Genomic DNA, 115,343 nt, shown 5'->3' with positions numbered 1-115,343 from the left:
AGCGCCGCACCATGCGCTGCTCCAACGACACCGCTCAGCCGTCCAACCTGAGGATGAACTCCTCCACGTCCTCGCCCCGCCCCTCGGCGAACCCCACGTCCTCGCCCACCGCCACGAACCCGCACTTCGCCAACACCCGCAGCGACCCCAGGTTGTCCACCGCCGCCCGCGCGAACAGCGGACGCACCCGCTCCTGCCGCAGCAACGACTCCAACGCCGCCGTCGCCAACCCCTTGCCCCAGTGCTCCCGGTCGATCCAGAACGTCACCTCGGGCTCACCGAACCGGGTGAACCGGCCCACGTGCCCCACCACCTCGCCGTCGAACACCACCGTCCGCGCCACCACCGAGTCGTCGGCCAGGATCCGCGCCCACCGCACCAGGAACGCCGCCCGGTCCGACGGGTCCGCCGAGGTGAACGCGGCCATCCGCACCGCCTCCGGGTCGCGCTGGTGCTCGAAGAACACCAACACGTCCGCGGCGGTCACCTCGCGCAGTTCGACGCCCACGCGGCAAGTACACCCCATGCGCCCGGACCGCCAGAAGTTCCCCGCCCCGGATCCACCCCGGCGCGGTCCGCGCCGGTCGGAGCACCGCTCAGAACGCGGGCCAGGGGATCGCGGGCCAGTCGTCGGACGGCTCCGGGTACACCCCCGCCGCCAGCAGCTTCTCCACCCGCTCGGTCAACGACCGCACCTCCGCGCGCGTCACGTGCTCGTGCAGCCCGTCGGCCAACCCGCCGTCCAACCCCGACCGCAACCGCCGCAGCGCCTCCACGGCCTCCCCCGGCAACTCCTCGCCCAACCAACCCCACAGCACCGTGCGCAGCTTGTCGTCGGCGTGCAGGCAGATCCCGTGGTCCACCCCGTACACCGCGCCGTCCACCGAGTGCAGCACGTGACCGCCCTTGCGGTCGGCGTTGTTCACCACCACGTCGAACGCCGCCATCAGCCGCACCCGCGGGTGGTCGGCGTGCGCCAGCACCGCCGGCTCCCCGTACCGGTCGTGCGCCCGCAACACCGGACGCCACCCCGGCCGCACCTCGTCCACCGGCACGATGTCCACCAGGTCGTCGTCCTCGCGGGTCTCCACCCACAGCTGCACCATGCCCGTCCCGAACGGACCGGCCCGCAGCACCGTCGGCGGCACCAGGTGCAGCCCCGCCGCCTCCGACACCAGGTACGTCGCCACCTCGCGACCCGCCAGCGTGCCGTCGGGGAAGTCCCACAACGGCCGCTCGCCGCGCACCGGCTTGTACACGCACTTCGCGGTCACGCCGTCCAGGCTGATCCCGCAGAACAACGTCGCGTTCGACGCGTCCACCAACCGGCCCTCGACCTCCATGCGGCCACGCCGCAGCAGGTCGAGCACCCCGTCGTCAGCCGGACCCACCGCCGCGCTCAGCCCTCGTCCGAACGACGGTAGCCGTTCTGCCGCGGGCAGACGTGCCCCTCCGGGTCCAACGGCTCCGCGCACAGCGGACACGGCTTGCGGCCCGCCCGCACCACCCGCTCCGCGCGCTCGGCGAACGCCCGCGCCTCCACCGGGCTCAGGAACACCCGCACCGCGTCGGGCCCCTCCTCGGTGTCGTCGAGGACCACCGCCTCGTCGACCTCCTCCTCGGTGATCGCGAGCAGCTCGACGACCACCGCGCGGGACTCCGCGTCCCAGCCCAGCCCCATCGTGCCGACCTTGAACTCCTCCTCGACCGGCACCTCCAGGGGTTCGGTGTCCCGGAGGTCCTCCGGGGCCGCGTCGGGAACCTCCGCGCCAAACCGCCGGTGCACCTCCTCCAGCAGCGAGCCGATGCGCTCGGCGAGTACGGCGACCTGTTGCTTCTCCAGCGCCACGCTGACCAGCCGGGCCTCCTCGGAGGCCTGCAGGTAGAACGTGCGCTCGCCAGGCTGCCCGACTGTGCCGGCGACGAACCGGTCGGGCTGGCGGAATACGTGGATGACGCGTGCCATGACAACGACGACCCTAGGCCACGCGAGCAAGATCGGCAGCCCTGCCCCCGGCTTTTCCCCGACCGGCGAACACGGCCCACCGCCGGTCGGCCCCGACGGGCCCGCGACGGGCACCGATAAGGTCGGCGCGTGGTGACGATCGCACCGTACGGAACGTGGACATCGCCCATCGGCGCGGCCGACGCCGCCGCGGCCGGCGGGGGCCTGCACTGGGTCGACCTGCACGACGGTCGCCCCTGGTGGGCCGAGGGCCGCCCCGCCGAGGGCGGCCGGGTCGCGCTGGTGCGCGACGGGCAGGACCTGCTGCCGCCGCCGTGGAACGTGCGCAACCGCGTCCACGAGTACGGCGGCCGGCCCTGGGTCGTGCTGGACACCCCCGAGGGGACGCGCGTGGCGTTCACCAACTGGGACGACCAGCGCGTCTACGTGTTCGACCCCGACGACCCGCGGCCCGTCCCGCTCAGCCCCGAGCCCGCCCGCCACCACGGCCACCGCTACGCCGACCTCACCGCCGGACCCGACCACGCCGAGGTGTGGTGCGTGCGCGAGACCGTGACCGGCGACGCCCGCACCGACGTGCGCCGCGACCTGGTCGCGCTGCCGCTGGACGGCTCTCCGCCCCGCGTGCTCGCCGCCAGCCACCACTTCATGACCGGACCCCGGCTCTCGCCCGACGGCCGCCACTACGCCTGGATCGGCTGGGACCACCCCCGCATGCCGTGGGACGGCACCGAGCTGTGCGTGGCCGAGGTCGGCTCCGCGCAGTACCGGGTGCTCGCCGGCGGCGGGACCGAGGCCGTGTGCCAGGTCGAGTGGGAGGCGCCCGCCGCCGACCCGACACCCTCCCTGCTCGCCCTGACCGACCCCGACGGCTGGTGGAACCTGTTCCGCATCGGCCTGGACGGCACCCGCCACAACCTCGCCCCGTGCGCCGAGGAGCTGGGCGGGCCGATGTGGCGGCTGGGCAACCGGTGGTTCGCCACCATCGGCCCCGGCCGCCACGCCGTGCTGCGCTCCGGCGCGCTGGCCGTGCTCGACGAGCGCAGCGGCACCGTCACCGACGTCGAGGTGGACCTGCCCTTCTGGCACGCCCACCTCGCCGTGCACGACGGCGTCGTGGTCAGCGGCGCCGCCGGACCGCTGACCGAGTCCGCCGTGGTGTCGCTGGACCTGTCCACCGGCGTGCTCACCGAACACACCCCCGGCGGGTCGGCGTTGCCGACGCCGTACCTGCCGGTGCCCGAGCACCGCGTGTTCACCGGCCCGGGCGGCGACGTGCCCGCCTACGTCTACCCGCCGCGCAACCCCGACTTCGCCGGACCCGACGACGAGAAACCGCCCTACGTCGTGCACGTCCACGGCGGGCCCACCGGCCGCTCCGCACCCGTGCTCGACGCGGAGCTGGCCTACCTGACCAGCCGCGGCATCGGCGTGGTCGCCGTCGACTACGGCGGCTCCACCGGGTACGGCCGGGCGTTCCGCGAACGGCTGCGCGAGCAGTGGGGCGTCGTCGACGTCGAGGACTGCGCCGCCGTCGCGCAGGCCCTCGCCGACGAGGGCACCGCCGACGGCGCCCGGCTCGCCATCCGCGGCGGCAGCGCGGGCGGCTGGACCTCCGCGGCGTCGCTGACCTCGGTGAAGACCTACCGATGCGGCATGGTCGCGTTCCCCATCCTCGACCTGGCCGGCTGGACCGGCGAGGGCGGCGAGACCCACGACTTCGAGTCCCGCTACGTCGAGGGCCTGGTCGGGCCGTGGCCCGCGACGGCCGACCGGTACGCCGAGCGGTCGCCGTCGCACCGGGTCGACCGGCTGGCCGGGCCCGTGCTGCTGCTGCAGGGCCTGGAGGACGAGATCTGCCCGCCCGACCAGGCCGACCGGTTCGCGAGCGCGCTGGACGGCACCGGCATCCCGCACGCCTACCTGACGTTCGAAGGCGAACAGCACGGGTTCCGCAAGGCCGAGACGATCGTCGCCGCGCTGGAGGCCGAGCTGTCGTTCTACGGGCAGGTCCTCGGCTTCACCCCCGACGGGATCCCGGTCCTGGAGCTGCGCCGGTGACACCCGACGCCCCCGCCCGGCCGCCGCTGCTGCGGCCGGGCGACCGGGTCGCCGTGGTCAGCCCCGCCGGACCGGTCCCGGCCGAACTCCTCGACGCCGGCACGACGTGGCTGCGCCAGTGGGGCCTGGACGTGCTGCTCGCGCCCCACGTCCTGGACACCCACCCCACCCTGGACTACCTCGCCGGCCACGACGCCGACCGCGCCCGCTCGTTCCAACAGGCCTGGCTCGACCCGTCGGTGGCCGGGGTGCTGTGCGCCCGCGGCGGGTACGGCAGCCTGCGGATGGTGGACCTGGTCGACTGGACCGCCGTCGCCGCGCACCGCAAGGTCTTCGTCGGCTCCAGCGACACCACCGTCCTGCACGAGCGGTTCGGGCGGCACGGCGCACCCACCTGGTTCGGCCCCATGGTCGGCACCAGGGCGTTCGTCGAGGACACTGCCGCCCGCGAACGACTCCGCGCCGCCCTGTTCACCGGCGTGTCCTCCTACGACGGCGTCGGCCTCGTGCCGGGGACCGCCCGCGGTGTCGCCGCCGGCGGCACCCTCAGCCTGTTCGAGGCGCCACCGCCCGACGGCGCGATCGTGCTGCTGGAGGACGTCAACGAAGAGCCCTACCGCCTCGACCGGATCCTCACCGGGCTGCTGCGGTCCGGGTGGTTCGACCGGGTCGCCGGGCTCGTCCTCGGCTCCTGGACCGGGTGCGGCGACCCGTCGGCGGTGCTCGCCGACCGGCTGGGCGGGCTCGGCGTGCCGATCGTCGCCGACGCCGGCTTCGGGCACTGCGACGGCCAGCGCACCGTACCGCTGGGTGTGCAAGTCGAGGTCGACGGCTCCACCGGTGTGGTAATCGTAGGGGCGTGAAGATCAAGGTCGCCGACGGCGAGTTCGACGCACCCGTGTGGGAACCGGCCTCCGGGCAGGGCCCCGGCATCGTGCTGGTCCACGAAATCTTCGGCCTGGACTCCTACCTGAAGTCCGTCGCCGCCGACCTCGCCGCCCTCGGCTACGTCGTCGCCGTCCCCGAACTGTTCTGGCGCGTCGCGCCCGGCTGGTCCGGCGCCCACGACGAGGCCGGCCTCGCCTCCGCCATGGAGGTCTCCGGCCGCTTCGACTTCGCGGGCGGCGTGGCCGACGTCATCGCCACCCTCGACCAGCTGCGGGCCCGCACCGGGCGCGCCGGCGTCTTCGGCTTCTGCCTCGGCGGGTCCATCGCCTACGAGACCGCGGTGGCCGCCGACCCCGACGTCACCGTGTCGTTCTACGGCTCCGGCGTGCCCGACCGGATCGGCGCGATCGACGCCATCACCTGCCCCACCCAGTTCCACTTCGGCGGCCAGGACCCGTTCATCCCGCGCGACGCCGTGCAACGCGTGGTGGACGCGGTCGGCGGGGTGCCGAACGCGGAGATCCACGTCCAGGAGGACGCGGGCCACGCCTTCCACAACCACGCCGCCCCGAGGTTCCACAACCCGACCGCCGCAGCCACCGCCTGGGACCTCACCACCGGCTTCCTCGCCCGCACCTTCCCCGCCTGACCACCCGACCCGGCACCGCCTGAACGCCCGACCCGGCACCGCGTGCGGCCTGCCGACGGTCGGCCTGCCAGCGGTCGGACCCGGTGCCGGGTCGGGTGGTGCCGGGTGGGTGGTGCCGGCCCACGGTGCGACGGTCACAGGCCGAACGCGAGCAGCACGTCGCCGCCGTCGGGATTGGGGTACTCCGGCGCGTACCCCGCCTGCACGTACACCATCCCGTCGGCCACGACCGCCCCGCCGCCGCCACCGGAGATCGTGCCGCCACGACCCGGCAGCCCGTTGACCCCGGTGAAGTCCCGCACGGTGTCGTAGGTCCACAGCACCCGGCCGTCGCGGGCCGAGTACGCCCGCATCTTGCCGTCGTTGCCGCCCTCCCACACCAGACCCGGACTGGTGGTCACCGCCGGACCGTGGCCCAACGAGCAGACCTCCGGGTGCGCGGCGGCACCGCCGGTCGTGCAGCCGTCCGCCGGGTTCGGCGTCTCCCACAGCACCCGGCCCGTCGCCGGGTCCACCGCGAACACCGTGCCCGGGTCGGCGAAGTACGTCGCCACGTACAACCGGTGCCCGTCGAAGCTCGTGCCCCACTGGATGCCCGAGATGCCGCCGCTGGGCAGCGGGACACCCAGCTGCCGCCGCCACACCACCTCGCCGGTCGCCGCGTCGAACACGTGGTAGACGCCCAACTTCTGGCCGACCCCGACCAGCTTGCGGCCGCCCGCGGTGAACAGGTTCGGTGTCGCGCCGATGTCGTAGTCCAGCGCCGAGCCGTCCTTCAGGCCGGGGCAGTAGCCCTCCGGGTCGGGGCTGTTGCACAACCCGCGCCACGTGTCGGCCTTCGTGACCTGGTTGCGCCACTTCACCGCGCCCGTGCGGTGGTCCAGGGCGAGCATCGTGTCGAAGTCGCCCGCGCTGCCGGTGTAGTTCTGCCCGGTGCCGACGTAGACCGTCCCGCTGTGCGGGTCCACCACCGGTGAGCTCCACACCCCGGCACCGGACGGCTCGTACCGGGTCGCGCCGCTCGGCCACGTGCCGACCGGTTGCGGCTCGGGCACGGTGTGGTGCCGCCACACCAGCTCGCCGGTGCGCGCGTCGAGCGCGTCGATGTGGCCGCGGAACGTGCAGCACGGGTAGTTCGGGTCGTCGGTGGTGCCGTCCGGGCTGTTGGCCGCGTTCTCACCGCTGGACGTGCCGACGTAGACCTTCCCGTCGTGCACGATCGGTGAACTGGTCACCGTCGCCGACGGGTGCGCGTCGACCTGCTCCGCCCACACCACGCGGCCCGTGGCCTGGTCCAGCGAGTACACGAACCCCCGCAGGTCGCCGAAGTACACCCGCCCGCCCGAGACCGACGGGCTGTCCCACGGGATCGCCGGGCGGGGGCCCGGAGCGATCCCCGACAGGTCCGTCGTCCACACCGGCGCGCCCGTCCTCGCGTCGCGCGCGTAGAACTTCCCGTCCGGCCCGCCGAAGAACGCGACCCCGCCGACCACCGCGGGCTGACTGCGCACCGGTGCGGCCGACTTGGGGAAGGCGAACGCCCACTTCACGGTCAACCTCGACACCGTGCGCGGCGTGATCCGCCACTCCGCGGCGGCGTACCGCGAACCGGCCGCGTCCTTCGACCACGTGGCCCAGTCACCCGACCGGCCCGGCGAGGCCGACGTGGACGCGGCGGCCGACAACACCACCGCCGACGCCACGGCGACCAACGCCACCGCCCGTTCAGAGATCGCCATCCCCGACTCCCCTCCGGCACTGGTGGACGACCTCCCCACCGTGGCAGCAGGAACCCGACGCCACGATCCGCGAAAGGGGCGGATCCCCTCGTCGGAAGGTCGACCCCGACCGAGCCGATCGGTTGATCCCCCGACCACCGCGCGGGACTACCCTCCGCGCGCCTGCCACCGACGGCTTCTCGCACCGCAGTGAGCCGACAACGCAGGGAGCCACAACGCAAGGCGTCACAACGCAGCCCGGTCGGGGGCGGGTCGTCACGGGCGCGGTCAGGCAGTGGTCAGGCGGTGGTCACGGCTGGGCGGTCGGCAGCACGCTCGTCGCCGGTCTGCCGTCCACGCGCGGCCGCCCGCTCGAAGTGCCGTCCGCGGCGCGGCCCGGTCAGGTGCCGTCCACGGGCGGTCGGGTGAGGGCGGGGGCGGGTCGTCACGGGTGGCGTGCGGTCAGGGGTTGTCGCGGAGCGTCGGGTTGTTGCGCGAGGTCCGGGTGTCGCGGCGCACCTCCTCCGCTTGGTCGCCGACGGCCTGGATCTCGTCGGCCAGCTCCGGGTGGCTGTCCCGCACCTTGCCCAGCGACGCCAGCAACGGCTCCAGCAGGGCCACCGCGTCGTCCTCCGCCAGCGCCGAGTGCACCACCATGTCCATCCGGCCGACCTGACCGGCCAGGCTGCGCAGCGACGCGGCGTTGTCGCGCGCCCACTGCGACACCGCCCGGTCGGCCGCCCTCTTGTCCCGCTCGGCCCGCACCCGGCCCTCGGCCGTCGCGCCCAGCTCCGACGGGCGCAGCCTCAGGTACCGCCGCTCGGCGGCCTGTCTGCTGGCCACGCCCAGCGCGGGCGCCAGCTCGGCCCAACTCGTGCCCAGCTCGCGCGCCGCGGCGATCAGCTGCGGTTCCCATCCGGTCAGCTCCTCGCGCAGTCGCCGCAGGAGGACCAGCGCGGACAGCACCTGCCCGGCACTGAGGTCTTCCCCGGTCGCCGCCTCTCGGACGGTCTCGTAGTCCCCGATCGCCATGAGGTCAACCTACCGATGACGTCGGGTGTTGTCAACGACTTGACGACGTGGTAGAACTGAATCGGCAGCGCAGACAGCGCATTGACCCCACAGACCAGGAGGTGTTCCCGATGTTGATGCGCACGGACCCGTTCCGGGAGCTCGACCGGCTCGCGCAGCAGTTCCTCACCGGGCCGGGCACGTGGTCGCGGCCCACGCCCATGCCGATGGACGCCTACCGTGCCGGTGACGAGTTCGTGGTCGAGTTCGACCTGCCCGGTGTCGCGCCGGACGCGATCGACCTCGACGTCGAGCGCAACATCCTGACCGTCAAGGCGGAGCGTCGCCCGAACCGCACCGACGACGTCGAGATGCAGCTGTCCGAGCGACCGCTGGGCGTGTTCTCCCGCCAGCTGTTCCTCGGTGACTCGCTCGACGTCGACCGGATCAAGGCCGACTACGACTCCGGCGTGCTGACGCTGCGCATCCCCGTCGCGGAGAAGGCGAAGCCGCGCAAGATCACCATCGGCCAGACCGACGGCGCACCCAAGGAGATCAACGCCTGACGACCCGACGCCGTCGGATGCCGGATGTGCACCGGGTCTACGGCAGGTAGGCCCGGTGCACATCGCACCACCAAGAACAGCGGCCACGTTCGGGACGCACATGCCCGACCGACGGACCCACCGCCAGTGCACACGCCCGACGGATACACGGCCGGTGCGCACACGCCGAGGTACACGCCAGGCGGGGAGACGGCCCGAGCACGCATGTCGTGTGCGGACTGGTCACACGGACCGGCGGGCGCGGGCATGTCGGGTGCGTACGAATCCGGCGGAATTCGGTGGCCGGTGCCCGCGGGCGTGCGCGAAGATCGCCGGTCATGCGACCGGCGCCCGGCGAAGTGTTGCACTTCTCCGAAGACCCCACGATCACCCGGTTCGAACCGCACGTCGCGGCGACGGCACGACAGCCCGAGGCCTACGTGTGGGCCGTGGACCACCGGCGCTCGCCCGACTACTGGTTCCCGCGCCAGTGCCCGCGCGCGATGGCGTGGGCGGAGCCGACCACCCGCGCCGAGGACCGGGCGTGGCTGGGCGCCGAACGGGTGCACGTGATCGAGTTCGGCTGGCTGGACCGGCTGCGGACCGCCCGCCTGTACGCCTACCGGTTCGACGCACGAGCGTTCCGGCCGTTCGGCGACCCGCCCAACGCCCACGTGGCCACCGAACCCGTCGCACCGCTCGGCCCGCCCGAGCCGGTCGGCGACCTGCTCGCGTTGCACGAGGAAGCGGGCATCGAACTGCGGCTGACGACCGACCTGTGGCCGTTCTGGCACCGGGTGACCGCGAGCACGCTCGGGTTCAGCGGCATCCGCCTGCGCAACGCACGGCCCGAACCGACCTGACCCAGACCCGCGCACCGGTCCGTCGGACGCGACCCGTCACCACACCGGACCCGAGCCCACTACACCGGACCACGCCCAACCAGACCCGACCGCACCTGACCTGACCTGACCTGATCACGCGCAACCGGACGTGGTTCAGCGGAAGTCGGCGGCGTGGTCGCGCGCCCACCGGTCGAACGTCAGGCCCGGACGGCCCAGCACCCGCTCCACGTCGGGCGACACCCAGGCGTTGCCGTCGGGGTACCGGCCCATCTCCAGGAACCACTCGACCACCTCGGGCGGGTACACCTCCCGCCACAGGTCACGGGCCTGGTCCGGGGTCAGTTCCACGAACCCGACCTCACGGTCGATCGCCTCGCCGATCATCCGCACCGCGTCCCGCCGCCGCACCGGCTCCGGGCCGGTCGGCTGGTAGGTCCGCCCGGCGTGCCCGTCCTGCGACAACGCCGTCACGATGATCGCCGCGATGTCGTCCTCGTGCACCATGGCGCTGTTCCAGTCGCCGAACGGCGCCCGCACCACGCCCTGAGCGCGGATCGAGGAGGCCCACTCCCTGGTGTTGGCCATGAACTCGCCGGGGAACAGGTGCGTCCACTCCATCCCGGACGACTCGATCGCCCGGTGGAACACCCGGTGCCAGGACTCCAGCGGGTCGTCGTCGGAGCGGCTCGGGTCGTCGTGCCCCAGGTGCGTCAGCCGCCGCACACCGGCCCGCACCAGCTCGTCCACGATCGCGGGACCGTCACCCTCCATCGACACCAGGTGCACCCGCCGCACCCCGCGCAACGCCGCGCGCAGCGACGACGGGTCGGTGAAGTCACCCGCCACCACCTCCACCGACGCCGGCAACCGGGCCCTCGCCGGATCACGCGTCAGCGCACGCACCGACTCGCCCGCGTCGAGCAGTCGGCGCACCACGCACCGTCCTACGGTGCCGGTCGCACCGGTGACCAGAACAGGCATCCCGACCTCCGCGCACGTCGAACAAGCCCTGGTGAGGGCCGTAAAAAGGGTGTTTCTCCGACAAGCGGGACAATGCCCCGGAAATTACCCGGTTGTCAAATGCGAACACCGCGTTCACGTTTTCCCGAAATGGGCGCCGACCGCCACGGGTTGCCTACATACCGACCGGTCGGTACCCTCGCGGCGTGGACGAACGGCGCATCGACGCGGTGGTGCTGGACTGGGGTGGCGTGCTCACGGTCTCCGTGCCCACCTTCATCGACGACTGGCTGGCTTCGGAGAACATCGACCAGGACCGCTACCGCCGGGCGATCCGGAACTGGATGGCCCGGGACGCGGCGCCCGACAACCCGGTCGCCCGCCTGGAGACCGGCGAACTGACGGTCGCGGAGTTCGAGGCACTGCTGGCGGCGGAGCTGCTCACCCTCGACGGGCACGAGGTCGCGGCCGAGGGCCTGCTGCGCCGCATGTTCGGCAGCGCCGACCCCGACCCGGAGATGGTGGAGCTGGTCCGCGAACTGCGCGCCGACGGCCTGCGGACCGTGCTGCTGTCCAACAGCTGGGGCGAGGGCTACCCCGAAGAGCTGCTGCTGGAGCTGTTCGACACGATCGTGATCAGCGGCCGGGTCGGGCTGCGCAAGCCGGACCCGCGCATCTTCCACCACACCCTGGACCTGATCGGCCTGCCCGCCCACCGGTGCGTGTTCTTCGACGACGCGCCGGTCAACGTCGAGGCGGCGCAGGCGGTCGGCCTGCACGCCCACCGGCACACCGACGCCGACTCGACGCGCGCCGTGATCACCCGGCTCAGGGGGGTCGCCGCATGACCGGACTGCCCGGCCTGGACCTCGACCGGCTCGCCGCCCACCTGAGTACCGGCCCGTTGACCGGCGAACTCATCCCCGGCGGCCGGTCCAACCTGACCTACCGGATCACCGACGGCGACCAGCGCTGGGTGCTGCGCCGCCCGCCGCTGGGGCACGTGCTCGCCACCGCCCACGACATGTCCCGCGAACACCGGGTGATCAAGGCGCTGGCCGACACCGCCGTGCCGGTGCCGCGCGTCGAGCTGCTGTGCGAGGACGCCGACGTCATCGGCGCGCCGTTCTACCTGATGGAAGAGGTGCCGGGCGTGGCGCTGCGGCACCGCGACCAGTGCCCGTGGCTGACCCCCGACTCCGCCCGCGTCCTGTCCGAACGGCTGGTCGAGGTGCTCGCCGACCTGCACGCCGTCGACCCGGCCGAGGTCGGCCTGGCCGACTTCGGCCGCCCCGACGGGTTCCTCACGCGCCAGGTCGCCCGCTGGGGCAAGCAGCTGGACGCCTCCCGCAGCCGCGAGCTGCCCGGCATCGACAAGCTGCGCGACCGGCTCGCCGGCAGCGTCCCCGACTCCGCGCGCGCCACGATCGTGCACGGCGACTACCGGCTGGACAACGTCCTGGTCACCCGGGACCCGCTGGACATCAGCGCGGTGCTCGACTGGGAGATGGCGACGCTGGGCGACCCGCTCGCCGACGTCGGCCTGCTGTGCGTGTACTGGAACGGCATCGGCGCGCGGGAGGGCGACGGGCGGGAGGACGACCCGATCACCGGTACCGTGCCCACGCTGCCCGGGTTCGCCGGCACCGAGGAGCTGGTGCGCCGCTACGCCGAGCGCAGCGGCGCCGACACCGGCAACCTGGCCTGGTACACGGCGTTCGCGTACTTCAAGCTCGCCGTGATCCTCGAAGGCATCCACTTCCGCTTCACCCGCGGCAAGACCGTGGGCGCGGGGTTCGACCAGATCGGCCAACTCATCCTGCCGCTGGTCCGGCAGGGACTCGCCGCGAGCTCAGGGGAGCACTGATGGACTTCGCCTACGACGCCACGACCGAGGAACTGCGCGGCAGGCTGCTGCGGTTCATGGACGAGTTCGTCTACCCCGCCGAACCGGTCGCCGAGCGGCAGCTGGCCGAGGCCGAGGACCCGTGGGCCCGGCCGGCGGTGCTGGAGGAGCTGAAGGCCGAGGCCCGCAGGCAGGGCCTGTGGAACCTGTTCCTGCCCGACGCCGAGCACGGCGGTGGCCTGACGAACCTGCAGTACGCGCCGCTGGCCGAGATCACCGGCCGCAGTCCGCACCTGGCGCCCGAGGCGCTCAACTGCGCCGCGCCGGACACCGGGAACATGGAGGTGCTGACGATGTTCGGCACCGAGCAGCAGAAGAAGCAGTGGCTGCGGCCCCTGCTGGACGGCGAGATCCGGTCCGCGTTCTGCATGACCGAGCCCGACGTCGCGTCCTCCGACGCCACCAACATCGCCACCAGCATCGTGCGCGACGGCGACGAGTACGTCGTCAACGGCCGCAAGTGGTGGTCCTCGGGCGCGATGAACCCGAACTGCGCGATCTTCATCGTGATGGGCAAGACCGACCCCGACGCCGAACGGCACCGCCAGCAGGCCATGATCCTGGTGCCGCGCGACACGCCGGGCGTGCACGTCAAGCGCGGCATGCACGTGTTCGGCTACACCGACGCCTCCCACGGCGGCCACGCCGAGATCGTGTTCGAGGACGTCCGCGTGCCCGCCGACAACCTCATCGCCGGCGAGGGCGAGGGCTTCGCGATCGCCCAGGCCCGCCTGGGCCCCGGCCGCATCCACCACTGCATGCGGCTGATCGGCATCGCCGAACGCGCGCTGGAGCTCCTGTGCCGCCGCGCCGTCTCGCGGGTCGCGTTCGGCCAACCCATCGCGCGGCAGGGCGTGGTGCAGGAGTGGATCGCCGAGGCGCGGGTGCGCATCGAGCAGGCCAGGCTCCTGGTGCTCAAGACGGCGTGGCTGATGGACACCGTCGGCAACAAGGGCGCGCACACCGAGATCCAGGCGATCAAGATCGGCACGCCGATCATGGCGGAGTGGGTGCTGGACAAGGCGATCCAGGCGCACGGCGCGGGCGGCGTAAGCCAGGACTTCCCGCTGGCCGAGCTGTGGGCCGCGGCGCGGACGCTGCGCCTGGCCGACGGGCCCGACGAGGTGCACCGCATGTCGTTGGCGAAGCGGGAGCTCAAGCGGTACCTGTGACCGGGTCGGGGCGGGGACGACGTGGGTCGTCGGGTGCCGCGGTGGTCCAGGTCGGCCGGGTGCTGCGGTGGTCGTGCGGCACGGCCGCGAGCAGGGTGCGGGTGTAGTCGTGCCGTGGTGACAGCAGCACCTGCTCCACCGTGCCCTGCTCCACCAGCTCGCCCCGGTACATCACGGCGACCCGGTCGGCGATGGTCCACGCCAGGCCCAGGTCGTGGGTGATCACCAGCGCGGCCAGGCCCAGTTCACGGCGCAGCCGCAGCAGCAGCGCCAGGATCTCGCCGCGCACGGAGGCGTCCAGCGACGCCACCGGCTCGTCGGCGATCAGCAGCCGCGGCCCCAGCGCCAACGCGCCCGCGATCACCACGCGTTGGCGCTGGCCGCCGGACAGCTCGTGCGGCAACGACGGGAAGAACAGCTCCGGTGGGCGCAGCTCGGCCTGCGACAACGCGGCGGCCACCCGCTCGGCCTCGTCACCGGGCACCCGGTGGATCCGCAGACCCTCCGCGACCGACTCGTACACCGAGTGCCGCGGGTTCAGCGCGCTCGTCGGGTCCTGCAGCACCAGCTGCACCTGCCGCCGGTAGGCACGCAGGCGCGACGCCGAGCGCGGGATCTCGGCACCCTCGAACAGCACCCGGCCGGAGGTCGGCTTCTGCAGGCCGAGCAGCGTGCGGGCGAGGGTGGTCTTGCCCGACCCGGACTGGCCGACCAGGGCGACGATCTCGCCCGCCCGCACCTCCAGGTCCACCCCGGCCACGGCGGTGGTCGCGCCGAAGTCCACCCGCACACCCTCGGCGCGCAGCAGCACCGGCCCGTCGGCGGGCACCTCGGACGGGGCGACGTGCCGTGACGCCGGATCGCCCACGGTCGGGAACGCGGCGGCCAGCGCCTGGGTGTGCGGGTGGGTCGGCGAGGTGATCACCTCCCGCGCCGGGCCCTCCTCCACGACCTGACCGTGCCGCATCACGGCCAGCCGGTCGCACGTCGAGGCCAGCACCGACAGGTCGTGGCTGATCATCACCAACCCGATGCCGCGCTCGGACACCAGCCGGGTCAGCACGTCCAGCACCTGCGCCTGCACCACCACGTCCAGCGCCGTGGTGGGCTCGTCGGCGATGACCAGCCGCGGCTCGCACGCCAGCGCCATCGCGATCATCACCCGCTGCTTCTGCCCGCCGGACAGCTCGTGCGGGTAGGCGCGGGCCGCCCGCGCGGGCAGGTCCACCTGCTCCAGCAGCGCCGACACCGACCCGGTGACGCCGTGCAGCCGCATCGGCTCGGCGATCTGCTCGCCCACCCGGTGCACCGGGTTCAACGCGTGCATCGCGCCCTGGAACACCACCGACGCCGCCGCCCACCGCACCGCGCGCAGCCGGCCCCACGACATGCCCCGCACGTCCTCCCCGTCGAGCAGCACCCGCCCCTCGACGCGGGCGTTGCGGGGCAGCAGCCGCAGCACCGACATGGCCACGGTCGACTTGCCGCAGCCCGACTCGCCCGCCAGCCCCAGCGTCTGCCCCGCCTGGAGCGCGAGCGACACCGACCGCACGGCCGTCACCTCGCCGCGCGCGCCCCGGTAGTGCACGCTCAGGTCCCGCAACTCCAGCAGGCTGCTCACCGCTCCCCCTTCAGCCTCGGGTTGAGCACCGTCTCCAGGGCCCGCCCGCACAGCGTGAACGCCAGCACCACGCACACCACGCCCAGACCGGGCGGCACCAGGAACCACCACGCCCGCTGCGACACCGCGCCGTGCATGTTCGCCGCGTGCAGCAACGATCCCCACGACACCCGCGTCGGGTCGCCCAACCCGAGGAACGACAGGGTCGACTCCGCCACGATCGCGCTGGCCACCGTCAACGTCGTGTTCACGAACACCAGCGGCAGCACCGCGGGCAGCACGTGCCGGCCGATCACGTGACCGTGCCCGCCGCCCAATGCCCGCGCCCGCTCGATGAACGGCCGCGCCTCCACCGCCAGCGTCTGCGCCCGCACCAGCCGCGCCGTCGCGGGCCACGCCGTCACCCCGATGGCCAGCACGATCGTGCCCAGCCCGCGCGGCAGCACGGTCGACAACGCGATCGCCAGCACCAACGACGGCAGCACCAGGAAGAAGTCGGTGAACCGCATCAGCACCGCCGACACCCACCCACCGAAGTGCGCCGCCGCGATCCCGACCACGGTACCGATCAGCACCGACAACACCGTGGCCGCGAGACCCACCACGAGCGAGATCCGCGTGCCCCACCACGTCAGCAGCAGCACCGACCGCCCGTTGTGGTCGGTGCCCAGCCAGTGCTCCGAGGACGGCGGCTCCCACGGCCGCGCGGTCACCCGCGTCACGTCCAGCCCCGACGCGTCGGTCACCAGCGGCGCGAGCACCGCCAGCACCGTGATCACGGCCAGCCCGACCAACCCGGCCAGGCCGCCGCGTTGGGAGGCGAACTCCCGCCACGTCGCACCCGCCGCGGCGCGCCGCCGCTGCCACGCGATCGCCGTCATGCCGCACGCACCCGCGGGTCCAGCACCCGGTACAGCAGGTCCGCGAACACGTTCATGGTGATCACCGCTCCCGCCAGCACCACGAACGTGCCCTGCAGCAGCGGCAGGTCCGGCCCGGTCAGCGCCTCGTAGGTCAACAGGCCCAACCCGGGCCAGGAGAACACCGTCTCCACCGTGATCGCCCCCGACACCACCAGCCCCAGGTGCAGGAACACCAGCGTCACGGTCGGCAGCAGCGCGTTGGGCACGGCGTGGCGGCGGCGCACCAGGTCCTCGCGCAACCCCTTCGCGCGCGCCGTGGTCAGGTAGTCGGCGTGCATCTCCTCCAGCAGCGAGGACCGCATCACCAGCAGGTACTGCGCGTAGACCACCGCGATCATGGTCAGGCACGGCAGCACCATGTGGTGGGCGACGTCCAGCGCCTGCGACAGGAAGTCCGGCGGCGTGTCCGGGTAGCGCATGCCGCCGCTGGGGAACAGGTCGCCGGTGGCCAGCGACAGCAGCATCCCCAACCAGAACGTCGGCATCGCCCACTGCGCCAGCGCCAGCCCCGTGGAGATCCGGTCCGACCGCGACCCGCGCCGCCACGCGCCCCGGATGCCCAGCCACAGCCCGATCACCACGGCCAGCACGGTCGACGTGCCGGTCAGCAGCACGGTCGGCCACAGCCGTTCGCCGATCAGCTCCAGCACCGGCCGGCTGTAGACGTAGGAGGTGCCGAAGTCGCCGCGCGCGGCCGCCGCCAGGTAGTCCAGGAACTGCTCGGTCAACGGCTTGTCCACGCCCAGCCGCACGCGCAGCTCCGCGATCTGGTCGCCGGTGACCGGACGGCCCCGCGTCATCGCGACCACCGGGTCGCCGGGGATCACCCGGAACAGCAGGAAGCCCAGCGTCACCACGAACAGCAGGCTGACCAGCGCGCCGCCGACCTTGCCCGCCAGGTGCCGGATCACTCGCGGTCCTCCGCGCGCAGCCCGCGCCGCCGACCCACCAGCCACGCGCCGCCGACCAGCACGAGCAACGCGCCGCCGACCACGCCCACCACCAGACCGGTGTCGGACCCGGTGTCCCCGCCGGTCGCCGAGACCGGCGTGGCGCCGTAGTACCCCCACACCCCGTTCTGCGCCATGATCACGCCGCCGGGGTCGGGCTGCACGGGGAACGAGGCGAACTTGTCGCTGCGGTAGGCCTCCAGCGCGTTGTCGTAGCCCAGGATCACCGCCGGGACCTGGTCGTAGAACCGCTGCTGCATCTCCAGCACCAGCTCACGCCGCTTGGCCGGGTCGAACTCGGTGCGCTGCCGGGCGTAGAGGGCGTCGTACTCCGGGTCGCAGAAGAACGTGTCGGTGGTGCCGCCCTTGCCGTCGGCGTTGGGCCGCTGGCCGCACGTGTGCAGCGACAGGATGAAGTCCGGGTCGGGGTTGGTGCCCCAGCCGGAGAACACCAGGTCGAACGTCCCGGCCGTGCTGGACTCGTTGAGCTGGTTGTCCGACACGACCTGCACGTCGACCACGATGCCCAGGTCGGCCAGCGACCGCTTGACGAACTCGCCGGTCTGCTCGTCGTAGGCACGGCCGGCGTGCCCGAGCAGCCGCAGCTCCATCCGCCTGCCCTGCGGCGAGACCCGGATGCCGTCCGCGCCGCGCGCGTACCCCGCCCGGTCCAGCTCGGCGTTCGCCGCCGCCGGGTCGTGGGGGTGGACCGACTCGGGCGTGAGGTGGTAGTCGGCGAACACCGGCGGGATCGGGCCGGTGCCGCGCTGCGCGTAGCCGCCGTTGACCCGCTCGATGATCGCGTCCAGGTCCAGCGACTTGGCGATCGCCCGGCGCACCACGACGTCCTTCAACGCCGGGTGGCCGTCGCCGATCGGCTCACCGGTGCGCGTCGCCGCACCCGAGTTGATCACCAGTTCGTTGAAGCGGCGCCCCTGCGCCTGGTTGCGCGTGATGCCGCTCTTGTCCTTGAGCGAGTCGAACTGCGCCGGACCCATCCGGTTGACCAGGTCGACCTCGCCCTTGCCCAACGCCTGCACCGCGGCGTCGGCGGACTTGTAGTAGGTGAAGGTCAGCTCGTCGTACTTCGGCGCGCCCCGCCAGTAGCCCTCGTTGGCCTTGAAACGGATGAACTCGTTGGCCTTGTACTCGGTCAGCACGAACGGCCCGCTGCCCACCACGGGGGTCTGGTCGTTGCGGTACTCGCCGATGTCGGTGACCCCGGACCACACGTGCGCGGGCACGATCGGCACGTCCAGCGCCAGCATGGTCGCCTGCGGCTGCTTGGTCTTGATCACCAGCGTGCGGTCGTCGGTGGCGGTGACGGACTCGAAGTCGGCGGTGAAGCTGCCGTTGGCCGTGGCGGCGGTCTCGTCGCGCATCATCAGGTCGTAGGTGAACGCCGCGTCCTTGGCGGTGATCGGCTTCCCGTCGGACCACTTCTTGCCCTCGGGGATGTGGAAGGTCCACGTCAGCCGGTCCTCCGAGGACTCCCACCGGTCGGCCAGGCCCTCCACCGGGCGCTGGTCCTTGACGTCGTAGGCGGTCAGGTAGTCGTACATCAGCCTGCCGACCTCGGTGCCGGCCTGGAAGATCGACAGGAACGGGTTGAGCGAATCCACCTGCTGGATGATGGCCACCCTCAGGGTCACCGCCTGTTGCGCCCGCGCCGGCGTGGGCGCGAGCAACACCACCAAAGTCATCGCCGCCGTGACCGCACCGAATCGCCGGATACCCACAGTGACCGCCTCCCGCCCGTGCGTGGAAGTCAAGAAGTAACCACTATGGTGACGCTTGCGTCAAGAACCGACATGGCCTCGGTACGGTGAACCCATGCGGATCCTGATCTCGGCGGACATGGAAGGGGCGACGGGGGTCACCTGGACCGCCGACGTCGTCCCGCAGACCGAGCAGTGGCAGCGGTTCCGCCGGCTGTTCACCGGTGACGTCAACGCCTGCGTCGCCGGCGCCCACGCGGGCGGCGCGACCGACGTGATCGTCAACGAAGCCCACTCCTCCCAGCGCAACCTGCTGCTGGAGGACCTCGACCCGCGCGCCCGGCTGCTCACCGGACGGCACAAGCCGCTGTCGATGATGCAGGGCATCGACTCCGGCGTGGACGGCGTGGTGTTCCTCGGCTACCACGCGGGCGCGGGCCAAGAGGGCGTGCTCGCGCACACCTACCTGGAGAACTCCATCACCGGTGTGTGGCTGGACGGCGTGCCCGCGAGCGAGGGCAGGCTCAACGCCGCCCTGGCCGCCGAGCACGGCGTCCCGGTGCTGCTGGTGACCGGCGACGACAAGGCCTGCGACGACGCCCGCGACTACGCGCCCGACGCCGGGCTCGTCGCCGTCAAGGAGTGCGTGAGCCGCTACGCCGCGCTCTGCTCGCCCCCTGGGGTGACCTCCGAACTGATCACCTCCGCCGCCGAAATCGCCATGCGCCGCGCCGGTCACCGGCCGGGTACGGTCGCGCCGCACCGCGTCGAGGTGGAGTTCGACGCCACCCACCTGGCGGCCGCCGCGGCGGTCGTGCCTACGGTGGAGCAGACCGGAGCACGCCGGGTCGGGTTCGACGCGGCCTCCATGACACTGGCGATGCAGGCGTTCAAGGTCGTCACCGCGATCGCGGCGGGGGCGGTGGAGGGTATCTATGGCTGAGGACGTCGTCGATCTGTGCGCAGCGCTGCTGCGGTTCGACACCACCAACCACGGCGGCGGTCGGTCCGCCGGTGAACGGGAGGCCGCCGAGTTCGTCGCCGGCCACCTGGACGCGGTCGGCGTGCCCGCCACCGTGCTCGAACCGGCGCCACGCCGCGGCAACGTGCTGGCCCGCGTGCCCGGCACCGAACCCGACCTGCCCGCGCTGCTCGTGCAGGCGCACCTGGACGTGGTGCCCGCCGACGCCGCCGAGTGGAGCGTGCCGCCGTTCGCCGGGATCGAACGCGACGGCTACCTGTGGGGCCGCGGCGCGGTCGACATGAAGGACATGATCGCCATGGTGCTGGCCGTGCTGGGCGGCTGGTCCCGCGAGGGCCGCCGGCCCCGCCGCGACATCGTGCTCGCGTTCGTCGCCGACGAGGAGGACCGCGGCGAGTTCGGCGCGCACTGGCTGGTCGACCACCACGCCGACTTCTTCGCCGGCTGCGCCACCGCCATCAGCGAGTCCGGCGGCTACTGCTACCCCGTCGGCGAGCACCGCGTCTACCCCATCGGCACCGCCGAACGCGGCACCTCCCACCTGCGGCTCACCGCCACCGGCCGGGCCGGGCACGGGTCGCGGCGCAACGACGACAACGCCGTGGTGAAACTGCTGGCCGCGCTCGCCCGCGTCGCCGCCATCGAGCACCCCGTGCGGCTCACGCCCACCGTGCGGGCGTTCATCGAACGCGTCGGAGCGGCGCTCGACGTCCCGGTCGACCTGACCGACGTCGACGCCACCATCGCCCGGTTCGGCTCCGCCGCGAAGCTGGTCGAGAACACGATCCGCAACAGCGTCACGCCCACCGTGCTGCGGGCTGGCTACAAGGTGAACGTGATCCCCGGCAGCGCCACCGCCGAACTGGACGTGCGCACCCTGCCCGGCACCGTGGACGAGCTGCTCGCCTCCATCGACGTCGCGCTCGGCACCGACGTGCGGCGCGAGTTCATCGCCGACGAACCGCCCGTGCAGGCGCCGATCGACTCGCCGTGGTTCGACGCGATGGCCGCCGCCCTGCGCGCCGAGGACCCCGACGCCGTGGTCGTGCCCTACTGCATGGGCGGCGGGACCGACGCCAAGGCGTTCAGCCGGCTGGGCATCGACTGCTACGGCTTCGCGCCGCTGTCCCTGCCGCCCGGCTACGACTACCGCGCCATGCCGCACGGCGTGGACGAACGCGTGCCCGTGGAGGGCCTGCGGTTCGGCACCCGCGTCCTGGACCGCTTCCTGTCGTCCTGACGACCACCACGAATCACCCGAAAGGGGACACAGGTCGCGGTACTCCTCCCTCCGTCGGACCCTCCTCACAGTGAGGGGCGAAGGGAGGCCGACACCATGTGGCCACACATCGCACGCAGCACGTTCGCGGTGGCGGTCGCACTCGGCGTCGCCGCGTGCGGGAGCGGGGTGTTCGGCAGCCCGACCGGCCGCACCACGACCGACTCGGCGACCACCACCACCCGGACCACCGGCAGCGGTGGTGAAACGGGCGGCACGACCGGCGGGGAGACGACCGGCACGACCGGCGGCGAGACCGGCGGCGAGACCGCGACCGGTACCCGTTATGGCTGGTTTCTGCCCGAAGGCCCCTCGTCCATCGCAACCAACGAGGACATCGTGTACCAGCGTCTGGCCAGGGACCGGAACTGCCAGGCGGCCCAGGAATTCCTCGACCGTGGCGCGTGGAAAGGGATGTTGAGTCCCCGCAACGTGCTGCTCTACCAGGCCGCCATCGACCTCTGCATGGGCGACGAGTCCCAGGCCCGCGCGATGTACGGGCGCATTGCCCGCCACCGCTGGAACCTGGAGTTCGGGTCCACGGAGCCGGTCGACTGCCCGACCTACCAGGCCGTGCGCAGCGTCCTCGACCAACGCGACCCCGGGAGCTTCGCCTGCACCAAGGGCTCGCCACCCGAGTGGCCCGACCGGCAGGCCAAAGACGACCCGCGCACCGACTCGAACGAAGCCACCACCACGACCACCACGGTCACGACCACCACGCCCACCAGCACGACGACGCGCACCCGCACGGCGACCACGACGACGTCATGACCGGCTCGGCCGACCGGGACGCTCCCGACGCCAAGGCCGGCGCCGACCAGCCGGACGCGGTGCGTCGCGTCGGCGAGGCGCTGGCCAACGTCACGGTGATCACCGGACTGCTGGTGTACTTCGGCTGGCGGCGCAGCGACGTGCAGGCCCGCGAGCTGGGCATCGACAGCGCCGTGCTCGGCATGTCCACCACCGACTACGTGCTGCGCAGCGTCGGGCCGGTGTTCCTGCTGCTGGCCGTCGTCGTGGTGATCGCCCTGGTCTGCCGCTGGCTGGAACCCCGCGTGCGCGCGGCGGGCGCGAGACCCGGCAAGGCCGGACGGGCGCTGTCGGCCGTGCTGGCGGCGGCCTGGCTGCTCCTGCCCGCCCTGACCGTCGTGCTCGGCCTGCTGTTCCCGGTCACCAGCTTCTACGCGTTCCCGCTCGCGGTCGGCGGCGGGATCCTGCTGTCGCTGTACGGCAGCCTGCTGCGCCGCCCCGACACCCACCCCGCTTGGACCAGGGTGCTCGCCTTCGCCGTGGTGTCGCTGTCGCTGTTCTGGTCGGCGGGCAACTACGCCGAGGTCAGGGGCGTCGACCTGGCCCGCGACTACGCCGCGGACGTGCTCGGCAAGACCGCCGTCGTCGTCTACGCCGCCGAGCGCCTGCACATCACCGCGCCCGGCGCCTGCGAGGAACCCCTGCCCGCCGACGGCTCCCGCTACCGGTTCCGCTACCTGGGCCTGCGCCTGTTCGACAAGGTCGGCGCCCAGTACTTCCTGGTCTCCGACGGCTGGACCCGGGACCGCGGCACGGTGGTGGTCCTCGCCGACAACGACGACATCCGCGTCGAGCTGCGCCACGGACCGCAGCACCGACCACCGGCCTGCGTGTGACTACCGGTCGAGGTCGGTGATCTCGCGCAACCGGGCCAGCGCGTCGAGCAGCGCCGCCATCCGCGGCCTGCCCAGGTGCGCGGCCCACTCCCGCTCGACCTGCGCGATCGCGGCCGAGCAGACAGGGATCGTCTCCCGCCCCCGCTCGGCCACCCGGATCAACCGGGCCCGCGCGTCGGTCGGATCCGGGCCGCGCTCCACGTACCCCGCGCGTTCGAGCTGGTCGACCAGGAAACCGGCGGTCTGCTTGGTGATCCGCGCGGCCTCCGCGAGCTCGGCCAACCGCGACCCGTCCGGGTCGATGCGGTGCAACACCCTGGCCTGCGCGGGCGTCACGTCGTCGAACCCCGCCCCCGCCAGGGCGGCGAACACCCGGTCCTCCAACTCGCGGTGCGGCAGGTACAGCAGCAGGCCGAGGTCGGCGGGCACGTCACTCCTCGACATCGGTCGGCGAAGTCGATCACACTATCGTGTCGTGCCCGGCCGGTCGCGCCGCTAGCCGAAGCGGATGTGCTTCACCGAAGTCCACGTCCGCCGCAGGCCGCCGCGCAGCCGGCCGTCGGTGTTCGGCCTCAACGCGAGCCCGGCCGACGCGGCGATGCGATCGGCGACCTGCGGCACCGTGAGGTGGTCGGTCCACACGTGCTCGGCGAACTCCGGCTCGCGCAGCCGTTCCAGGCAGCGGTCCAGCATCCTCATCGCGGAGCTCTCCCGCCGCGGGGCGCCCCTGCCCGCACGATCCGGGTCGAGCACGGCGCGCGCCGCGTGGACGAGATCGCGTTCCCGCAGCCGCCGCACCACGGTCTCCCGTTCGGCCATCAACGCGAAGTGCCGCACGTCGTGGCCGCGGCCGCGCACCCCGCCGACGATCTCCCGGAAGTACGCGGGCTCCACCACCGTCATCGGCACGACGATCACCCCGTCGTGCCCGGTCAACGCCCGGTCCAGCACCTCGACCACGCCCTGCCGCCACGCCGCCACGTCCTGGAAGTCGCCGCGCAGCGCGGGTGGCGTCATCCGGTGCAGCGCGAACCCGACGTGCTCGGGATCGCTGAGGAAGCTGCCCGGCAGCCTGCGCCGGATCTCGTGCGCGGTCTGCGTCTTGCCACCCCCGAAAGGGCCGTTGATCCACAGCAGCACCCGGTCGACCCTACGCGCGCCGCGCCAACCGGACGAGCTTGAGCGCCAGGTGCAGCTCCAGCCGGGCACCGCCGTCGGCCAGGTCGCGGCCGGTCAGCTCGGCGATCCGGCCCAGCCGGTAGTACAGGCTGGTGCGGTGCAGGTGCAGGCGCTGTGCCGCGACCCGGACCTCGCAGCCCGCGTCCAGGTACACCTCCAACGTGCGCAGCAGCACCTCCGACAGCCCCGCCAGCACCTCCTCCGGCGCCGCGCCGAGCAACAACCGGTACGCGCCCAGCTCCGACCACCGCACCACGTCGGGCAACGCCGGGTCCAGCCGCGCCAGCTCCGCCGCCGCCAACGCCTGCCGGTACGCCGCGCCGGCCCGGTCCGGCGGGTGCGGATCGCTGATCCCGACGTGCCCCGACAGGTCCGGCAGGACGTCACCGGCGGGCACCGTGCGCACCACCCGCGGCTGCAACGCCACCACCACCCGCACCGGCGTCCGCTCACCGGCGGGCACCCGCGCCGCCAACGCCACCAGCCTGCCACCCAGGTCGAGCTCCGGCACGTCACCGAGCACCCACAGGTAGCCGACGAGCACACCGTTGTGCCGCAACGGGAACCCCACCCGCTGCTCGAACCCCAACGCCGGGTTCGCCGGCACCCGCACCGGTCCCGTCGCCCCCGCGATGCCGTGCTGCTCCTGCCACGCCGCCACGTCCGCCGGCACCCGCCTGGTCAGGATCGCCCGCACCCGGGCCTGGTCCACGTCGTCGGTCTGGGCGCTGTGCCCCACCACCCGGCCCGCCACGTCGTCCACCGACACCCCGCGTCCCAGCACCAGGGACAGCTCGTCCAGCAGCTCCTGCATTCCGACAACTGTAGGAACAACTCCAGTCCCCGGACGGTCGCCCCACCCCGCGCCGACGCCCTAGCGTGCCGATCGTGACGAACAGCAGGATCGCCCCCTGGGCCTCGCCGCAGGCGCAACGCAGGCTCGCCGAGGTCGAGGCCGCCGTCGGCACCGACCTGTCCGCCGCCGGTGTCGCGGGCACCGTGCGCAAAGCCCTCGAAGCCCACGCCGCCCAGGTCGACGACGACGGGATCGTCCTCTACGCGGGCACCAACGTGCTCAGCCCCGCCGCCGCGTCGGCCGTCGCCGCCGGCGTGTCCAGCCGGCCGAGCATGGGCTGGCCCGGCGAGAAGTACCAGGTCGGCCTCGACCACCTGGACACCCTCGAAGTCCTCGCGCCGCTGCTCGTCGCCTCGCTCATGGAAGGCCGGTTCGCCGAGGTCCGGTTGCAGAGCGCCACGCTGGCCAACCTCGCCGTCTACACCGCGTTCGCCCGCGCCGGCGACAAGATCGCGGTGCTGCCCGAGTTCGCCGGCGGCCACGCCAGCCACCACGCCCAAGGCGTGCCCGCCATCCGCGGCCTCACCGTGGTCGACCTGCCGTACCTGCCCGACGAGCTCGACATCGACTACGGGAAGCTGCCCGGGTTCCTGCGGGTGCACCGGCCGCGGATCGTGGTGATCGGCGCGAGCCTGATGCTGTTCCCGCACGACGTCGCCGCGGTGCGCGCCGCCGCCGACGAGGTCGGCGCGATCCTGCTCTACGACGCCTCGCACATGGCCGGGCTCGTCGCCGGCAAGCAGTTCCAGCGGCCCCTGCACGAGGGCGCGCACCTGATGACGTTCTCCACCTACAAGTCGTTCGGCGGCCCGTCCGGCGGCTGCGTCGTCACCCGCGACGCCGACCTGGCCGAACGCGTCTCGACCGTCGCCTACCCCGGGATGCTCGCCAACTACGACGCCGGACGCCTCGGCGCGCTGGCCGTCACCGCCGCCGAACTCGCCGAGACCGGCCCCGACTACGCGCGGGCGTGCGTCGCCAACGCGCAGGCGCTGGGCAGGGCACTGGCCGACAACGGGTTCGACGTCGCCCGCCACGACGGCGTGTTCACCCGCTCCCACCACCTGGCCGTCGACGCCCTCTCCCTCGGCGGCGGCGACGCGGCGGCCGTGCTGCTCGGCGACGCGGGCATCTACCTCAGCGGTATCAGCCTGCCGTGGCAGCGCATCGACGAAGGGCTGCGCGGCCTGCGCATCGGCACCCAGGAGATCACCCGCCGCGGCTTCACGCCCACCCACCAACCCGCCGTGGCCGCCCTGATGCGCCGCGCCCTGATCGACCGCGAACCACCCGAGCGTGTCCGTGCGGACGCCGTCGCGCTGCGCCGGGAGGTCAACGGCACCGCGTGACGCACCCGCTCGGTCCGCGTCCCCGAACTGGCGACCCCACCCGAACGTGAACACCCGTCACCCAGGACAGGAACTGTCCGCAATGCCGGCTAACGTGGACCCGTGACCGAGAAGCTGACCACCCGGGCGTTGAACCGGGCGACCCTGCACCGCCAGTTCCTGCTGGAACGGGCCGACCGGACCACGTGCGACGTGGTGGAACACCTGGTCGGGATGCAGGCGCAGGAGCCGTTCTCGCCCTACTACGGCCTGTGGTCGCGGATCCGGTCGTTCCGGGCCGACGAGCTGGGATCGCTGCTGCTGGACCGGCGGGTGGTCCGGGCGTCGCTGCACCGCGCCACGATCCACCTGGTCACCGCCGCCGACCACGGCCGGTTCGAACCGCTGCTGCGGCCGTTCCTGCACCGCCGGTTCGCGTCCTCGCCGTTCGGGTTCGTGATGGACGGGCTCGACGTCGCCGAGTTCAGCGAGGCCGTCACCGCGCTGCTGGAGGAGCAGCCGCGCACCCGGCGCGAGATCAGCGACCTGCTCGGCGCACGGTGGCCGGACCGCGACGCCACGGCGCTGGGTTACGCCGGGAGCTTCCTGGTGCCGGCCGTGCAGGTGCCGCCGCGCGCGGTGTGGGGCCGTTCGGGTGCGGCGAAGTGGACCACGGCGGAGCACTGGCTCGGTGCGGGCGGACCCGCCGCGCCCGCCGAGGAGTTCGTGCGCCGCTACCTGGCCGCGTTCGGCCCGGCCTCGGTCAAGGACGTGCAGACCTGGGCGGGCATGAGCCGCCTCAAGCCCGTGGTCGAGGCGATGGACCTGCGGGTCTTCACCGACGAACGCGGGCGGACGCTGTACGACGTGCCGGACGCGCCGCGGCCCGACCCCGACACGCCCGCGCCGGCGCGGTTCCTGCCCGAGTTCGACAACGTGCTCCTCGGCCACGACGACCGCACCCGTGTCATCTCCGACGAGGACTACCGGCGCGGGATCGTCATCGGCGGCAAGCCGACGCTGCTGGTGGACGGCTTCGTGCACGGCACCTGGAAGCTCGCCGGCGACGGGCTGGACATCGAGGTGTTCCGGCCGCTGACCCGTGCCCAGCAGGCCGACGTGGAGGCCGAAGGCGCCCGGTTGCTGGAGTTCGCGGGCGTGGGCGGCGACGTGCGGCTCTAGATTTGGACGATCGTCCAGTACGATCGTCCAATGACGGTCAGGCAACGGCTGCTGCACGCGGCCACGGAACTCATCGCCGAGAAGGGCTGGGGTGCGGTGAGCACCCGCGTGCTCGCCGAACGCGCCGGCGTCGGATCCGGCGTCGTGCACTACCACTTCGACTCCACCCAGGCGGTGCTCGTGCAGGCCGCCGTCGGCGCGCTGCGGTCCGCCGTGGACGGTCTCGCGTCCGTGCTGGAGCGCGCCGCCACGCCCTCGGAGGCGTTGGGGCTGCTGCTGGAGGCGTTGGACGGGCACGGCGGGCAGGAGCTGTTCACCGAGACGTTCCTCGCCGCGACCCGCAACGACGAGCTGCGACAGGCCGTGGCCGAGGTGCTGGTGGAGTTCCGCCACACCCTCGCCGGCTGGCTGGAGTCGCGGGACGTGCCGACACCGGCGGCGACCGCCGCGGTGCTGGCGGCGGCCGTGGACGGCGTGCTGCTGCACCGCGCCCTCTCACCCGACCTGACCGCGGACGTCGTCGTGCCGGTGCTGGGGCGGGTGCTGCGATGAAGGTCGTGATCAGCGGCGCGGGGATCGCCGGCCTGGCGCTGGCGCACCGGTTGGGCACGCTCGGGCACGAGGTCGTCGTGGTCGAACGGGCCGCCGCACCGCGCACCTCCGGCTACATGATCGACTTCTTCGGGCCGGGCTACGACGCCGCCGAGCGGATGGGCGTGCTGCCACGCCTGCTCGACCTGGGCTACCGGGTGGACGAGGCCGCCTACGTCGACCCACGCGGGCGGCGGGTGGCCGGACTGCGGTTCGACCGCCTCGCCCGCGCCGTGGACGGGCGGTTGCTGAGCATCATGCGCCCGGACGTCGAGCGCGCGTTGCGCGAGGACCTCCCCGCCGGCGTGACGCTGCGGTTCGGCGCCGGGGTGGTCGGTGTCGACGACCAGGAATCGGCCGTGACCGCACGGTTGGCCGACGGGTCGACCGTGTGCGGTGACCTGCTCGTCGGCGCGGACGGCGTGCACTCGACGGTGCGACGGCTGGTGTTCGGCGACGGGCACCTGCGCTACCTCGGGTTCCACACGGCGGCGTTCACCTTCGAGGACCCGGAGGTGCACGCGCTGGTGGCCGGGCGGTTCCACCTCACCGACACCGTCGGCCGCCAGGTCGGGTTCTACGCGTTGCGCGACGGAAGGGTGGCGGCCTTCACCGTGCACCGGGCTGCGTCACCCGAGATGCCAGCCGATCCGCGTGCGGCGGTGCTGGAGGCGTACGGATCGTTGGGGTGGGTCGTGCCGCGGGCCCTGGCGCGGTGCCCGGAGGACATCTACTACGACCAGGTCGCGCAGGTGGAGCTGCCGCGGTGGTCGTCCGGCCGCGTGGTGCTGGTGGGCGACGCGTGCGGCGCGGTGTCGTTGCTGGCCGGGCAGGGCGCCTCGCTCGGCATCGGTGGCGCGTACGTGCTGGCCGGACACGTGGACGACCTCGCCGCGTACGAACGCGCGTGGCGGCCGGTCGTGGAGGAGAAGCAGCGGGTGGCGCGGTCGGGTGCACGCTGGTTCCTGCCCGCGTCGCCGTCGCGGCTGCGGGCTCGACGGGTGGCGATGAGACTGTCGAACCTGCCCGGGGTCAACCGGGTGGTGGCGACGACCCTGGTCGGCAAGCCGGTCATGCTCGGCTGAGCCGAAGAAGCGGACACCATCGCGGTGCCGTCCCAGAGAAGGCCTTCGGCGTGCTGACCGCGCTGTCACTGGTGGGCATCGTCGTCTACGGGATCGTGGTGAGCGGTTCCTGGTGGCTGTCCCTGATCATCGTTGTGGGCAGTGGGCTCGCGGTGCTCATCGTCCTGGGCATGATGGCCTCCGTCGCCGACGACGCCAGGAAGACCGCCGCACTGGAAGCCGTCGGGACGCGCGTCCAGGCCGGCGTCGTCGCGGCGGAGCAGGTCGAGACGGCGGACGACGTGGTCTACGAGATCGTCCTGCGCATCCCGTTGCCGGACGATGCCGCCTTCGACGTCGAGCACCGGTGCAGCCACTACCCCTGTGCCGCCGCCACCCGGCAGTCCGCGACCACGCGGCCCGTGATCGTGGACCCGACCACCCGGGTCTGGGCCGTCATCCACTGACAGCTCAGGGGCGTTCCGCCCGCAGCGCGTCCAGTTCGGCTTGCAGCCGGTCGAGCTGGTTTTCCGCGCGTTCCGCTCGGACGAGGGTCTGGACGCGGGCTTGCTCCAAGGCGTCGAGGCGTTCGCGGGCGGCGCGTTCGGCTTGGGCCAGCCGGTCCCGGTGGGCTTCGCGTTCTTCGGTCAGCTCGGCTCGAGCGCGGTCCAGTTCGGCGCGGGCGTCGTGGGCGGACTGCTCGGCGCGTTCGGCCTTGATCCGTGCCTCGTTCGCGGCGGCGGCCTCGGCGCGTGCGGCGGTCCGGGCCTGTTCGACACCCGCCTTGGCCTCGGCGACGGCTTGCTCGACGCGGGTCTGCGCGTCCGCTCGGGCTTGGTCGACCTGGATCCGGGCTTCGGCGTGGGCGCGGTCGACTTGGGCCTGCGCGTCGTGTCGGGCCTGGTCGACCTGGGCCTGAGCGTCCGCGCGGACCTGCTCGACCTCCCGCACCGCCTGCCGTCGGGCCTGTTCGGCGTGCGCGACCGCGTCGGCCTTGGCCTGCTCGACCTGGGCTTGGGCGTCACGCCGGATCTCGTCCACGGCGGCCGCGGCCTCCACGCGGATGGCGGAGATCTCCTGCTCGGCTCGTGCGACCGCCGCGTCGGCTTCGGCGCGTGCGGCGTCGCGCTGTCGGTAGGCGGCCTCGGCGTCCTGTTCGGCCTGTTCGGCGGCACGCACCGCGTCCTCGGTGGTCTGCTCGGCGGCCTGCCTGGCCTGCTCGGCGTCGCGCCGCCGCCGTTCCGCCTTGGCGACCGCGGCCTCCGCCTCGGCGACCCGCCGCGCGGCCTCGGCCTCGACCGCCTGCACCTGGCTCTCGGCCACGCTCGGGTCGGCGATCGCGGACAGCTCCGCCACGGCCCCGGTGAGCGTGGTCGACATCTGCTCGGTCAACACCCGGAACCGCTCCAGCAGTTCCTCGGCCCTGATCTTGCCCGCGGTGATCCCCTGCGGGCCTTTCGTCACGGTGACGACCTCCTGCTCCGCCTCCGCCGCTTGCGCCAACCGCTGGCGCTCCCGCCACGCCCGCCACCGGGTGTGTTCCGGCAGGTCGCAGTACTCGGCGGGCCTGCCGGGCCCACTGCCCCGGAACACCGGCCGTGTGCAACCGGGGTAGTTGCAGGTCAGTGCGGAGGTCTCCGTCGTCGTCACAACAATATCGTAGCACTAATTCGTTGTATCAAACGTTAATAGCCGCAACGCAACGATATCAACGGTCCGGAAGCTGGCTTCCGATAAGTGAACCTTATCGGAAGCCACGATCGCGGCAGGTGTTCGCGGTCCTTCACCCGGTTGCGAGGAGCGGGTTGCGCCCAGGGGCGTAACGAAGGCTCCGCCGCCGCGACCCTGCCTGTAAGACAGCACGGCGCAGCGGGAGGGTCGCGGATGAGCACGCGGTTCCGGATCAAGGTGGCCCGGTTCATGTGGCCGACGGCCCCGCCCGGCGCGGTGGGCAGTCTGCCGTGGCCCCAACCGGTGTACCGGGCGATCTTCGGCAAACTGGTGCGCGACTACTGGGCGCGGGCCACCTTCGGCATCGTCGACCTCGACTTCGACCTGACGTGGCCCGCCTTCGTCCGGCTGGGCGACCTCGACCCGGCGCTGGCCCGGGACCGGGGACAGGCGCTCTCCGCGATCCGCCGGTACGCGGAGAGCGAGTTGGACCTCCACACCGACGGCTACGACGGCTTCGTCGCGATGGTGAACCCGCCGCCGTGCGACGCGGGCGCGCTCGGCAAGGACGCCCTGCTGGACCAGGGTGGCTCGCTGGAGTTCTTCCAGCACGAGATCGGCCACGTGCTGGGGTTCGACCACGTGTTCCCCGTGTACGACGACCGGTACTGCGTGATGGGCGAGACCTGGTCCTGGGACCACGCGATCGCGCCACCGCCGGAGGCGCAGGGCATCCCGTTCCTGTCCCCGCTCATGTGGCGCAGCGGGCGCAGGCTCAGCGCGGCCTCGTTGTTCCGCCGGTTCGGCCGGTTCGGCATGCCCGGCAACCCGCTGTTCGCCGAGCCGTACGTGGTCGACGTCGGACTGGGGCAGAGCGTGCTGCTCAGCGCGGTGAGCGAGACGACCACGCCGCGACCGGTGGTGGCGATCGTGCCGATCGTGCTGGGGCTGGGCGGTCTGCTGACCGTGGAGTACCGCACCGCGACCCACGACGACGTCGGCCTCGGTCAGGACGCGATCGTCGTGCACTCGATCGGCCACCGCAATCCCGGCCCTGGCCACCGGGAGGTCAAGCCCGTGTGGCGGGAGGCCGCCCTGCCGATCGAGCTTGGCGCCTCGGCCTCCGTGCCGGGCGCACGCATCACCGTCGGTCGGATCCGACCACCCGCGCTCTTCGGCGCCCCTCTGCCGGACGGGCCGAGCCGGGTCTACGTGAGCGTCAACCGCGACGTCTGAGCCGGCGCACCCCAACCCAACGCGCAGACAGGGAGTTCCCATGACGACGAAGGCGATCATCACGCCGCGCTCGGCGGCGACGGGTCGGTTCCGGCCGAGCGAGGCCGAGTCCGCGGCGGGCGTGGAGGTCGAGGCCGTGCTTCCCGAGGGTGCCGTGGTGAAGGGCGGTCGGGAGCGGCTGGAGGCGTTGGAGGAGCAGGGTTACCGGGTCAAGCTGCTGCCCGACGCGGGCATCATCGACCTCGGCGCGACCCGCATCGACACGGACAGCGACGAGGAGACACCGCCGGTTCCGGAGGACCTGGAGGTGCCGGTGGAGCTCGCCGAGGAGTGGCCACACCACCTCGTGCAGCTCGTGGCACCGCCGCGCGCCGAGTGGCTGGCGGAGATCGAGGCTCGCGGTGTCGAGGTGATCGAGCCGACCGGTGCCTACGGGGTACTGGTCGGCGGGACCCCGGACGCGGTCGCGCGGCTGCGTGAGCTGGGCTTCGTCACGTGGACCGGACCGATGAAGCCCGCCTACCGGATCCACCCGAACCTGGCCGGGGCGAGCGGCACCCTCTCGTACGTGAGCGTCTCGGTCCACCCGCCGTCGGCGGCCGACGAGGTGCGCCTGGCCGTGCGGGACGCGGGCGGGAGGGTCGTGAGCGACTCGCGCACCGAGTCCGACGCGCCGCTGTACGCCACGGTCGTGGTCGAGGTCGACGCGGGCGCCGTCGCGGTGCTCGCGCGCCTGCCGCACGTGCGGCTGCTCGAACGGGTCGACGACCGGCCCGGTCTGGACGGTGAGCGCGAGTCGCAGCTGGTCCGCGAGCAGATCCCGCCGACGACGGGCTACCTGTCGTGGCTGGCGTCGGTGGGGCTCGGCGGTGGCACGGGGGTGAACGTGGCCATCTGCGACACCGGTGTGGACGAGAACGCGACGAACAACACGACCGGCCACCTCGACATCCGCGGTCGTCAGGTCACGTTCGTCAACTACGACGGCAACCCGGCGATCCAGGACGTGGAAGGGCACGGCACGCACGTCGCGGGCATCGCGCTGGGCAACGGGGGCAGCGGTGACACCGAGGGTGCGGCGCCGGACGACTTCCTCAGCGGTCTCGGCGTCGCGCCGCAGGCCGGTCTGGTGACGCAGAACGGGCTTGAGGGTCCGTGGCCGCCGGCGGACTTCGGTCAGTTCACCCGGGACGCGGTGAACAACGGTGCGGCCGTGCAGAACAACTCGTGGTTCTCGTCGCCGGCGGGGAGCGGGTACACCGCGACCGCGCGGCGGTACGACCAGTTGGTGCGCGATCCGGACGACGCGACCGCGGGGTTGGACTCGTTGGTGATCGTGTTCTCGGCGGGCAACGCGGGCGGTCGGTCGGGGACGATCACCGGTCCGAAGGAGGCCAAGAACGTCATCGTGGTCGGCAACTCGCTCAACGCGCGTCCCGGGCAGGGTTTCCCGAGCGACGACGTGCAGGGCATCGCGTCGAGTTCGAGTCGTGGTCCCGCCGCGGACGGCCGTGTCCTGCCGAACGTGTGCGCGCCGGGTACCGATGTGAACTCCGCGCAGGCGGGGACCGACGGCGGTCACGTGCTGCTGACCGGGACGTCGATGGCCGCGCCGCACGTCACGGGCGCGATCGCGGTGATGATCGAGTGGTGGCGGGCCCGCACGGGTGGTGCCACGCCGAGCGCGGCGATGGCCAAGGCGTTGGTGGTCAACGGCGCGGAGGACATGGCGGGTGGCGCGAACTGGCGGTCGTACCCGGCTTCGGAGTGGGCGAACCCCGGTGGTGGTCTGCGGTCGGTGTCCTCGCTCGGGCACGTGCCGGCGGAGGCGGTCGACCAGGCGGCGGGCGGGGTGTTCGGGGCGATGACGGAGGTCGCGAGCGTGGCGGCGGTGGTGAGTGCGGGGCACTGGCACTACGACCAGGGCATGGACGTCATGACGTTCCGGACCGTCTCCCCCGGCGCGACCAGGTTGAACCTGCGGGACAGCGCTCCGCTGGGGCCGATCCCGAACAACGACCAGGGGTGGGGGCGGGTGAGCCTGGAGAACGTGCTCGAACAGGCGCCCGCCTCGGACCGGGGGCCGAAGGTATTCTCCGATCAGCGGCACGCGTTCACGGCCGCGGGCCAGGAGCACCTGATCCGGGTCGCGCCGGCCGACGCGAGCCGTCCGTTGCGCATCACGTTGGTGTGGACGGACTCCCCCGGTGCGGTCGCCGCCAACCCGGCGATCGTGAACGACCTGGACCTTGAGGTGACCGAGTTGGACAGCGGGGTCACGTTCAAGGGCAACGTGTTCGCGGGCGGGTTCTCGGTGCCGGGTGGAGCGTTCGACAACGTGGACAACGTCGAGTGCGTCTACGTGCAGAACCCGACGGGCACCTACGAGGTGCGCGTGATCGCCGCGGCCGTGTCGGCGAGTGCGCGGCCGGACATCGCCACGCCGTGGCAGGACTTCGCGCTGGTGATCGACAACGCGGAGGTGCCGCCCGCGGCGCCGGTGAGCGTCGTCCCGGTGATCGACCGGTCGGGCAGCATGGTCGTGTACGGGTACGAGGCGGTCACCCGGACGGCGTCGAAGCAGTTCCTGGACCTGATGTCGCTGGACGACGAGGTCGGTGTGGTGAGCTTCGGCAGCACGGGGGACGTGGCGTTCCCGACGGGTCCGGGTCCGGCGGTGCGGACGATCACCGGTCAGCCGGTGCGTGACGCGGCCAAGGCCGAGGTCGACGCGACCGTGTTCGGCGGGTGCACGTTCATGGGTGACGGCATCGTGGAGGCGCGGGACCTGCTGGCGACGTCGTCGGTGGCGAGCCGGGCGATGGTGCTGCTGTCGGACGGGTACGACAACAAGGGTTGCGACGCGGGGAACCCGGCGAAGCCGTCGGCGCTCGACGCCGTGGCGACGTTGCCGAGCGCGGTGCCGGTGTACACGTGCGCGATGGGGCCCGCGTCGGATCAGGCGCTGTTGGAGCAGGTCGCGGACATCTCCGGTGGTCGTTACTACTTCATGCCGACGATCGACGACCTGTTCGAGGTCTACAACTACATCCGCGGCCAGGTGTCGGGTGACGGCATCGTGGTGAACGAGTCGGCGATGGCGTCCACGAGTCGGGTCGCGGCGTTCGTGGACGACGCGGCGTCCCAGGCGACGTTCACGGTGTCGTGGGCCGATGCCTCGTTGCACTTCGCGCCGGAGAGCGCCACGAAGGGTGATCGGATCTGCGTGCGCCTGCGGGATCCAAAGGGCAGGTCGGTGCCGGCGCATTCGAGCCTGTTGCGGCGGACCGAGGGGCGCGGGTACGTGGCGTTCGACGTGGCGGAGCCGTTGGCCGGGCGGTGGTTCATCGAGGTGTCGACCGCGCGGGAGCGGCACACGCGGTTCACCGCGGCCGGGTTCGTGCGGTCGCCGGTGCGCCTGCACGTCGACCTGGGTCCGCGTCGGTTCACGGTGGGCAGCCCGCTGCTGGTGACGGCGAAGATGACGGACGGCAACCGGTTGTTCAACCCGGGCAAGCCGTCGGGGCTCGTGGTGGCGCCCGCGCTCGGCCTGGACAGCCTGGGCAGGGTCCACGCCGACGCCCTGAGCCGGGTGGAACCGGTGGAGGTGCCCGGTGACGACTCGGTGCCGGAGGCGGTGGGCCGGTTGTTGGCGTTGCGCGCGCGGTTGCTGGCGGCGGGCAAGCCGGACCTGTTCCAGTTCGCCGCCGGCCGGTTGCCGCTCTCGGACACGATGCCGAGGCGCAACGGCGGCACCGGGGCGGAGTCGGCGTTGCCGCTGGTCACCGGTCGCTTCACGGAGACCGCAGAGGCGGGCAGCTACAACGTCCGGGTCACCGCGGCGGGTCGGTCGCCGCACTCCGGGTCCCGGTACGTGCGCACCCAGCTGGCCTGCACCGTCGCGACTTCGTAGGCGGTGCACCGGACGGTCGTGCGGGGTTGCGGGGGTGATCCGACGGGGTAACCCGGCGGATCACCTCGTGGGAAAGGATGCCGGCATGATCGTTCCCCTGGATCTCACCGATGACGAGACGGCGAAGGCCGTGCACCGGATCGCGCAGATGTCGTACGCGGTCGAGTCGGAGTTGATCGGCAGCACGGCGATACCCGGGTTGCACGAGTCGGTCGAGGACATCCGGCCGCTGCCGTTGAGGTGGCTGGGCGGGTACGTCGACCAGGAGTTGGTGGCGTTCGTCGGGTACGCGAAGGTCGACGGTGTGCTGGACATCGACCGGTTGTGCGTGGCGCCGAGCCACTTCCGGTTGGGGTTCGCGCGGCGGTTGGTGGAGCAGGTGCTGGCCGAGGGTGGGCCGGCGATCGTGTCGACGGGTGCGGCGAACGCGCCTGCCATCGCGTTGTACGAGAGCCTGGGGTTCCGGTTGGTCGACACGGTGGTGGTGAACGGGGGGCTGAGGATCGCGCAGTTCGGGCATCCGGGGTCGATCTAGGACCGTTGTCGTCCTACTGGGGTTCTAGCGTCGTCGTCGTGACCGAGATCCGAGAGTTCCGCATCGCCGTGCCGCAGACCGACCTGGACGACCTCGCCGACCGCCTGGCCCGGGCCCGCTGGCTGGACCCGCTGCCCGGTGACGGGTGGCGGCGGGGCGTGCCGGTGGAGTACCTGCGCGACCTGGTCGGGTACTGGCGCACGGGGTTCGACTGGCGGGCGCACGAGGCGCGGCTGAACGCGTTCCCGCAGTTCACCGCGGAGGTCGACGGGGTGGAGGTGCACTTCCTGCACGTCCGCGGCGCGAACCCCGACGCGTTGCCGCTGCTGCTGGTGCACGGGTGGCCGAACACGTTCGTGGAGTTCGCGGAGGCGTTGGGGTACCTGCGGGACTTCCACGTGGTGGTGCCGAGCATCCCGGGGTTCGGGTTCTCCGGCAAGCCGACCGGGCCGTTCGACGTCGCGCGGGCGGGGCGGGTGTTCGCCGGGCTGATGGAGAGGTTGGGGTACGGGCGGTACGGGGTGCAGGGCGGTGACCTGGGCGCCTACATCGCGCCGGAGGTGGCGAAGGCCGCGCCGGAGCACGTGGTGGGGGTGTTCGTGAACGGTGGTCTGGGTTTCCCGACCGAGGCGGACCTGCCGGTGCTGACGGCGGACGAGCGGGAGCTCTACCGGCAGGTGCGGCAGTGGGCGGATGGCGGGGTGGATCACCACGCGTTGTTGCGCGCCGCGCCGCAGACCTTCGCGTTGGGGTGGCACGATTCGCCGGTGGCGCTGCTGGCGTGGCTGATGCAGAAGTTCCAGGAGTTCACCGTCACGGTGGATTCGCCGGAGCAGGCCATCGACCGGGACCTGCTGCTGGTCAACGCGACGCTGTACTGGCTGACGGGGACGGCCGGGTCGTCGTCGTGGTTCATGTACGACAACGAGCGGTTCGCGTGGCCGGAGGGGCAGAAGCTGGTGCCGACGGGTGTGTACAGCGGTCCGCCGGCGATCCGGCGGCTGGCCGAGCGGCACAACGACATCGTGCACTGGCCCGATGCGCGGCCGGGCGGTCACTTCGTGGCGATGGAGGTGCCCGAGGTGTTCGCGGGCGAGGTGCGCGCGTTCTTCGGGAAGGTGCGGTGAACCCGGTCATCGGGCGGCGGTTGCGGCGGCACTCGTTGCTGGTGCCGTCGCCGGACCCGGTCGCGGTGGTGCGGGCGATGTGCGGTGCGCACGCGCAGGTGATGTCGGCGGCGGAGTTGTCGATCGGGCTGCGCACGGGGATGACCCGGCAGCAGGTGCGGGACGCGTTGTGGGTGGACCGGGTGTTGGTGAAGACGCGGGGGCCGCGCGGCACGGTGCACCTGTTGCCCGCGGCGGACCTGCCGATGTGGACGGGTGCGTTGGGGAGTTTGCCGCAGCGGCTCCAGCTGCTCACCGAGGAGCAGGCCGCCGCGGTGGTGGCGGCGATCGGGGACGCGTTGCGGGACGCGGAGCTGACCGGGGACGAGTTGACCGAGGCGGTGGTCGCGCGCACCGGTGCGTGGGCGGGTGAGCGGGTGATGGAGGCGTTCGGTGGGACGCCGTGGCCTCGGTGGGTGGAGGCGATGGGGGTGGCGTCGAACCTCGGTGCGATGTGCTTCGCGCCGAACAAGGGCCGCAAGACCGCCTACACCAGCCCGCGGCGGTGGCTGCCGGGTTTCGAGCCCCTCGCCGACGGTGCGGTGGCGCTGCTGCACGACTACCTGCGGTCCTACGGGCCGGCGACGGAGGCGCACTTCGCGAAGTGGTTGGCCGCGCCGAAGCGGTGGGTGGACGAGGTGTTCGGGCGGGCCGATTTGGAACGGGTCGAGGGTGGGTGGGTGGTGCGCGGCGACACGTCGTGGCCGGACGAGGCGCCGGGCGGGGTGCGGCTGCTCCCCTACTTCGACGCCTACGTGGTGGGCAGCCACCCGCGTGAGGTGGTGTTCCCCGGTCGGGCGTTCGAGCGGGCGTTGTCGCGTGGGCAGGCGGGGAACTTCCCGGTGCTGCTGGTGGACGGCGTGGTGGCCGGGGTGTGGCACCAGAAGCGGTCGGGTCGGCGGATCGTGGTCACGGTGGAGCCGTTCGGGACGTTGTCCCGGGCACGGCTGGCCGAGCTGGACGGGGAGGTGGCGCGGGTGGGCCAATTCCTGGAGGGGCGGCCGGAGTTGACGATCGGCACGGTGACGGTCGGCGGGCACGCCTGAGGTGCGCTGCGGCTCGGCGTGCCGGTTCGGACTCGGTCGGGGGTGTCCGGGCTCATGCGGGGCCGACGGGTTGGCGCAGCACCGTCCGCAGCTTCGAGGGCTCGGTCTTGCGGGGGTCGCCGACGTAGACCTCGTGGTGCAGGCCGGTCATCCGCAGACCGTTGGCCCTGAGCCACTCGTCGTGGAGCCGGGCCAGCACCGGTCCTTCGTCGTCGTAGGGACCGATGTGCAGGACTTGGGCGCTGCTGCCCTCGTGCAGGACTTCGCGGCGGACGTCGGCGAGGGCGGGCAGGTCCTTCTTGGCGGCGACGAGCTGTCGGGCGTCGGCGATGGCCTCGTCGGTGATCCAGTCGGGTTGGCTGATGAGCATCCGCCAGTGCCAGGAGTCCTTGGCGCGGGCGGTGAAGACCTCCGGTCGGTCGGCCCACCACAGCCCTTCCAGCGGTGCGACGACGAGGTCGCGGCCCGCGCGCTTGCTCGCGAACTTGATCGCGTAGGCGAGGGAGTAGAGCGCTTCGACGGCCTGGGCGTAGGCGGTGCTGGTGTTGGGGTCGCCGTGCCCGTCGACGGCGATGAACTGCTGTTCGGGCACGTCGACGAGTGCCCAGTCGGTGTTCTTGGGCGCGTAGAGCTGCTTGAGCTCCCGTTTGACGTCGTAGCGGTCCGGGTTCACGGTCGGCCGTCCTCCTGGTCGGGTGCGTCGTCGAGTTCGGCCCGGTAGGCGGACAGCCAGCGCTGTTCGGCGTCGAGTTGGGCCAGCGAGTGGTCGAAGATCGCGCGGGCGAAGCGGGGTGCGTGCGGTTGGGCGGCGACGGCCGCGCGGAGTTCCGCGATCTTGTCGGCGACCGCGGCGGCGCGGCGGGCGAGCGCGGCGCGGAGCCGGTCGGGTGGGATGACGGGTTGGTTGGCCAGCCCGACGAGGAGGTGGGGGAACACCGGTCGGAGTTCGGCCACCGCCGCTTCGGCCGCCTGTGCGCACGCCCGGCGTCCGTCCTCGGTCGGGCCGTGGACCTTGCGGGTCTTGCCCCGTCCGGGTCCCGGTGCGTCGACCTCGGCGACCAGGCCGCGGTCGCGCAGCTTGGCCAGCAGGTAGTAGATGGAGCTGAACCCGATCTCGGTCCACTCCCGCATCCCGCGGGCGGTGATCACCTCTTCCAGCTCGTAGCCGTGCCGGGGTTTCTCCACCAGCAGGCCGAGCAGGGTGAGTTCGGCGGGCGTCAGCTCTGCGGACACCCCGTTACTCTAGCACTAGGATAAAGCGGGTCGGCGCTGTCCGTCCCGCTACCGCAGTTGGTCGCGGCGGCGGGTCAGGTAGGCGGTCTCGGCGGTGTTGCCCGCCAGCTCGATGGCCCTGTCGTACGCCGCGCGCGACTCCTGGCCGCGGCCCAGCCGGCGCAGCAGGTCGGCGCGGGTGGCGTGGTAGGGGTGGTAGCCGGCCAACCGGTGCTCCAGGCGGTCGACGGCCGCCAGCGCGACCTCCGGGCCGTCGAGCTCGGCGACCGCGATGGCCCGGTTGAGGGCGACGATCGGCGAGGGGTCGAGGCGGACGAGCCGGTCGTAGAGCGCGAGGACCTGGGACCAGTCGGTGTCGCGGATGTCGCGGGCGGAGGTGTGCACGGCGTTGATCGCGGCGAGGACCTGGTAGCGCCCTGGGGCCACCCCGGCCGCGGCGGCGGCGAGGCGCTCGCGCACCAGCCGGTGGCCCTCGGCGATCAGCGTCGCGTCCCAGGCGCCGCGGTCCTGCTCGTGCAGGGCGACCAGTTCGCCGTCGGCCGAGATCCGGGCGGTGCGGCGGGCCTCGGTGAGCAGCATCAGCGCCAGCAGTCCGGTCACCTCGCCGTCCTGCGGCAGGAGCGCGCGGATCAGGCGGGTGAGCCGGATCGCCTCGGTGGTCAGGTCGTGCCGCACGGGGTCGGTGTCGGGGCCGCTGGCCAGGTAGCCCTCGTTGAAGACGAGGAACAGGACGGTGAGCACGCCGGAGACGCGGGCCGGGAGGTCCTCGGCGGACGGCATCCGGTAGGGGATGCGCGCCGCTTTGATCTTGGCCTTCGCGCGGGTGATGCGCTGCTCCATGGTGGTCGCCCGCACCAGGAAGGCGCGGGCGATCTCGGGGACGGTCAGACCGCCGACCATGCGCAGCGTCAGCGCCACCCGGGTTTCCGCGGCCAGCGCCGGGTGGCAGCAGGTGAAGACCAGCCGGAGCCGGTCGTCGTCGATGGCGCCGAGAGGCGCGGGTGGGGTGTCGTCGTGCAGCATCCGGGCCTCCTCGTGCCTGTCGTCGCGCTTGTTCTCGCGCCGGATCCGGTCGATGGCCTTGCGGTTGGCGGTGGTGGTCAGCCAGGCGCCGGGGTTGGGCGGCACGCCGTCGGACCGCCACCGCTCGACGGCGGTCGCGAACGCCTCGGCCGCGGCCTCCTCGGCGATGTCGAGGTCACCGAAGCGCCTGGTCAGCGCGGCGACCACGCGGGCCCACCCGTCGCGGTGGGCCCGCGTGACCGCCTCCTCGACGTCGTCGCTCACCGGAACGGCCGCACCTCGATCTTCCGGTCGCAGATCCTCGACGCCTCGGTGGCGAGCTTGAGCGCCACGTCCAGGTCGGGGGCCTCCCACACCCAGACGCCGGCGAGGTACTCCTTGGACTCCACGAACGGCCCGTCGCTGAACACGGCCTGCTCGCCCCGGTTGTCGACGACCGTGGCGGCCTCGGTGTCGGCGAGTCCGCCGGCGAAGACCCAGTGGCCATCGGCGATGAGTCGTTCGTTGAACGCGCTGATCGCGGGCTGCCTGTCCGTGCTGCCGGGGTCGTCCTTGTCGTCGATCACGGAAACCAGGTACTGCATCTGCGGATCATCTCCTGTGGTGTCGGGACTGCGAGGTGGGGCGGGGACTTCAGGCCGTCGCGTACCGCGGGCGCCCGGCCGGCCGGTGGACGTGGATCGTCACGCCCTTCGTGTCGACCCGCGACTCGACCGGTTCCAGCGCGAGGTCCGGACCGTGCTCCGGGAACAGGCGCGCGCCCTGGCCGACGATCACCGGGATCACGATGAGGGTCATCTCGTCGACCAGGTCGTTCGCCGGCAGCCACCGGGTCGGGGCGCCACTGCCGTGCACTTGCAGCTCTCCCCCGGGCTTGGCCTTCAGCTCGCCGATGGCCGCCACGAGGTCCCCGCGCAGGACGGTCGTGCTCTCCCACCGCGCCGCGTTCAACGTGGTCGAGGCAACGTACTTGGGTGCCTCGTTGAAGGCCACGCCGATGGGGTGCGCGCGCATCCGGTCGATCGTTCCCCGGGAGCCGGCGAACAGCTCGTAGGTGCGCCGGCCGAACAGGAACGCCTCGGCGCGCCGGCAGGTCCGCGTGATGAACGCCCTGGTCTCGTCGTCGCCCTTGCCCCGGGCCCACCCGCCGCGCTCGAACCCGTTGCTGCGGTCGTCCGACGCGGCGCCGTTGCCCTGCATCACGCCGTCGAGGCTGACCTGGGTCGTGGTCGTCAGCTTCATGATCGCGGTTCCTCCGCCTGGCGCCGCCTCCGGTGGGCGGCCTCGTCCCTGCTACGAACGCCACCGCCCCGATCCGACACCGCCCGCCCGGATTCCTTCCGGAATTCCGAATCGTTGGCGCAGCCAACAAGTGGGTATACTGCGGTCGCATGGAGACTTCAGGCGCGCCCCTGCGGTTGCGCGGCGCGGCGAGTTGGCTGCTGGGCCAGGCCACGACCCACGCGCACCGGCTCGTGTCGGAGGCGTTGGGCGCGGTCGACGCGCGGCGCTACCACTACTCGCTGCTGGCCGCGCTGGACGAGTTCGGCCCGGCCAGCCAGGCCGACCTCGGGCGGCGGGGCGGGCTGGACCGCAGCGACGTGGTGGCCACCGTCAACGAGCTCGCGGACAAGGGGTTCGTGGAGCGCAGGCCGGATCCCGGCGACAAGCGGCGCAACATCGTGACCGTCACCCCGTCGGGGGTGGCCCACCTGCGCCACCTGGACCGGGTGCTGGGGCAGGCTCAGGACGCGTTGCTGGCGCCGTTGTCGGCGGCCGAGCGGGAGGAGTTGGTGCGGGTGCTGAACGCGGTCTTGGAGCACCACGGATGACCCGGTCGACGCGGGCGGTCGTGCCGGGCCCGGTGGAGAACCCGGCCGTGGCGCAGCTGCCGGTGCCGGGGTGGGTGCGGGTGTGCGCGTTCGGGGTGAACCGGTCGGAGCTGCGAGGTGTCGCCGAGTCCGACGACGGTGTACCGGCTCGACGACATCCTGCAGGCGCACGACGACCTGGAGCACGACCGCAGGGTCGGCAAGCTCGTCGTGGCCGTCCGAGGATCGCGGTCCGAGAATTGTTTCCGCCGTCGTGTCGATGTGGTCGTGCGCCGTTCGTGTGAAGGGTGCGTCAGACCCCGACCTGAGGAGCACGAGATGACCCAGTACCTGATCAGCGTGATCGAGCCGGCCGGCTACGACATCCCCGAGCCGGAGGCCCTGGAGCAGATCATGAAGGACGTGCAGGCGGTGGACGCCGACATGCGCGAGGCGGGCGTGTGGGTGTTCGCGGGCGGTCTGCACGCCCCGGAGACGGCGACCACGCTGCGTCCGCAGGCCAACGGCGAGCTCGTCGTCACCGACGGCCCGTTCGCCGAGAGCAAGGAGCACATCGGCGGGTTCAACATCATCGACGTGCCGGACCTGGACGCGGCGCTGGAGTGGGGTCGCCGGATGAGCGTGGCGTGCACGCTGCCGGTCGAGGTGCGGCCGTTCCAGGACTTCACCGGCTGACGTGACGGCGGTCGAGCAGGTCTTCCGGGCCGAGTACGGCCGGTCGGTGGCCGTCCTGGTCCGCGTCTTCGGCGACATCGCGATCGCCGAGGAGGCGGTCCAGGACGCGTTCGCCGAGGCGGTGCGGCGCTGGCCGGAGACCGGTGTGCCGCCGAGCCCGGCCGGCTGGATCATCACCACGGCCCGCAACCGGGCGATCGACCGGCTGCGCCGGGAGTCCAAGCGCGACGACCGGCAGGCCCAGGCCGCGCTGCTGCACGCGCGTGACGACGCGGTGGACGTGGACGTGGTGGGCGACGAGCGGCTGCGGTTGATCTTCACGTGCTGCCACCCGGCGCTGAACCCGGCGGCCCGGGTGGTGCTGACGTTGCGGCTGCTGGGCGGGTTGTCCACGGCGGAGATCGCACGGGCGTTCCTGGTGCCCGAGACCACCATGGCGCAGCGGTTGGTGCGGGCCAAGGCGAAGATCCGCGACGCCCGCATCCCCTACCGGGTGCCGGGCGAGCGGGAGTTGCCCGACCGGCTGCGTGCCGTGCTGGCGGTGGTGTACCTGGTGTTCAACGAGGGCTACTCGGCCAGTTCGGGTGGCGCGTTGGTGCGCGAGGACCTGTGCGCGGAGGCGGTGCGGCTGGGGCGGGTGCTGGCGGAGTCGATGCCCGACGAGCCGGAGGTCGTCGGGCTGCTGGCGCTGATGCTGCTGCTGCACGCCCGGAGCGCGGCGCGCACCGGCCCGGACGGCGACCTGGTGCGGTTGGCCGACCAGGACCGGTCGCGCTGGGACCGGGCGATGCTGGCCGAGGGGCGCGTGCTGGTGCGGTGGTGCCTGCGCCGCGACCGGCCGGGCCCGTACCAGGTGCAGGCCGCGATCAACGCCGTGCACAGCGACCCGCCGCCGACGGACTGGACCCAGGTGGTGCGGCTGTACGACCACCTGCTGGCGTTGACGGCCAGCCCGGTGGTGGCGTTGAACCGGGCCGTCGCGGTGGCCGAGGTCGACGGCCCGGAGGCGGCGTTGGCGCTGGTCGACGCCCTGACGTCGGGCAACTCGCCGATGGCGGGCTACCACCTGTTCCACGCCGTGCGCGCCGACCTGCTGCGCCGCCTGGGGCGGGACGCCGAGGCGGCGGTGGCCTACCGGCGGGCCGCGGACCTGGCCGGCAACGACGCCGAGCGCGACCTGCTGCGGCGGCGGCTCGACGCGGTCACCGGGCCGGCGCACGGGGCTGATTAGTGGGGCGTCGCGCGACGTGATCGGCTAATGCTCCGGGGATTGTGCGGGTGCATCGGAATCTAATTCATTTCCGGTTTGTCGCGGTACCCGGCAGTCGCTGCTGCCGACGGGGCACGGTGTGCGCCCATTCGGGGTACGGCAGTACCCATCCTTGCTGCCAAAGGAGTAATGTCCCAGTTCACACCCCAGACCTCGGTGACGTGACACATCCGGCAGGACCGCGGATGCACGGACCGAGGTTTTTCTGTGTCTGAATGAAACGGACGCCGACAGTCAGGCCACTGCGGCGGCGCGTGAATCGCACGAACCCAATCCGCCGGCGCGTACCGCGCCGTGTGAGCTACCGCTGATAACAATTTCCAGGGAATGCAGCCATGAGAATTCATCAGAGTCCGATCCACCGGAGAATCGTCGCCACGCTGGCCGGGGTGCTCGTGATCCCCGCTCTGTGGGCGGTCACCTCGCCGGCCGCCCATGCCGCCGTCGACTGCGTCGTGAGCGCCGGCGTGACCCAGACCGACACGGTCGTGACCGGAACCCCCGGCAACGACACGATCGACTGCGGCGGCACGAACCCCGCCAAGACGATCAACGGCAACGCCGGCAACGACACCATCACCGGCTCCGACTTCGACGACACGATCGACGGCGGCGACGGCAACGACACCATCACCGGCGGCACCGGCAACGACACCCTCGACGGCGGCCTGGACATCGACACGATCTCCGGCAGCGCCGGCGACGACACCCTCGTCGGCGCCTCCAACGACGGCAGCCAGGACAGCCTCGACGGCGGCCTGGGCACCGACACCTGCCAGGGTCCCGCGCCGGACCCCGACATCCACGCGAGCTGCGAGAACACCAGCACCCCGCCGGGATCGGGACCGGGCTCGGGCGTGGGCAACGCGACCGCGCTGTGCATCGCGACCGGCGGCGTCCTCTCGCTCACCGTGAACCCGGTGGGGTACGTGTGCGTGTTCAACCCCCTCGACCCGGCCAACCGCCGCGTCGCGGAAGCACGCAGGATCTGCACCGGGGCCGGCGGGACGTTCGTGAGCCTGCTCCCGCTGAGCTACTCCTGCCTGCTGCCCACCACGCCGTAGGCCATCCGTTCCACCGGTCGGCCCTGGCTCGTCACGCGACTCCGGTCGGGTGACGAGCCAGGGCCGACGAGCCACTAGCGCAGTTGCCGGATCAGGTCGGCCACCTCCTGCGGGGTGAAGTCCAGCGACACGACGCCGATGGTCAGCTCGATGCTGCACCGCGCCGGGTCGGGCGTGGCCTTGGGGCGTTGCGGCAGTTCGACGCCGGTCTCGTCGAGGATCCGCCGCGCGGCGGCGGCGACGGTGTCCTTCGGCGCCGGGATGTGGACGTGGAACAGCGGCGTCTGCGGCACCTCGGGGCGGGTGGTCGCGTAGCCGTCGGCGTTGATGGCGGCGGCCACGGCCACGGCGTGGTCGCGGAACTCGGCCATCCTCGGCAGCACCTCGTCCAGCCCGACCAGGGCGGTGACGGCCGCGGGCCAGGAGTCCGGTGTGGCGCCGCCGAGCCTGCGCCGCCACACCGACGCGGCGTCGATGGTGGCCCGGTCACCGGCGAGGACCGCGCCCCGCACGCCTTCGAGGCTCTTGTAGAGGGAGACGTAGACGGTGTCGAACAGGCCGGCGATCTCGGCGAACGGCCGGTCGTAGTAGGTCTGGGCCTCCCAGAGCCGGGCGCCGTCCATGTGGGTCGCCGCGCCGCGGTCGCGGGCCCACCCGGTCTGCGCGAGGAGGTCCTCCCAGGTGGGCAGGAGGCCGCCGATGTCGCGTTGCGGCAGTTCCAGCAGCAGGGCGGCGAGCGGTTCGCGGACCTCGGCGAGGTCGTCGAGGGTGATCAGGCCGTGGTGGTCGCCGACGGCCTTGTGGCGCAGGCCGTGCACCGCGTGGTAGCCCTCGTCCTCCCAGACGGCGAGGTGGCACTGCGGGTGCGCGGCGAACGTCCGGCGGCCGGTGCGTTCGGCGTGCACGCGCAGCGCGGTCTGCTGCGCCATCGTGCCGGTGGGGAAGAACAGGGCGGCCGGTGTGCCGAGCAGGTCGGCGATCCGCCGTTCCAGCCGCGCGGTCGGCCCGTCCGCGATGGTGCCGGGCGGCACGTGGTCGAGCATGCGGCGCAGCACGGCGTGCGGTTCCCGGCGGAGCTGGGAGTGCTGGACCAGGGAACGCCGGATCTCGGGTGTCATGGCGGAAGCATGGGTGTTGTCGCCATAGATTTGCAACAACTGTCACCGGTCACCTGACCGATTCGGGCGCCCCCGCGGCGCACCTAGCGTCGTCGGCATGGATCTCGCCCGCACGGACTCCGCGCTCGTCCTGCTCCACCACGGCCCCGTGCCGTTCGAACCGCGTCCCGCCGGGTTGCTGGACGTGCGCCGGCTGGAGCACCTGGACGGTGGGGAGGTCGTCACCTTCTCCCAGTGGTCCGGCCCGACCGAGGCTGGCGGCGCGACCGGTACCGGCGGCGCGACCGCCTACCGCCGGTACCGGTCCACCGGCCTGGCCTCGCCCGGTCGGCCGGTGGGGTGCGTGGTGCTGGTGTCGGTGCGGTTCGACCGGCCCGGGATCGCCGAGGAGTGGGTCGACCTGGTGTTCTCGGCGTTGGCGGCGGAACGCGAGCCGCACCTGGGCGGGATCTCCGGGCACTTCCACGTGAGCGTGGACGGGACGCGGGTCCTCAACTACGCGGAGTGGACGTCGGCGCAGGCGCACCGCGACGCGATGGCACGCGGCAACGGATCGGTGGGTGTGTCGCCGGCGTGGCGGCGCGTGCACTCGTTCGCGGGCTTCGAGGACAGCGACGTCCGGCGGTACCGGGTGGTCGCCGGGTGATAATGGCGCCATGGGGAAGACCTATGAACGGATCGAAGGACGTCTGCGCGAGTTCATCGAACAGCAGCCGGTGTTCTTCACCGCGACCGCGCCGCTGTCGGCGGACGGGCACGTGAACCTCTCGCCGAAGGGCCGCCGGGGCACCTGGCGGGTGCTGGACGAGCAGCGGGTGGCGTACCTGGACTTCGGCGGCAGCCACGCCGAGACCATCGCGCACCTGCGGGAGAACGGCCGGATCACGCTCATGTGGTGCGCGTTCGACGGTCCGCCGAACATCGTGCGCGTGCACGGCACCGGTGAGCCGGTGTTCCGGGACGACCCCAGGTTCGCCGAGCTGGTGGCCGGGTTCGGCGACGCCGACGGGCCCGCGCTGCGCGCGGTCGTGGTGGTGACCGCGAAGCTGATCAGCGACACCTGCGGCTTCGCGGTGCCGTTCCTGGACTACCGGGGTGAGCGGACGCTGCACGCGGACTACTTCGGCCGCAAGTCCGACGAGGAGTTCTCCGCGTACTGCGAGAGCAAGGACTTCAACGCGGTCAGCATGGACGGTCTGCCCGCGCTGCCGCTGCCCCTGCCGCCGCGTTAGCACGCCGCGGTCCGGCGTGCCCGAATCCGCTGGAAGAGGCCCTGATGGAGATCCGCCGCCGTATCCGTCAGGGGTGGGTGTGTCACCTGATGAGCTCGAACCGATGAGGCCGTACCGGCCGGTCGGGTCCGATCGCGTCCCGATTGGTGGGTTTTCGATCTACGCTGTCTGAGCGGCGAGTGGCGCCGATCACCTCGGGAAGGGGGCGGTCGTGCTGGTCGAGGCTCAGCGGAACCGCGCGGCCCTGCGCCGGGTGACCGGCCTTGCCCGCAGCACGCCGGGCAGGTTGAGCCTGCTGGCCCTGCTGCTGATCCTGGTGAGCCTGCTGGTCGGGGCGTTGACCGCGACGTCGGTGCAGCGCCGGTCGGAGGCGCTGGAGGCGTTGGCCGACCGCAACGAGCCGCTGGCGTTCGCCGCCCAGGAGGTCTACCGGGCGATGGCCGACGCGGACGCCACCGCGTCCAGTGCGTTCCTGTCCGGCGGGGTGGAGTCCTCGACGCTGCGCGGGCGGTACGAGGCGGACGTGGCGAAGGCCGCCGCGGCGTTGTCGGCGGCGACCAGCGAGATCACCCGCTCCCCCGAGCTGACCGAGGCCCTGTCGACGCTGTCGGGCCAGTTGCCGGTCTACACGGGGCTGGTGGAGACGGCCCGCGCGCACAACCGGCAGGGCAACCCGGTGGGCGCGGCGTACCTGCGGGAGGCGTCCACGCTGATGCGCACGCGGCTGCTGCCGGCGGCGCAGGAGCTGTACGGGGTGGAGACGGGCAACGTGGTGCGGGGCCTGGAGGACGCCGGGTCGCTGCCGTGGCTGGAGTTCCTGATGGGCGCGGGCGCGCTGGCGGTGCTGGTGTTCGCGCAGCGCTACCTGACCCGCCGGACGAACCGGGTGCTCAACCCCGGGCTGGTGGTGGCGACCGCGTTGACCGCGGTCTCGCTGCTGTGGGTGCTGGCGTCGAGCCTGCTGGTCGTCTACAACGCCTCGGCCAGCAAGAACGAGGCGACGCTGGTCGACCTGCTCGCGCGGGCCCGGATCGCGACGTTGACCGCGCGCGGCGACGAGACGTTGGCGCTGGTGGCGCGGGGCAGCGGCACGACCTACGAGGCGGAGTTCGTCAAGGCCGACGAGGTGTTGGAGGAGCTGCTCGGGCGGGTGCGGACGACCGAGGGCGCGCCGCCGGTGGTCGAGGCGGTCGAGCACCACGCGCAGTGGCAGCGGGCGCACCGCACGATCCGCGAGGCCGACGACGCCGGCGACCACACCGCGGCGGTGGCGTTGGCGCTCGGTCCGGACGAGGCGGGCGCGGCCGCGGCGTTCGACGCGTTGGACTCCGACCTGGTGGAGGCCATCGGCGCGGCGCGGGCGGAGTTGACCGACGCGATCGGGCGGGCGCGGGCCGTGCTGGGCGGCGTGGTGCCCGCGGTGGTGGTGCTGGCGTTGCTGGCCGCGGCGGCGTCGACGTTCGGGCTGTGGCAGCGGTTGAAGGAGTACCGATGAGACGGCTGCGCGCGCTGCCCGCCCTGGTGCTGGCCTCGGTGCTCGCGGCGTGCGCGCCGGTGCCCAGTGCCGCGCCGCCGATCGGCGGTGGCTCGGCGGTGCCGCCGCGCCCGGCGGAGGCGGTGGAGCTGACCGCGCCGCCCAGCACGGCGGAGGTGCCGCCCGCGTCGTGCGACCCGACGGCGAGCCTGCGCCCGACCGGTGCGCAGCCCCCTCCGGGGCAGATGCCGGCCGGGTCGACCATGGCGCGCATCCAGGCGCGGGGCCGGCTGATCGCGGGCGTGGACCAGAACACGTACCTGATGGGGTTCCGCAACCCGTTCTCCGGCGAGTTGGAGGGTTTCGACGTCGACCTGGCGCGCGAGGTCGCGCGGGCGGTCTTCGGCGACCCGGGCGCGATCCAGTTCAAGGTGCTGACCTCCGAGCAGCGCATCCCCACGTTGGAGAGGGGCGAGGTCGACATCGTGGTGCGCACCATGACGGTGACCTGCGAGCGCTGGCAGAAGGTCAACTTCTCGACCGTGTACCTGCAGGCGGGCCAGCGGGTGCTGGTGCCGTCGAACTCCGAGGTCACCGGCATCGAGTCGCTGGGCGGCAAGCGGGTGTGCGCGACGAAGGGCTCCAGTTCGCTGGTCGCCGTGGCGACCGCGCCGTCGGGGCCGGTGCCGGTGTCGGTGCCGAACTGGACGGACTGCCTGGTGATGTTGCAGCAGGGCCAGGTGGACGCGATCTCCACCGACGACACGATCCTGGCCGGTTTCGCCGCGCAGGACCCCTACACGAAGGTGGTGGGCCCGCAGTTCACCGCCGAGCCGTACGGGATGGCGTTCCCGAAGGCGGACGAGGACTTCGTGCGGTTCGTCAACGCGCTGCTGGAGCGGCTGCGGGCGGACGGCACGTGGGCACGGCTGCACGAGCGGTGGCTGGGTCCTGCGCCGGCCGCGCCCGTCGCCGTGTACCGGGATTGACATGGACGGTCCGGACGCGGAGTTGGCGGCGTTGCTGCGGGAGAGCGACCGGGTGGCCGAGTCGTTGCTGGCGATGGAGGACCACCCCGGGCACCGCCTGCTGCGCGGCGCCGAGCTGACCGGTGCGACCGCGCGGCGGTGGCGGGCGGCGAACGCGGGCATGGTGCGGTTGTGGGAGTGGTTCGACGCCTACCGGGCGCTGCTGCGGCAGGCGTCGGACACGCGCGACCCGGCGGAGCTGGAGCGGCTGCTGCGCGGGCCCGCGATTACCCTGCACGAGCGGGAGGCGGCGGTGCGGACGTTGACCGACCCGGCGGTGGTCGCCGAACGGGTCACGCTGCGCGCGCTGGTGGCCCGGATGAAGTCGGAGTACGCCGAGGTCACGGCGGTGCTGGCGGAGGCGCACGAGGCGTGGACGCGGCGGTTGGAGCTGCTGGACCCGGTGGCCGGGCAGTTGGCCGGGATCGACGCGCCGGCCGCGCGACGGCTGCGGGCGGAGGTGGCGCAGGCGCACGCCCGCGCCGTGGCCGACCCGTTGACGCCGGACCCGGCGGTGGCCGACCTGGTCGCGCGGGTGGCGTCGCTGAGCGCGCTGCACCGGACGTTCGGGGAGCGTGCGGCGGCCGTGGCGCGGCGGGTCGCCGAGGTGGAGTCGGTCCGGGCGCGGGCGCGCGAGGTGTGGGCGGTGGTCGTGGCGGAGATCGCCGGTGACCACCCGCCGGTGCCGGGCGGTGACGTGGCAGGGGCACTCGACGGGCTGCGCGCGCGTTTTCCGGACGTGGCGGATTCGGACGTGGCCGCGGTGGAGACGGCGGTGGGCGTGGCGCTGGCGGGGGCGCGGGAGGTGTTGGCGCACCTGACCGGGTCGCTGGAGCGCCGCACGGAGCTGCGCGGCCGGTTGGACGCCTACCGGGCGAAGGCGGCCGGGCGGGGTTTCGCCGAGGACGCGGAGCTGTCGGCGCTGCACCGGCAGGCCCGGGACGTGCTGTCGGCCACGCCGTGCGACCTGTCCGCGGGCACGGTGGCGGTGCGGCGGTACCAGCGGGCGGTGCTGGCCAGGACGGAGGCCCGATGAGGACGTGTCCACGTGCCGGTTGCGGCGGGGCGATCGACGACGACGGTTTCTGCGACGTGTGCGGCCTGGAGGCACCCGCGTCGGCCGCCACCACGCCCGCCACGGGGGCGGGCGGCCGGTCCTCGACCGGGCAGGGCACGTCCGCCGGTGTGGCGGGCGCGGCGGCTGTCGGCGGCCGGGGAACAGGCGCAGGCCCCGCTGCCGCGACCGGTGCAGGTGCCGCGACGAGCCCCGGTGCCGCGACGGGCGCTGGGGGCGCGGACCGCCCGGGTCCGACGAACGCGGGCGGTCCGGCGGAGGGCTCGCACGGAGGTCCGGGCGCCGACAGCGGCCCGGTGACGGGTGCGTACAGCGGGCCCGCGACCGGCCGCGACACCGGTCCCGGCACGGCGCCGTGGTCGACGTGGTCGGTGTCGGCGGCGGCGGGTCGGGCGCGGCGGGCGTCGGCGTCGACCCGGTCGTCGGGGCGCGGCCGGTTGGGCGCGGGGCTGGTGGAGGTGCCGCGGGTGCCGTACCGGGATCCGAAGGTCGCGGTGCTGACCGACCCGGAGGTGCCGGAGGCGAAGCGGTTCTGCTCCAGCTGCGGCAAGGAGGTCGGTCGCGGCCGCGACGGCGGGCCCGGCCGGGTGGAGGGGTTCTGCGCGCACTGCGGGCACCACTACTCGTTCACGCCGAAGCTGGCGCCCGGCGAGGTGCTGCACGACCAGTACGAGGTGCTGGGGTGCCTGGCGCACGGCGGGTTGGGCTGGATCTACCTGGCGGCCGACCACGCGGTCAGCGACCGGTGGGTGGTGCTGAAGGGCCTGCTGGACTCCGGTGACGCGGACGCGATGGCCGCGGCGATGGCGGAGCGCCGGTTCCTGGCCGAGGTGGAGCACCCCAACATCGTGAAGATCCACAACTTCGTGCGGCACGCCGACCGGGCCAGTGGCGAGCTGGTCGACTACATCGTGATGGAGTACGTCGGCGGCACGTCGGTCAAGGACATGATCAAGCAGTTGCGGGCCGACGGCACGGGGACCGAGTCGTTGCCGGTGCCGCAGGCGATCGCCTACGCGCTGGAGGTGCTGCCCGCGCTGGGCTACCTGCACGGGGTGGGCCTGCTGTACTGCGACTTCAAGCCGGACAACGTCATCCAGACCGAGGAGCAGTTGAAGCTGATCGACCTGGGCGCGGTGCGGCGCATCGACGACCGGCACTCCCCCATCTACGGCACGATCGGCTACCAGGCGCCGGAGATCGGCCGGGACGGCCCGTCGGTGGCCTCCGACCTGTACACGGTGGGTCGGGCGTTGGCGGTGATGAGCTTCCAGTTCGACTTCCGGGGCCGGTACAAGGAGTCGCTGCCCGACGCGCAGGAGCAGCCGTTGCTGCGCCGGCACGACTCGTTGCACCGGTTCCTGCTGCGCGCCACGCACCCGGACCCGGAGCAGCGGTTCGCCACGGCCGAGGAGATGGCCGAGCAGCTGACCGGTGTGCTGCGGGAGGTGTTGGCGCAGCAGGACGGTGTGTCGCGGCCGGGTGTGTCGCGGCAGTTCACGCCGGAGCGGCGGGCGTTCGGCACGGAGGGCGGGCTGGACGTGCGGGCGGCGGCGACGGGGTTGCCGGTGCCGCAGGTGGACACCTCCGACGCGGCGGCGGGGTTCCTGGCGACGGCGGCGACCACGGGTGATCCCGATCAGGTGGTGGCGGCGTTGCGGGTGGCCCCGGTGCAGACGGTCGAGGTGCGGTTGCAGGTGGTGCGGGCGTTGATCGAGGCGGGCCGGGTCACCGAGGCGGTGGGCGAGCTGGACGCGTTGGCGTCGCCGTTCGACCCGGACGACCCGCAGACGCCCGCGCCGGACGACTGGCGGCCGGGCTGGTACCGGGGTGTGGCCGCGTTGGTGGACAGCCGGGAGGACCGGGCGCGGGCCGAGCAGGCGCGGACGGCGTTCGAGCAGGTGCGCGACGCGCTGCCGGGCGAGGCGGCGCCGAAGCTGGCGGTGGCGGTGTGCGCGGAGTCGCTGGGCGACCGCGACGCGGCGGCGGCCGGGTACGAGGTGGTGTGGCGGACCGACCACGCGTACGTGTCGGCGGCGTTCGGGCTGGCCAGGGTGTTGTTGGCGCGGGGTGACCGGGAGGCGGCGGTGGCGGTGCTGCACTGCGTGCCGGACACGTCGATCCACCGCGTGGCGGCGCAGGTGGCGGCGGTGCGGGCGCAGCTCGGCGCGGCCCGTGACAGTGCGGCCCGTGACGGTGCGGGCGGGACCGGTGCGCTGGCGGAGGTGATGGCGGCCGGTGCGAGGCTGTCGGGGTTGGAGTTGGACGTGGCGAGGCGGGCCGGGTTGACCGTGGAGTTGTTGGGTGTGGCGTTGGAGTCGTTGCCCGCCGACGGGTCGGCTCCCGCGGGGAAGCTGTTGGACTGCGAGGTGAGCGAGTCGGGTCTGCGGTTGGGCCTGGAGCGCTGCTACCGGCAGTTGGCGCGGCTGGCCGACACGCCGGAGGAACGCATCGCTCTCGTCGACCGCGCGAACGCGGTCCGACCCAGGACGTTGGTGTAGATCATGGAATCTTGTCCGGGGTGCGCGTCGCCGGTGGCGTCGCAGGATCGTTTCTGCGAGGCGTGCGGGCGCAACCTGCGGGTGCAGCGGACACCGGTGGGTGGTCCGGGCGCGCAGTGGCCGCCGATGTGCGCGTGCGGCGGCGAGGAGTTCGACGCCGACGGGTTCTGCGAGCAGTGCGGTCGGGCGCGGCCCTCGGCGCGGGACCGGGTGGAGTTCGTGCTGCCCGGGGTGGCGGGGGTGAGCGACCGGGGCAAGCGGCGGCAGCGCAACGAGGACTCGATGGCGTTCGGCCGGGTGCGCGGGCGTGGTGTCGCGGTGGTGGTGTGCGACGGGGTGGCGTCCTCGGAGCGGGCCGAGCAGGCGTCGCAGACGGCGGTGGACACGGCGGCGGACGTGCTGTTGACGGGGCTGCAGTCGGGGATGGACGCCGAGGCGCTGACCGCGGACGCGGTGGTGGCGGCGAACGAGGCGGTGGGCTGGTTGGCGCGGCCGGAGGCGGCGGAGGTGGCGCCGTCGTGCACGTTCGTGTCGGCGGTGGTGACCGACGACTCGGCGACGGTGGGCTGGGTCGGCGACAGCCGCGCGTACCTGGTGGCCGAGGCGGGTGCGGCGCGGTTGACCACGGACGACACGTGGGCGGCGCAGCTGGTCGCGGAGGGGGTGTTGACCGAGGAGGAGGCGCTGACCGACCGGCGGGCGCACGTGCTGTCGCGGTGGTTGGGCGCGGACTCCGGGGTCGAGGCGCCGCAGACGGTGACGTTCAAGGTGGAGACGTCGGGACTGCTGGTGCTGTGCAGCGACGGGTTGTGGAACTACGTGCCGGAGCCGGAGGACCTGCTGGAGGTGCTGCCGCGCGGGGTGCCGCCGATCGAGGTGGCGCGGGAGCTGGTGGACGTGGCGTTGAAGTCCGGTGGGCACGACAACATCACGGTGGTCGTCGTTCAACTGCGGGGTGGGCATGGCGCTTGATTTCGCGGTCGAGGTGTTCCAGAACGAGTACCTGCCCGAGGGGGCGGCCGAGGTCGACGCGATCGTGACGGTGACGACGACCGGGTCGGCCGCGGGGGCCGCGGAGGTGGTGTCCGGTGACGCGGCCGAGGTGATCATCGTGGACACGTCGGGGTCGATGCGGTACCCGCCGACGAAGTTGGCGGCGGCGAAGCAGGCGACCGAGGCGGCGATCGACACGCTGCGCGACGGGGTGTCGTTCGCCGTGGTGGCGGGCACGGACTCGGCGCAGGTGGTCTACCCGCGGTCGGGTGGGCTGGTGGTGGCCGACGGGCGGACGCGGTTCGCGGCGAAGCAGGCGGTGCGGCGGTTGCGGGCCGACGGCGGCACGGCGATGGGCCGGTGGCTCGCGCTGGCCGACGAGTTGTTCGCCGGGTACTCGGGCCGGCCGAAGCACGTGATCCTGCTGACCGACGGGGAGAACCAGCACGAGTCGCCGCGGCAGCTGGCGCGGGTGCTGGACGAGGTGGCGGGCCGCTTCACCGGCGACTGCCGCGGTGTGGGCACGGACTGGCAGGTCGCGGAGCTGCGGCGGATCGCCGAGGCGTTGTTGGGGACGGTGGACATCGTGGCCGACCCCGACGGGTTGGCCGAGGACTTCCGGTCCATGGCGGCGACCGCGATGGGCAAGGCGGTGGCGGACGTGTCGCTGCGGCTGTGGACGCCGGAGGGCGCGCAGGTCCGGTTCGTCAAGCAGGTGTCGCCGGGACTGCTCGACCTGACCGGGCGGCGGGTGGAGTCGGGGCCGCGCACGGGTGACTACCCGACCGGCGCGTGGGGTGGCGCGGAGAGCCGCGACTACCACGTGTCGGTGCGGGTGCGGCCGGCGGACGTGGGCGACCGGATGCTCGCGTCGCGGGTGAGCCTGGTGGGGCCGTCGGGTGACGTGCTGGGCCAGGGCCGGGTGCTGGCGGTGTGGACCGAGGACGCGGCGTTGTCGACCCGGATCAACGCCGAGGTCGCCCACTACAACGGGCAGGCGGAGCTGGCCGAGGCGATCCAGGACGGTCTGGAGGCGCGCAAGGCCGGCGACGTGGGCCGGGCGACGGCGAAGCTGGGGCGGGCGGTGCGGCTGGCGCACGAGTCGGGCAACACCGACACGGCGAAGCTGCTGGCCAAGGTGGTGGACGTGGAGGACCTGGGCACGGGGACGGTGAGGCTGCGGGCGCGGGTGGCCGACGCCGACGAGATGACGCTGGACACCCGGTCGACGGTGACCAAGCGGGTCGGAAAGGGCTAGCGATGGCGACCTGCCCGGCGGGCCACGACTCGGCCACCGACGACTACTGCGACGTGTGCGGCGCGCCGATGCCGGGTGCCGAGGTCGTCGCGCCGTCGGCGCGGGTCGAGGCGGCGGCGTCGGGTGGCGGGGACGAGGGGACGTGCGCGGCGTGCGGCGCGGTGCGGGTGGGTCGGTTCTGCGAGGAGTGCGGGCACGATTCGCTGAACCCGGTGCCCGCCGCTCCCCCGGTGCCGCGGTCGGAACCGACACCGGTCCCGGTGTCGTGGCACGTGACGGTGGAGGCGGACCGGGCGTACTTCGAGCGGGTGGTGGCCGTGGGCGGGCCGGACGCGGGCGCGATGGCGTTCCCGCGGTTCTGCCCGCCGCGCCGGTTCGAGCTGTCGGGGCCGCAGGTGTCGGTGGGGCGGCGGAGCCGGTCGCGGGGCATCTTCCCGCAGGTCGACCTGGTGGGTCCGCCGGAGGACCCGGGCGTTTCGCACCACCACGCGCTGCTGGTGGCGTCGGAGGGTGGTTGGGCGGTGGTGGACCTGGACTCGACGAACGGGACCACGGTGAACGAGGGCGGGGAGCCGTTGCGGCCCAACCGCCCCCACCCGTTGGAGCCGGGTGACCGGGTCCACGTGGGGGCGTGGACGACGATCACCCTGCACCGGTCGGGCGGACCGGCCGGATGAGCCGATCGGTCGGGACGAGTCGGCCCGGTTGTCACACTGACGCCGGACCGCGGCCCCGCCGGAGCGTTCCGGCGGGGCCGCGGTGGGCGTGCGCGGGTGGAGGGGCAAGCGGGCTGGGGGCGAGTCGACCAGTTCGATGCCGACCGCGACGACGCCCAGTGCTTCGCGTTCGGGTGGGTGGAACTGGCCGCCCGCGGCTCGCAGGTCGCCTTCAGCCGTTCCGGACGACGGCGAGCTCTCGGCTACGCGAGAACGGTATCAGCGTCAGCCCGTCGAAGAACACGAACTCTGCGGTTTCAGAACCCGCGGTGCTCAGCCGAACAAGAAGACGATAGAGGGCGGGCCGGCGGAGTTGCTGTTGCGCAGGTGCCATGACCTGGGACTCTGCTCGTAGACGATGCCAGGGGTGTCGTCGCCGTCACGGTCCCAATCGCCGGCCAGCTGGTACCCATTGGTGCCGTAGAGGAAGGTGATGTTGGCGATTCCGGGGGTGTTGCTGTTGCGCAGCATCCACGTGTTCGCGGGAGAATTCTGAGCGAACAAGCCTGCGGTGTCGTCGCCGTCGCCATCCCAGTCCCCGACCACGGGAATAGAGCCGGTGCCGTAGGCGAAGGTGATGTTGGCGATTCCGGGGGTGTTGCTGTTGCGCAGCATCCACGTGTTCGCACCGGAGGGGTTCAACGCGACCAGGCCGGGAGTGTCGTCGCCGTCGCCGTCCCAGTCCCCGACCACGGGATAAGAGCCGGTGCCGTAGGCGAAGGTGATGTTGGCGATTCCGGGGGTGTTGCTGTTGCGCAGCATCCACGTGTTCGCACCGGCGGCGTTCAACGCGACCAGGCCAAGGGTGTCGTCGCCGTCACCGTCCCAGTCCCCGACCACCGGCCAACCGCCGTTGCCGTAGACCACCGTGAGGTCCGCGACTCCGCTGGTGTTGCTGTTGCGCAGGTAGAACGTGTTCGTCCCGCCGTTGACGCCTCTCACGAACAGGCCCGGCGTGTCGATGCCGTCACCGTTCCAGTCTCCGGTGAGCGTCGTCCCGTTGCTGTTCCCGTACTCGGAGATCGGCGACGACGAGTCGGCGGAAGCCGGTGACACGACAACCGCGGGCAGTGTCGCGGCCAGCGCGGTGGCGAACAGGAGCCCGGCATGCCGAGCGAATCTCTTGGTCATGGAATTTCCCCCTCGATCGGTGTGGACCATTCCTGTGTAGCGTCGATCGGTTGTGCACGATCGGCCGCTGGACACTGCACAACAGACCGTGCACAATCGCCTTGGGGATGGGGGGTGGCGCGTTGCCTCGTGGCGAACGCCCGTTGGGTGATGAGGACGACGAACTCGTGCGATTCGCCAGGGATCTCCGGCGACTTCGGGAAAAGGCGGGGCAGCCGTCGTATCGGGAACTCGGTGCGCGGGCGCACGTGTCCGCTTCGGCGTTGTCGGCGGCTGCCGGTGGCCGGAAACTGCCCAGTCTGACGATCGCGTTGGCCTATGTCCGTGCCTGTGGCGGGGATTCCGGGGAATGGGAGAAACGCTGGCACGAGGTCGCCGCCGAACTCGCACGGCGGACGGAACCGGAGCCGCTTGATCCCGCCGTCCGTGCTCCTTATGTGGGTTTGAGCGCGTTCCAGGAGGGTGACGCGGACCTGTTCTTCGGCAGAGGGGATCTTCTCGGAAAGCTGAGGGCGCGGGTCCGCGCGAACCGTCTCGTCGCCGTGGTCGGAGCCTCGGGCGCGGGGAAGAGTTCGCTGTTGCGGGCGGGTCTGCTGCCGGAGCTGCGGGCCGGGACGTCGGTGGTCGTCACGATGACGCCGGGGCGGCACCCGGTCGAGGAGTGCGCGATCCAGCTCGCCACACCGCTCCGGAGCAGCCCGGCCACGTTGTCCGACGACCTGTCCGAGGGTGCACGTGGCCTGCACCGGCTGGTGCGGCAGGCGCTCACCGGCCGGCCCGACGACGCCGAACTGATCCTCGTCGTGGATCAGTTCGAGGAGGTCTTCACGCTCTGCGGTGACCAGCGGGAGCGCTCTCGGTTCATCGAGCTGCTGGTGACCGCGACGGCTGCGGAGAACAGCCGGGCGCGGATCGTGCTGGGTGTCCGGGCCGATTTCTACGGTCACTGCAGCCGATACCCGGAACTGGTCGACGTGCTGCAGGACCACCAGGTGGTGGTCGGCCCGATGTCGGGACAGGATCTCCGCGATGCGATCACGAAACCGGCGATCCGCGTGGGTTGCTCGGTGGAATCGGCCTTGCTGGCGACCCTGTGCACCCACGCGGACAGCGAGGTCGGCGTCCTTCCGCTGCTCTCCCACGCGCTTCTCGAAACCTGGCGGCGGCGACGCGGCACTTCCCTCTCACTGGCCGGGTTCCAGGCGGCCGGTGGGATCGACGGTGCTCTACGGCAGACCGCGGAGGCGGTCTACCACTCCTTCGAACCCCGTCAGCGACAGGTGGCGGGCGATCTGTTCCTGCGGCTGACCGCACTGGGCGAGGGCACCGCGGACACCAAGCGCCGCATCACCCGTGCCGAACTCGACGGCCAGGACGCCGACCTCGCCCTGGTGCTGGAACGGCTCGCGGCCGCGAGGCTGCTCACGCTCGACCGCGACACGGTCGAGATCGCCCATGAGGCGCTCATCAGATCCTGGCCGCGGCTGTGCGAGTGGCTGACGGAGGACCGGGAAGCGCTGCACCTGCACCGGCGGCTGACCGAGTCCGCGGCGGACTGGGACGGCCATGGGCGGGACCCGGGGCTGCTCTACCGCGGCGCCCGGCTGGCAGCCTGGGAGCGCCGACCCGAAACCGCGCTCAACGATCAGGAGCGGGAGTTCCTCACGGCCTCCCGAGCCGGTGCTCTGCGGGAGCACGCCGCCGCGCGGCGCCGGCGGAACCTGGTTGTCATGGGCCTGAGCTGCGCGCTGGTGGTGGTCAGCCTCCTGGCCGGGCTCGCCGTCGTGCAGGCGGACCGGGCGGCGACCGAACGCGACCTGGCCTCGCACCGGCAGCAGGTGGCCACCGCCCGCGCCGAACTGGCCAGGCAGCCCGAACTCGGGCTGTCGCTGGCCGTGCGGGCGTTCGACAGTTCGCCGTCCGCCGAAGCGGCGGCGGTGTTGCGCCAGGCGGTGGCCGAATCCCGCGGCCGGGCCGCACTGGACACCGGCCAGGGCTACCTCTCCGGACTCGCCACGAGCTCCAGCGGCGCCAAGCTGGCGACCGCCGGATACGACGGCACGGTCCGGATCTGGGATCGAGCCGGGGACGTACTCGGCAAGGAGCCCACGGTGCTGGCCACGGGCGGCCCGGTCGCCGGGGTCGACTTCAGTCCCGACGGCCTGCAACTGGCCACCGTGGGTTCGGGTGGCGCGGCAACGCTGTGGGACGTCGGTTCGGGCACCCCGCGTCGAGCACTCCCCGGCCACGCCGGGAACGTGAACGCCGTGGCGTTCGGCCCTTCCGGGCAGCTGGCCACAGGTGGTGACGACGGCACTGTCCGCCTGTGGGATCCGGCGGCCACCGAGCCGAGGGTGCTCCCCGCGCCCGGCCGGGCGCTGAGCCTGGCATTCGATCCGAGCGGACAGCGGCTCGCGGTGGGCGGGGACGACCGGGCCATCCGCATCTGGCCGGTCGGGACGCCGGGCGATCCCGAGGTGCTGACCGGCCACACCCACCACGTCAAGGCGCTGGCCTTCAGCCACGACGGCGGCCGACTGGCCAGTGCGGGCGGGGACGGCGCGGTGCGGGTCTGGCACCTCGGCGGCGAGCGGCCGCCGGAGGTGTTCGACAGTCACACCAGCGAACTCACGTCGGTGGTGTTCGGGCCGGACGGACGTTCCGTCGTCACCGGTGGCAGCGATGGCGTGCTCCGGCTGTGGGACGTGACCGCGCGAACCGAACCGTTCGAGCTGCGCGGGCATGCGGGCGGCGTGGCGGGAGTGCGGTTCAACCCGGATGGCACGCGCCTGATCAGCGCCGGAGCCGACGGCACGCTGCGCCTGTGGGATCCCGCGGGCGGGGAGGTGCTCGCCCTGCCCGACGGGCATCAGGACGGCCCATCGCTGGACACGGCCGTGACCCCGGATGAGACGACCGTGGTCAGCGGCGGCTACGACGGCACCGTGCGGGTCTGGCGTACCGGATCCGGTGAGTCGCCGACGGTCCTGCGGGGCGGTCAGGCCGCTGTGCTCCGGGTCGCCGTCAGCGCCGACGGCCGCCGGGCCGCCGCGCTGGCCGACGATTGGGTCATCCGCGTGTGGGACACCGGCAGCGGCAGGCTGCTGCTCACCCAGCCGTCGAGTCCGGACGCGGTGGGAGTGGCGCTGAGCCCGGATGGCCTCCTGGTGTCGGGTTCCGGGCCGGAGGGGTCGGTGCACCTGTGGCGGGTCGACGAGCCCACCCTGCCGACGGTGCTGCGAGGGCATGGGCTTCCCGTGCGCCGGACGGCTTTCAGCCCCGACGGCGGGCGGCTGGTGAGCGCGTCCGACGACGGCACCCTGCGCGTCTGGGACACCCGCACGGGTGCGCGGCTGCACGTTCTGCGGGCGGGGAAGGACCGGATCATGTGGAGCGTCGAGTTCAGCCGGGACGGAACCGGGATCGTCGCCGGGACACAGGACGGCACCGTGCTGCTGTGGGCCGCGGACGGGTCCGGGCCGCCGGTCGTCCTGCGCGGTCACGAGGGCATGGTGTGGGACGTGGCCTACAGCCCGGATGGCCGGTGGATAGCCAGCACGGGCAGCGACAAGACGGTCAGGTTCTGGCCCGTCGGCGACGGTCAGGTGCCGATCGTCGTCCGCTGGAGCGGGCCGATGGCGCCGTCGGTCACCTACGGCCGAAACGCGCAGCGGCTGGTCAGCGCACATGCCGACGGCGTGACGCGGCTGTGGACCTGCGATTCCTGCGCGCCGATCGAGCAGGTCCGGGCACTGGCCGCGCAGCGAACCGAGCGTGGCCTCCCGCCCGCCGACGCCTGAGCCTGGTGGCGTCGTCGTGTTTGCCGGGTTTCGCGGCGCCCCCTTGAAGGCCGTGGGTTCGTGCTGCCCGGAAGGTCCGCGTTCGGCTGCGGTGGCCGGACGTCGGCGCGGGTGGCGGGGCCGCACCGTCGCGGAGGGGTCCGGTGCGGGAACGGGAAGGGCGAACGGAGTCCGCGACTGGGCCGGGCGCGCGCGGGTCGGTGGGCCGTCGCGCGGGTTTTCGGCCGGACGTCAGCGCGCGTTGTCGATCACGAATACGGTGGGTCCGTGCGGATCAAAGGGGGGCCCGCCGTCGGTGTGGCGTTTTCGGGCACATGTCGTCGGTCATGCCGGGTCGGGGAGGCGTGATGGCCGACGCGGTCGACCTGGTGTTGGCGCAGTGGTCGGTGCAGCGCCCGGACGTGGACACCTCGCCGATGGCGGTGCTGGCGCGGGTGACGCGGTTGGCGCGGCTGCTGGAGCGCGAGCTGCGGGAGTTCGTGGGTCGGTTCGACCTGGAGCCGGGCGAGTTCGACGTGCTGACCACGTTGCGGCGGGCGGGGTCGGCGCACGGCATGACGGCGGGCGCGTTCCTGTCCGCGTCGCTGGTCACGGCGGGCGCGATCACCAACCGGATCGACCGGATGGAGGCCAAGGGCCTGGTGGAACGGGTGCCCGACGGCGCGGACCGGCGGGTGGTGCGGATCAAGCTGACCGACCGGGGGGCGCAGCTGGTGGACGGGATGCTGGCCGAGCACATGCGGCACTACGCGCGGCTGCTGGAGCCGTTGGACGGCGAGACGAAAGCGGTGGTCGCCGACGCGTTGCGGACGCTGCTGGAGCAGTGCGAGTAGCACCGGATCCGGCGACTCGGCCGCGCCGCGGGCGAGTCCGGCGCACACCACGACGCGGGGTTGGCCACGTCGGCGTTCGTGGGCGCCGCGGGCCGCCACGGCTTCGGGATGTGCGCGTTCGGCTGGAACCCGGTGTCGGGCTTGACCCTTCACGGCTCGCCCGGCCCGACACCGCCCGGCGAGCCGGCCCCGGCTAGCGGGGCACGGCGTCGAGGGCCTTGAAGATCCGCTTGTCGGAGACGGTGTAGCGGGTGCCGATGGTCTGGGCGAAGTAGCTCAGCCGCAGTTCCTCGATCATCCACCGCACCTCGTCCAGCTCGTCGTGGGGTTCGTCGGCGGGCAGGGCGGCGCGCAGTTCGCGGTACTCGGCGTGCACGGCGTGGACGCGGTCCATCCACTCCTGGTCGCGGCGGACGTTCTCGGGCAGCTTCTCCAGCCGCCGCGCGATGCCCTGCAGGTAGCGGTGCACGTCGACGAGCCGGTCGGCGCCCGCCTCGGTGACGAACCCCTTGTGGACCAGGCCGGTGAACTGGGCCCGGACGTCGGCCAGGGACTCCTCGAACACCGGGCCGCGCACGGCGTTGAGGCGCAGTTCGACGTCCTGGGCGGCTTCCAGCACGCGGCGGACCTTGTGCACCACGTCGAACGTGGTCTCGCCCAGGCCGCGGCGGACGTGGTCGGTGAGCTTGGTGAACGCGGCCTCGTCCCACACCGGGCCGCCGGCGTCGCGCAGGAGTTCGTCGACGGCGGCGGCGATGCAGTCGGCCAGCAGCGGGGCGACGCCGCCGTGCGGGTTGCGGGTCAGGGCGAGCTTCTCGGCGTTGTTGAGGCCGCGTTGGAGGGTCTTGACCGGGGACGGGGTGTTGAGCAGCAGCAGCCGGCGGGTGCCGCGCCACATGGCCTGCCGTTGGCGGCCGGGGGTGTCGAGGATCTCTACCGCGACGGTGTCGCCCTTGTCGACCAGGGCGGGGTAGGCGGTGACGACGATGCCGGAGCGCTGCCGCTGCACGGTGCGGGGCAGGTCGCCGATGTCCCAGGTGGTCAGGCCGGTGCGGGCGAGGTTGCTCGCGGCGGCGGCCAGCGTTTCGCGCAGTTGGCCGCGCAGTTGGGCCTTGAGGGCGGCGAGGTCCTTGCCCTGGGCGAGTTGGCGGTCGTTCTCGTCGACGATGGTGAAGGTGAGCTTGAGGTGTTCGGGCACCTGGTCGAGCTGCCACTCGCCGCGGGGCACCACGACGCCGGTGAGCGTGCGCAGTTCGCGTTCCAGGGCGGGCAGGAGCGGTTCGTCGGGGTCGATGCCCGCCAGCGCGGCGGCGGCGACGTCGGGCACGGGCACGAAGTTGCGGCGCACCGGTTTGGGCAGCGACCGGATGAGCGCGACGACGAGGTCGGTGCGCAGCCCGGGGATCTGCCAGGACAGCGAGTCGTCGGGCACGGTGGTCAGCGCGGGCAGCGGCAGCGTGACGGTGACGCCGTCGACGGACGTGCCGGGTTCGAACCGGTAGGTCAGCGGCAGGGTGAGCCCGCCGCGGCGCAGTTCGTCGGGGTAGGCGTCGGGGGTGACCGCGGCGCGGTCGTTGACCAGCATCGCCTTGTCGAAGGTGAGCAGGTCGGGTTCGGTGTGGCGGGCCTTCTTCCACCAGGTGTCGAAGTGCCGGGCGGACACGACGTCGGCGGGCACGCGCCGGTCGTAGAACTCGTAGACGGTGTCGTCGTCCACGACGATGTCGCGGCGGCGGGCCCGGTTCTCCAGTTCCTCGACCTCGGCGAGCAGCTCGCGGTTGTGGTGGAAGAACTTGTGGTGGGTGGTCCACTCCCCCTGCACGAGGGCGTGGCGCAGGAACAGCTCGCGGGACAGCTCGGGGTCGATGCGCCCGTAGTCGACCTTGCGGGAGGCGACGATGGGCACGCCGTAGAGGGTGACCTTCTCCAGGGCGACGACGGAGCCGCGCTTGGCTTCCCAGTGCGGTTCGCTGTAGGTGCGCTTGACCAGGTGCCCGGCGAGCTTCTCGGCCCACTCGGGTTCGATCTTCGCCACGGTGCGGCCCCACAGCCGCGAGGTCTCGACCAGTTCGGCGGCCATCACCCACTGGGGTGGTTTGCGGAACAGGGCGGAGCCGGGGAAGATCGCGAACTTCGCGTTGCGGGCGCCCAGGTACTCGGTGGCGACGCGCTTGCTCTGCTCGTTCTTCCCGGGGGTGCGCTTGGGCACGTCCTTGACGCCGATGTGGGACAGCAGCCCGGACAGCAGCGACACGTGGATGTTGCGCGGGTCGGCGGGCTGCTCGTTGACGTGCACGCCGAGGGTTTTCGCGACCTGCCGCAGCTGCTGGTAGATGTCCTGCCACTCGCGCACGCGCAGGTAGTTGAGGAACTCGGTGCGGCACAGCCGGCGGAACTGGTTGCTGGACAGCTCCTTCTGGCGTTCGCGCACGTACTGCCAGAGGTTGAGGTAGGCGGTGAAGTCCGAGTCGGGGTCCTTGAAGCGGGCGTGGAACTCGTCGGCGGCCTGCTGCTTGTCCGAGGGGCGTTCGCGGGGGTCCTGGATGGACAGGGCGGCGGCGATGACCATGACCTCGCGGACGCAGCCGTTGCGGTCGGCCTCGATGACCATGCGGGCCAGGCGGGGGTCGACGGGGAGCTGGGCGAGCTTGCGGCCCAGCGGGGTGAGCTGCTGCTCGGCGGGCAGCAGCGCGCCGAGTTCCTGGAGCAGCTGCACGCCGTCGCTGATGTTGCGGGCCTCGGGCGGGTCGATGAACGGGAACGCGGCGATGTCGCCCAGGCCGATGGAGGTCATCTGCAGGATGACCGAGGCGAGGTTGGTGCGCAGGATCTCCGGGTCGGTGAACTCGGGGCGGGCGTCGAAGTCGTCCTCGGAGTACAGGCGGATGCAGATGCCCTCCGAGACGCGGCCGCAGCGGCCCTTGCGCTGGTTGGCCGAGGCCTGGGAGACCGGTTCGATGGGCAGCCGCTGGACCTTGAGGCGGTGGCTGTAGCGGGAGATGCGGGCGGTGCCGGGGTCGACGACGTACTTGATGCCGGGCACGGTCAGCGAGGTCTCGGCGACGTTGGTGGCGAGCACGACGCGCCGGCCGCGGTGGGGTTGGAACACGCGGTGCTGCTCGCCGAACGACAGCCGCGCGTACAGCGGCAGGATCTCGGTGTCGCGCAGGTCGAGCGCGGCCAGCGCGTCGGCGGTGTCGCGGATCTCGCGTTCGCCGGACAGGAACACCAGCACGTCGCCGGGTCCTTCGGCCTGCAGTTCGCGCACGGCGTCGCAGACGGCCTGGGTCTGGTCGCGATCCGGGTCGGCGTCGGGGTCCTCGGGGTCGACGATCGGGCGGTAGCGGACCTCGACGGGGTAGGTGCGGCCGGAGACCTCGATGATCGGGGCGTCGCCGAAGTGCCGGGAGAACCGCTGCGGGTCGATGGTGGCGGAGGTGATGACGACCTTGAGGTCGGGTCGCCGGGGCAGCAGCTGCCTGAGGTAGCCGAGCAGGAAGTCGACGTTGAGGCTGCGTTCGTGGGCCTCGTCGATGATGATCGTGTCGTAGCGCGACAGCATCCGGTCGGTCTGGATCTCGGCCAGCAGGATGCCGTCGGTCATGAGCTTGACCAGGGTGTCGTCGCCGGACTGGTCGGTGAACCGGACCTTGTAGCCGATGGCGCCGCCCAGCGGGGTGTCCAGTTCCTGGGCGACGCGTTCGGCGACGGTGCGCGCGGCGAGGCGGCGGGGCTGGGTGTGGCCGATCTGGCCGAGCACGCCGCGGCCGAGTTCGAGGCAGATCTTGGGCAGCTGGGTGGTCTTGCCCGACCCGGTCTCGCCGGCGACGATCACGACCTGGTGGTCGCGGATGAGCGCGGCGATGTCGTCCTTGCGGGCGCTGACGGGCAGCTCGGCCGGATAGGTGATCTTCGGCACGGCCTCGCGGCGCAGGGCGACGCGCAGTTCGGCGGCCTCGACGTCGGCCTCGATCCCGGCGAGGACGGCGGCGCGGGCGGAGTCGTCGCGGACCTTGCGCGCGCCGTCGAGCCTGCGTGCCAGCCTCCGCTGGTCCCGCGACATCAGGTCGGACAGGCGTTTGCGCAGGTCAGCGTGCGACATCTGGTTCATTTGGGTCAAGGATATCGAGGGTGGGCCGATGGGGCCGCCGATTATCGGCCGGCCCGCGCCGGCCGCTCGCCGCGCAGGGCGAGTTGGCGTGCCTGGGCGACGAGCCGCCCGGTGGTGTCCCACAGCTCCAGGTCTTCCACGTAGTGGCTGCCGGCCAGGTGGCGGGTGGCGGTGCGGGCGGCCAGCCACCCGGCCGCGGGCCGGGCGTGGACCTGGACGGTCAGCTCGATGGTGGCCGAGCTGACCACGCCGAGCTCGATGGCGGCCGGCGCGGCGCAGTCCACCAGGGTCGCCAGGCTGGCGGTGTCGGCGGGGCGGCCGTCGGCGAAGCGCATCCAGAACTCGGCGTCCGGCGCGCCGGACGGACGTCCCCGCGCCCAGCCGTGGGGTTCCGGGGCGCGCACCTCGACGCGGTCGGCGACGGTCGCGCCGGGCAGGCGCAGGCCGTCGTAGGCGTCGACGCACTCGTCGGGCGGCGGCAGGTCGGGGGCCTTGCCGAGGACGTGGGTGGGGCCGGCGGCGGTGCCGTACGTGGGGCCGGTGGCGGTGCCGTAGGTGGCGACCACCCGGAGCACCTCGTGGTCGCGGCAGGTCAGGCGGGCCTCGCCGGTGGAGACCCGGCGGCCGGCGCGGACCACCTCGGTGTCGACGCGGGCCGGTCCGAGGACGCCGGGGCGCAGGTAGTGGGCGCTGACGACGAGCGGGTCGGGGTGCGGCAGCACCTCGCCGAGGGCGCGCAGGCAGGACCCGACGAGGTAGCCGCCGTTGGGCCGGCCGCCCGCGCCGCCCCAACGGTCGGTGAGGTGGGCGGTGAACCGCCCGTCCCCCACCGCGTCCACCCGCGTGTCGGTGTCCCACTCGTGCATGACGATCACACTAACGGGTGATTCCGGCGGGTATTTCAGCCGCCGTACGGGCTTCCGCCGTCCCGCTTGATGTCGGCGACGATCGACTTGAGCCGGTTCATCAGCAGGTTGTGCAGGCCGGGGCCGAAGCTGACCCGTGCCACGCCCAGCGCGCCGAGTTCGGCCGGGCCGGGCGTGCCGGGGCCGTGGCCGATGTTCACCGGGCGGCCGCCGACCGCCTCGACGAACTCCGCGATCCGGTCGGCGGGCAGCCGCAGCGGGTAGACGCAGTCCGCGCCGGCCTCGAAGTAGGCCAGCGCGCGCCGCACGCCGTCCTCGAACGAGCCGTCGCCGTGCAGGTACACGTCCACGCGGGCGTTGATCACCAGGTCGTGGTCGGCGGCGCGGACGGCGGCCAGGAAGTCGGCCTGCTCGGCGAGCTCGACCATGGTCGCGGTGGCGGGGTCGGAGTCCTCCAGGTTGCAGCCGACCGCGCCCGCCTCCGCCAGCCGGGCCGCGACCTGCGCCGGCGGCAGGCCGTAGCCGCGTTCGACGTCGGCGGTCACCGGCACGTCGACGGCGGCGGCGATCCGGCGCACGGCGGCGAACGCCTCGTCGGCGGGCATGCCGTGCCCGTCGCGGAACCCGAGGGCGGCGGTCACCGCGGCGCTGGCCGTGGCCAGGGCCGGGTAGCCCGCCTCGGCGACGACGCGTGCGGACGCGACGTCCCACACGTTGGGCAGCACCAGCGGGTCGCCGGGCACGTGCAGCGCCCGCAGCGCCTGCGCCGGCCCGGTCCGGGTCACTCTGGTCTCGGTCACTTCGCTCTCCTGTCACGGCAGAGGTCGCGGGCGCGCGCAGGCCCCGACCCGGTTCCACGTCTTCGTCAGGACGGTCACCCGCGCCACTCCGGCCGTCGCCCCTCCCCAGGGGTGCCGTGGCGGTCCGCCTCGTGGGTGTCGCTGCACCCGATGATCACGGTACGCGCCGCCCGGGGCCCCGGTGCGGCAGGACCGGGCGCGGCGCGGTGGAGCGCGCGGCTGCCGGCTGCGCTACCGGCGTCGCCGCGACCCGCTGGTCCGGCGGCTGGACGGCCTCGGCGTGACGGTGCACGGGCGGCGCGGCAGGGCGTGGTCGTGGGGTGCGCGACCCCGGTCGAGCACGCCTGCCGCGCCGCCCCGGACGCGGTGGCCCGGGCCCTTACGGCTTGAGGTCCAGGGCCGCGCCGAAGGTGCCGTCCATGTAGAACGGCGTGGAGGTGTGCTCGTGGGCGATGCGCCACGCGCCGTCCACCCGCCGCAGGCACACCGTGGCGCGGAACCACAGGTCGAACGCCTCGTCGAGACCGCGCGGGACCGCGGACATGCGGTTGAGGCTGTGGCAGAACGCCAGGTCCCCTTCGGCGGTGATGTCCAGGTCGCGGACCTCGTAGTCCACGGCGGAGTCGAACGTGGCGAACCAGGCGCGCATCGCCTCGGGGTCGACCACCTCGGGCGCGGTGTGCCGCAGCGGCGGCGCGAGGGTGAAGGTGACGGCGTCGGGCAGGTAGTCGGCGACCAGGCGGTCCGCGTCGCCGGCGCGCATCGCCGCGGCACGCCCTTCGAGCAGGTCCCTGATGTCGCTGTGCTCGCTCATGGTGGTACTTCCTCTCCGACGGGGCACCCCGGTCGGGCACCCTGCACGGGGGACGTAGAAGCTGGACCGGCGTTCTCGACATCCCGGACCGGATTTCCGCGGAGGGTTCTGGTGAGGTACCTCGTCCTGATCTACAGCAACCCGGAGTCCCGCGCGATCTGGGACCGGATGGGCAACGACGAGCGGTCCGCCGGCCTGGACGCCTACGCGGCGTTGGACGAGGAGCTGGCCGCCTCCGGCGAGCTGGTGGTGTCCGAGGCGTTGGCCGAGCCGGCGCTGACCACGCGGGTGACCGTGCGCGACGGGCGGGCGTTGACCACCGACGGCCCGTTCGCCGAGACCAAGGAGCTGCTGGCCGGGTTCTACCTGGTGGAGGTGCCGACACGGGAGCGGGCGGTACGGATCGCGGCGCGCATCCCCGAAGCACGGCTGGGCCTGGTGGAGGTGCGGCCCGCGCTGTCGTCACTCGACGACTTCCTGCGGTGACCGACCCCGGCATCGGCCCGCTGCTGCGGGAGCTCGCGCCGCGGGTGCTGGGCGCGCTGGTGCGCCACCACGGCGGGTTCGACGCCTGCGAGGACGCCGTGCAGGAGGCGCTGCTGGCCGCGGCGACCCGCTGGCCCGTCGACGGGGTACCGGACAACCCGACCGGCTGGCTGGTCACCGTCGCGTCGCGGCGGCGGATCGAGCGGTGGCGCGCGGACACGGCGCGACGACGACGGGAGGAGGCGGCGTTCGCGCTCACCCCACCCGACCCGCAACCCCCGCCGGGCACCGACGACACGCTCACGCTGCTGGTGCTGTGCTGCCACCCGTCGCTGACACCGCCCTCGCAGGTCGCGCTGACGCTGCGCGCCGTGGGCGGGCTCACCACCGCCGAGATCGCCCGGGCGTTCCTGGTGCCCGAAACCACGGTCGCGCAACGCATCAGCCGCGCCAAGCAGCGCATCAAGGCCGCCGGCGCCCGCTTCGACCTGCCGCCCGACCCGGAACGCGACCGACGGCTCGACGCCGTGCGGCACGTGCTCTACCTGGTGTTCACCGAGGGCCACACCGCGAGCTCCGGCGCCGACCTGCACCGCGTCGACCTCTCCGGCGAGGCCGTCCGCCTGGCCCGCGAGCTGCACGCGCGACGCCCCGGCGACGGCGAGTCGGCCGGGCTGCTGGCGTTGATGCTGCTCACCGACGCCCGCCGACCCGCACGCACCCACCCCGACGGATCGCTGGTGCCCCTCGCCGAGCAGGACCGCACCCGGTGGGACACGGCCATGATCGCCGAAGGCACCCGGCTGGTGCACGACGCGCTGACCACCACCGCGATCGGCCCCTACCAGCTGCAGGCCGCGATCGCCGCCCTGCACGACGAGGCCCACGACGCCGCCGACACCGACTGGAAGCAGATCCTGGGCCTGTACGACCTGCTGCACACGCTCACCCCCGGCCCCATGGTCGCGCTCAACCGGATCGTCGCCGCCGCCATGGTCCACGGCCCCACCGAGGGCCTGGCCCGACTGCGGGACGCCGCCGCCGACCCCGCGCTGGCCGGGCACCACCGGGTCGACGCCGTGCGCGCACACCTGCTGGAGCTGGCCGGCGACCGCGACGCGGCCCGCGAGCACTACGCCCGCGCCGCCCGCGCCACGCTGAGCCTGCCCGAACGCCGCTACCTCGAACAACGCGCCCGACAGCGGTAGCGGACCACGCCCCGCCCTCCGGCGGATCGGCAACCCGCCGTTCGGCGGCTGGCGGATCAGCGGCGCGGCCGATGAGCTGGATCACGCGATGAGTCGGGGGACGACCCATCGAGGGGGAATTGGCTTGTTCCGACCCGTGCCGGTGCCCGTGCTGCCGCCCAGCACCGCACTGGCCGACCTGGCGACCGCCGGCGAGCACCACGCGTGGCTGGCGGGCACCACCGGCGTGTTCACCAGCCACCCGTCGGCACCACTGGTGCTGAGCTGGACCGGCGAGACCTGGCGCGTCGAGCCGCTGCCCGACCTGCCCGCCGCGGCCAGCCTGTCCGGGGTGTCCGCCACGGCGCCCGACGACGTCTGGGCGGTCGGCAACAGCGCCGGCCGCCCCCTCGTGCTGCACTACGACGGCACCACCTGGCAGGTCGTCGCCACACCCCGCATCACCTGGGCCAAAGCCGTCACCGCCGTCCGCGACGACGACGTGCACGTGGTCGGCACCGGCCGCGACACCCTCCACTTCGACGGCGCGGCCTGGCGACTGCGCACCGCGCTGTCCTCGGCCCGCGAAGGCCTGCAGACCATCACCGCCGCCGGACCCCACGACGTGTGGGCGGGCGGCGGCGGCCTCGCCGGCGCCGGACCCGGCACCTACGAGTACCCCGTGCTCGTCCGCTGGGACGGCCGCACCTGGACCGAGGTCGCCGGACCCCGCCACGAACGCGGCCACGTCGCCCGCCTCGCCGCCACCGCCCCCGACGACGTGTGGCTCGGCCACGTCCGCGACACCGAAGGCCTGCGCGTGCACCGCTGGGACGGCGAGCAGTGGCACGCCGTACCCACACCCGAGGACCCCGACCGGCTCAGCGTGCACGGCGTCGCCGCGGGCTGGACCTGGGGCGTGCGCGCCGCCCGCCGCTCCTTCGAGACCAGACCCGCGTTCCACCGCTGGACCGGCCGCGGCTGGACCGCCGTGCCACTGCCCGACGACCTCGCCCGCACCTCCGCCTCCCACGTCGGCCTCACCACCACCGGCGCCACCACCTGGGCCTACCTCAAAACCGCGGCCGGCGTCCACGTGCTGCGCCACACCGTCCCCTGACATCGCGACGCGTGCTGCGCCACACGTCCCGTGACCCCGCGCCCCGCGCTGGGTCACACTGCCCCGTGACCTTCCGCCTCACCGTCCTGGGCACCGCAACGCCCTACCCGCGCCCCGGCAACCCCTGCTCCGGCTACCTGCTGCGCAGCGAGCACACCGCCGTGTGGGTCGACGCCGGCCCCGGCACGCTCGCCGAGCTGCAACGCCACCACCGCCCCGACCTCCTCGACGCCGTGTGGATCTCCCACACCCACGCCGACCACGCCGCCGACCTGCTGCCCTACTACTACGCGCTGCTGTTCGCCGACCAACAACCGCACGCACCCATCCCGCTCTACGGCCCACCCGGCCTCGCCGACCGACTGGAAACCTTCCTCGAAGGCGCCTCGCCCAACCCCGCCGCCGCCGCGTTCGACGTCCACGAACTGCACGACGGCCACCGCGCCGAGATCGGCGACCTCACCCTCACCAGCCGCGCCGTCGACCACGGACTGCCCGCGTTCGGCCTGCGCGCCACCCACGGCGACGCCGTGTTCGCCTACTCCGGCGACACCGGCCCCTGCCAGGCCCTCGACGACCTCGCCGACGGCGCCGGCCTGTTCCTGTGCGAAGCCGACGGCACCGGGCCCCACCACTGCTCCCCCGAGGACGCCGCCCGAGCCGCCCGCGGCGCCCACCGACTCCTGCTCACCCACGTCGGCCACACCCTCGGCACCGCCGAAGCCACCGAACGCGCCCACGCCCCCGTCGCACGACCAGGTGAAACATTCACCATCAGATGACCACCGGCGGGTGAACCCCGCCTACACCCGCCCCACCGCGCCCAACCGCGCCCAACCGACGCACCAACGCCACCGCCATCCCCGCCGCCACCAGCAACGGACCCGCCAACTGCGCCACCGTCGCCACCACCACCGGCGACCCCGGCAACACCAACACCACCAACAACACCACCGTGCCCACCACCCACGACACGGTGATCGCCGACCGCGCACCCAACGCGATCAACGCAGGCTGCAACACCTGCGCCACCATCAACAGGATCGTGCCCACCCCCAACGCACCCATCACCACCCACGACAACCCCGCCTCCGCACCGAAGAACACCCGCACCGCCCACGGACCCAACACCGCCGACCCCACCGCACCCACCACACCCACCACCAACACCCACACCGAGATCCGCCGCAACACCGCCCGCACCGCACCCAGGTCACCCCGCGTCGCCGCCTCCGTCAACCCCGGCAACAACAACGCCTGCACCGGCGAGAACACGAACAACGGCACCCTCACCAGGATGAACGCCGACGAGAACGCCAACGCCAACGCCGCATCCCCCGGCAACCGCGCCGTCACCACGATCGGCGCCACGTTCGCCACCGCCTGCACCAACAACCCCGCCAACACCAACAACGCCAAACCCTCCACCCGCCCCGACCCCGCCACCCCGTCCGACGCCGCCACCCCGCCCGCCACCGGCACCGACCGCGACCGCAACCACACCAACCCCGCCGCCACACCCACCACGGTCCCCAACGCGAACGTCATCCCGAACGCACCCGCACTCGCCACACCCACCGCCGCCACCACGATCGCACCCGACAACCGGGCAAAACCCTCACCCGCCAAAGTCGCCGCATAACCCGAGAACCGCCGCATTCCACCCAACACACCACGCGCCAGGTAAATAGCCGCCGAAGTCACCACCGCCACCACCACCGCCACGAACAACGGCCACGAACCTTTCAACGACCGTTCCACCAACACCGGCGACACCACCACCAACACACCCACCACCACCAGCGTCAGCACCACACCCTCACGACCCACCCGGCGCACCGCCGCACCAGGCCGCCCACCCCCCGCCAACGCCCGCGACGTGGCATGACTGGCCTGCTGCTCCAACGCCGAGAAGATCCCCGGACCCACGATGTTCGCCAACAGGTAGAACGCCGCCACCGCCGCCGCATCCGCCGCCGACAACGAATGACCCGCGATCGCCACGAACGCGTAACCCGACCCACCGAGAACCAACGTGCCCAACCCCATCACGACAGCGGGGCTCAACCGACGCGGGGGCATGATGTCTGCGCTCACCGCCAACACAGTAGGCTGCCTCGTCGCCACCTCCTGAAAGCCGGTGTCCCCGGTGCTCGGGTGGAACCACGAGGGGCAGGCGCAAGGGGAAGGGTCGTGGCAAGGGGATGGGTGTTCCACACCGCAGCCTGATCGTCGGTCGTACGAGGTGACCATGAACGGCATCGACATCATGCTCCCCCACTACGGGGACATCTCGTACCTGAAGACCGCCGTGCGCAGCGTCATCGCCCAGGACGACGAGAACTGGCACCTCACCGTCGTCGACGACAGCGTCACCGACAACGACCTGCCCGACTGGTTCCACTCACTGCGCGACAACCGCATCACCTACCAGCGCAACGAGCACAACCTCGGCATCAACGCCAACTTCCAGAAGTGCCTCGACCTCGCCGAACGCGACTACCTCGTGGTCATGGGCTCCGACGACGCCATGCTGCCCAACTACGTCAGCACCGTCCGCCGCACCACCCAGCGCCACCCCGACGCCGACGTCGTCCAAGCGGGCGTCGAGGTCATCGACAGCACCGGCCAGGTCGTCCGCCCCCTCACCGACCGCGTCAAACGCGGCCTCTACGCCCCCGACACCACCACCCCCAGGACCATGCGCGGCGAAGAACTCGTCGTCAGCCTCCTGCGCGGCAACTGGACCTACTTCCCCTCCCTGTGCTGGCGCCGCGAAGCCCTCAAAGACCTCGGCTTCCGCCAAGGCCTGCGCGTCGTCCTCGACCTCGCCCTCATGCTCGACCTCGTCGAACGCGGCGGCCAACTCGTCGTCATCCCCGACCTCTGCTTCCAGTACCGCCGCCACAACGCCAGCGTCTCCTCCTCCCTGGCCTCCCTCGGCGGCCGGTTCACCGAAGAACACGACTTCTTCGTCGACGTCGCCGAACACATGGACCGCATCGGCTGGCACCGCGCCGCCAAAGCCGCCCGCCTGCACCTCTCCTCCCGGCTCCACGCGCTGCTCCTGCTGCCCGGCGCCGTCACCTCCCGCCAGAGCGCCAGCGCCAAGGTCCTCGTCCGCCACGCATTCGGAACCACCAAACCCGTGAGGAAGTGATCGACGGTGCTGTCAACCGCGCCAGAACAATCGCCGCGGACCAGCCCCGAGCACACCCCGCCGCCGCCCACCACCGCACAACCCCGCCGAGGCCTGCTCTTCGCCGCCGAAGCCCTCGTGTCCGTGGCCGCCGCAGCGCTGATGGTGTTCCTCGCCCGCGGCATCGACGTCAACCCGCTCGACCGGATCGGCCAGATCAGCGGCCTGGCCGCACTCCAACTCCGCTTCGCCCTCATCGCCGCGGTGCTGCTCCTGCTCACCATCCTCACCGCCCGCGCACGCTGGATCACCCACACCCCCCTCGCCCGCCGCATCGCCGCCGCCGCGGCCGCCGGCCTGTTCAGCGGACTCGTCGCCGGCGCCGTCCTGGTCGCCCTGCGCGGCACCACCTGGGGCCTCAACGCCGACGGCGGCGACTCCGGCGCCCTCACCCGCTGGGCACACACCCTCATCGACACCGGCACCATGCAGGCCGACTACCCACCCGGCTGGGTCCACGCCATCGCCTGGTACTCCCAACTCACCGACACCGCCCCCGAACACTCCCTCAAGGCGCTGCAAATCCTCGGCACCGCCCTGTTCGGACCCGTCGCCTACCTGTCCTGGCGACTCCTGCTGTCCCCCCTGTGGGCACTGGGCCTCGGCGTCGTCCCCGGCATGGTCCTCATCGACCCCTACAAGCCCTACACCAACCTCATGCTCGTCGCGATGATCCCCGTCCTGCTCGCCCTGCTGCGCCGCCTGCGCCGCGCCGGCGACACACCCTGGCGCGGCATCGCACTGCACGGCATCGGCATCGGCGCCGCCCTCGGCCTGATCTTCCTCGTCTACTCCGGCTGGTTCGTCTGGTCCGCACCCGGCGTGCTGCTCTCCACCCTCGTGCTCTTCCCCTGGCGCACCGGCCGGCTGAAAGGCCTCGCCCTGATCGCCATCACCGCCGCCGTCTTCGTCGCCGTCTCCTTCCGCCACCTCTTCGGCCTGCTCACCGCCTCCGGCTCGGTCAAGGACCGCTACTTCTACTGGGACACCTGGACCGAACCCACCTACATCGCGATGTGGCGCAGCGACCTGCCCGGCAACACCGGCCCCTGGCCACCACCCGGCGAACTCGGCGGCGTCGGCCTGTTCACCATCCTCACCCTCGTCGGCCTCGCCGCCGCCATCGCCGTGGCCCGCCACCGCACCGCCGTCATCGTCCTCACCTCCGTGTTCGCCGGCGCCTGGCTCCTGCGCTTCTACTTCGGCGCCCAGATGTACGCCGCCGACGCCGTGCAGCTGTGGCCACGCAGCACCGCCGAACTGCTCTACTGCCTGCTGCTGCTCACCGGCTTCGCCGCCTACTACGGCGTGCGCCGCTTCGACGGCGTCGCCCGCGTCCGCACCGCGCTCACCTCACCGTCCACCGGCATCGGGGTGCTCGCCGCACTGCTGCTGCTCATCGCCTCCGCCGGCTCCTCCACCGGCGACCGGTACATGCCACGCACCGACAACTCCCTCGGCTACCTCGCCACCGCCTCCCACCTGATCGAGCAACCCGACGGCGGCTGCTCCGCCTACGCCCACACGCTGGGCACGGGCTGCTTCGAGCTGAACGACCCCCGCTTCGGCGAGACGCTGCTCGAACTCGCCGAGCTCGGACCCAAGCGCGGCGAGCTGCCGCACCCGCCACCGGGCGGCTGACCCGCGGCACGTGACGACGGCGGTGGGGGCGATCGGAGCGATCCGGCCGCCCCCACCGCCGTCCCGGCCCCCCGACCACGCCGCCCCGACCACGCGCGGTGCCGGTCGACGTGCGGGGGCCACCCGGCGGGGTGAAAATCACCATCGTGCTGAAGCTGACCGCGACGGTGCTCGACGCACCCGACGCCCAAGCCCTCGCCCGCTTCTACCGCGACCTGCTCGGCTGGCCACTGCGCGACGACGAGCCCGGCTGGGCCACCCTCCGCCCGCCCGACGGCAGCGCCGGGTTGTCGTTCCAGACCGAGCCGGACTACCGGCGACCCACCTGGCCCGCCGCCGACGGCGCACAGCGGATGATGGCGCACCTGGACATCATGGTGGACGACCTGGACACCGCAGGGGCGCACGCGGTCGCCCTGGGTGCGACGCTCGCCGAGTTCCAGCCCCAGGAGGGCGTGCGCGTCTACCTCGACCCGGCGGGCCACCCGTTCTGCCTGTTCCTCGAAGGCTGGTGAGCCCCCGGAGTCAGGGTGACCCGATGGCCCGGGTGATGGAGTCCAGCACGCCCGGGAAGCGGAGTTCCATCTCCTCGCGCCGCAGCTGGTGCGTGCGGTAGCTGCCCTGCGGCGTCACCCGCAGCACCCCGGCCTCGCGGAGCACCTTCAGGTGGTGCGACAACGTCGACATGCTGACCGGCACGTCGAACTGCCCGCAGACGATCCCACCCGATCGTGCGAGCTCGGCCACGATCCGCAGCCGAACGGGATCCGCCAGCGCGCTCAGCACGGTGGCGAGGCGCATGTCCTCCACGTCCGGGTGTTGTAGGGCGCGCACGGTTTCGCATAGTAGGGACCCCGGTCAAGTGGTCTATTAATCCACACTGAAGATATTAAGCCTATCGACAGTGTTAGGGTGACGCGGTGACCTTGCCGGAGCCAGTGCGCGCGGAACTCGACCGCGTGACGCACGGACCGTTGGTCGACTTCGCCGCGTTGGAGCAGGTGCGGCGGCGCTTCGACACCGAGCAGGCTGAGGCTCTGTCGACGTACCTGCGGGCGGCGCAGTCGGCGAACACCCTGCGCGCCTACCGCTCGGACTGGGTGGCGTGGGCGGCGTGGTGCGAGGCGGAGGGGCGGGTGGCGCTGCCCGCGGACCCGGTGGACGTCGCGGTGTACCTGGCGGTGGCCGCGAACGCGACGAAGGCCGACGGCTCCCCCGCGTTCGGCCCGTCGACGTTGGAGCGCAAGGCCGCCGCGATCGCCGCCGTGCACGCCGCCGGTGGCCTGCCCTCCCCCACCCGGTCGGACGTGGTGCGGTTGACGTTGCGCGGTGTGCGCCGCACCCGACAGGCGCAGCCGCGGCGCAAGCGGCCGGTGCTGCTGGGCACGTTGGAGGCGTTGCTGGCCGAACGGCCGCCGCCGGGCTGGCCGACGGGCGTGGCACGGCGCCGGGACGCGCTGCTGCTGCTGGTGGGGTTCGCGGGGGCGTTGCGGCGCAGCGAGCTGGCGGCGGTGGCGTTGGAGGACGTCACGGTGGACGTGGACCCGCGCACGCACGAGCCGCTGCTGCTGGTCGAGTTGGGCGTCACCAAGACCGATCAGACCGGCGCGCACCGGCAGCGGGTGGTGCTCCCCCGCGGCGCGCGGCGCCCGACGTGCCCGGTGTGCGCGTTCGCGGACTGGGCGGACGTGCTGACCGCCCCGGACCCGCGGGCGGTGCTGGAGGGCGAGGGCGATCCGGAGCCGACGCACCGCTGCCACGCCTACCGGCCGGGCCCGTTGCGCGGCCCGCTGTTCCCGTCGGTGAGCCGGCACGGGCGGCTGGGTGGCCGGTCGATGTCGGACCGGGCGGTGTCGGACGTGGTGAAGCGGTACGCGGAGCGGGCCGGGTTGGACCCGGCGCTGTTCGGTGGGCACTCGTTGCGGGCGGGGTTCGCCACCCAGGCGGCGTTGGGCGGGGCGAGCGACCGGGAGATCATGCGGCAGGGCCGCTGGACCAACCCGCGCACGGTGCACCGCTACATCCGGACGGCGAACCCGTTGGAGGACAACGCGGTCACCCGACTCGGACTGTGATCAAGGGCGCACGGTGGGTTGTTAACTTCTAACACGTCCGGTCCGTCCGGGCGGAGCCGAACGGTCCAACGGGTTAGTGCGCAGGGCCGCTTGCGCGGTTTGTTTCCGAGATGTTTCCACCCGTGTTGATCTGCGGTTATGTCGGTTTTCCGGGCCGGGCCGCGCGTGCTGACCTGCGCGGCTGCCGCGACCCCGCCGGGAATCCGGCCCGCAGGAGGGCGTTCACCTGCGCTTTGACGCCCATACGATCGTCTTCACGCGGCCGCCCGCCCCGGCCAAGCACACCGTGGCCCCCGGACTACCCTGCACTGTCCGGGGGCCACGCGCTGTTCGTGCGGGCCCTCCGCGGGGCCCGGGGTCAGGCGCCGGTGGTGCCGCCCACGACGGCGTCGGAGGACGGCGGCTGCTCCGCCTTCTCCGGTGCGGGCGCGAGGCCGGACAGGTCGCCGCCGTTGTCGTTGACGCGCAGCACGAACGGCCGGGTCTGCGTGTACTGGACGATCGACACCGACGCGGGGTCGACCACGATGCGCTGGAACCCGTCGAGGTGGACGCCGAGCGCGTCGGCCAGCACCGACTTGATGACGTCGCCGTGGCTGCACGCCAGCCACACCGCGCCGGGGCCGTGCTCGGCGGTGATCCGGGCGTCGTGGGCCCTGATGGCGGCCACGGCGCGGGACTGCACGGCGGCGAGGCCCTCCCCGTCGGGGAACACCGCGGCGGACGGGTGCTGCTGCACGACCGACCACAGGGGTTCGGAGAGCAGTTCCTTGATCTCGCGGCCGGTCCACTGGCCGTAGTCGACCTCGGCGAGTTCGGGGTCGACCACGGGGTCGAGGCCGCGGTCGGCGAGCAGCGGCGCGAGGGTCTGCCGGCAGCGTTCCAGCGGCGAGGTCACCACGGCGGCGACGGGCACGCCGGCGAGCCGGGCGACCAGCGCCGCGGCCTGGTCCACGCCGCGGTCGGACAGCTGCACGCCGGGTTGGCGGCCCGCGAGGACGCCCGCTCCGTTGGCGGTGGAGCGGGCGTGTCGCAGCAAGATCACGGTAGCCACGGGGCCACCCTATGCCGGGTTGAGCAGTCCCATGGACAGCAGCCCCATCAGCACGATGCCCAGCAGCAGCCGGTACCACACGAACGCCGAGTAGCTGTGCTTGGAGACGTAGCGCAGCAGCCAGGCGATGGTGGCGTAGCCGACGGCGAACGCGACGACCGTGGCGACGATCATCTGCGGCACGGACGCGGCGTTGGGCTCGGAGCGGTCGAGCACGTCGGGGATGCTGAACAGCCCGGCGCCGAACACCGCGGGCAGGGCCAGCAGGAACGAGTAGCGGGCGGCGGCGGCGCGGTCCAGGCCGAGGAACAGGCCCGCGGTGAGGGTCCCGCCGGAGCGGGACACGCCGGGGATCAGCGCCAGCGCCTGGGCCAGGCCCATGCCGACGGCGTCCTTGAGCTGGAGCTTGTCCCGCGCGTGCTTGGCGAACTGGTCGGCCAGGCCGAGCAGCAGGCCGAACACGATGAGCACGGTGGCGGTGATCCACAGGTTGCGGAACGAGGAGCGGATCTCGTCCTTGAACAGGTAGCCCAGCACGCTGATCGGGACGGACCCGATGATCACGTACCAGGCCATCCGGTAGTCCTGGGTCTTGCGCGCGGCGCTGCTGAACAGGCCGCGGAACCAGGCGGCGATGAAGTTGCCGATGTCCTTGGCGAAGTAGATCAGCACCGCGACCTCGGTGCCCAGCTGGATGACCGCGGTGAACGACGCGCCCGCGTCGTTGCCGAAGAACAGCGTGGAGACGATCCTGACGTGCGCCGACGAGGAAATGGGCAGGAATTCCGTGAGTCCTTGGACGAGTCCTAGGACGAGGGCCTGCAACCAGCTCAACTACCCACTCCTGCCAGATCCAGAGCTTCGGTCGCCGTGCGGAGCGCGGCGATCCCCTGCTCGAGATCTTGCAGCATGGGCGAAAGGGTGAGCGTGGTGACCCCCGCTTCGGCGTAGGCGCGCATCCGGTCGGCGATGCGCTCCTTCGGCCCCAGCAGGGAGGTGCCGTCGAGGAACTCGACGGGCAGCGCGGCCATGGCGCCGTCGTAGTCCTTGGACAGGTACTTGTCCTGCACCTCGGCGGCCTCGGCGGCGAAGCCCATGCGGGCGGCGTTGTCGTTGTAGAAGTTCTTCTGCCTGCTGCCCATGCCGCCGACGTAGAGCGCGGCGTAGGGGCGGATGCGGTCGGCGCAGGCGCGCCAGTCGTCGCCGACGACCGTGGGGACGGTGGCGACGATGTCGAAGCCGTCGAGGGTCTTGCCCGCCTTCGCGCGGCCCGCCTTGAGCGAGGCGACGGTGCCGGCGGAGTGCTCGGGCGACAGGAACAGCGCGAGCCAGCCGTCGGCGATCTCGCCGGCCAGCTCGACGTTCTTCGGCCCGATGGCGGCGAGGTAGACGGGGATGTGCTCGCGCACCGGGTGCACGGTGAGGGTGAGCGCCTTGCCGGGGCCGTCGGGCAGCGGCAGCGTGTAGTGCTCCCCCTCGTAGCGCAGCCGGTCGCGGCGCAGGGCGGCGCGGACGATGTCGACGTACTCGCGGGTGCGGCCCAGGGGCTTGTCGAACCGCACGCCATGCCAGCCCTCCGACACCTGCGGGCCGGACACCCCCAGGCCGAGGCGGAACCGGCCGCCCGACAGGGAGTCCAGGGTGGCGGCGGTCATCGCGGTCGTCGCCGGTGTCCGCGCGGGGATCTGCAGGATCGCGCTGCCGACGTCGACGCGTTCGGTCTGCGCGGCCACCCAGGCCAGCACGGTGGGCGCGTCGGAGCCGTAGGCCTCGGCGGCCCACACCACCGAGTAGCCCAGTCGGTCGGCTTCCTTGGCCAGTTCGAGGTTCGCGGCGTCGTTGCCCGCGCCCCAGTACCCGAGGTTCAGTCCCAGTCGCACGAGCGCAGACCCTACCGGTCGGTAACCTGCTTCGCCAGGGCGGACCCGCGGCCGTGTGTCCCGATCGTGACGGGATTCGGCCTTGACACCGCGCGTGCCACGACCCGCCGGAAAGACGATCACCCTTTAGGCTCCCCGGCGTGGAACAGCGATACCTCGGGCGCAGCGGACTCCGGGTCTCCCGGATGGCCCTGGGCACGATGACCTGGGGCCGGGACACCGACGCGGACGAGGCGGCCACCCAGTTGCTGGCGTTCGCCGAGGCGGGCGGCACGCTGGTGGACACCGCCGACGTGTACGTGGAGGGCGAGAGCGAGCGGATCCTCGGCGGCCTGCTGGGCGAGGTGGTGCCGCGCGACGAGCTGGTGATCGCGACCAAGGCGGTGGCGCGGCGCAACGACGGCCCGTTCGGCGGCGGCGCGTCGCGGGGCGCGCTGCTGCACGCGCTGGACGGGTCGCTGCGCCGGTTGGGTGTGGAGCACGTCGACCTGTGGCAGCTGCACGCGTGGGACGCGAACGTGCCGCTGGAGGAGACGTTGTCGGCGCTGGACGCGGCGGTGTCGTCGGGCCGGGTCCGCTACGCGGGGGTGTCGAACTACTCGGGGTGGCAGCTGGGCACGGCGGCGGCGCTGCCGGGGCACACGCCGCTGGTGTCCACGCAGGTGGAGTACTCGCTGCTGGAGCGGGGCGTGGAGCGCGAGGTGGTACCGGCGGCGCGGCACCACGGGATCGGCCTGCTGCCGTGGGCGCCGTTGGGGCGGGGTGTGCTGACCGGCAAGTACCGCAACGGCACGCCGTCGGACTCGCGGGGCGCGTCGGCGCACTTCGCGGGGTACGTGGAGCAGCACCGCACGGAGCGGGCGGCGCGGATCGTGCAGGCGGTGGCGACGGCGGCGGACGGGTTGGGCACGAACGCGTTGTGCGTGGCGCTGGCGTGGGTGCGGGACCGGCCCGGGGTGGTGGCGCCGGTGGTCGGCGCCCGCGACACCGGCCAGTTGCTGGGGTCGTTGGCGGCGGAGGAGCTGACGTTGCCGCCGGCGATCCGGGCCGCGTTGGACGACGTGAGCGCGGTCGAGTCCGGGTACCCCGAACGGCCGCTTGGCTGATTCGGGCGGTTGTGTCCGGTTGGGCCGTGATGGTCCACGATGGGCGTATTGTGACTTTCCGTGACCGTTTCTGTGACTTGCGTGACCCTGCGTCACCCGGTAGGCCCAATCGGGTCTAGGTTCGGTCCGTGCTTGAGACGAGTGGTGAACCGACCGCGGTGACGCGGCGTCGGTTGTTCGGCATCACGGCTGGGACCGCGGCGACCCTCGTGGCCGCCGGGGCGCCCGCATCGGCCGAGGGCGGCGCCCCGCCCCGCAAGGCCCCTCCCCCGGAGGCCACGTCGTTGGACGCGGAAGGCGCGTGGCGCAAGCTCGCGGAGGGCAACCACCGGTTCGTCACCGGCCACCAGACCCACCCGCACGAGTCGCTGCGGTGGCGGGAGTCCCTGGTGAACGGCCAGCACCCGTTCGCGGTGGTGCTGGGCTGCGCGGACTCGCGGGTGCCGCCGGAGCTGGTGTTCGACACCGGGCTGGGCGACCTGTTCACCATCCGCGCGGCGGGCGAGGTGCTGGACAACAGCGTGCTGGGCAGCGTCGAGTACGCGGTGGAGCACCTGGGTGTGCCGCTGGTGGTGGTGCTGGGGCACGCGAAGTGCGGCGCGGTGTCGGCCACGGTGGACGTGGTGCGGGGCCGGTCGGAGGTGTCGGGTGACGTGAGCGTGCTGGTGCGGTCGATCGAGCCGGCGGTGCTGTCCACGCCGGCCGACGCCGACGAGGCGCGGTTCCTGGCCGCGGCGGTGGACAACCAGGCCAAGCGGGTGGCGTCGTTGATGCTGGAGCGGTCGGTGACGATCCGCACGGCGGTGCAGCACCACGGCGTGAAGGTGCTCGCGGCGAGCTACCAGCTCGTCACCGGCGAGGTCGCCCGCCTGACGTGAGGCTCGGCCAGCCCCCACCGGTCGTGGTGGGGGCCGGCCCTCGCTCCCGCACCGGGTCACGCCGCCGGCGCCGGTGTCGGGTCCTGGGCGCCGGAGTCGTCCCCGGTGACGAGGTGGTCAGCCGGAGAACGAGCCCCGGTAGCCGACCGGACCTTCGCCGGGGAACTGCGCGGTGCCCTGGAAGGCGGAGCCGCTGTCGAAGAACGTCACGCTGCCGTCGCCCTGCTCGCCGCTCCAGGTGACGGTGGTGCCCGTGCTCGGCCGACCTCCGTCGGGCACGACGTCCTTGCGGTTGGTGATGTGCACGGTCAGGTCCGCGTCGGGCTGCCAGCCGCCGCCGGTGCCGATCTCGGTCTTGTACGTGGCCACAGGGTCCTCCTTCGGTGAGTGCGGGCCGCTACCCGCACTCGGATCGCACCAGCCGCGTGCCACCCCCGGTGGGCCCCGACCGGCGGCCAGACCTTCGGGTGAACGGCACCACCCGACCGGGAAGCGTGGTCGTCGCAGCCCGTCGAGGGTGCTTACACGGTCGGGTGACCCTCGCGGCGCGACACGCCTCAGATGAGCGCTTCGTCGACGAGCCGGAACCAGTCGCGCACACCGCCGAGTTGCGCTTCCAGCCAGGTGGCGACGTCGGCGGCGAGGTCGAGCGCGCGCGGTGTGCGGACCCGGCCGGCGAGGTGTTCGACGAGGCTCTGGATGCGCCGCACGGGCGGCGGGTGGTTGCCCGAGAACGGGACGGCGAGGCCGAGTTCGTCGGCGAGCCGGTCGGTGACCTCGTGCAGGAACAGCACCAGCAGCACCGCCCCGACCAGGCACGGCTCGTGCGCCTCCCGTTCGCGGGCGCCGAGGCCGTCCAGGCTGTGCAGCATGATCGTGGCGGCGACGCGGTCGGCCTCGTGCTCGCGGGCCCAGCCGACGGACTGGGCGTCGAGCGGGCCGACGGGTGTGCCGGGGTCGGTGCGGCGGCGGGCGTGCCGCAGGTGGCCCGCCAGCACGTGCCCCACCTCGTGGGCCAGCACGAACTGGGTCGCGCGCCGCGCCATCAGCGCGACCAGCGCGGCGCGTTGCCCGGACAGCTCCGGCAGCCGCCGCGCCTCGACCGCCCCGTTGCCGTACAGGTGGGCGTTGAGGGCCTCGGCCAGCGCGTAGGACGCCTGCTCGGCGGTGAGCAGGGGCGGGGTGCCGTAGTTCGGCAGCGCCCCGGTCATGATCTTCAGCACGGCCGCGAGCAGGTCCAGCAGCGAGGTGTTGACCAGCACGAGCACGCCGCGGCCGGGCACGGGGACGCTGAGCCCGTCGAGGGTGCCGGTGGGGAACACGCCCGCCAGCAGCGGGACGGTGGGCCGCCACCCCGCAGCGCGGGCCAGGTGCAGCACCTCGGGCTGCACGGCGTCGAGGGTGCGTTGCTGCTCGTGCAGGTGCGCGGGCCGGTAGGCGGCGGGCCGCACCCGCACGTCGACCAACCGCGCGAGCCTGCCCGGCACCGGCTCGCCGCCCACCTGGGTCCAGGTGTGGTAGCGCCCGGCGGTGTCGGCGCGGTGTGCCGGCGGGTCGAGGTGGTCGGCCACCCGGCGGTCCCGCAGCAGTTGCACGTGCCTGCTCCGCAGCTCCTCGACGGTCATCGCGACGCCTCCCCGTTCCCTGGGATAGTCGCCGCGACGGGGCCGGGTGTACGGGTGGAGCGCGACTATCACCTTCCCAGACCAACGACAACACCCGCCCCCTGCGTGACGATGGTGGTTCGGTGATGGATGCTGGGAGGGCTGAACGGGGTCGACTGGGAGGTCCGACGTTGCGCCGACTGGCGGCGGTAGTGCTCACCGGGGTCGCGTTGGTCTCCGGCTGTGCGACCGAGGAGAACCCGGCCGATCCGTTGCAGGTGGCGGCCACCCTGGAGCCCGCGCGGCCCGCCGCGTCGCCGGAGCAGGCCGTGCCGCCGCAGGGCCGGGTGCTGCCGCTGGGACGGGCGACGTCGGTCGTGGTCGCGGGCGGCCGGGTGGCGGTGGCGGTGGCCGATCCGCCGTCGGTGGCCCTGTACCCCCTGGACACGCTGGGTGACCCGCTGGTGGTCCCCTTGCCCGGTCCGGCGGAGCGGCTGGTGGCCGACGGTGACGCGGTGCAGGCCGTGGTGCCGACCGGGCTGGTCGTGACGGTGCGGCCCGACGGGTCGACGTCGCAGCAGTCGGTGGAGGGCGCGCCGGTGGACGTGGCCCGGGTCGACGGCCGGACGTTGGTGGCGCAGCGCGACCTGCGGCAGGTGTCGGTCGACGGGCACGTGGTGCGCGGCATCTCCAGCCCGGACCGGCTGGTCGCGGTGGGTGGCGCGGCGGTGGTGCTGGACCGGCCGCGCAGCGCGGTGTTCGACCTGGACCCGGCGGCGGACGGCCCCGGCGCGGGGCTGCGGGCGGGCGAGGGCGCGACGAACGCGGTGGCCGACCGGTTCGGCCGGGTGCTGGTGGTGGACACGCGCGGCGGTGAGCTGATGGCGTTCTCCACCGATCCGTTGATCATGCGGCTGCGCTACCCCGTGCCGGGCGCGCCCTACGGGATGGCCTACGACGAGACGCGCGACCTGGTGTGGATCACGCTCACCGCGCGCAACGAGGTGGTGGCGTTCGACGTGGCGGGCGCGGAGCCGGTGGAACGGCACCGGTTCGCCGCGGTCCGGCAGCCGGACTCGGTGGCGGTTGACCCAGGCAGCGGGCGCGTGTTCGTCGCGTCCGGGGACGGCGCAGGGATGCAGGTGATCGGATGATGGGCGATGGGGTGGTCGACGGGGACTGGGAGTACCGGCCGCTGCGGCTGCCGGCCGGCGTCTCCCGCCGCACGGCGACCACGCAGCTGGCGATCCACGCGGAGTTCGCCGGGTGGGAGCTGTCGCGGACGTTGTTGTTCGGGGACGGTTCGCGCAAGGTGTGGCTGCGCCGCAAGCGGACGGCCGCCGTGATGCCGGGCGTGATCACCTAGTGCTGCATCTCGGAACGTTGACCCGGTAATCGCCCCGTTGGGCTGACCGTCCAGGCTGGTCCTCCCATGTCGATTGGGAGGTGGTCGTGGGTCGTCGTCCGGAGGTGTTCGTCCGGCCGTTGTCCATGGAGGAGGGCCGGAAGTTGGCCCGGGTCGGTCGGACCGCGAAGGACCCGGTGCGGTTGCGTCGGGCGATCGTGGTGTTGATGTCGGCCCAGGGGCAGGCGGTCCCGGACACCACGTCGTTGATGCAGGTCAGCGCCGACTATGTGCGTGATGTGATCCATGCGTTCAACGAGCGGGGGTTCGCGGCGCTGGACCCAAAATGGAGCGGGGGACGTCCCAGGACGATCGGTGAGGCGGTCCGTGAGCGGATCTGCCTGATCGCCCGGACGTCCCCCGCCTCTTGGGGCATCACGGCGTTCTCGACCTGGTCGCTCGCGAAGCTGCGCGACCACCTGCTCGACCGCGGCACCGTCGCGACGATCAGCCGGGAGACCCTGCGTCGCATCCTGCATGCAGGCGGCGTGTCCTGGCAGAGCACCTCCACGTGGAAGACGTCCACCGACCCGGACTTCATGGTGAAAATGCACCGGATCCTGGACCTCTACGACCATCCGCCGGAGCAGGGGCGGGTGATCTGCGTCGACGAGTTCGGGCCGCTCAACCTCCAGCCACGCAAGGGCAAGGCATGGCGGCCGACCGGGGCGCCGCGCCGATTACGGGCCACCTACAACCGCCACCACGGCGTGATGCACATGCTCGCCGCCCTGGATCTGACCACCGGGAAGATCCACTACCGCATCCGCCGTCGCAAGCGGCACGGGGAGCTTCTGGAGCTGCTCAGAAGCCTGCGGACACGGTGGCCGGACCAACGACTCCACCTGGTCATGGACAACTTCTCGCCCCACCGCCACCCCGATGTCCACGCCTGGGCCGCCGCCAACGACGTCGAATTGGTGTTCCTGCCGACCTACTCCAGCTGGTTGAACTGGATCGAGGCCGAGTTCACCGCCCTGCGCTACTTCACCCTCAACGGCACCGACCACCGCAGCCACGCCGGGCAGAACGCCACGATCGCCGCCTACATCCGCCGGCGCAACGCCCGAGCCAGACCCAAGACCGGCTTCGCCACCGATTCACCCATCCGCACCTGGACCGATTACCTGATCAAGGTTGCGTGACGCGGCACTAGCTGGGTCTTTCAGCTCAGGCTGAGGCGCGTTGACGGAGGTTTCTGCGAGGGCTTCCCATCCCGCAGAGCCCAACCGTGGGGCGGACCCGGTCGGCGCGGTGCTCATGGCGCATCCGTGCCGAGCGGTGCGTGGTCCCCTACCCTTCCCGGTTCGACCAGGACAGGAAATCCGACCAGAACGCTGCTGTGGCGGCAACGACGTGCCGCTCCTCGTCGGCTCTGCCCTGCGGGCTGCCGAACTCCTGGTGCACGTAGTCGATGAGGTCGTACCCGTAGGGGATGATGTCGGCGCCGCGGATCGACAACACCGGGTGAGCGAATGTCGCCTGGCCCGCGGGCAGGTAGCGATGGGAGTAGACCGGAACCAGCTGCGGCACTGACGCCAAGTGCGCCCTCGCGCCGGCTACGGCGTCGGTCTGCCGGGCAGGGCGCGTGCCCCAGCTCGGATGCCAGAAGTCCGCCTCCGCCACCGCGAATACCACGTCCTCGACCGGTCTGTCGAGCCAGGAACGAAGCTGTGCGGCGTTGCCGTGGCGCCAGTCGGGCCATGCCCCTCCCGTGGGCAGCCCCGCCGCGAGAAAAGCGCGGTGGTCGTCGGCGAACGCGAACCCGAACCGCGCTTCGATACCGGTCAACTCCTGCTCCGTCAACCCTGGGCGGATCTCGGCGCGTCCGAGCCGGGCCAGCAGGCGTGCGGCCTTGGCGCCGAGACTCACCCCGAACGGATTGATCATTTGTGCAGGTTACAGCTCCATGGCGTGCAATCAGGGCCCAAGAGCTGCGAGTTCGTCGACGCGCAGAAGATGTACGACGCGCATCGGAGCGATCGTCAGCACCGCACTCGCCCCGCTCGACATGGGAGGACCAGCCTGGACCGTCAGCAGACCGAGCCGATTACCGGGTCAACGTTCCGAGATGCGGCACTAGGTCGCGTGGGGCTCACCCCGTGACCGCGACGGCGGTCGCGGCGAGCAGGTCCGGCCCGACGCGCTCGGGAACGGCCGACCACCACACCTGTGGTACCACAGGTGTGGTGGAGCGGGCCCGACCTGTCATCCGCTGTGCGCCGCGGGCGCGCCTCCGGGCCGCACAGCCCTCAGTAGGGGCGTCGGGTTCTTCCCCGTACGGCGTGGGCGGAGCCCAGCCACGTTTTCCCCGGTTTTGCAACCATGCCTTCCCCGGTTGAAAACTTCCAGCCTGAGCTTCTCGTTGTGAACCGCTCACCCGTTTGATCGCAGCGACCGTGCTCCCTGCGCAGTTAACGTCATCTTCGTCGGCAACAACTGACACGAAGATCAAGTGAGCTGCTCTCAGGGGGAATACGTGCGTGCAGTAGGAAGAACTGTGGGGATCGCCGTTGTGGCGACACTGGTGACGGCCGGCTTGTCAGCCACGACGGCATCGGCGGCCGCGCCGACCGGGAACCTGCGATTCGACGTCACCGGAACTCCCGACGTGGCACTCGGCATCGACGGCGGCCGACTCGACGACAGTGCCTACGTCGAGAGCTTATCGCTGGTCAGCGAGAAGGTTTCCACCGTCAAGGCGGCGATCGCCGCCGAGCACGTCGACCTCGCCGAGGTGGTCGACTTCGGCGTGGCACCGGGGACGGCCGAAATGATCGTCTACTGGTCCGGATCGTCCGACGCGCCCGCGTTGAAACGGATGCGGCAGCTCGCCAACGCCGCCGGCCTCGGTCTGGTCGTCGCCCAACGCACGGTGGGCAAAGCCCAGATCGACGCGGCGACGACATTCCTCGAAAGCAACATGGCGCGGTACGCGGAGCAGGGCATCGCGTTGTCGGCGTTCGGCGGGTTCTCGGCCGACTTCGACGGCGTCGTGGTGCACGTCGACAGCGCCAAGTCCCAGCCGGCGGAAGCCGGCTCCACCGAGGCGACGCTCGGCATCGAGGCGACGCTGGACGCCGACCTCGGTGTCCCGACCGACGTCACGGCCGGCGGCGCGACGAACTTCAGCGGGAAGTACGACGACTTCGCGCCGTTCAACGGCGGCGGCCTCATGGTCGGCTCGGACGGAGGCCGCTGTACGACCGGCTTCGGTGTCGTCCTCGGCGCGAGCAAGTACCGCTACCTGTCCGCTCGCCATTGCGACGCCCCCTCGTACACCACCGAGAGCCGACGGGTCATGGGCGGCCAAGAGCTCCGCGGTGCGGGCTACAACGGAGCCGCGGTCTTCAGCGCGGGTGGCTCCACGCTGGTCTTCGACGGGTCCAACGTCGGCAACCCGACCTCCACCCGCACCGTCACCCAACGCGACCCGGCCTTGAGCACGGTGGGCACCGTGGTCTGCCAAGAGGGCGCGAACATGGGTCAGAAGTGCGGCGTCATCCGGCAGGTGGCGATGGAGTTGGACGACAAGTACGGCACCATCCGGGTCAACTACGTGCGGAGTGTGGACGGATCGATCATCGCCGCCGGAGGTGACAGCGGCGCCGCCGTCATCAGCCAGCACACACAACAACGCGCGTGGGCGGTGGGAATCCTGCAGGGTGGAATCCCCAACGCGAACAACCGGGTGGGTGCCGCGTGCGGAGCCCGTGACTACACCGCCAACGGCCCGGTGTGCAGCGACAACTTCGTCTTCACCAACATCGATTACGCGCTGTCCGGGTTCACCGGGTACGCCATCCGCTATTCCTGACCTTCAGATCCCGCGCGGCACCGGCGAAGCACGGCCCGCAGTCGATGATTGGCGTGGTCAGCCGTGCTCGTCGTTGATCTCGACCGTGAGGTGCGGGCCGAAGGCGACGAGGTAGTGCAGTTCCCGCGCCGGGATGCGGGATCCGGGGACGAGGGTCGGGTCGGGGAGGAAGTGCACCGTCGTCCCGGACGTGCCGCTGCCGGGTACCGGCACGAGATCCGTGACGGGGATGCCGTGGGCGTAGCGCTGGGACCATGCCCCGTTGCCGCGCCTGTTGGTGTGCACGAGCCATCGGCTGAGCGCCGCGACGACCGACATGCCTCGTCGCGGGTGCCCGTCGGGCAGGGGCGGCGGTTGGGGGGCGTCGAAGAAGCGGAGGTCCTTGGTCGCCATGACCGGCTTCCTCACCGCTCGTCCCCGGTCGTCGACCCGCGTGCCGGTGCCTCGTCCGTTGTCCGCGACCGACACCGAGCCGTCGACGTGCAGGGTGACGACGGCCCGTCCCGACCCGGTGCTCAGCGCCTCTTCGGCCGCGTAGGCCAGTACTTCGAGCACGAGGTGCGAAGCTCCGCCGGGTGCGAAGAGCGCGGGTTCCCGGCGGATTCGCTCAAGGTGCGCGACATCCACCTCGTTCGCCCAGTCGTGGGTCGGGCCTGACGGATCGTCCAGTCCTCAGTCCTCCTCCGAAGAACTCGCCACCGCTACCACCGGCTCAGCCGAGGGATCGCCGGGTCGCGTGCCGAGGCCCGGCGCGGCGGGTCAGTCGGTGTCGGTGAGGGCGGCGGTGGGGTCGCGGTGGGGTGTGCCGGTGGGCCACCAGTCGCCGTCGGTGGCGCGGTAGGGGTACCAGCGGCCGTCGGGGCCGTAGCGCAGTTGTCGGTTGTGGACGGTCCAGCGGTTGCGCCACACGGTGGGTTCGGGGAGTTCGCCGCGTTCCCAGTCGGCGCGGGCGCGGGCGTTGTCGGATTTGCCCGGGGTCCAGGGGTGTTCGAGGACGTCGAGGGCGGGTGCGCCGCCTTGTTGCCAGGCGCGGACGGCGCGGGGGTCGGCGTCGAGGCGGTCGCGCAGCGCGGGGTGGGCGGCGGCCATGCGGATGTGGTCGCGCCGGTCGTCGGGTGCGGGCCACCGGCCGGTGGCCAGGACGTCACGCGCCTTGGCGGCGGCGTCGGCGACGAGCAGCCGCAGGACCTCGACGTCCAGGCCGGGTGCGGGTTCGAAGTCGGGCAGTGGGCCGAGTTCGGCCGGTGGCGGGTCGTCGGGCAGGTCGGCGACGGGTCGGGCGTAGGCGGCGGTGGCCAGGACCCCGGTGGTGGCCAGGATGCCGGTGGGACTGGCGCCGGCGACGACCTCGTCCTGGTCGCGGCCGCGCAGGAGCAGCAGCACCCACGGGTCGGCGTCGAGCAGCCACGACGCCTGGTGGCACAGCGCGGCGGCGTGCTTGCAGGGCAGTTCCCAGCCGGGGCAGGTGCACTCCGGGTCGAGGTCGCCGATGCCGGGCAGCAGGGGCACGCCCGCGTCGGCGGCGGCGTCGGCCAGTTCGCGGGGCATCTCGCGGTCGAGCAGCGCGGCGAGGTGGCCCGCCTTGGCGGCGATCTGGCCGAGGAACCGGTCCCACTCGGCGTCGGTGAGCGGGGTCAGGTGGACCGAGGTCCGGTAGGTGTCCTCGGTGTCGTAGACGGTGGCGGCGAGGCGGCCGGGGCTGACGGTGATGGTGCCGACGAGCCCGGCGTGGGCGTACTTGCGGCCCTGCCGCAGGGGCGCCTGGTCCAGCGAGGTGTCCTCCAGGGCCTGCAGCCACGCCTTGCCCAACCAGGAGCGGGCGCGGCGCACGCCCTTGCCGAACGCGGGGAAGCCCTTGACGCGGTCGCTCACGTGCCGCTCCTGAGTTCGACCAGGTTGCCGAGTTCGTCGTCGGACAGTTCGGTGAACGCGGCGTCGCCGCGGGCCAGGACGGCGTCGGCGAGGTCGCGCTTGGCGCGCAGCATCGCGGCGATGCGGTCCTCGATGGTGCCCTCGGCGATGAGCCGGTGGACCTGCACGGGCCGGGTCTGGCCGATGCGGTGGGCGCGGTCGGTGGCCTGGTCCTCCACGGCCGGGTTCCACCACCGGTCGTAGTGCACGACGTGGTCGGCGCGGGTGAGGTTCAGGCCGGTGCCCGCGGCCTTGAGGGAGAGCAGGAACACCGGGCACTCGCCGTCCTGGAAGCGGCGCACCATGTCCTCGCGGGCGGGGATGGGTGTGCCGCCGTGCAGCAGTTGCGAGGTGATGCCGCGGCCGGCGAGGTGGCGTTCGATGAGGCGCGCCATGGCGACGTACTGGGTGAACACGAGCACCGCGCCGTCCTCGGCGAGGATGGTGTCGATCAGCTCGTCGAGCAGTTCGAGCTTGCCCGACCGGCCGGCGAGCTTCGGCGAGGTCTCCTTGAGGTACTGGGCGGGGTGGTTGCAGACCTGTTTGAGGCCGGTGAGGAGCTTGACGATGCGGCCGCGGCGGGCGATGCCGTCGGCTTCGCGGACCTCGGCCATGAGCTCCCGCACGACCGCCTCGTAGAGCGCGGCCTGTTCGCGGGTGAGGGCGACGGGCTGGTCGGTCTCGGTCTTGGGCGGCAGCTCGGGCGCGATGCCCGGGTCGGTCTTGCGGCGGCGCAGCAGGAACGGCCGCACGAGCCGGGCGAACCGCCCGGCGGCCTCCTGGTCGTGGTCGGCTTCGATGGGCCCGGCCCAGCGGGCCTTGAACTGCGCCATGGTGCCGAGCAGGCCGGGCGTGGTCCAGTCGAGGATGGCCCACAGCTCCGACAGGGCGTTCTCCACCGGGGTGCCGGTGAGGGCGACGCGGGCGCGGGCGGGGATGCGGCGCAACGCCTTGGCGGTGTCCGAGGCGGGGTTCTTCACGTGCTGGGCCTCGTCGGCGACGACCATGCCCCAGCCGACGTCGGCGAGCCGGTCGGCGTCCAGGCGCATGGTGCCGTAGGTGGTGAGCACGAAACCCTCGTGCGCGACCTCGCGGCGGGGGCCGTGGAAGCGGCGGACCGGGACACCGGGCGCGAAGCGCTCGATCTCGCGCTGCCAGTTGCCCATCAGGGACGCGGGGCAGACCACGAGGGTGGGGCCGTCGTCGCGGTGCAGGTGCAGCGCGATCAACGTGATGGTCTTGCCCAGGCCCATGTCGTCGGCCAGGCACGCGCCCAGGCCGAGCGAGGTCATCCGGTCCAGCCAGCGCAGGCCGTGCAGCTGGTAGTCGCGCAGGGTGGCGCGCAGCGCGGGCGGCTGGGCGATCGGGTCGGCGTCGAGGTCGGCGAGCCGGGACTTGAGCTCGTCGAGCCAGCCGGTGGCGGCGACCTCGACCTCGGCGCCGTCGATCCGGGTGGTGCCGGTGAGGGCGGCGCCGAGCGCGTCGATGGCGGTGACGGGTTTGAGGGCGCGCTCGCGGGCGCGGCGGGCGAGCTCGGGGTCGACCAGGGTCCAGCGGTCGCGCAGCCGCACGACGGGCCGGGTGGCCTCGGCGAGCTGGTCCAGTTCGTCGGGGGTCAGCGGGTCGTCGCCCAGGGCGAGCCGCCAGTCCACGGAGGTGAGCTGGTCGGGGCCGAAGAACGCGCGACCAAAGGAAGCGGGCACCTCGGCCGGGCGTTCGCCGATCACGACCTTCGCGGACAGGTCGCGCACCAGGTCCTTCGGCCAGTGCACGTCGACGCCCGCGCCGGCCAGGCGCACGGCGCCGGTGGTGAGCAGGTGCTCCACGTCGGAGTCCAGGAGGGTGACCTCGTCGGGCACCGGTTGGTCGAGCAGCCGTTCCAGCGGAGCCCAGGCGCGGGCGGCGCGGCGCAGGGCGACCGTGGCGTCGGCCCGGGACCGCTGGTTGGCCGAGGACCACAGCTCGGCGGCGTCCACCACGCGGGCCGGGTCGGCCAGGCTGTGCACCTGCACGACCGCGCGGAACGGGCCGAACCCCTCGATCCGCAGCGAGATGCGCACGCCCTGGTCGGCCCAGTCCCGCAGGTGCGGCACGTGCTGGGGCGCGGCGGCGGCGAACGCGGGCGCGCCGGCGGCGTGCACGGCCGCCGCGCCGCGCGGCATGGTGTCGGCGACGGCGTCGAGGAACGCGCGCAGCAGCGGTTCGGCGTCGGGTAGTTCGAGCGGGTCGCGTCCGGGCAGGGGGACGGCGCGGGCGGGCGCGGGCATCGCCTCGGCCAGGTCGCGCACGCGGGCGTGGTCGGCGGCGTCGAGCGGGCCCAGCAGCCAGGCGTCGAAGTCGCCGTCGGTGACCGCGGGCCGCACCCGGCCGCGCGCGACGAGCTGCAACGCCACCACCACGGCCGCGCCCCAGAACGCGGTCGCCGGGTGGGCGTGGGCGGTGCGGCGGGCCCGGCTGAGCAGCGGGATCGCCTCGGCCACCGGCAGCCGCAGGGCCGCGACGGTGCGCCGGGTCCCCTCGGGGGTGGCGACGGTGAGCCGGTCCGCGCCCACCGCGTCGGGCCCGGGTGGCGCGAGCCCGGCAGGCGCGGTGTCGTCCCGGGCGAGCGCCGGGTCCTGGGCGGGGTAGAAGGTGACCGTGGACGTGCGTGGCGGGTCGGCGGCCTCGAAGACGGCCGCGTACCGCTCCAACCCTGTGTTCAGCACTCCCCCTCGCTACTCAAGTTTGAGTATAGCCCAGCTGCCCGGCACACCCGGCGATCCCGGCTCCCCCGCCATCGGGTACGCACCCGCTTCGAGGCGCTGCACCAAGCCCCGCGTCCACTGCGCACCACCGGCCGCGGTGTGCTCCCACAACCCGAACAACTCCTTCACGTGCGGCGGCTCCCGCCACCGCGCCGCCTGCTCGCGGGCCGCGTCACGCCGCGCCTCCAACGCCGCCAACCGCTCGGTGAGCAGACCCACCGCCTCCTCCCGCGACAACGACGGCAACAACGCCAACCCGGCGGCCAGCAGGTCGGGCCGCGTCTCCGGGCGACGCAGCGCGTCCCGCAACAACCCGCGGTACTCCGCCTCCCCCCGGGAGGTGATCTCGTAGTCGGTGCGACCCGGCGGCACGCCGTGATCGGCCAGGCAGCCGTCCTTCGTGAGCTGCTTCAACGCGTGGTAGATCGAGCCCCACTTGACGTTGGCCCACTCCCCCGCGCCCCACGACATCAGGTCGTTGCCGATCAGGTAGCCGTGGGCGCGCCCGTAACCGCGCACCACACCGAGCACCAGCAGCCGTGTTGCCGACATCGCGTCCTCGTCCGGCGGTATCCGGGTTCCGCATTCCCGGTTTCGGCGATCAGGGTAGTTCGCGCAGGATGGACCGGTGACGACCACCAAGATCGACGACGCCGCCCGGCGGGCCCGCCTCGCCCGCCGACACCGGCTCTCCACCCGCGCCGCCGCGGTCGAGGACGTGGTCGACGCGGTGGTGGGTCTGCACGCCACCGACCCGGCCACCGTGTTCCTGTCCGCGTGCGCCCGCCTCGACCACCCGTCGGTGGCCGAGGTCGAGGCCGCGTTCTACGACCGGCACACGCTCGTCCGACTGCTGTGCATGCGCCGCACGATGTTCGCCGTCACCGCCACGACGGCCCCGATCGTGCAGGCCGCCGCCGGCGCGGCCATCGCCGCCAAGGAACGACAGCGGCTGCTCACCCACCTCGCCGAAGGCGTCGGCTGGGACGCCGACCGCCTCGCCGAGGTCGAGAAGGCCACCCTGGAGGCACTGCGGCTGCGCGGCGAGGCCACCGCCGTCGAACTCACCCGCGACGTCCCGGACCTGCTCGAACAGGTCCTCGTGGCACCCGGCAAGCCCTACGAGACCCGCCAGAACGTGTCCAGCCGCATCATCCGCGTACTGGCCGCCGACGGCTGGATGCGCCGCGGCCGCCCCCTCGGCACGTGGCTGAGCACCCAGTTCCGCTGGGCACCCGCCACACCCTGGCCGGAGGTCGACCCCGCCGACGCCCGCGCCGAACTCGCCCGCCGCTGGCTCGCCTCCTACGGCCCCGGCACCGAGGCCGACCTCAAGTGGTGGACCGGCTGGAACCTCGGCCACACCCGCGCGGCCCTCGCCGCCGCCGGCGCCGTCCCGGTCGAGCTGTCCACCGGCGTCGGCCACGCCCTGCCCGACGACCTCGACCCCGTCGAGGAACCCGAGCCGTGGGCGGCACTGCTGCCGGCACTGGATCCGACCCCGATGGGGTGGCAGGCTCGCGACTGGTACCTCCCCGCCCGACACCGGCCACGCCTGTTCGACACCGCGGGCAACGTGGGACCGACCGTCTGGTGGAACGGCGCGGTCGTCGGCGGGTGGGCCCAACGCGCCGACGGCGAACTCGTGTGGGAACTCCTGGAGGACGTGGGCGCGGACGCACGGGCGGCGATCGCCCGGGAAGCGGACCGGTTGACCTCCTGGATCGGCGGGGCGCGCGTGACCCCCCGCTTCCGGACCCCGTTGGAGAAGGAGCTGGCGAGATGATCGTGTTGCGGAGGTTGGACGACGGAGCGGTGGAACGCCTGCTCGGCCTCGCGGTGGCCGACACCGACCCCGCCGACGTGATGCCGCCCGGCTGGACGGTCGACCGGTCCGACGAGTTCCGCGAGTTCTACCGCGGCATGCGGGACGACGCCTACGAGATCGTCGAGGACGACCGCACCGTCGGCATGGTCCGCCTCACCGCCAAGGGCGAGACCGGCATCTGGGTCGCCCGCTGCGCCCGCGGCAACGGCATCGCCCTCGCCGCACTGCGCCGCGTCGTCCAGGAAGCACCCGGACGCGGCGTCACCACCATCGTCGCGGACACCACCACCGACAACGTCGCGGCCCTGACGACCCTCCGCAAAGCCGGCGCCACCCTCGACATCGACGGCCACCGCGTCAGCGCCCGCATCACCGTGCCCGCCGAACCACCAACGGACACCACCCGACACCCCTGACCGGCCCCACCGGACCGCGGACCTCGGCGAACGGCGCGACCAGCGACTACGCCACCACCGAACCGATCACCACGGTCGCCGACAACTCCTCGTCCGACACGACCTCCGCGCACAAACCACCCGCCGCGAACGCCTCCGCCGTCCCCGACGCCTGCCCCGCACCCGTCTCCACCAACAACCGCCCACCCGGCGCCAACCACCGCGCCGCACCCGCGATCACCCGCCGCTGCACGTCGAGACCGTCCGCCCCACCGTCCAACGCCACCCGCGGCTCGTGCTCCCGCGCCTCCGGCGGCATCAACCCGATCGCCCCGGTCGGCACATAAGGCGCGTTCGCCACCAGAACACCCACCCGCCCCACCAACGACACCGGCAACGGCCCGTACAGATCACCCACGTACACCCGACCCGCACCCACGTTGCGACGAGCACACCGCACCGCCACCGGATCCACGTCCACCGCGTGCAACTCCACCCCCGCCACCCGATCCGCCACCGCGGCACCCACCGCACCCGAACCACAACACAGGTCCACCACCACCGCACCCGGCCGCGCCACACCCACCGCCACCCGCACCAGGAACTCCGTGCGCCGACGCGGCACGAACACCCCCGGACCCACCACCACCCGCAACCCGCAGAACTCCGCCCACCCCACCACGTGCTCCAACGGCAACCCGGCCACCCGCCGCGCCGTCAACGACTCCAACTCCTCCGGACCACGCGCCGCGGCCACCAACAACCGCGCCTCGTCCTCCGCGAACACACACCCCGCCGCACGCAACCGCGCGACCACAACACCGACATCGACACCCATGGACCGCGCAACGCCTCTCGCGAGAAACCGCGGGCGCCCCTACCCCACCACGACGCGGCCGGAGGCGACCCGATGTGCACCAGCAGAAATGGGTCTCACCTCCCCGATCCGCGCGAACCGCCACACCGTATCCCAACCACCACCACCGACCCCACCCACCACGACCACCGGCAGGTCAACCCCCACCCTCCCGCGCCACCGCCGCCTCCACCCCGTCCAACAACACGTCCAACCCCGTCACGAAATTCCGCACCGCATCCCGCTCCAGGTACGGCACGCACTCATCCCCCTCCACCGCCGGCGGCTCCTCCGCACCGATCACCGCCGACAACGGGAACCGCTCCGCGAAATCCGGCGCCACCTCCTCGAACACCCCCACCCGCGCGAACCACCACTCCTCATCGGTCATCCCCGTCTCCCGCGCCGCCCGCCGCGACTCCGCGATCACCCCCGCCGCACCCCGCACGAACTGCACCACCGCACCCACCACACCCCGCAACACCGACGACCGCAGCCCCGTCGACCACAGGATCCGCACCAACGCCTCCAGCATCGCGAACTCGTTCGGCCCCAACACCGGCCGCGCCTGCGACACCTGCAACACCCACGGGTGCGCCAGGAAGAACGCCCGCGCGTCCTCCGCCCACGCCCGCAACGCCGGCCGCCACCCGCCCTCCAGCGAGTACTCCGTCGGCAACTCCCCCAACACCCGGTCGTACATCAGGTCCAACAACTCGGCCTTGCTCGGCACGTACGTGTACAACGCCATCGCCGAACGCCCCAACCGCTCACCCACCGCACGCATCGACAACGCCGCCATGCCGTCCCGATCCGCCACCTCGACCGCCGCGTCCACGATCACGTCCACGCTCAGCCCCGAGCCCGAACCCCCACCGGGCCCACGCCACAACAACCGCATCGACCGACCCGCGTCACCCTGCCCGGCGAAGACCGCCACTTGCCGCCCCCTTACACCGTAAAGTAACGTGCCGACGTCACCTTACGACATAAACAAACCAGGGGGAAGCCAGGCGATGGCCGCACCAGCCGACAGCCACGACGTCATCCAAGTACGCGGCGCCAGGGAGAACAACCTCGCCGACATCTCCGTCGACATCCCCAAACGACGACTCACCGTCTTCACCGGCGTCTCCGGCTCCGGCAAGTCCTCCCTCGTCTTCGGCACCATCGCCGCCGAATCCCAACGACTCATCAACGAGACCTACACCGCGTTCATCCAATCCTTCATGCCCAACCTCGGCCGACCCGACGTCGACGCACTGCGCAACCTCAGCGCCGCCATCATCGTCGACCAGGAACGCATGGGCGCCAACTCACGCTCCACCGTCGGCACCGCCACCGACGCCAACACCATGCTCCGCATCCTCTTCAGCCGACTCGGCCAACCCCACGTCGGCACCTCCGGCGCCTTCAGCTTCAACCTCCCCGAAGGCATGTGCCCCACCTGCGAAGGCCTCGGCCGCGTCTCCGCCGTCGACGTCGACCAACTCGTCGACCGCACCAAATCCCTCACCGAGGGCGCCATCACCATCCCCGGCTTCACCGTCGACAACTGGTACGTCCAGACCTACGTCCAATCAGGCTTCTACGATCCCGACAAAAAACTCCTGGACTTCACCGACGAAGAATGGGACGCCTTCCTCCACCGCGAAACCACCAAGGTCAAAATTGGCAAGACCAACGTCACCTACGAAGGCCTCCTGGTCAAGGTCCAACGCCTCTACCTCGGCAAAGACCGAGAATCCATGCAACCCCACGTCCGCGCCTTCGTCGACCGCGCCGTCACCTTCACCCGGTGCCCCGACTGCCACGGCGCCCGCCTCAACGCCGCCGCCCTCTCCGCCAAGATCGACGGCCGCAACATCGCCGACTGCTCCACCATGCAGATCAGCGACCTCGCCGACTGGGTCGCCAAGATCACCGACCCCTCCGTCGGCCCCATGCTCACCACCCTCCGGGAACTCCTCGACAACCTCGTCGAGATCGGCCTCGGTTACCTCAGCCTCGACCGACCCGCCGCCACCCTCTCCGGCGGCGAGGCCCAACGCGTCAAGATGGTCCGCCACGTCGGCTCCGCCCTCACCGACGTCACCTACGTCTTCGACGAACCCACCATCGGCCTGCACCCCCACGACATCCAACGCATGAACGACCTCCTGCTCCGCCTGCGCGACAAGGGCAACACCGTCCTGGTCGTCGAGCACAAACCCGAGACCATCGGCATCGCCGACCACGTCATCGACCTCGGCCCCGGCGCCGGCGTCAACGGCGGCCACATCACCTTCACCGGCACCGTCGACCAACTCCGCGCCTCCGACACCCTCACCGGCCGCCACCTCGACCACCGCGCCCGACTCCGCGACCACGTCCGCACGCCCACCGGCCGACTGCCCATCACCGGCGCCACCCTCCACAACCTCAAGGACGTCGACGTCGACATCCCCCTCGGCGTCCTCACCGTCGTCACCGGCGTCGCCGGATCCGGCAAGAGCTCCCTCATCCACGGCTCCCTCGCCCGCCGCGACGACGCCGTCACCGTCGACCAGGCACCCATCCGCGGCTCACGGCGCTCCAACCCCGCCACCTACACCGGCCTGCTCGACCCCATCCGCACCGCCTTCGCCAAGGCCAACGGCGTCAAGGCCGCCCTGTTCAGCGCCAACTCCGAAGGCGCCTGCCCCAAGTGCAAGGGCATCGGCCTCGTCTACACCGACCTCGCGATGATGGCCGGCGTCGCCACCGTCTGCGAGGAGTGCGAGGGCAAGCGGTTCACCGCCGAAGTCCTCACCCACACCCTGCGCGGCCGCAACATCAGCGAGGTCCTCGGCATGTCCGTCACCGAGGCCCGCGACTTCTTCACCGAGAAGCAGGCCAAGGCCATCCTCGACCGGCTCGTCGACGTCGGCCTCGGCTACCTCTCCCTCGGCCAACCCCTCACCACCCTGTCCGGCGGCGAACGGCAGCGGCTCAAGCTCGCCATCCACATGGCCGAGAAGGCGTCCACCTACATCCTCGACGAGCCCACCACCGGACTGCACCTCGCCGACGTCGACCAGCTGCTCGCCCTGCTCGACCGGCTCGTGGACGACGGCAACACCGTCATCGTGATCGAGCACCACCAGGCCGTCATGGCCCACGCCGACTGGATCATCGACCTCGGTCCCGGCGCGGGCCACGACGGCGGGCGGATCGTCTTCACCGGCACCCCGGCCGAGCTGGTCGGGAACGCCTCCACCCTGACCGCCCAACACCTCCGGACCTACGTGGGCGCCTGACCGTCCCGGCGGGTTTGATGGGCTCTTCCTCCGGTGTTCGCTCCAGCACCGGAGGAAGAGCTTTTTTAGTCAACACTGAAGTTATCGAGAGGTTTGACCAGTGGGGCGAGGGTCACCCCATCGGGGCCGGGACGTCGTTCGGAATACCGCAGGTCGTTCCTCCCGCCGGCCGATTGTCCGGCCCCGAGCACTCCTCTAATGTTGCCGATCACGTCCGCGCGAACGTGATCGCAGAACCTCCGCTCCCCGGCCGACCCGTGCCGCTCTCGGGTCTGCCGGAAACCCTGCATGAGGGAGAACCCTGCAATGGGAGACGTTCGCGGATCCAGACGAGCCCTGATCGCGTTAGCCACGGTCGCGGTGACGGCCACGGCGCTGGCCACCGGCGCCACACCCGCCGCGGCCGAAGGCGACATCCTCGGCACGACCAACCCGACCGCCATCAAGGACAGCTACATCGTCGTCTACGACGAGCTGTCCACCCAGAGCGTCGACGCGCTCACCGCCGACCTCAGCGCCAAGTACGACGCCGAGGTCGACTTCACCTACCGCCACGCGCTCCAGGGCTTCGCCGGCACGCTGTCCGAGAAGGACGCGCGTCGCCTGGCCGCCGAGCCCGGCGTGGCCTACGTCCAGCAGAACGGCGAGGTCCAGGCGACCGGGACGCAGCCGAACCCGCCGTCGTGGGGCCTGGACCGGATCGACCAGCGCGACCTGCCGCTGGACTCGTCCTACACCTACCCCAACGACGGCACCGGCGTCACCGCCTACATCATCGACACCGGCATCCGGACCACCCACTCCGACTTCGGTGGCCGGGCCGCCTGGGGCACCAACACCGTCGACACCAACAACACCGACTGCAACGGCCACGGCACCCACGTCGCCGGCACCGTCGGCGGCACCTCCCACGGCGTGGCCAAGGGCGTGCGGCTCATCGCGGTCAAGGTGCTCAACTGCGCCGGCTCCGGCTCGTTCGCCGGCGTCGCCGCGGGCATCGACTGGGTCACCGGCCACCACACCTCCGGCCCGGCCGTGGCGAACATGAGCCTCGGGGGCCAGGGCAGCGACCCGACCGGCGAGACCGCGGTCCGCAACTCCATCGCCGACGGCGTCACCTACGCGATCGCGTCGGGCAACTCCAACGCCAACGCGTGCAACTTCACCCCGGCCCGCGTCGCCGAGGCGATCACCGTCAACGCCTCCACCAACACCGACGCGCGCGCCTCGTTCTCGAACTTCGGCACCTGCACCGACATCTTCGCGCCGGGCCAGAACATCACCTCGGCGTGGATGACCAACGACACCGCCACCAACACCATCAGCGGCACGTCCATGGCGGCGCCGCACGTGGCGGGTGGTGCGGCGGTCCTGCTCGGCGCCACCCCCTCCCTGACGCCCGCGCAGGTCGCGAGCGCCATGATCGGCAACGCCACCCCGAACAAGATCACCAGCCCGGGTACCGGCTCGCCGAACCAGCTGCTGTTCGTCAACACCGGCGACCCCGGCCCCGGCAACCCGTCGGTCACCCCGCCGGGCAACCAGACCGGCACCGTCGGCTCCCCCACCAGCCTCCAGCTGAAGGCCTCCGGCGGCACGCCGCCGTACACGTGGTCGGCCACCGGCCTGCCGCCCGGCCTGACGCTCGCCACGGCCACCGGCCTGATCTCCGGCACGCCCACCACCGCGGGCACGTACACCGTCACCGCCACGGCGACCGACAGCGCGGGCAAGTCGGCGAGCACCACGTTCACCTGGACCGTCAACCCGCCCGGCGGCTCGTGCGCCGCACCCGGCGAGAAGGTGGTCAACGGCGGCTTCGAGAGCGGCACGACCGGCTGGTCGAACGCCACCCACACCATCGCCGCGTGGACCGGCGACGGCGCTCCGCGCACCGGCTCCCGCTCCTCGTGGATCAGCGGCTACGGCTACAGCAACACCGAGACGCTGACCCAGACCGTCACCGTCCCGGCGGGCTGCGCCAACACCACCCTGTCGCTGTGGCTGAAGATCAGCACCGACGAGTACGAGCCGGAGGTGTTCGACACCTTCACGGTCAAGGCGGGCGCGACCACCCTGGCGACCTACACCAACCTCAACCCGTCCGGCTACCAGGTGCGCACCTTCAGCCTGGGCGCGTACGCGGGTCAGAGCGTCACGCTGAGCTTCACCGGCACGGAGGACTGGTCCTACCAGACCTCGTTCGTGCTGGACGACGTCTCGGTGAACGCGGCCTGATCACGAGCGTGGGGAGGGCGGGAGCACACCCGCCCTCCCCCGCCGGTCAGCAGGCGATCGGGGACCTGCCGACCACGACGTCGTCGTACCAGAGGGTGTTCGCGCCGTCGCCGTAGCTCTCCCAGCCCAACCGCAGGTCGGTGACCGCGGGCCGCCAGTTCGTCTTGCGCAGCCACTGCGCGTCGACGTCGGCCGTCGGCACGCCATCGGCGACCAGACCCTCGACCACCGCGCCGTTCAGCGACGTGGAGAGCCGACCCGCCGGGTCGACGGTGAACTGCACGCAGTTCCACTGGCCGGTGGGCAGCGGCTTGCTCTTGGACACGCCCACCGGGCTCTGCTCGGGCAGCGTGGCGTCGTCGGACTCGCGGTTCCACTGCAGCGCCGCGCCCTGGCCGCCCATCCGCAGGTCCTTGCCGCCGTCGGCGGAGTCCTTCATCGCCATGAACGTCACGTGCTGCTGCGGCAGCGCCGTGGTGTGGCGGACGTAGAACCGGCCGTGCACGGTGGACGACCCGGTCACCGGGGTGCCGAAGAAGATGTGGTTGCAGTAGCCCGACGCGCCGTTGACCCGCACCGACTTCGAGCCGCTGTGCGCGACCGAGTTGTCGATGGCGACCGTGCCCTGGCCGGTGCAGTTGGCCGCGCCGACGGTCCAGCGACCCGACGGGGTCGACCCGGTCTGCTGCTCGAAGTCGTCGCACAGCAGCGCGGTGCCGCAGTCGACCGGCACGTCCGATGTCGTCGTGGTGGTCGTAGTAGTGGTCGTGGTCGTCGTCGTGGTGGTGCTCGTCGGGCCGTCACCACTGCACGAGACGCCGTTGAACGCGAAGTCGGTCGGCGTCGCGTTCGTGCCGCTGTAGGTGGCCTGGAACCCGAACTGGGCGCTCGCGCCCGTGGCCAACGTGCCGTTCCACGGCATGCTCGATGCCGTCACCTGCGCGCCGGACTGCTTCACGTCGGCGCTCCACCCGGAGCTGATCGCCTGGTTGCCGGCGAACGTCCAGCTGAGCTTCCACGAGGTGACCGGAGCGGACTGGTTGGTCACGGTCACGTTGGCGGTGAACCCGGTGGACCACTGGTTGAGCTTGTAGTCCACGGCGCAGACGGGAGCCGCACCCGCGGTGCTGGCCCCGCCGACCACCACCAACCCGGCTATCGACACCACAGCGGCCACCGCCGCCAGAAGATTTCGCACAACAACCCCTTCGTTGTCGTTTCTGGGAGCGTTCCCAGAAACCGACTGTAACGATTCCGTCACCCCAACGGAATACCCCGCCTGCCGCAACGGTCACTCGACCGGGCGGCTACCTCGGCGGGAGCGGGGCGTCCAGCACGGTCACGGTGCCGCGCCCGCCGTCCACGCGGACGCGGTCGCCGGTCTTGATGCGGGTGGTGGCGTTGCCGCAGCCGACGACGGCGGGGATGCCCAGCTCGCGCGCGACGATCGCGGCGTGCGACAGCGGCGCGCCGACGTCGGTCACCACTGCGGCGGCACGCGGGAACAGCGGCGTCCAGCCGATGTTGGTCACCGTGGTGACCAGGACCTCGCCCCGTTCGAGGGCCTCGCCGTCGGCGACGTCGTGGATCACCCGCGCCACGCCCTCCACGACGCCCGCCGCGCCGGGGAACCCGGACACGGCGTCGCCCGGAGGTGCCGCGGAGGCGTCGTGGACGTCCGACCTGCGGTCCGGGTCCGCGGCCCAGGCCTCCGGGTCGAACCGGCCCCGGATCACCGTCGGGTACGGCGGCAGCGCGCGGTAGCGGTCGTACGCGGCACGGCGTGCGGGCACCGACGCCAACGGCGTCCCGTCGCCTGCCAGCACCCGCACGGTGTCCTGGATCGGCAGGAAGAACAGGGCGTCGCCGTGCCCGGTCACCTCACCGGCCCGCACCAGGAAGGCCCGCAGCACGGCGAACGTCCGGGCGAACTCCGACCGGGCCCGTTCCCGTTCGCGGGCCCGCGCGGCGAGCGCGTCCACCTGTCGGCGCAGCCGCGTCACCTTGCCGGGGTGGGCGGCGCGCAGCCGGTCCCACGCCGCGTCGCGCACGGCCGCCTGCCGGGCCAACAGCTCGTCGGGGTCGACGCCGATGTCGCCGGGGTACGGCCACGCCGGATCCTCGGCCGGGCGCGGCGCCGACACCTCGAACTCGTCGGCGAACCGGTGCCCGTGCCGCCGGACGTACTCCTCGCGGGTGATCCCGCCGCGGCGCAGCCGGGCCAGACCGAGCACCGGGCCCAGGCTCTCCAGCTCGCCCGCCGCGCCGTGCGCGCCGGTCAGCAACGCGGTCGTGTCGTCCTCCCCCACCAGCTCCACCAACCGGCGGCGGACCTTGACCGACGCCGTGGAGCCGGTGCGCGCGCCCGCGTCGAACACCCTGGCGTCCACGTGCAGCAGCTCGTCCACATCGGACTTCCACAGCGCGAGCAGCTCGGCGGGCGTGGTGGCGGCGCGGAAGGCGGCGCGCAGCCGGTCGGCCCGACCCGGGGCGGACACCAGCAGGCCGTCGATCCTGGCCCGGAACTCCCGGCCCTGCCGGAGGAACGGCAGCGCCGCGCCGACCGCCGCGCGCAGCACCGCCAGGCGTGACATCGGCAGCGGTGGCACCCGCACGCCCGCCGGGATGCGGCCGAAGTACTGCTCGACGGCCCGGAGGGCGAACCCGCCGAGGCCGAGCGCCCGGCCGACCGCCAGCGCGACGCTGAGGTTGAGGTAGAAGCGGCCGCCGATGTTGCCCGAGGTCGGGTGCCCGGAGATCGGCGGCTGCGCGAGCACCCGGGCCAACGACCAGGTCGCGGGCGTCATCACGCTCGGCACGGCTTCGCGCAGGTTCGCGCACGTCCACAGGTAGTCGCCGAGCAGGGTGTCGTTCCAGACCTCGGGCAACGCCGTGATCGGGCGGGCCTGCAGCACGGCGATCCGACCGTCGGCCACGGCCCACTCGACGTCCACCGGCACGCCGTAGAGGTCCTGGATCCGCGCCCCGAGCCCGGCCAGTTCCCGCACCCGCGCGTCGGACAGCAGCGCACCACCCGACCGGCGCACCACGCCGTCGGCGGACACCACGTACTCGTCGGGCGTGACCGTGCCGCCGACCAGGGCCTCACCGAGGCCGGGCGCGGCGTTGACGACCGTCTCGGTCCGCGAGCCGGTGACCGGGTTGGCGGTGAACAGCACACCGGCCGCGGCCGCGGGGACCATCCGCTGCACCACGACGGCGAGTGCCACGTCGGTGATGCCGTTGCGGGCGCGGTAGGCGATGGCGCGTGCCGTCCACAGCGACGCCCAGCACCGCTTGACCGCGTCGAGCACGTCGTCACCGGACACGTCGAGGAACGTGTCGTGCTGGCCGGCGAACGACAGGTCCGGCAGGTCCTCGGCGGTCGCCGACGACCGCACCGCGACCGGCCCGGGAGGCAGGGCCGCACGGATGGCCTCGGCGATGTCGTCGGGCACGTCGCGGCGTTCGAAGGCGGCGGCGATCGCGGCGGCCGCGTCCGCCTGCCCCGCGCGGAGCTCCAGGTCGAGACCGGCGGTGAACCGGCGGTAGGCGTGCGTGGTCAGGTGGAAGCCGTCCGGCACGGGCAGACCCGCCGCGGCGAGCCTGGCCAGCGAGGCACCCTTCCCGCCGACGGTCTCCAGGTCGGCGTCGGGATCGGCGAGCGGCAGCACCAGCGCGGTGGTTCCCATCCCCCGATCCTTGCACCGACCGGCGACGGGCCGATCACGTGCGGCGATCGTCACGCCGTCCGCGGGTCGCCGAGCGCTTCGCACCGCGGCACCACCGGCGGTGTCGGCTTCGACACGGCCGGCGCGGCGACAGGAGGTTCGGGTCGAGGGGACGACAGGGTGGGCGTCGAGTCGACCGTGGGCCGGGTGGCCGCGGTGACGGGTGGCGTGGGCTCCTGCTGTCGCAGCCCGCAAGAAGCCGCGGTCACCGTGAGGAGTGCGCCCGCGACCAGCACCAGCTGGGGCGACCTCATCACCCATCACTTCCGCAAGACGACGGGATGTACCAACGAGGTCGCTCCACGCGGCCTCGTGTTACCGCGCCGATCCGGGTGAACCCGAGCACCGATCAGCGCAGCGGGCGCGGAAGCCAGTAGGTTCCCGGCGCGCGGGTGGGGTGATCCCCGCGCGCCGGGGGCGGTCACAGGCCGTTGGTGAACAGCAGGCGGTTGACCGTGCCGCCGGTGCCGCCGCCGCTGACGACGTTCGGCGTGGCGCTGGAGTTCAGCCAGTTGTGCACGGTGGCCGACGGCTGGTCGCCGAACCGCTGCTTGTAGAGCGCGGCCACGCCCGCGACGTGCGGCGTCGCCATCGACGTTCCGCTCATCGTGCCCGAGCCGCCGGTGCGCACGGTCGAGACGATGGCGTTGCCCGGCGCGTAGATGTCGACGCACGCGCCCGTGCTGGAGGAGGACGAACGGGCGTCGGTGCTGGTGGAGGACGCCACCACGCTGGCCGTCTCCACCTTGCGCGGCAGGCGGTCGCACGAGTTGCCGCCGGTGTTGCCCGCCGAGGTGGCCAGGAAGACGCCCGCGGCGATCATGTTGCGGATCGCGGTCTCCAGGCCGGCCGACGCGGTGAAGTTCCACGACGTGTTCGCCACGGCCGGCTTGGTGTGGTTGGCCGTCACCCAGTTGATCGCGTTGAGCGCCGAGGTGGTGGTCGCGCTGCCGGAGCAGCTCATCATCTTCACGCCGTGCAGCCGCACGCCCTTGGCGATGCCGTAGGTGGCGGAGCCGATCGTGCCGGCGACGTGCGTGCCGTGGCCGTGGCAGTCGGTGTTGTTGGTGTCGTAGCCGTTGTAGTCGAACGTGGCCCGGCCGCCGTAGTCCGCGTGGCCCGGCGTGATGCCGGTGTCGATGATGTAGGCGTGGACGCCCGCGCCGGTGTAGGCGTAGGTGTAGGACTTGGACAGCGGCAGGTTGCGCTGGTCGACCCGGTCGATGCCCCACGACGGCGGGTTGGCCTGGGTGGCGTCGAGCGCGTCGGTGACCAGCACGTCCTGTTCGATCGTGGTGACCGCCGGGTCGCGGCTGAGCTTGCGCAGCTGCGCGGGGGTCAGCTTGGCGGCGAACCCGTTGAGCGCGGCGTTCCAGACGTGGGTCGGTGTGACACCGGCCGTCGCGGCCACGCTCGCACCGCTGCGCGCGGACGGGTCCAGCAGCACGATGTAGGAGTCCTTGACCGGGTGGACGGTCGCGGACGCCGTCGCGAGGACGATGTCCGCCTGGTGCGGGGACTCGGCCGCGGCGGCACCGGTGGTGAGCCCGACGACGGTGGTCGCGGCGGCCAGGACGGCGAGTGTTCGGTGGAGAGGACGCACGGGTTGGCTCCTTCGGGTGAACCCGGACGAGTGCGCTCCGACGCAGGGTTGACGGAGTCGACTTCTCACTCGTCCGTGATTCAGACCAGCAGCCTGACCAGCGGTTATGCCATGGTCAACGGAGGTCGGCCGAACGGCCGCCCGGCCCGTCACGCACGGTGGACATAACGGACAACTGGTAACGCCCGGTTCGCTCGGGTGGGCGCTAGGCGGGTGCCGACCGGCGCAGTGCGACACACGGGTGCTGGACGTAGGACTCTCGCGAGAGTCCTACGTCCAGCACGCGAGAGTCCTACGTCCGGCGCACCCGAGTTCGACGCTCAGCCCGGTTCCACGCCCAGCGCGGTTCGATGCTCAGCGCGGTTCGACGCTCAGCGCGTCCGGCACCGACGCTCAGCGCGTGTGCACGAGCAGCGAGTCGACACCGTGGACGATCGACGCGGTGCGGAACGCGGGCCGCTCGTCGGCCAGGCGCAGCCGGGGGAACCGGCGCAGGAGGGCCGGGTACGCGGCGCGCAGCTCCAGCCGCGCCAGCTCCGCGCCCACGCAGCGGTGCGCGCCGTGCCCGAACGCCAGGTGCGACGACGTCGGGCGGCTCGGGTCGAAGTCGGACACGTCCTCGCGGTTGGCCGCCGACAGCGACACCACGACGACGTCCCCCTCCTCGATCTGCTGGTCGCCGACCAGCAACGGGTGCCGGGCGAACCGCGGGAACGCCACCTGCACCACGCTCAGGTGCCGCAGCAGCTCCTCGACCATCGGCGCGGCGGCCGCGTCGTCGTCACGCATCGCCGCACGCGCGGCGTCGTCCTTCAGCAGCACGATCGCGCCCAGCGCGAGCATCGACGCCGTCGTGTCGAACCCCCCGGTCAGCACGCCGTCGGCCAGACCGGCCAGCTCGACGTCGCTCACGTCGTCGCCGTGCTGGCGGATGATCGAACCGATCAGCCCGTCACCCGGCGACCGGCGCTCGCGGCGCACGATCTCCTCCATGTAGGACAGCGACTCGGAGATCGCGCCCAAGGCCTGCCCCGCGTTGCCGAACAGGTCGAACCGCGCCGCCGCGAGCTCCTGGAACCGGTCGCGGTCCTCATAGGGCACGCCCAGCAGCTCGCAGATCGTCAGCGACGGGATCGGCAGCGCGAACTCCTCGACCAGGTCGACCGGCCCGTCGGCGGCCTCCATGGCGTCCAGCCGCTCGGTGACGATCGCGTCGATGCGCGGCACCAGCCGTGACAGCCTGCGCATGGTGAACTCCGGCGTGAGCAGCTTGCGCAGCCGGGTGTGGTCGGGCGGGTCGGCGAAGCCGAGACCGCCGGGCGACTGCTCGACCCGACCGACCGCGGCGCCGAGCCGGGCGTAGTCGTTGCTGAACGCACCTGTGTCGGAAAGCACCTTCTTGGCTTCGTCCTGACCGGTGACCAACCACACGCGCAAGCCGAACGGCACCGGGATCCGATGCACCGCGCCGGCCTCCCGCATCCGCTCCAGCTCGGCGACCGGCACCACCCCGTCCCGCTTCAGCGGAACCAGCGCACGGTCCGGGAGCAGCGCAAACGCCCGCGAACCGATCTTGCCCAGCACCCACCGCGTCGCCGAACGCCGTGCGACCCACGCCACCAAGCCGTCGCGCACGGACGCCAGAGTCGTCATCGAACACCCCTCTTCCCCAGGTCGAATGACCGACGGTAACCGTACGTAGGGGTGAGCAGCATCGCGCTAGAGGCGGATTGACACGCCATGGCCCGTGACAGACGATCGGCAATCGCGCGTGAAACGGGGGAAGCCGGTCGAAATCCGGCGCTGACCCGCAACGGTAGGTCCCACCCGGGACGAGCCCGAACACCCGTCGCGCGTGCCACGCTCCTGACACCGTCGAGGTCAACGGGTCGGAGCCCGGGGGAAGTCGATCACGGCTGTCCGGGGTCCGCCCACGCCTCGGAAAGGCCGAACATGTCGTTGAGACGGACCGCCGCCGTCATCGCCACCGCCGCTGTCGCCGCGCTCGCGTCGGCTCCCGCCGCCCGGGGTGAGGCGCCGGCCGTGCCGACGGCCGACGTGAGCGACGCCGCCGCCGGGTGGCTCGCCCGGCAACTCGTCGACGGCGACCACTTCGAGATCGTGTTCGAGGGCGTCGCCTACCCCGACCAGGGCCTCACGCTGGACGCGCTGTTCGCCTTCACCGCGGCCGGCGTCGCGTCCGACAGCGCGGACCGGGCCGCCGCCTGGGTCGCCGAGCCCGAGGTGATCGACAACTACCTGCACTTCGGCGACGCCGCCCAGTCCTTCGCGGGCGCGCACGCCAAGCTGGCGCTGGCGGCGCAGGTGCGCGGCCAGGACCCGACAGACTTCGGCGGCGTCGACCTGATCACGGGTCTCACCGCGCTGCAGGCGCCGTCCGGCCGGTTCAAGGACAAGTCGCAGGACGGCGACTACTCCAACGGCTTCACCCAGGCCTTCGCGGTGCTCGCGCTGGACCGCTGGGAGGGCGCGCCGAAGGCCGCCGTCGACTACCTCGTCGGCGCCCAGTGCCCGGACGGCGGGTTCCCGCTGGTCCTGGAGGCCGCGACCTGCGCGTCCCACGTGGACGCCACGGCGATGGTCGCGCAGGCGTTGCTCGCGGTAGACCGGACGGCCGAGGCGGGCAGGGCGCTGGACTGGCTGACCGGCGTGCAGCACCCCGGCGGCGGGTTCCGCGACGAGGGCAGGACCGACGAGGGCAACGCCAACAGCACCGGACTCGCGGCGCAGGCACTGCGCGCGGGCGGCCGCACCGCCGCCGCGGACCTGGCGGCGAAGTTCCTGAGGTCGTTGCAGGTCGGTTGCACGGCTCCGGCGGCCGACCAGGGCGCGATCGCGTTCGACAAGGCGGGCTTCACGCAGTCCACGTCGCTGCGGGCGAGCGCCCAGGGCGTGCTCGGGCTGGTCGGCGTCGGTTTCGCGGACCTGACCGCCGAGGGCGGCGAACCGGGCGCGCCGGTGCTCGACTGCTCGGCCACCACGACCTCCCCGAGTTCGTCCACGACGACCACCTCGACTACGACGACGGCCACGACGACCACCACCTCCACCACCGGGACGACCGCCGCCACCACGACCACCACGACCGCGGCGGTGGCCGTGGTCGCCAACCGCGGCACCCTGGCCCGCACCGGCGCGGCCGTCGGCCCGACGCTGTGGATCGGCGTGTTGCTGCTGGTGGGCGGCGTGCTCGCGGTCGTGCTGGCGCGCAAGCGGTACGCGGGCGCACGCAGGTGACGAGCCGGTGGCGGCGCGTGCCGACGGCGTTGGCCGTCATGGGGCTCGCGATGCTGAACGCACCGGTGACCGCCCGCGCGGCGGACTGCGCGGGCGTCACGGTGGTCGTGGACTTCCGCTCGCTGGGCGGCGGCGTGCAGACGGGCTGCGCGCCGGGTGACCCGGCCTCGGGCACGGCCGCGCTGAGCGGCGCCGGGTTCGGCTACACGTTCGCGGCGCGGCAGCCGGGCTTCGTGTGCCGGATCAACGGCCGGCCGGGCAGCGACCCGTGCGTCGCCGCCTCGCCGCCCACGGCGTACTGGGGCTACTGGCACGGTCAACCCGGCGGGTCGTGGGTCTACAGCGGCACGAGCGCGAGCGCGCACGACCCCGCGCCGGGCAGCGTCGAGGGCTGGTCGTTCGGCGCGGGCGAACAGCCGGGCATCGCGCCACCGGCGCCCGCGCCGGAACCGACCCGGCCGGCGCCGCAACCCCCCGCGCCCGAGCCGGGCGGGCCCGTGCCACCGGCGCCGCAACCCCAGCCCGGTCAACCGGCGCAGCAGCCCACCCGGCAGTCGCAGACCGCCGCACCGACCACGACGACCGAGGCGACCGGGGCGACCACGACCGCGCCGTCCTCTTCCGGGACGTCGGCGGGCAGCACCACGCCCGGGTCGACCTCCACGGCCGGCTCGTCGAGCCCGACCGCGGTGGCGGTGCGGCCGACGGCCGACACGTCGTCCGGCGGCACGGTCGGGCTGGTGGTCGGGATCGCGGTGATCGCCGCGCTGGCCGGCCTGGGCATCGCCACCGCGCGACGGCGCGCCAAGGCGGCGGAGTGAGGCTGCACCCCGGCGCCTGGTGGCTGTGGGCGTTGTGCCTGGCCGCCGTCGCCAGCCGCACCACCAACCCGCTGCTGCTGGCGTTGGTGATCGCGGTCGCCGGGTACGTGGCCGTGTCGTGCCGCGAGGACACGCCGTGGGCGAGCGCCTACGGCGTGTTCCTCAAGTTCGCCCTCGTGGTGATCGCCATCCGCGTGGTGCTGCACGTGCTGCTCGGCGGGGTCGGCGGGCCGACGGTGCTGGTGACGTTGCCCGAGATCCCGTTGCCGGAGTGGATGAAGGGCATCCGGCTGGGCGGACCGGTCAGCGCGGAAGGGCTCGCTTTCGCGCTGTACCAAGGGCTCCAGCTGGCGACGTTGCTGTGCTGCGTGGGCGCGGCGAACGCGCTGGCCAACGCCAAGCGGCTGCTGCGGTCGCTGCCGGCCGCGTTGTACGAGGTGAGCGTGGCGGTGGTGGTGGCGTTGACGGTGGCACCGCAACTGGTGGCCAGCGCGCGCTCGGTGCGCCGGGCCAGGGCGTTGCGGGGTGACGCGGTGCGCGGGGTGAAGGCGATGCGGGTGCTGATGGTGCCGGTGCTGGAGGACGCGTTCGAGCGGTCCCTGGAGTTGGCCGCGGCGATGGACTCGCGCGGGTACGGCCGGGCGGCGGGGTTGCCGAGGCGGACCAGGGTGGTGACCGGCGTGCTGGTGCTCGGTGGGCTGGTCGGGCTGTGCGTCGGGGCGTTCGGGCTGCTCGGCGGCAGCACGCCGGGCGCGGTGGCGACGCCGGTGCTGGCCGCGGGCTCGGTGCTGGCGGTCGCGGGCCTGTGGACCGGTTCGCGGCGGGTGCGGCGCAGCCGGTACCGACCGGACCGGTGGGGTCCGCGCGAGCTGCTGATCGTCGCGTCCGGCCTGGTCGCGATGCTGGCGACGTTCCTGGCGCCGGACGGTCTCGGCGGGGCCGCGTTGACGCCGGGCACGGTGCCGCTGGTCGCGCCCGGACTGCCGTTGCTGCCGGCGATCGGCCTGCTGTGCGCGCTCGCGCCCGTGGTGGTCGTCAGGAACAGGGTGGACACGTGATCCGGTTCGAGAACGTCTCTGTCACCTACCGCGACGCCACCGCGCCCGCGTTGGCCGGGGTGGACCTGCACGTGCCCGAGGGCGAGCTGTGCCTGGTGGTCGGGCGCACCGGATCGGGCAAGTCCACGCTGCTGCGCGCGGTCAACGGCCTGGTGCCGCACTTCACCGGCGGCACGCTCACCGGTCGGGTCGTGGTGGCGGGCCGCGACACCCGCGACCACCCGCCGCGCGAGCTGGCCGACGTGGTCGGCATGGTGGCGCAGGACCCGCAGGCCGGGTTCGTCACCGATTCGGTCGAGGAGGAGCTGGCGTACTCGATGGAGTCGCTGGCGCTGCCCAACCCGGTGATGCGCAAGCGGGTCGAGGAGACGTTGGACCTGCTCGGCCTGGCCGACCTGCGGCACCGGCCGCTGGCGACGTTGTCCGGCGGGCAGCAGCAACGGGTGGCCGTCGGTGCCGCCCTCACCGCCCACCCTCGGGTGCTGGTGCTGGACGAGCCGACCTCGGCGCTGGACCCCGGTGCGGCGGAGGACGTGCTGGCCGCGCTGCACCGGCTGGTGCACGACCTGGGCATGACCGTGGTGATCGCCGAACACCGGCTGGAACGGGTCGCGCAGTACGCCGACCGCGTGGTGTGGCTGCCCGGCGGTGGTCTGCCGCCGGTCACCGGCGAACCCGGCCCGGTGCTGGCGGAGGCGCCCGTCGCGCCGCCC

At 72.6% G+C, this 115,343-nt stretch carries 104 protein-coding genes and 1 riboswitch (2 of these 105 cut by a window edge); of the genes, 59 read left to right on the top strand and 45 right to left on the bottom strand.

Features of this window, described 5'->3' with window-relative positions; all coding sequences use genetic code 11:
• From AB0K14_RS20575 to AB0K14_RS20560, 4 genes are all read right to left on the bottom strand, one after another.
• Window positions 1–13, bottom strand: the beginning of a protein-coding gene (locus tag AB0K14_RS20575) for an aminoglycoside phosphotransferase family protein (protein ID WP_360451608.1). The gene continues 728 nt to the left of window position 1, outside the view; 13 of the gene's 741 nt are visible here — the first part of the coding sequence; its start codon is at window positions 11–13; its stop codon lies off the left edge, out of view.
• A 21-nt stretch (window positions 14–34) separates the two neighbouring features.
• Window positions 35–508, bottom strand: a complete 474-nt coding sequence (locus tag AB0K14_RS20570; protein ID WP_360451606.1) for a GNAT family N-acetyltransferase — start codon at window positions 506–508, stop codon at window positions 35–37.
• Window positions 509–596: 88 nt separating this feature from the next.
• Window positions 597–1,391 (bottom strand): SCO1664 family protein, encoded by a 795-nt coding sequence (locus AB0K14_RS20565; RefSeq protein ID WP_360451604.1) that lies wholly within the window; start codon window positions 1,389–1,391, stop codon window positions 597–599.
• A gap of 8 nt (window positions 1,392–1,399) precedes the next feature.
• Window positions 1,400–1,966 carry a DUF3090 domain-containing protein gene (locus tag AB0K14_RS20560; RefSeq protein ID WP_360451602.1) on the bottom strand — a complete coding sequence of 189 codons (567 nt, stop codon included), beginning with the start codon at window positions 1,964–1,966 and terminating at the stop codon, window positions 1,400–1,402.
• Between the two features lie 129 nt (window positions 1,967–2,095).
• Between AB0K14_RS20560 and AB0K14_RS20555 the strand changes: the two genes are divergently transcribed.
• Genes AB0K14_RS20555 through AB0K14_RS20545 form a run of 3 tightly spaced genes read left to right on the top strand, consistent with a single transcriptional unit; the run spans window position 2,096 to window position 5,564 of the window.
• On the top strand, window positions 2,096–4,027 hold the full coding sequence (locus tag AB0K14_RS20555) for a prolyl oligopeptidase family serine peptidase (RefSeq protein ID WP_360451600.1): 1,932 nt from the start codon (window positions 2,096–2,098) through the stop codon (window positions 4,025–4,027).
• On the top strand, window positions 4,024–4,890 hold the full coding sequence (locus tag AB0K14_RS20550) for an LD-carboxypeptidase (protein ID WP_360451598.1): 867 nt from the start codon (window positions 4,024–4,026) through the stop codon (window positions 4,888–4,890). The genes AB0K14_RS20555 and AB0K14_RS20550 overlap by 4 nt, the downstream gene beginning before the upstream one ends.
• A complete protein-coding gene (locus tag AB0K14_RS20545) occupies window positions 4,887–5,564 on the top strand; it encodes a dienelactone hydrolase family protein (protein WP_360451596.1) in 678 nt (225 codons plus the stop codon). The genes AB0K14_RS20550 and AB0K14_RS20545 overlap by 4 nt, the downstream gene beginning before the upstream one ends.
• A gap of 134 nt (window positions 5,565–5,698) precedes the next feature.
• On the opposite strand, the gene AB0K14_RS20540 is transcribed toward AB0K14_RS20545, so the two are convergent.
• Entirely contained in the window at window positions 5,699–7,303 is a 1,605-nt protein-coding gene (locus AB0K14_RS20540) for a PQQ-binding-like beta-propeller repeat protein (RefSeq protein ID WP_360451594.1), read from the bottom strand.
• 441 nt (window positions 7,304–7,744) lie between these two features.
• Complete coding sequence (locus tag AB0K14_RS20535; protein ID WP_360451592.1) at window positions 7,745–8,314, bottom strand: hypothetical protein; 570 nt, start codon at window positions 8,312–8,314, stop codon at window positions 7,745–7,747.
• Between the two features lie 110 nt (window positions 8,315–8,424).
• On the opposite strand from AB0K14_RS20535, the gene AB0K14_RS20530 reads away from it, so the two are divergent.
• Complete coding sequence (locus AB0K14_RS20530) at window positions 8,425–8,859, top strand: Hsp20/alpha crystallin family protein (protein WP_360451590.1); 435 nt, start codon at window positions 8,425–8,427, stop codon at window positions 8,857–8,859.
• Between the two features lie 317 nt (window positions 8,860–9,176).
• Window positions 9,177–9,701: a DUF6886 family protein gene (locus AB0K14_RS20525; protein ID WP_360451588.1), complete on the top strand. Its 525-nt coding sequence runs from the start codon at window positions 9,177–9,179 to the stop codon at window positions 9,699–9,701.
• Between the two features lie 135 nt (window positions 9,702–9,836).
• On the opposite strand, the gene AB0K14_RS20520 is transcribed toward AB0K14_RS20525, so the two are convergent.
• Complete coding sequence (locus AB0K14_RS20520; protein ID WP_360451586.1) at window positions 9,837–10,664, bottom strand: NAD(P)H-binding protein; 828 nt, start codon at window positions 10,662–10,664, stop codon at window positions 9,837–9,839.
• A gap of 185 nt (window positions 10,665–10,849) precedes the next feature.
• Between AB0K14_RS20520 and AB0K14_RS20515 the strand changes: the two genes are divergently transcribed.
• The 3 genes from AB0K14_RS20515 to AB0K14_RS20505 are packed head-to-tail and all read left to right on the top strand — an operon-like array spanning window position 10,850 to window position 13,721.
• Complete coding sequence (locus AB0K14_RS20515; protein ID WP_360451584.1) at window positions 10,850–11,491, top strand: HAD family phosphatase; 642 nt, start codon at window positions 10,850–10,852, stop codon at window positions 11,489–11,491.
• Window positions 11,488–12,510, top strand: a complete 1,023-nt coding sequence (locus AB0K14_RS20510) for a phosphotransferase family protein (protein ID WP_360451582.1) — start codon at window positions 11,488–11,490, stop codon at window positions 12,508–12,510. Before AB0K14_RS20515 ends, AB0K14_RS20510 begins: the two co-directional genes overlap by 4 nt.
• Window positions 12,510–13,721, top strand: coding sequence for an acyl-CoA dehydrogenase family protein (locus AB0K14_RS20505; protein WP_360451580.1), 1,212 nt, complete (start codon window positions 12,510–12,512; stop codon window positions 13,719–13,721). Before AB0K14_RS20510 ends, AB0K14_RS20505 begins: the two co-directional genes overlap by 1 nt.
• Here AB0K14_RS20505 and AB0K14_RS20500 read toward each other — a convergent pair.
• From AB0K14_RS20500 to AB0K14_RS20485, 4 genes are read right to left on the bottom strand one after another with little or no spacing between them, the layout of a single operon-like run.
• Complete coding sequence (locus tag AB0K14_RS20500) at window positions 13,705–15,342, bottom strand: ABC transporter ATP-binding protein (protein ID WP_360451578.1); 1,638 nt, start codon at window positions 15,340–15,342, stop codon at window positions 13,705–13,707. The two genes, AB0K14_RS20505 and AB0K14_RS20500, sit on opposite strands and share 17 nt — an antisense overlap.
• Window positions 15,339–16,223, bottom strand: a complete 885-nt coding sequence (locus tag AB0K14_RS20495; RefSeq protein ID WP_360451576.1) for an ABC transporter permease — start codon at window positions 16,221–16,223, stop codon at window positions 15,339–15,341. Before AB0K14_RS20495 ends, AB0K14_RS20500 begins: the two co-directional genes overlap by 4 nt.
• On the bottom strand, window positions 16,220–17,176 hold the full coding sequence (locus tag AB0K14_RS20490) for an ABC transporter permease (RefSeq protein ID WP_360451574.1): 957 nt from the start codon (window positions 17,174–17,176) through the stop codon (window positions 16,220–16,222). The genes AB0K14_RS20495 and AB0K14_RS20490 overlap by 4 nt, the downstream gene beginning before the upstream one ends.
• Entirely contained in the window at window positions 17,173–18,918 is a 1,746-nt protein-coding gene (locus AB0K14_RS20485) for an ABC transporter substrate-binding protein (protein ID WP_360451572.1), read from the bottom strand. The genes AB0K14_RS20490 and AB0K14_RS20485 overlap by 4 nt, the downstream gene beginning before the upstream one ends.
• 130 nt (window positions 18,919–19,048) lie before the next feature.
• On the opposite strand from AB0K14_RS20485, the gene AB0K14_RS20480 reads away from it, so the two are divergent.
• The 4 genes from AB0K14_RS20480 (at window position 19,049) to AB0K14_RS20465 (ending at window position 22,843) form a co-directional block, all read left to right on the top strand.
• The gene (locus tag AB0K14_RS20480) at window positions 19,049–19,876 is read left to right on the top strand and encodes a M55 family metallopeptidase (protein WP_360451570.1); all 828 of its coding nucleotides are present in this window, start codon (window positions 19,049–19,051) and stop codon (window positions 19,874–19,876) included.
• Window positions 19,869–21,155, top strand: a complete 1,287-nt coding sequence (locus tag AB0K14_RS20475) for a M20/M25/M40 family metallo-hydrolase (RefSeq protein WP_360451568.1) — start codon at window positions 19,869–19,871, stop codon at window positions 21,153–21,155. The genes AB0K14_RS20480 and AB0K14_RS20475 overlap by 8 nt, the downstream gene beginning before the upstream one ends.
• A 96-nt stretch (window positions 21,156–21,251) precedes the next feature.
• A complete protein-coding gene (locus AB0K14_RS20470; RefSeq protein ID WP_360451566.1) occupies window positions 21,252–21,968 on the top strand; it encodes a hypothetical protein in 717 nt (238 codons plus the stop codon).
• The gene (locus AB0K14_RS20465) at window positions 21,965–22,843 is read left to right on the top strand and encodes a hypothetical protein (RefSeq protein WP_360451564.1); all 879 of its coding nucleotides are present in this window, start codon (window positions 21,965–21,967) and stop codon (window positions 22,841–22,843) included. Before AB0K14_RS20470 ends, AB0K14_RS20465 begins: the two co-directional genes overlap by 4 nt.
• Here the strand turns inward: AB0K14_RS20465 and AB0K14_RS20460 are convergent, their stop codons facing one another.
• The 3 genes from AB0K14_RS20460 to AB0K14_RS20450 form a co-directional block, all read right to left on the bottom strand.
• Window positions 22,844–23,272: a MarR family transcriptional regulator gene (locus AB0K14_RS20460; RefSeq protein WP_360451562.1), complete on the bottom strand. Its 429-nt coding sequence runs from the start codon at window positions 23,270–23,272 to the stop codon at window positions 22,844–22,846.
• Between the two features lie 66 nt (window positions 23,273–23,338).
• Window positions 23,339–23,983: an AAA family ATPase gene (locus AB0K14_RS20455; RefSeq protein ID WP_360451560.1), complete on the bottom strand. Its 645-nt coding sequence runs from the start codon at window positions 23,981–23,983 to the stop codon at window positions 23,339–23,341.
• A 10-nt stretch (window positions 23,984–23,993) separates the two neighbouring features.
• The gene (locus tag AB0K14_RS20450) at window positions 23,994–24,836 is read right to left on the bottom strand and encodes a helix-turn-helix domain-containing protein (RefSeq protein ID WP_360451558.1); all 843 of its coding nucleotides are present in this window, start codon (window positions 24,834–24,836) and stop codon (window positions 23,994–23,996) included.
• A gap of 74 nt (window positions 24,837–24,910) precedes the next feature.
• On the opposite strand from AB0K14_RS20450, the gene AB0K14_RS20445 reads away from it, so the two are divergent.
• The 5 genes from AB0K14_RS20445 (at window position 24,911) to AB0K14_RS20425 (ending at window position 29,510) form a co-directional block, all read left to right on the top strand.
• On the top strand, window positions 24,911–26,227 hold the full coding sequence (locus AB0K14_RS20445) for a DegT/DnrJ/EryC1/StrS family aminotransferase (RefSeq protein ID WP_360451556.1): 1,317 nt from the start codon (window positions 24,911–24,913) through the stop codon (window positions 26,225–26,227).
• 102 nt (window positions 26,228–26,329) lie between these two features.
• A complete protein-coding gene (locus tag AB0K14_RS20440; protein WP_360451554.1) occupies window positions 26,330–27,388 on the top strand; it encodes a winged helix DNA-binding domain-containing protein in 1,059 nt (352 codons plus the stop codon).
• A gap of 30 nt (window positions 27,389–27,418) precedes the next feature.
• Window positions 27,419–27,940: a TetR family transcriptional regulator gene (locus AB0K14_RS20435; protein WP_360451552.1), complete on the top strand. Its 522-nt coding sequence runs from the start codon at window positions 27,419–27,421 to the stop codon at window positions 27,938–27,940.
• Entirely contained in the window at window positions 27,937–29,064 is a 1,128-nt protein-coding gene (locus tag AB0K14_RS20430; RefSeq protein ID WP_360451550.1) for an FAD-dependent monooxygenase, read from the top strand. The genes AB0K14_RS20435 and AB0K14_RS20430 overlap by 4 nt, the downstream gene beginning before the upstream one ends.
• A 50-nt stretch (window positions 29,065–29,114) precedes the next feature.
• Window positions 29,115–29,510 carry a hypothetical protein gene (locus tag AB0K14_RS20425; RefSeq protein ID WP_360451548.1) on the top strand — a complete coding sequence of 132 codons (396 nt, stop codon included), beginning with the start codon at window positions 29,115–29,117 and terminating at the stop codon, window positions 29,508–29,510.
• Window positions 29,511–29,514: 4 nt separating this feature from the next.
• Here AB0K14_RS20425 and AB0K14_RS20420 read toward each other — a convergent pair whose 3' ends face one another.
• The gene (locus tag AB0K14_RS20420; protein WP_360451546.1) at window positions 29,515–30,693 is read right to left on the bottom strand and encodes a hypothetical protein; all 1,179 of its coding nucleotides are present in this window, start codon (window positions 30,691–30,693) and stop codon (window positions 29,515–29,517) included.
• A gap of 234 nt (window positions 30,694–30,927) precedes the next feature.
• Between AB0K14_RS20420 and AB0K14_RS20415 the strand changes: the two genes are divergently transcribed.
• From AB0K14_RS20415 to AB0K14_RS20395, 5 genes are all read left to right on the top strand, one after another.
• A complete protein-coding gene (locus AB0K14_RS20415) occupies window positions 30,928–31,950 on the top strand; it encodes a hypothetical protein (protein ID WP_360451544.1) in 1,023 nt (340 codons plus the stop codon).
• 40 nt (window positions 31,951–31,990) lie between these two features.
• On the top strand, window positions 31,991–35,863 hold the full coding sequence (locus tag AB0K14_RS20410; RefSeq protein ID WP_360451542.1) for a S8 family serine peptidase: 3,873 nt from the start codon (window positions 31,991–31,993) through the stop codon (window positions 35,861–35,863).
• Window positions 35,864–35,948: 85 nt separating this feature from the next.
• Window positions 35,949–36,398: a GNAT family N-acetyltransferase gene (locus AB0K14_RS20405; protein WP_360451540.1), complete on the top strand. Its 450-nt coding sequence runs from the start codon at window positions 35,949–35,951 to the stop codon at window positions 36,396–36,398.
• Between the two features lie 38 nt (window positions 36,399–36,436).
• Entirely contained in the window at window positions 36,437–37,525 is a 1,089-nt protein-coding gene (locus AB0K14_RS20400) for an epoxide hydrolase (RefSeq protein ID WP_360451538.1), read from the top strand.
• Window positions 37,522–38,610 carry a winged helix DNA-binding domain-containing protein gene (locus AB0K14_RS20395; RefSeq protein WP_360451536.1) on the top strand — a complete coding sequence of 363 codons (1,089 nt, stop codon included), beginning with the start codon at window positions 37,522–37,524 and terminating at the stop codon, window positions 38,608–38,610. Before AB0K14_RS20400 ends, AB0K14_RS20395 begins: the two co-directional genes overlap by 4 nt.
• A 52-nt stretch (window positions 38,611–38,662) precedes the next feature.
• Here AB0K14_RS20395 and AB0K14_RS20390 read toward each other — a convergent pair whose 3' ends face one another.
• From AB0K14_RS20390 to AB0K14_RS20370, 5 genes are read right to left on the bottom strand one after another with little or no spacing between them, the layout of a single operon-like run.
• Window positions 38,663–39,283, bottom strand: coding sequence for a GyrI-like domain-containing protein (locus AB0K14_RS20390; RefSeq protein ID WP_360451534.1), 621 nt, complete (start codon window positions 39,281–39,283; stop codon window positions 38,663–38,665).
• Window positions 39,280–39,843 carry a helix-turn-helix transcriptional regulator gene (locus AB0K14_RS20385; RefSeq protein WP_360451532.1) on the bottom strand — a complete coding sequence of 188 codons (564 nt, stop codon included), beginning with the start codon at window positions 39,841–39,843 and terminating at the stop codon, window positions 39,280–39,282. The genes AB0K14_RS20390 and AB0K14_RS20385 overlap by 4 nt, the downstream gene beginning before the upstream one ends.
• 48 nt (window positions 39,844–39,891) lie before the next feature.
• A complete protein-coding gene (locus AB0K14_RS20380) occupies window positions 39,892–41,130 on the bottom strand; it encodes a sigma-70 family RNA polymerase sigma factor (protein WP_360451530.1) in 1,239 nt (412 codons plus the stop codon).
• The gene (locus tag AB0K14_RS20375; RefSeq protein ID WP_360451528.1) at window positions 41,127–41,450 is read right to left on the bottom strand and encodes a YciI family protein; all 324 of its coding nucleotides are present in this window, start codon (window positions 41,448–41,450) and stop codon (window positions 41,127–41,129) included. Before AB0K14_RS20375 ends, AB0K14_RS20380 begins: the two co-directional genes overlap by 4 nt.
• A 49-nt stretch (window positions 41,451–41,499) precedes the next feature.
• Window positions 41,500–42,108: a dihydrofolate reductase family protein gene (locus AB0K14_RS20370; RefSeq protein WP_360451526.1), complete on the bottom strand. Its 609-nt coding sequence runs from the start codon at window positions 42,106–42,108 to the stop codon at window positions 41,500–41,502.
• Between the two features lie 149 nt (window positions 42,109–42,257).
• Between AB0K14_RS20370 and AB0K14_RS20365 the strand changes: the two genes are divergently transcribed.
• From AB0K14_RS20365 to AB0K14_RS20350, 4 genes are all read left to right on the top strand, one after another.
• The gene (locus AB0K14_RS20365; RefSeq protein ID WP_360451524.1) at window positions 42,258–42,698 is read left to right on the top strand and encodes a MarR family transcriptional regulator; all 441 of its coding nucleotides are present in this window, start codon (window positions 42,258–42,260) and stop codon (window positions 42,696–42,698) included.
• Window positions 42,699–43,016: 318 nt separating this feature from the next.
• Window positions 43,017–43,373 (top strand): YciI family protein, encoded by a 357-nt coding sequence (locus AB0K14_RS20360; RefSeq protein ID WP_360451522.1) that lies wholly within the window; start codon window positions 43,017–43,019, stop codon window positions 43,371–43,373.
• 1 nt (window position 43,374) lies between these two features.
• Window positions 43,375–44,604, top strand: coding sequence for an RNA polymerase sigma factor (locus AB0K14_RS20355; RefSeq protein WP_360451520.1), 1,230 nt, complete (start codon window positions 43,375–43,377; stop codon window positions 44,602–44,604).
• Between the two features lie 374 nt (window positions 44,605–44,978).
• Window positions 44,979–45,707 (top strand): calcium-binding protein, encoded by a 729-nt coding sequence (locus AB0K14_RS20350; RefSeq protein ID WP_360451518.1) that lies wholly within the window; start codon window positions 44,979–44,981, stop codon window positions 45,705–45,707.
• A 74-nt stretch (window positions 45,708–45,781) separates the two neighbouring features.
• Here the strand turns inward: AB0K14_RS20350 and AB0K14_RS20345 are convergent, their stop codons facing one another.
• Window positions 45,782–46,825: a beta-eliminating lyase-related protein gene (locus AB0K14_RS20345; protein WP_360451516.1), complete on the bottom strand. Its 1,044-nt coding sequence runs from the start codon at window positions 46,823–46,825 to the stop codon at window positions 45,782–45,784.
• 97 nt (window positions 46,826–46,922) lie between these two features.
• On the opposite strand from AB0K14_RS20345, the gene AB0K14_RS20340 reads away from it, so the two are divergent.
• The 9 genes from AB0K14_RS20340 (at window position 46,923) to AB0K14_RS20300 (ending at window position 57,063) form a co-directional block, all read left to right on the top strand.
• A complete protein-coding gene (locus tag AB0K14_RS20340) occupies window positions 46,923–47,471 on the top strand; it encodes a hypothetical protein (RefSeq protein WP_360451514.1) in 549 nt (182 codons plus the stop codon).
• A gap of 10 nt (window positions 47,472–47,481) precedes the next feature.
• Window positions 47,482–48,057, top strand: a complete 576-nt coding sequence (locus tag AB0K14_RS20335) for a pyridoxamine 5'-phosphate oxidase family protein (protein ID WP_360451512.1) — start codon at window positions 47,482–47,484, stop codon at window positions 48,055–48,057.
• A 211-nt stretch (window positions 48,058–48,268) separates the two neighbouring features.
• Window positions 48,269–49,552 carry a hypothetical protein gene (locus tag AB0K14_RS20330; protein WP_360451510.1) on the top strand — a complete coding sequence of 428 codons (1,284 nt, stop codon included), beginning with the start codon at window positions 48,269–48,271 and terminating at the stop codon, window positions 49,550–49,552.
• Window positions 49,549–50,520, top strand: coding sequence for a transporter substrate-binding domain-containing protein (locus tag AB0K14_RS20325; protein WP_360451508.1), 972 nt, complete (start codon window positions 49,549–49,551; stop codon window positions 50,518–50,520). The genes AB0K14_RS20330 and AB0K14_RS20325 overlap by 4 nt, the downstream gene beginning before the upstream one ends.
• A 1-nt stretch (window position 50,521) precedes the next feature.
• Window positions 50,522–51,595 (top strand): hypothetical protein, encoded by a 1,074-nt coding sequence (locus AB0K14_RS20320; protein WP_360451506.1) that lies wholly within the window; start codon window positions 50,522–50,524, stop codon window positions 51,593–51,595.
• The gene (locus tag AB0K14_RS20315; protein ID WP_360451504.1) at window positions 51,592–54,135 is read left to right on the top strand and encodes a tetratricopeptide repeat protein; all 2,544 of its coding nucleotides are present in this window, start codon (window positions 51,592–51,594) and stop codon (window positions 54,133–54,135) included. Before AB0K14_RS20320 ends, AB0K14_RS20315 begins: the two co-directional genes overlap by 4 nt.
• Window positions 54,136–54,168: 33 nt before the next feature.
• On the top strand, window positions 54,169–55,107 hold the full coding sequence (locus AB0K14_RS20310; protein WP_360451502.1) for a protein phosphatase 2C domain-containing protein: 939 nt from the start codon (window positions 54,169–54,171) through the stop codon (window positions 55,105–55,107).
• Complete coding sequence (locus AB0K14_RS20305; RefSeq protein ID WP_360451500.1) at window positions 55,097–56,386, top strand: VWA domain-containing protein; 1,290 nt, start codon at window positions 55,097–55,099, stop codon at window positions 56,384–56,386. The genes AB0K14_RS20310 and AB0K14_RS20305 overlap by 11 nt, the downstream gene beginning before the upstream one ends.
• 2 nt (window positions 56,387–56,388) lie before the next feature.
• Window positions 56,389–57,063: an FHA domain-containing protein gene (locus AB0K14_RS20300; protein WP_360451498.1), complete on the top strand. Its 675-nt coding sequence runs from the start codon at window positions 56,389–56,391 to the stop codon at window positions 57,061–57,063.
• A 312-nt stretch (window positions 57,064–57,375) separates the two neighbouring features.
• On the opposite strand, the gene AB0K14_RS20295 is transcribed toward AB0K14_RS20300, so the two are convergent.
• Window positions 57,376–58,233, bottom strand: a complete 858-nt coding sequence (locus AB0K14_RS20295) for a hypothetical protein (RefSeq protein ID WP_360451496.1) — start codon at window positions 58,231–58,233, stop codon at window positions 57,376–57,378.
• Between AB0K14_RS20295 and AB0K14_RS20290 the strand changes: the two genes are divergently transcribed.
• Both AB0K14_RS20290 and AB0K14_RS20285 read left to right on the top strand, forming a co-directional pair.
• A complete protein-coding gene (locus AB0K14_RS20290; RefSeq protein WP_360451494.1) occupies window positions 58,173–62,033 on the top strand; it encodes a hypothetical protein in 3,861 nt (1,286 codons plus the stop codon). The genes AB0K14_RS20295 and AB0K14_RS20290 overlap by 61 nt on opposite strands.
• A gap of 347 nt (window positions 62,034–62,380) precedes the next feature.
• A complete protein-coding gene (locus AB0K14_RS20285; RefSeq protein ID WP_360451491.1) occupies window positions 62,381–62,866 on the top strand; it encodes a MarR family transcriptional regulator in 486 nt (161 codons plus the stop codon).
• Window positions 62,867–63,059: 193 nt separating this feature from the next.
• On the opposite strand, the gene hrpA is transcribed toward AB0K14_RS20285, so the two are convergent.
• From hrpA to AB0K14_RS20265, 4 genes are all read right to left on the bottom strand, one after another.
• A complete protein-coding gene (gene hrpA / locus AB0K14_RS20280; RefSeq protein ID WP_360451488.1) occupies window positions 63,060–66,977 on the bottom strand; it encodes an ATP-dependent RNA helicase HrpA in 3,918 nt (1,305 codons plus the stop codon).
• A gap of 41 nt (window positions 66,978–67,018) precedes the next feature.
• Complete coding sequence (locus tag AB0K14_RS20275) at window positions 67,019–67,843, bottom strand: thioesterase family protein (protein WP_360451485.1); 825 nt, start codon at window positions 67,841–67,843, stop codon at window positions 67,019–67,021.
• 35 nt (window positions 67,844–67,878) lie between these two features.
• On the bottom strand, window positions 67,879–68,643 hold the full coding sequence (locus AB0K14_RS20270; RefSeq protein WP_360451483.1) for an isocitrate lyase/phosphoenolpyruvate mutase family protein: 765 nt from the start codon (window positions 68,641–68,643) through the stop codon (window positions 67,879–67,881).
• 379 nt (window positions 68,644–69,022) lie between these two features.
• Window positions 69,023–69,457, bottom strand: a complete 435-nt coding sequence (locus AB0K14_RS20265; protein ID WP_360451480.1) for a nuclear transport factor 2 family protein — start codon at window positions 69,455–69,457, stop codon at window positions 69,023–69,025.
• A 111-nt stretch (window positions 69,458–69,568) separates the two neighbouring features.
• Between AB0K14_RS20265 and AB0K14_RS20260 the strand changes: the two genes are divergently transcribed.
• From AB0K14_RS20260 to AB0K14_RS20245, 4 genes are all read left to right on the top strand, one after another.
• Window positions 69,569–69,943, top strand: a complete 375-nt coding sequence (locus AB0K14_RS20260) for a YciI family protein (protein WP_360451477.1) — start codon at window positions 69,569–69,571, stop codon at window positions 69,941–69,943.
• Window positions 69,940–71,151: a DUF6596 domain-containing protein gene (locus tag AB0K14_RS20255; protein ID WP_360451474.1), complete on the top strand. Its 1,212-nt coding sequence runs from the start codon at window positions 69,940–69,942 to the stop codon at window positions 71,149–71,151. Before AB0K14_RS20260 ends, AB0K14_RS20255 begins: the two co-directional genes overlap by 4 nt.
• A gap of 124 nt (window positions 71,152–71,275) precedes the next feature.
• The gene (locus tag AB0K14_RS20250; RefSeq protein WP_360451472.1) at window positions 71,276–72,250 is read left to right on the top strand and encodes a hypothetical protein; all 975 of its coding nucleotides are present in this window, start codon (window positions 71,276–71,278) and stop codon (window positions 72,248–72,250) included.
• 65 nt (window positions 72,251–72,315) lie between these two features.
• Window positions 72,316–73,032 (top strand): MBL fold metallo-hydrolase, encoded by a 717-nt coding sequence (locus AB0K14_RS20245; protein WP_360451469.1) that lies wholly within the window; start codon window positions 72,316–72,318, stop codon window positions 73,030–73,032.
• Here AB0K14_RS20245 and AB0K14_RS20240 read toward each other — a convergent pair.
• Window positions 73,025–74,347 carry a hypothetical protein gene (locus AB0K14_RS20240; protein ID WP_360451466.1) on the bottom strand — a complete coding sequence of 441 codons (1,323 nt, stop codon included), beginning with the start codon at window positions 74,345–74,347 and terminating at the stop codon, window positions 73,025–73,027. The genes AB0K14_RS20245 and AB0K14_RS20240 overlap by 8 nt on opposite strands.
• Before the next feature lie 154 nt (window positions 74,348–74,501).
• On the opposite strand from AB0K14_RS20240, the gene AB0K14_RS20235 reads away from it, so the two are divergent.
• From AB0K14_RS20235 to AB0K14_RS20225, 3 genes are all read left to right on the top strand, one after another.
• Window positions 74,502–75,410 carry a glycosyltransferase gene (locus tag AB0K14_RS20235; RefSeq protein ID WP_360451463.1) on the top strand — a complete coding sequence of 303 codons (909 nt, stop codon included), beginning with the start codon at window positions 74,502–74,504 and terminating at the stop codon, window positions 75,408–75,410.
• A 6-nt stretch (window positions 75,411–75,416) separates the two neighbouring features.
• Window positions 75,417–77,090, top strand: a complete 1,674-nt coding sequence (locus AB0K14_RS20230; protein ID WP_360451460.1) for a hypothetical protein — start codon at window positions 75,417–75,419, stop codon at window positions 77,088–77,090.
• A gap of 149 nt (window positions 77,091–77,239) precedes the next feature.
• Complete coding sequence (locus AB0K14_RS20225) at window positions 77,240–77,605, top strand: VOC family protein (protein ID WP_360451796.1); 366 nt, start codon at window positions 77,240–77,242, stop codon at window positions 77,603–77,605.
• Window positions 77,606–77,615: 10 nt separating this feature from the next.
• Here the strand turns inward: AB0K14_RS20225 and AB0K14_RS20220 are convergent, their stop codons facing one another.
• The gene (locus tag AB0K14_RS20220; protein WP_360451458.1) at window positions 77,616–77,924 is read right to left on the bottom strand and encodes a metalloregulator ArsR/SmtB family transcription factor; all 309 of its coding nucleotides are present in this window, start codon (window positions 77,922–77,924) and stop codon (window positions 77,616–77,618) included.
• Between the two features lie 86 nt (window positions 77,925–78,010).
• Between AB0K14_RS20220 and AB0K14_RS20215 the strand changes: the two genes are divergently transcribed.
• Window positions 78,011–79,165 carry a site-specific integrase gene (locus tag AB0K14_RS20215; RefSeq protein WP_360451455.1) on the top strand — a complete coding sequence of 385 codons (1,155 nt, stop codon included), beginning with the start codon at window positions 78,011–78,013 and terminating at the stop codon, window positions 79,163–79,165.
• 358 nt (window positions 79,166–79,523) lie between these two features.
• On the opposite strand, the gene AB0K14_RS20210 is transcribed toward AB0K14_RS20215, so the two are convergent.
• From AB0K14_RS20210 to AB0K14_RS20200, 3 genes are read right to left on the bottom strand one after another with little or no spacing between them, the layout of a single operon-like run.
• Complete coding sequence (locus AB0K14_RS20210) at window positions 79,524–80,219, bottom strand: histidine phosphatase family protein (RefSeq protein ID WP_360451452.1); 696 nt, start codon at window positions 80,217–80,219, stop codon at window positions 79,524–79,526.
• Between the two features lie 9 nt (window positions 80,220–80,228).
• Window positions 80,229–81,053, bottom strand: coding sequence for an undecaprenyl-diphosphate phosphatase (locus AB0K14_RS20205; protein ID WP_360451449.1), 825 nt, complete (start codon window positions 81,051–81,053; stop codon window positions 80,229–80,231).
• Window positions 81,050–82,099, bottom strand: coding sequence for an LLM class F420-dependent oxidoreductase (locus tag AB0K14_RS20200; protein WP_360451446.1), 1,050 nt, complete (start codon window positions 82,097–82,099; stop codon window positions 81,050–81,052). Before AB0K14_RS20200 ends, AB0K14_RS20205 begins: the two co-directional genes overlap by 4 nt.
• 140 nt (window positions 82,100–82,239) lie before the next feature.
• Between AB0K14_RS20200 and AB0K14_RS20195 the strand changes: the two genes are divergently transcribed.
• Window positions 82,240–83,205: an aldo/keto reductase gene (locus tag AB0K14_RS20195; RefSeq protein WP_360451443.1), complete on the top strand. Its 966-nt coding sequence runs from the start codon at window positions 82,240–82,242 to the stop codon at window positions 83,203–83,205.
• A 128-nt stretch (window positions 83,206–83,333) separates the two neighbouring features.
• Complete coding sequence (locus AB0K14_RS20190; RefSeq protein ID WP_360451440.1) at window positions 83,334–84,083, top strand: carbonic anhydrase; 750 nt, start codon at window positions 83,334–83,336, stop codon at window positions 84,081–84,083.
• 117 nt (window positions 84,084–84,200) lie between these two features.
• Here AB0K14_RS20190 and AB0K14_RS20185 read toward each other — a convergent pair whose 3' ends face one another.
• Together AB0K14_RS20185 and AB0K14_RS20180 are read right to left on the bottom strand one after the other, a co-directional pair.
• A complete protein-coding gene (locus AB0K14_RS20185; RefSeq protein ID WP_360451437.1) occupies window positions 84,201–84,452 on the bottom strand; it encodes a hypothetical protein in 252 nt (83 codons plus the stop codon).
• Window positions 84,453–84,640: 188 nt separating this feature from the next.
• Entirely contained in the window at window positions 84,641–85,708 is a 1,068-nt protein-coding gene (locus tag AB0K14_RS20180; protein ID WP_360451434.1) for a hypothetical protein, read from the bottom strand.
• A 170-nt stretch (window positions 85,709–85,878) separates the two neighbouring features.
• Here AB0K14_RS20180 and AB0K14_RS20175 point away from each other — a divergent pair, with 170 nt between their 5' ends.
• The 3 genes from AB0K14_RS20175 (at window position 85,879) to AB0K14_RS20165 (ending at window position 88,237) form a co-directional block, all read left to right on the top strand.
• Window positions 85,879–86,841, top strand: coding sequence for a hypothetical protein (locus tag AB0K14_RS20175; protein WP_360451431.1), 963 nt, complete (start codon window positions 85,879–85,881; stop codon window positions 86,839–86,841).
• Entirely contained in the window at window positions 86,841–87,053 is a 213-nt protein-coding gene (locus tag AB0K14_RS20170) for a DUF5703 family protein (RefSeq protein WP_157620563.1), read from the top strand. Before AB0K14_RS20175 ends, AB0K14_RS20170 begins: the two co-directional genes overlap by 1 nt.
• A 125-nt stretch (window positions 87,054–87,178) precedes the next feature.
• Window positions 87,179–88,237 carry an IS630 family transposase gene (locus AB0K14_RS20165; protein WP_360451793.1) on the top strand — a complete coding sequence of 353 codons (1,059 nt, stop codon included), beginning with the start codon at window positions 87,179–87,181 and terminating at the stop codon, window positions 88,235–88,237.
• Between the two features lie 148 nt (window positions 88,238–88,385).
• On the opposite strand, the gene AB0K14_RS20160 is transcribed toward AB0K14_RS20165, so the two are convergent.
• The gene (locus AB0K14_RS20160; RefSeq protein WP_360451428.1) at window positions 88,386–88,982 is read right to left on the bottom strand and encodes a hypothetical protein; all 597 of its coding nucleotides are present in this window, start codon (window positions 88,980–88,982) and stop codon (window positions 88,386–88,388) included.
• A 625-nt stretch (window positions 88,983–89,607) separates the two neighbouring features.
• Here AB0K14_RS20160 and AB0K14_RS20155 point away from each other — a divergent pair.
• On the top strand, window positions 89,608–90,909 hold the full coding sequence (locus tag AB0K14_RS20155) for a hypothetical protein (RefSeq protein ID WP_360451425.1): 1,302 nt from the start codon (window positions 89,608–89,610) through the stop codon (window positions 90,907–90,909).
• 57 nt (window positions 90,910–90,966) lie between these two features.
• Here the strand turns inward: AB0K14_RS20155 and AB0K14_RS20150 are convergent, their stop codons facing one another.
• The 4 genes from AB0K14_RS20150 to AB0K14_RS20135 all read right to left on the bottom strand — a co-directional run bounded on the left by AB0K14_RS20150 (window position 90,967) and on the right by AB0K14_RS20135 (window position 96,116).
• Window positions 90,967–91,464, bottom strand: coding sequence for an ATP-binding protein (locus AB0K14_RS20150; protein WP_360451422.1), 498 nt, complete (start codon window positions 91,462–91,464; stop codon window positions 90,967–90,969).
• A gap of 204 nt (window positions 91,465–91,668) precedes the next feature.
• Window positions 91,669–92,781 (bottom strand): SWIM zinc finger family protein, encoded by a 1,113-nt coding sequence (locus tag AB0K14_RS20145; RefSeq protein WP_360451419.1) that lies wholly within the window; start codon window positions 92,779–92,781, stop codon window positions 91,669–91,671.
• Complete coding sequence (locus tag AB0K14_RS20140; protein WP_360451416.1) at window positions 92,778–95,525, bottom strand: DEAD/DEAH box helicase; 2,748 nt, start codon at window positions 95,523–95,525, stop codon at window positions 92,778–92,780. The genes AB0K14_RS20145 and AB0K14_RS20140 overlap by 4 nt, the downstream gene beginning before the upstream one ends.
• A 9-nt stretch (window positions 95,526–95,534) precedes the next feature.
• Complete coding sequence (locus AB0K14_RS20135) at window positions 95,535–96,116, bottom strand: PadR family transcriptional regulator (RefSeq protein ID WP_360451413.1); 582 nt, start codon at window positions 96,114–96,116, stop codon at window positions 95,535–95,537.
• 76 nt (window positions 96,117–96,192) lie between these two features.
• On the opposite strand from AB0K14_RS20135, the gene AB0K14_RS20130 reads away from it, so the two are divergent.
• Both AB0K14_RS20130 and AB0K14_RS20125 read left to right on the top strand, forming a co-directional pair.
• On the top strand, window positions 96,193–97,350 hold the full coding sequence (locus AB0K14_RS20130; protein WP_360451410.1) for a winged helix DNA-binding domain-containing protein: 1,158 nt from the start codon (window positions 96,193–96,195) through the stop codon (window positions 97,348–97,350).
• Window positions 97,347–97,808, top strand: coding sequence for a GNAT family N-acetyltransferase (locus tag AB0K14_RS20125; protein WP_360451407.1), 462 nt, complete (start codon window positions 97,347–97,349; stop codon window positions 97,806–97,808). Before AB0K14_RS20130 ends, AB0K14_RS20125 begins: the two co-directional genes overlap by 4 nt.
• A 46-nt stretch (window positions 97,809–97,854) precedes the next feature.
• On the opposite strand, the gene AB0K14_RS20120 is transcribed toward AB0K14_RS20125, so the two are convergent.
• Window positions 97,855–98,625 (bottom strand): putative protein N(5)-glutamine methyltransferase, encoded by a 771-nt coding sequence (locus AB0K14_RS20120; protein WP_360451404.1) that lies wholly within the window; start codon window positions 98,623–98,625, stop codon window positions 97,855–97,857.
• Between the two features lie 175 nt (window positions 98,626–98,800).
• The gene (locus tag AB0K14_RS20115) at window positions 98,801–99,583 is read right to left on the bottom strand and encodes a TetR/AcrR family transcriptional regulator (RefSeq protein WP_360451401.1); all 783 of its coding nucleotides are present in this window, start codon (window positions 99,581–99,583) and stop codon (window positions 98,801–98,803) included.
• Window positions 99,584–99,659: 76 nt separating this feature from the next.
• Here AB0K14_RS20115 and AB0K14_RS20110 point away from each other — a divergent pair, with 76 nt between their 5' ends.
• Window positions 99,660–101,921, top strand: coding sequence for an excinuclease ABC subunit UvrA (locus AB0K14_RS20110; protein WP_360451791.1), 2,262 nt, complete (start codon window positions 99,660–99,662; stop codon window positions 101,919–101,921).
• Between the two features lie 360 nt (window positions 101,922–102,281).
• Entirely contained in the window at window positions 102,282–104,159 is a 1,878-nt protein-coding gene (locus AB0K14_RS20105; RefSeq protein WP_360451398.1) for a S8 family peptidase, read from the top strand.
• A gap of 46 nt (window positions 104,160–104,205) precedes the next feature.
• On the opposite strand, the gene AB0K14_RS20100 is transcribed toward AB0K14_RS20105, so the two are convergent.
• The 5 genes from AB0K14_RS20100 to AB0K14_RS20080 form a co-directional block, all read right to left on the bottom strand.
• Window positions 104,206–105,357 (bottom strand): cellulose-binding domain-containing protein, encoded by a 1,152-nt coding sequence (locus AB0K14_RS20100; RefSeq protein WP_360451395.1) that lies wholly within the window; start codon window positions 105,355–105,357, stop codon window positions 104,206–104,208.
• 109 nt (window positions 105,358–105,466) lie between these two features.
• Window positions 105,467–107,851 carry a PEP/pyruvate-binding domain-containing protein gene (locus AB0K14_RS20095; RefSeq protein ID WP_360451392.1) on the bottom strand — a complete coding sequence of 795 codons (2,385 nt, stop codon included), beginning with the start codon at window positions 107,849–107,851 and terminating at the stop codon, window positions 105,467–105,469.
• A gap of 50 nt (window positions 107,852–107,901) precedes the next feature.
• Entirely contained in the window at window positions 107,902–108,144 is a 243-nt protein-coding gene (locus AB0K14_RS20090) for a hypothetical protein (protein ID WP_360451389.1), read from the bottom strand.
• Between the two features lie 167 nt (window positions 108,145–108,311).
• Entirely contained in the window at window positions 108,312–109,493 is a 1,182-nt protein-coding gene (locus AB0K14_RS20085) for a S8 family peptidase (protein WP_360451386.1), read from the bottom strand.
• A gap of 393 nt (window positions 109,494–109,886) precedes the next feature.
• The gene (locus AB0K14_RS20080; protein ID WP_360451383.1) at window positions 109,887–111,146 is read right to left on the bottom strand and encodes a cytochrome P450; all 1,260 of its coding nucleotides are present in this window, start codon (window positions 111,144–111,146) and stop codon (window positions 109,887–109,889) included.
• A gap of 92 nt (window positions 111,147–111,238) precedes the next feature.
• Window positions 111,239–111,362, top strand: a riboswitch (cobalamin riboswitch).
• An 84-nt stretch (window positions 111,363–111,446) separates the two neighbouring features.
• Here AB0K14_RS20080 and AB0K14_RS20075 point away from each other — a divergent pair.
• The 4 genes in view from AB0K14_RS20075 to AB0K14_RS20060 are tightly spaced (each overlapping or abutting the next) and all read left to right on the top strand, a layout consistent with a single transcriptional unit that may run on beyond the window.
• A complete protein-coding gene (locus tag AB0K14_RS20075) occupies window positions 111,447–112,751 on the top strand; it encodes a prenyltransferase/squalene oxidase repeat-containing protein (RefSeq protein WP_360451380.1) in 1,305 nt (434 codons plus the stop codon).
• Complete coding sequence (locus tag AB0K14_RS20070) at window positions 112,748–113,572, top strand: hypothetical protein (RefSeq protein ID WP_360451377.1); 825 nt, start codon at window positions 112,748–112,750, stop codon at window positions 113,570–113,572. The genes AB0K14_RS20075 and AB0K14_RS20070 overlap by 4 nt, the downstream gene beginning before the upstream one ends.
• Window positions 113,569–114,630: a CbiQ family ECF transporter T component gene (locus AB0K14_RS20065; protein ID WP_360451375.1), complete on the top strand. Its 1,062-nt coding sequence runs from the start codon at window positions 113,569–113,571 to the stop codon at window positions 114,628–114,630. The genes AB0K14_RS20070 and AB0K14_RS20065 overlap by 4 nt, the downstream gene beginning before the upstream one ends.
• Window positions 114,627–115,343: the start of an ATP-binding cassette domain-containing protein gene (locus tag AB0K14_RS20060; protein WP_360451372.1), read on the top strand. It continues 885 nt past the right edge of the window; 717 of the gene's 1,602 nt are visible here — the first part of the coding sequence; it begins with the start codon at window positions 114,627–114,629; its stop codon lies beyond the right edge, outside the window. Before AB0K14_RS20065 ends, AB0K14_RS20060 begins: the two co-directional genes overlap by 4 nt.

Origin of the sequence: Actinosynnema sp. NPDC050801 (assembly GCF_040673975.1) — a bacterium.
Lineage (GTDB): Bacteria > Actinomycetota > Actinomycetes > Mycobacteriales > Pseudonocardiaceae > Actinosynnema.
Note: the sequence above shows the minus strand (reverse complement) of the source record. Positions and strands in the feature narration are given on the sequence as shown.

Bases quoted from the DNA above. Each gene is read 5' to 3' on its own strand.
- AB0K14_RS20165 (WP_360451793.1), top strand. From the start codon at position 87,179: ATGGAGGAGGGCCGGAAGTTGGCCCGGGTCGGTCGGACCGCGAAGGAC.
- AB0K14_RS20370 (WP_360451526.1), bottom strand. From the start codon at position 42,108: ATGAAGCTGACGACCACGACCCAGGTCAGCCTCGACGGCGTGATGCAG.
- AB0K14_RS20450 (WP_360451558.1), bottom strand. From the start codon at position 24,836: ATGCAGGAGCTGCTGGACGAGCTGTCCCTGGTGCTGGGACGCGGGGTG.
- AB0K14_RS20530 (WP_360451590.1), top strand. From the start codon at position 8,425: ATGTTGATGCGCACGGACCCGTTCCGGGAGCTCGACCGGCTCGCGCAG.
- AB0K14_RS20365 (WP_360451524.1), top strand. From the start codon at position 42,258: ATGGAGACTTCAGGCGCGCCCCTGCGGTTGCGCGGCGCGGCGAGTTGG.
- AB0K14_RS20430 (WP_360451550.1), top strand. From the start codon at position 27,937: ATGAAGGTCGTGATCAGCGGCGCGGGGATCGCCGGCCTGGCGCTGGCG.
- AB0K14_RS20080 (WP_360451383.1), bottom strand. From the start codon at position 111,146: ATGACGACTCTGGCGTCCGTGCGCGACGGCTTGGTGGCGTGGGTCGCA.
- AB0K14_RS20090 (WP_360451389.1), bottom strand. From the start codon at position 108,144: ATGAGGTCGCCCCAGCTGGTGCTGGTCGCGGGCGCACTCCTCACGGTG.
- AB0K14_RS20405 (WP_360451540.1), top strand. From the start codon at position 35,949: ATGATCGTTCCCCTGGATCTCACCGATGACGAGACGGCGAAGGCCGTG.
- AB0K14_RS20300 (WP_360451498.1), top strand. From the start codon at position 56,389: ATGGCGACCTGCCCGGCGGGCCACGACTCGGCCACCGACGACTACTGC.
- AB0K14_RS20510 (WP_360451582.1), top strand. From the start codon at position 11,488: ATGACCGGACTGCCCGGCCTGGACCTCGACCGGCTCGCCGCCCACCTG.
- AB0K14_RS20525 (WP_360451588.1), top strand. From the start codon at position 9,177: ATGCGACCGGCGCCCGGCGAAGTGTTGCACTTCTCCGAAGACCCCACG.
- AB0K14_RS20340 (WP_360451514.1), top strand. From the start codon at position 46,923: ATGGATCTCGCCCGCACGGACTCCGCGCTCGTCCTGCTCCACCACGGC.
- AB0K14_RS20275 (WP_360451485.1), bottom strand. From the start codon at position 67,843: ATGCACGAGTGGGACACCGACACGCGGGTGGACGCGGTGGGGGACGGG.
- AB0K14_RS20495 (WP_360451576.1), bottom strand. From the start codon at position 16,223: ATGACGGCGATCGCGTGGCAGCGGCGGCGCGCCGCGGCGGGTGCGACG.
- AB0K14_RS20520 (WP_360451586.1), bottom strand. From the start codon at position 10,664: ATGCCTGTTCTGGTCACCGGTGCGACCGGCACCGTAGGACGGTGCGTG.
- AB0K14_RS20335 (WP_360451512.1), top strand. From the start codon at position 47,482: ATGGGGAAGACCTATGAACGGATCGAAGGACGTCTGCGCGAGTTCATC.
- hrpA (WP_360451488.1), bottom strand. From the start codon at position 66,977: ATGAACCAGATGTCGCACGCTGACCTGCGCAAACGCCTGTCCGACCTG.
- AB0K14_RS20485 (WP_360451572.1), bottom strand. From the start codon at position 18,918: ATGACTTTGGTGGTGTTGCTCGCGCCCACGCCGGCGCGGGCGCAACAG.
- AB0K14_RS20350 (WP_360451518.1), top strand. From the start codon at position 44,979: ATGAGAATTCATCAGAGTCCGATCCACCGGAGAATCGTCGCCACGCTG.
- AB0K14_RS20075 (WP_360451380.1), top strand. From the start codon at position 111,447: ATGTCGTTGAGACGGACCGCCGCCGTCATCGCCACCGCCGCTGTCGCC.
- AB0K14_RS20540 (WP_360451594.1), bottom strand. From the start codon at position 7,303: ATGGCGATCTCTGAACGGGCGGTGGCGTTGGTCGCCGTGGCGTCGGCG.
- AB0K14_RS20325 (WP_360451508.1), top strand. From the start codon at position 49,549: ATGAGACGGCTGCGCGCGCTGCCCGCCCTGGTGCTGGCCTCGGTGCTC.
- AB0K14_RS20320 (WP_360451506.1), top strand. From the start codon at position 50,522: ATGGACGGTCCGGACGCGGAGTTGGCGGCGTTGCTGCGGGAGAGCGAC.
- AB0K14_RS20125 (WP_360451407.1), top strand. From the start codon at position 97,347: ATGATCGTGTTGCGGAGGTTGGACGACGGAGCGGTGGAACGCCTGCTC.
- AB0K14_RS20265 (WP_360451480.1), bottom strand. From the start codon at position 69,457: ATGAGCGAGCACAGCGACATCAGGGACCTGCTCGAAGGGCGTGCCGCG.
- AB0K14_RS20465 (WP_360451564.1), top strand. From the start codon at position 21,965: ATGACCGGCTCGGCCGACCGGGACGCTCCCGACGCCAAGGCCGGCGCC.
- AB0K14_RS20535 (WP_360451592.1), bottom strand. From the start codon at position 8,314: ATGGCGATCGGGGACTACGAGACCGTCCGAGAGGCGGCGACCGGGGAA.
- AB0K14_RS20415 (WP_360451544.1), top strand. From the start codon at position 30,928: ATGAGCACGCGGTTCCGGATCAAGGTGGCCCGGTTCATGTGGCCGACG.
- AB0K14_RS20235 (WP_360451463.1), top strand. From the start codon at position 74,502: ATGAACGGCATCGACATCATGCTCCCCCACTACGGGGACATCTCGTAC.
- AB0K14_RS20305 (WP_360451500.1), top strand. From the start codon at position 55,097: ATGGCGCTTGATTTCGCGGTCGAGGTGTTCCAGAACGAGTACCTGCCC.
- AB0K14_RS20505 (WP_360451580.1), top strand. From the start codon at position 12,510: ATGGACTTCGCCTACGACGCCACGACCGAGGAACTGCGCGGCAGGCTG.
- AB0K14_RS20285 (WP_360451491.1), top strand. From the start codon at position 62,381: ATGGCCGACGCGGTCGACCTGGTGTTGGCGCAGTGGTCGGTGCAGCGC.
- AB0K14_RS20560 (WP_360451602.1), bottom strand. From the start codon at position 1,966: ATGGCACGCGTCATCCACGTATTCCGCCAGCCCGACCGGTTCGTCGCC.
- AB0K14_RS20135 (WP_360451413.1), bottom strand. From the start codon at position 96,116: ATGTCGGCAACACGGCTGCTGGTGCTCGGTGTGGTGCGCGGTTACGGG.
- AB0K14_RS20475 (WP_360451568.1), top strand. From the start codon at position 19,869: ATGGCTGAGGACGTCGTCGATCTGTGCGCAGCGCTGCTGCGGTTCGAC.
- AB0K14_RS20480 (WP_360451570.1), top strand. From the start codon at position 19,049: ATGCGGATCCTGATCTCGGCGGACATGGAAGGGGCGACGGGGGTCACC.
- AB0K14_RS20095 (WP_360451392.1), bottom strand. From the start codon at position 107,851: ATGGGAACCACCGCGCTGGTGCTGCCGCTCGCCGATCCCGACGCCGAC.
- AB0K14_RS20470 (WP_360451566.1), top strand. From the start codon at position 21,252: ATGTGGCCACACATCGCACGCAGCACGTTCGCGGTGGCGGTCGCACTC.
- AB0K14_RS20110 (WP_360451791.1), top strand. From the start codon at position 99,660: ATGGCCGCACCAGCCGACAGCCACGACGTCATCCAAGTACGCGGCGCC.
- AB0K14_RS20295 (WP_360451496.1), bottom strand. From the start codon at position 58,233: ATGACCAAGAGATTCGCTCGGCATGCCGGGCTCCTGTTCGCCACCGCG.
- AB0K14_RS20375 (WP_360451528.1), bottom strand. From the start codon at position 41,450: ATGCAGTACCTGGTTTCCGTGATCGACGACAAGGACGACCCCGGCAGC.
- AB0K14_RS20180 (WP_360451434.1), bottom strand. From the start codon at position 85,708: ATGACCGTCGAGGAGCTGCGGAGCAGGCACGTGCAACTGCTGCGGGAC.
- AB0K14_RS20435 (WP_360451552.1), top strand. From the start codon at position 27,419: ATGACGGTCAGGCAACGGCTGCTGCACGCGGCCACGGAACTCATCGCC.
- AB0K14_RS20345 (WP_360451516.1), bottom strand. From the start codon at position 46,825: ATGACACCCGAGATCCGGCGTTCCCTGGTCCAGCACTCCCAGCTCCGC.
- AB0K14_RS20120 (WP_360451404.1), bottom strand. From the start codon at position 98,625: ATGGGTGTCGATGTCGGTGTTGTGGTCGCGCGGTTGCGTGCGGCGGGG.
- AB0K14_RS20410 (WP_360451542.1), top strand. From the start codon at position 31,991: ATGACGACGAAGGCGATCATCACGCCGCGCTCGGCGGCGACGGGTCGG.
- AB0K14_RS20160 (WP_360451428.1), bottom strand. From the start codon at position 88,982: ATGATCAATCCGTTCGGGGTGAGTCTCGGCGCCAAGGCCGCACGCCTG.
- AB0K14_RS20315 (WP_360451504.1), top strand. From the start codon at position 51,592: ATGAGGACGTGTCCACGTGCCGGTTGCGGCGGGGCGATCGACGACGAC.
- AB0K14_RS20170 (WP_157620563.1), top strand. From the start codon at position 86,841: ATGGGCGATGGGGTGGTCGACGGGGACTGGGAGTACCGGCCGCTGCGG.
- AB0K14_RS20360 (WP_360451522.1), top strand. From the start codon at position 43,017: ATGACCCAGTACCTGATCAGCGTGATCGAGCCGGCCGGCTACGACATC.